A 115343-nucleotide genomic window follows, 5' to 3' on the forward strand; every position below is an offset into this window, starting at 1 on the left:
GGGATGCCTTGGGGAACGATGAGTCCGAGCTCGGAGAGCAGGCCACTGATCTGATTTGCCAGCGCCGTGCGTGCCTTCACAAAGCCATGGCACACGGTGTAGCGCTAGTACGGCCTGCTGCTCAGCATTCTTGACGGGCACGAAGCGCATATTTGAGCACGCAACCGCCTCACATATCGCCTCCGCATCGGCAGCATCATTTTTGTTGGTCTTCACGTAGGCCTTCACGAACTGCGAGACCATCAAGCGAACGGTATGGCCCATTGCCTGTAGCTTCCGCACCCAGTGGTGTGCACTGCCACAGGCCTCAACGCCGATCAGGCAAGGCGGGATGTTCACGAAGAAGGCCGCCACCTGATCCCGGCGCAGCTGTATCTTTACCAGCGCCTTGCCATGCGTGCTAACTCCGTGGACCTGAAATACGTTCTTGGTCAGGTCAATGCCAGCGGTCGTAAGTTCCATGCTGGACACCCCTCTCGGTTCAAGCGAATGATCAGCGATCCCACTTTGGCACATTGGTGCCACGGTAACGGTGGGAGCGTTCATCCCATTGCTTACGCACTTCTGCGACCCGCACAGCCCATGGCAGAGCAGCTCCTGCGAGAACACTAACGACCTGATATGCCAATACTTGCCCAAGAGCTCAGACCTGTCTGTACACAGCTAGGAGCAGCTCCATTCAATTGCCGACCGGCTCAACAACCGCCCGCACGCTATCCACGGGGTTTACTCGCCCATCAGTGTCTACTTGCACAAGCTCATTCCCCCCAATTCCTCAACTCAAAAACCCAGTGTTGCACTTGCTGCTTGATTCCGCCGGGTTAAACATCCAAATCATGGGAACTCATAAAAAAGAGTGACAAGAGTTGCCCACAAAATTGCAAAAAGAATCAAAACAAATAATAGTGTAGAAGTTTAAAAATCAGTACCCATGCGGATGGGAAGATTTCAACAATGAAGAATCCTTACTGGAAATAACAATAACCTCACGAAACATAACAACAAAGGCAACCAAAACCACAAACAGCACAATCCATGGTATCAAATAAAAACCAATCAAAGGCGCCAAGAGATAAAAAATTAAGAATTTAGCCAAAAATATAAAAAAGGATATAAAAAACCAAAAATAAACATACCCACATGAGTTAACAAGCGCTACCATAGGCCAAATAAGCCCCATAACCAACGAAGAAGCACAAATAGAAATTAATATGTAAAAATCATCACGATACGACAACCCTATTAAATCCATAAACACATCCCCAAAGAAAAATACTCCGAGTATTATCAAAAAATAGAATATCGACAAAACAGAAAATATTTCCAGAAAGCACTTTCTCAATTCAACATGATTACCAACAGAAAACAAACGTGAAAACTTTGGTCCATAATACATATTAATACCACCGGAAACCAAGGCAAATACGCTTCCTGTTTTCAAACATAAAAAATAAACTACTGATGCATGCTGACTCACTGAAGAAGAAATTATAACTGGATCCAAAAATTGCGAAGCAGCGTCACAAACAAGACCAAGATAGACACCAAACGAAACCCAACCCCATTCACGCAGTCGAACTTCAGAGCGTCCAAATAAAGACCATCTCTTCTTCCCGAGGAAAAGCACGCCAATGATCAAACATACAATGAGAGCCAAAAGAAAAATTGATTTTATTATTAATATATCAATGTAACCCCAGAAAGAATATGCTGCGACACAAAAAAGAATCATCAAGATTTTTGAAAAAATCTCACGGAAAAAATCTCCGACTGCCGACCCATATTGCACACGAATAAAATGCGAAAGATACGCCAAATACGCCAACCCCAAAAAGCAAAGCGAATCAAGAAATAAATCCGTTCCCGTGGACCATTTGCCCGCAACTTTCAAATAGACAAAATAAAAACAAAATGTCAAAATTGAAAACAAGAGAACAGAACTCAAGCCAAAGAAAAATAAGCCCTTCTGCAAATGCTCAGATCCCTTAGAAATCAGTAATTTGGGCCAAGTTCTGAGCAAGAAAGAATCTTGTCCGAAAATAGAAACTACAGCCAAAAAAGAAATCAAATTAATAAAGATATTGAAGTTCTGAAATTGCTCGAAAGGCAAAATTCTTTTCAAATAAATTATCCAAAAATAAGTAAGAAGAGATCCAAATATTCTAATAAATAAATACGGAGATGCGAAAATTAAGTCTTTTGATATTCTAGCCATCTTAAACTCGATAAAATTTATTGAATTTAAGATATCCCTCTCCGGAATCAGAAAACAACATAATGCCCGCACTTATGAAAAATGGAGATAGCGCCATAGGCGAGAAAATCGCCTCCTCTTGTAAGACTCCGTTTAAGCATATTGAAAAAATAGAAATTCCAACTACGCAACCAAAAACATCATTAGCTTTACAAGAAAAATCAACAAGAATGTATGCTATATAAATGAATAACCAATAAAAAATGAATGCACCAAATCCAATTTGATCCAGCATTACTCCAAACGCACTTTCAACAGCAACTTCTGTAAATCCAAGATATTGAGCATCATACCAATTCAGCTCTGACCAGGAACCACTAATATTACCGCCATGACCGATCCCGTAGCCCAATGGATTACCAACAAAACTTTTCACCCCTGCAAAAAATCCAAGAACATGAAAATCACCACTAAATCCACCCCATATTATTGCGAAACAAATATAAATCATTAATCCATAAGCGATAAATTTACATTTCGCCTTTAGATTTCCAGGTGCAAAAACAAGAAAACAGGCTGATAGAACAGTAACAATCGCGCCCTTTGAACCAACTATTAATAATAGTGGAATTGCAGCAATAAAATAAACCAATTTTCCTCTAGCCATCTGCAAAATAGAAAAATACGCAATCGCATAAGCATAGGTTATAGGATGAAAATTTGGTCCCGCAAGCCGAACGACATAAACGCCCCATTCAGCGAAAAAGTTCAAATTCAAAAGCGGAACTTCATTCTTCAACATTGCGGAAATATCGCCATTCTTTGCCCAAAACTCGCTTGTGACTGCATCACGCGCTCTAGCATACGCATAAACATCACCATTAATCAGATTGTACAAAAAATCCTGATTTAAAAATTCCAAAAATCCAAAGCCTATTAGCACAGATAGAAAAAATGCTGTAGGAAATGACTCCAATTTGTATCCAACTTTACCCAGATAAATACCTACAACTAGCATCACCACCGGATTAGCGATATTTCTGATGTATGCAGCCGCTGGAGAGCCATATGCGAATAAGCCCCACAGACCATATAAGAATACGAATCCAATACAAACAGTCAAGATCCAAAATATACGCCCCCTAAAACTGGAGGAACCTAGGTGCACACGAATAATATCAAAATAACAAAAAATAAAGACAACACCAAGAAATAGAAATGACAAACCTCGTATTTTATCAAACTCATCCCCAGCCATATCCAAAACAGGAGATATAAGGGACACAAAAAAGTTCTGAAACAGCAAAAAACCCATCAAAATAGGGAATAAGAATTTATTAAATCTCAAAAAAACCAAAACAGCAAAGAAAATCACTGCAACATAAGATATTATGTTACTGAATGGAAAAATAAATATACAAAAGGGAACGAAAACAAGAAAAACAAATGCAGCAAAAAAATTATCGCGATTACTTTTCAAAATTTTCTCCATTCCTTATTTTTATATAGCACCACATGGCGTGAATATTTGTGGTGAAATATCGCCAAAATAATCTTTTAGGCTCTAAAGCCAATCTAAAAAGCCACTCGACCCCCAATTTCTGCATCAAGAGAGGTGCTCGTATATTTTTCCCAGAAATGAAGTCGAAAAGCCCGCCACAAGTGTTAATGACAGCAACATCGCAAAGCTTATCTAGATTTTCATAACAAAATTTCTGCTCCAAAGGGACACCTAAACCAACCCACAACACATCAGGTCTAAATTTATTAATAGATTTGATAACATCAGGCAATGATGACTCCTGAAAGTAACCGTCCCGGCCATTGATTTCTAATTCAGGGTATTTTTTATTAACTACCTCCAAAGTGGCGCGAGATATTTCTGGTGTCCCTCCCAAAAAATAGAAACGCGCATGCTTATCTCTTGCAAACTCTTTTGCAACATCATGAAAAAAATCCGTGGTTGCAACTCGTTCGGGAAACGGGACTTGACAGAATAATCTCGAAGCAAAGACTGCAGACATCCCATCGACCTGTAATAGATCCACCTTCCCCATGTATCGCCTAAGATTCATATCAGAATGATATCTTGAAACGATATTTCCATTAAGAGAGCTAAATAGAAACGGGCGTAAAGCAGGGTTATTTCTCTTCAAAAGTGCAGCACGGTAAAGGAGTTTCGCCCATTGATCTCGATTTAACGCCGCAGCTTCCACCCCTCCAACAGAGGATTTGGGGACCGAAAGAATTTCCTTATTCTCATACGTGCAATTCATACAATCTCACTCAAATTCAATAAAATTTTTCGAGTTACCAAAAAACCCAAAATCATTCAATTGGAGAGAATCTTTATAAACTACACTTTGATTCGAATAAAAATTCAATCCACCATTTTCGGAAAAATACGCCGCATACTTTTTATACTCCTCCGACCCATTAAAATGACTTCCGTCTCGAATGGCATTCGAGACCTTCTCCTCAAAGTCTGGCAAGAATTTAAAATGACTGATTACAAAAATAAAGTCAGCCTCAACGACTTTAGTGCTTCGATGATTTGAATAATAAAATGTCCTCCCAGCCTGCCACTTAATCAACGGGATTTTAATCAAAAGCGGTGGGACGCTCACTGAAAATCCACGCAAATTAAAGCGGGACTTCAATAATCTCTTGAACCTTTCAAAAGAAGATGAAATAAAGGTATGGCGACCTTCATAAACTACACGAGCTCTCGGTCCACCAAACACAGCAAAGCTAGGTGATTTTCTTGAAAAACCAGAAGGAAATTTAAAGAAACGGTATTTACGATCAAAGCATGGGCATGATGAAAGCAATGAATCGCCAGCCTTATAATTAGAGGGAAATCTCTCCGGATAATGATCCAAAAGAAAACCACCGACTCCTTCGTAGCCATTATTATCCAGGTAATCGAGGACTTTATCCATCCCTTTCAATTCCCAATTTGGATACTGTATAAGCTCATCTGAGTCTACCGTAAGAGCCCATCTTCCATCTGCATAGTGATTTGCTACAGCGTTAACCCAATCAATTCCATGATTATTTTCCGCGAATGATTGATTTGTTTTCAACACAACAACCCCACTATTACAGGCGGCGAAATCAAGCAATATTGATTCAGTATCATCCCGGGATCTATTTAGAATAAACACAAAGGCATGAACATCTATCTTTTTATAATGCTCAATAAAGCTTTTAATTCTCAAACCTTCATCCCGAAGTACGCATATGAGAATTAGTCTTTCATTCCGGATGCCGATACCACTGTCGATTCTTTCGCACCAATCGAATGAACTCAAGCGGGCGGTCTCTACAAGATTTTGATTATTTTCTTTCATACAATCCTCATCAATAAATTTTCATTCAAAGCAGAAAAAATAGCGCACGAAATTAATTTCAGATTACTCAATTGAGTAGCTTCTGCACCAAAATACGCAAAATGCGTTTTCAACCTTAAATCACACCAATAACATCGAAAAAGTTTATAGAAATTTAAATCTCATTAAAACCCAACCCGCATATAAATGAAATCCATTTAATGCGAGAAAAAACAACCAATTTCTCCTAAAAATCACGCAGAAATAGAGGATCTTATCTTGCCCATATTTAACAGGCCAGCCACGGTGGTGAGGCAGAAAATAAAATACTTCAAACATGATGACCCGCCAATCTCGCATCCAAAAATAAAATTTTATTCTTAAAGCCATCGAAAAAGATAAAAGATATCTTACTTATCCAACACTTCGGCTTATAAGCAAATTAGTGCGAATGATCCAATGAAATTCATCTTGCAAAAAATATCAAAGGCAACCATAAAAACCGAACTCAATACCTCCATGCCGAATATATATCAAACAGCGAGTTACGGAAAAGAAGCAGGCGGCACATAATTTTTTCAATAGCAAGAAATAATTTTCTGTATGAAAATTAGTGCACGTCAATTCTAGTAAGCATTAGCCGAGAAAAATCCTTTAAATACTGTCATTGAAATAATTTTCAGATCCAACCAAACCGACCAGTTTTCAATGTAAAAAAGATCAGCCTGAACTCGGGCTTCCATTTTGTCAACCGTATCGGTTTCTCCACGCAAGCCATTCACCTGCGCCCAGCCCGTGATTCCAGGTTTGACTTTATGCCGCAGCATGTAGCGGGGGATCAGTTCGCGGTATTGCATGTTGTGTGCCACTGCATGGGGACGCGGCCCCACGATGCTCATGCGGCCTTGCAACACATTTACAAACTGAGGCAGTTCGTCCATGCTGCTGCGCCTTAAAAAGGCACCTAACGGGGTGATGCGCGAATCACCTTTTTTAGCCTGGGTGACATGGCCCGTGTGCTCGTTGTGCACCACCATACTTCTGAACTTGTAGACCTCAATTTCTTCACCGTTCCAGCCATGGCGTTTTTGTTTGAAGATGACAGGGCCCGGCGACGTTACTTTCACGGCAATGGCAACCGCGGCCAAGATGGGCGAGATCAAGACCAAGATCAGGCTGGCCACAATCTTGTCTTCAAGCCACTTAACAATCAGGTTAAAGCCCGACATGGGCGAGCTGGAGATGTCGAGCATGGGCATACCCAGCACCACACTCAGGCCGTTGTTCACCATTTGAAACGCGCCCATATCGGGCACCAGGCGAATGTTGGCAGTGCTGTGCCGCAATTCATTGAGCACGGGCTGGATGCTGCTCATGTCGTTGGCGGGTGGGCAAATCCACACCTCATCGGGGTCTAGCTGGCCCAGTGAGTAATGCAGGGCATCAATATCGTCCATCGACACCACGCCCGTCAGGTCGTAACCCGTCCAGGTGCTGGTTTTAACGCGGCGGCGTATGGCGGCCACTGGCCCACCCCCGCCCACCAGCAGCACGCGCATGTGGTTAACCTGGCGGCCACGCATGTAGCTCATGATCAAAAACACGCCAAGGCGGGCCAGCCAAGAGATGCCCAGTGACGTACCAGCCCAAGTCAACAGCCAGATGCGAGAAAACTCACCGCTGCTTTTGGTCAACACCAGCCATGTCATCAGCAAGGCCCAGGTGATGACCCAGCTCACCCCCACGCGGCCCAGCATGGCCTTGAACTGCCCCCCGCGCCAATTGCGGTACACGGCAGACGACACCAGGGTCATCAAGGTGGCCATTTGAATGATCAGCAGCGCATACACCTGGGGCAATGGCAGCACGGCCTCGCCATCAAAACGCCACAAATAGGCGGCTAGCCCTGCACCCGCAAAGGCAAACCAATCGACCGCATGCACAGCAAAGCGCATGAGCGAAGCTGAACTTCTCATTGAGAACGTAGCCAAAAAATCCCTCCCTCGGTTGTGATCAACCAGATTCGCGCTACAAAATAAAAAGGCTGCCCCACTGCAGCCTAGGCATGGGTACTAGGCCTGCCGGCCGTAAACGTCTTGAAACCGCACAATGTCGTCTTCGCCCAGGTAGGTGCCGCTTTGCACCTCAATCATCTCTAGCGGCAGCTTGCCCGGGTTCTCTAGCCGGTGCTTTTCACCCAAGGGTATGTAAGTGCTTTGGTTTTCGCTGACCAAAAACACCTGGTCGCCACGGGTAACCTGAGCTGTGCCTTGCACCACAATCCAGTGCTCGGCACGGTGGTGGTGCATTTGCAGCGACAAGGCCGCACCGGGTTTGACCACAATGCGTTTGACCTGAAAGCGGTCGCCCGCATCCACACTGTCGTACCAACCCCAGGGGCGGTGCACCTTGCGGCTGCTGCCGGCCTCGGTGCGGCCCGTGGCCTTGAGGTGGTTAACCACGTCTTTCACTTTTTGAATGTGGCTGCGGCTAGCTACCAGTACGGCATCTGGGGTTTCGATCACCACCGCGTCATCCAAACCCACACAGGCCACCAGGCGCGATTGCGCCATCACCAGGGTGTTGCGGGTGTCGATGACCAAGGCATCGCCTTGCAACGCATTACCGTTGGCGTCTTTGGCGCTGATGTCCCACACCGCATTCCAGGCGCCCACGTCTGACCAATTGGCCGCCAGGGGCACCACCACCACCTCGCCGGTGTTGTGCTGGGCGCTGGCCAGCTTTTCCATCACCGCGTAGTCAATCGAGTCGGATGGGCAGGCCGCAAAGGCAGCCTTGTCGGGGCGAATAAAGTCGGCATCGGCCTTGCGGGCCTCAAAGGCCTGCTGGCAGGCTTGCAGCATGGCGGGTTGCAGGCTTTGCATTTTGGCCAACCACACCGAGGCCTTGATCACAAAAATGCCGCCGTTCCAATAAAACTGGCCGCTGGCCAGGTATTGCTGGGCGGTGGCCGCATTGGGCTTTTCTACAAACTCGGCCACGCCATAAGCGCCCGCGCTTTCAGCCAGTGCAGCGCCCTTGCGGATGTAGCCGTAGCCGGTTTCGGGGGCCGTGGCCTCAATGCCAAAGGTCACCAGCTTGCCGGCCTGGGCCAGGGGCATGCCCTGCAGCACGGCGGCCTTGAAAGCGGCTTGGTCTTGAATCACGTGGTCGGCCGGCATCACCACCAGCACTGGGTCTTGGCCATTGGCCGCAGCGGCCAGGGCGCCCAGCGTCAGGGCTGGGGCGGTGTTGCGGCCCACAGGCTCGAGCACCAAGGCTGCGGGTTTGACACCCACTTGCAGCAACTGCTCGCCCAGCAAAAACCGGTATTCGTCATTGCCCACCAGCACCGGGGCGGCCAGGGCCATCGCCCCGCCCTGCCCCAGGCTGTTCAGGCGCAAGGCCGTGTCTTGCAGCAGGCTGTTGCTGCCCACCAGTTTGAGCAATTGCTTAGGGTACTGCTCACGCGACAAAGGCCACAGGCGGGTGCCCGAGCCACCGCACAAGATCAAGGGTTGAACCAAAGTTGTCAAAATTTACCCCGCTTTTTATGCTTTTTGGGTGTGGTCAGTAGCAGCCATCACAACCGGCTTACCCCGGCCAATGCCGTGGTATTCAAGCCCCGCGGCAGCCACGGCCTCAGGGTCGTACTGATTGCGGCCGTCAAACACGATGGGCTGGCGCAGGCTTTGGCGCAGCTTCTGCAAATCAAAGCCTCTGAACTCTTTCCACTCGGTCACCAGCAACAGGGCATCGGCCTGTTGCAAGGCATCTGCCGCAGTGTCTACAAAAGCCACGCGGGGCAGCAGTTCGGGCACGCCTGCAAAATCAAGCGCAATGCTGCGCTGGGCCTCAGCCTTGGCCACGGGGTCGTAAGCGCGCACGCTGGCACCGCGGTTCAGCAACTCTTTGATGATGTGGCGGCTGGGGGCCTGGCGCATGTCGTCGGTGTTGGGTTTGAATGCCAGGCCCCAGATGGCAAAGGTTTTGCCACGCAAATCGTCGCCCAGGCGGGCGCGCAGCTTGCGCACCAGCACATCAAACTGGTGCTGGTTGGCCTCTTCTACCGCCTCTAATACGCGCATGGGGTGGCCCCACTCGGCAGCGGTGCGGCGCAAGGCTTGCACGTCTTTCGGAAAGCACGAGCCACCATAGCCCGTGCCGGCATACAAAAAGCTGTAGCCAATGCGGCTGTCGCTGCCAATGCCCAGGCGCACCTGCTCGATGTCGGCCCCCACCTCGTCGGCCAGGTTGGCCAGTTCGTTCATAAAGCTGATGCGCGTGGCCAGCATGGCGTTGGCAGCGTATTTGGTCAGCTCGGCGCTGTGGATGCTCATGCGCATCAAGCGGTCGTGGTTGCGGTTGATGGGGGCATACAGCTTGCGCATCACCTCAAAGGCCCGGTCGCCCAAGGGGCCCTCTGCCGCGCCCACCACAATGCGGTCGGGGCGCATGAAGTCGTCAATGGCCGCGCCCTCTTTCAAAAACTCGGGGTTAGACACCACGGCAAAATCAACCGACACGCCACGCTGTTGCAGCACCTGGGCCACCGCCGCAGTCACTTTGCCAGCCGTGCCCACCGGCACGGTAGATTTGTTCACAATCACCGTGAATTCATTCATGTGCTGGGCAACGCTGCGGCCCGCGGCCAACACATACTGCAAATCTGCTGCCCCGTCTTCGTCGGGCGGTGTACCCACAGCAATGAACTGCAGCGGCGCGTGGGCCACGCCCTCGGCCATGCTGGTTGAAAACTTCAGGCGGCCTGCCGCCCGGTTGCGGGCAATCAAGGCGTCCAGCCCGGGCTCGTAAATGGGCACACCGCCGCTGTTCAGCAGCGCCACCTTGGTGGCATCCACATCCACGCACATCACATGGTGGCCCAGGTCTGCAAAACACACACCGCTTACCAGGCCCACATAACCTGCACCAATTACTGTTACGTTCATTTAGTAAACCTCCGGGTAGAAGGATAAGTTCAAATAATGACCCACCCTTGACTGCAAGCGCCTGCACCGATGCACACAGACGCAACCCACCACCAACACACATGCCTGTACCCCATCAGTGGCACCTGCTTGCCACCAATTCATTCGGTAATGCAACACCGGCGGCGGTGTAGGCAACGGCTCGGCAATCCCAAAAATGCCCTTTGGCCTGCAAATCGGGCTGGGCACTGAGCTTGGCGGCCAAGCCCGCGTTCTGCGCGAAATCGGGCGACATGGGCCGCAAAGTGGCTGCCTGGCTGAAGTTGGTATAGGCCTGCTGGTAAAAATCACGTGCCAAATCAGGGGCCCCTTTGGCCTGCAGGGCATAGGTGCCATACAGGTAGCCCATCAGGTCGTGCAGTTGCGCATCGCTGGGCGTCAGGGCAATTCCAGCAGTCAAGTCAGCCCGCCAGGCGCCCCATTCTTTGAGCGGCACGGGCCGCGGGTGGTTGCGCCATTGCTCAACACCAGCACGGGCGCGGACAGTGCCCAAGTCGGCCAGGGCTGCAGGCCACAGGGTGCGGGCTGCGGCTACCAACAAAAGCAAGCCTGCCAGCAACAGCGCCCACTGCAAGTATTGGCGGGGGTGCAGTTTGGTCATGTCAGCCCAGCCCCAAAATGCTGGCCGGTGTGGCCCTGAACAGGCGATCGGCCCGCCGGGCACCGTATTCGTCTTCAACCGCCTGACGGGCCGCCGCCAAGTGCGGGGGGCGGCTATCCAGGTTGTGGGCATCGCTGGCCACAACAGCAACGGCGTCTTGCTCCATCAGGGCCCAGGCGGCCTTTTCGGAGGTTTTGCCAAAATCACCCAACAACGAGCCGCCGGTCACCTGCAGCCAGCAGCCCGCCGCAATGTAGGGCTGAATGCGGTCTACATCGGCCATCACATGCTTGTTGCGTTCGGGGTGGGCAATCAAAGGGCGAATGCCCTGCTCCAGCAGCTTGTACACAAAGCCCAAGCCCCAGACTGGCAAGCCCTGGTGCGGAAACTCAAGCAGCAACACCTTCATGCCCTTGTGCTCGCCCAAAAACGGCACCTCATGATCGGCCAGTTGCTGCAGCGATTCATCAGAGGCCCGCAACTCGGCCCCCGGGTACACAGCCAGCGGAATGCCCTGCTCGTTCAGCACCTGCTGAAAAGCCTGCACGTGCAAGGCAATCACAGACTTTTGGTTGGGGTAGCGCCCGGGGTGAATGTGCGGCGTCATGGCGCTGGCCGTGATGCCATCGGCCACCGCAGCCCGGGCCAAATCGAGCGACTCGGCTAGGTTGCGGGCACCGTCGTCTATGCCATGCAAAAAATGGCAGTGCAGATCGATGATGCCGGTCGGTGCAGTCATGGGCGGTATGAGGTCTGTCAATTCAAGGACAAGGGCTTAAGCCGCCTTTTTGGCGGCCTTGCCTTCAGGCTCGCTGCCATAGGCTTCACCGTAGCCGGCTTGGTAGCCGCCTTTGCCATAGCCGTACTTGCCATAGCCCGAGTATTCGCCGTAGTACTTTTCGGCCTGCTTGAAGTCAAAGCGGTTCAGCACCACGCCCATGATCTCGCCCTCGGCACGCCGAATGCGTTGCAGGCCCTTACGTGCCAATGGGTAAGGGGTGTCGGCGGCCTTGACGGCGTAAATCACACCGGTGGCATGCGCGCTGATCACCAGCGCATCGCTCACCAGCTCCACAGGGGGCGAATCGATCACGATGATGTCGTAAATGGCAGCCAATTCATCCAAGGTCGCCTTGAACTTTTGCGACAGTAACAGTTCCAGCGGGTTAGGCGGGATTCGGCCCGAGCCCAACACACTCAAGGTACTGCCAGGCACAGCCTGCAAGCACTCATCCAACACCGCAGTGCCCGCCACCAACTCAGACAAGCCCTTGGCACCCGGCGCCAAATCCAACCCCTTGGTAATGGCGGGGCGGCGCATGTCGGCATCGATCAGCAGCGTGCGCTTGGTTTGCGAGTGGGCCAGGGCCAGGTTGATCGAGAAGGTGGTTTTACCCTCGCCCGGCAGGCTTGATGTCACCAACAAAATGCGGTTGGGCACATCAATCGCTGACAGCAGTACCCCGGTACGCGCCGTGCGAATCGCCTCCGAGTAAATGGATTTAGGGTTATCCAGAAACAGGCGAGCGCTGGCCACCCGGTCGGTATCGCCCTTGTCAAGCAACGGCAAAGTGGTCAACAACGGGGCTTTGAGCTTGGATTCGACATCTTCTGTGGTCTTGATGGTGTTGTCCAAACGGTCAAGCAACAGCGATACCAGTACCCCAATGAACAAGCCCAGTACAAAAGCAATGCCAATGATTTGGGGCTTTTGCGGTTTAACGGGTTTGATGGGCACCACCGCAGGGTCTACTACCCGCGCTACAGCACTTTGCAAGTCACCCGACACATTGGTCTCTTTGGCCCGCGTCATGAACATGTCGTAGATCTGGCGGTTCGAATCCACTTCGCGCTCCAACACGCCCAATTCAAACTCTTTGCGGTTCAAGTTTTGGATGCTGCCACGGGCACTGTTAAGTGTGCCCTCCAGCGCGCGCTCGGTGCCCACAGCCACTTCATATTCACGGGTGACGCTGCCCACAACAGATTCAACCTGGCGTTTGACGTTGTCACGCGCACTTTTGAGTGTGGCTTCAGCAGCAACGTACTTCGGGTGCTCGAAGCCATAGCGCTGCGCCACCTCCGACATGGTACGCTCGGCCTCGGCCTGGGCCTTCAACGCATCAGACACATTGTTGTTACGGACAACCGCCGGCAGGCTGCTGTAATCGCCGTTTTTACCCACCGATTTGATCTGGTTGTAGGCATTCTCTGCCTCGGCACGGCGCAAACGGGTCTCAACCAAGCGCTGGGTTACTTCTTCAATCTGCTTGCCGGCACCGCTTTGGGCAGCACTCTTCACATCCACAATGCCCGCCTTCTCGCGGTAATTCTGCAGACTGCGCTCGGACTCGTCGAGCTTGGTCTTGAGACTAGACAAACGCTCTTGCAACCAGCCGCTGGCCTGCTTGGTCATTTTGTAGCGAGCATCCAGATCGTTTTCGATGTAGGTGTTTGCGATGGTGTTGGCGACCAATGCAGCCAATGCGGGGCTGCTTGATTCAAAACTGATCTTGGCAAGCTGACTCAAGCGAACAGGCTCAATCGCCAGCTGTTTGCTGAACTTCAAGTACACAGCGTCGGCTAAGGAGGTGTCTGTCCAATCCTTGCCTTCGACTTCGTCACTGACACCCAGCTTCTCCAACCATTCATGCAGTTGGCTTTTCTCTTTGGCACGGGGATCAAACTCAGGATAATCCCAAAGCTTCAGCACCTGGATGGCGCGAATGGCGACTTCGCGCGACTTGATGATTTCAACCTGGGTTTGAAAATATTCGCGATTCTGACTGATACCGCTGTACACGTCTTCAATCGACACCACCTTGTTTTTGTTGGCTTCGATCAATACAGTCGACGTACCCCGATAAACAGGGGTAAGTGCAAAAACAATCACACCCGCCAGCAAAGCGACAACCAAGCCAAACGCTAAGATAGCCCACTTGCGCTTAGTGATACTGCGCCAGTATTCCACCAAGTCAAGCTTGCTGGCCTCGTCATCCGGGTCGTGCAATGAAATCTGCTTGTGCTTATGCGGCAACTCGGCAGAAGGTTGTGTAATCAAAGACATGTGTGACAGACTCAATTCAGGCAACCTCACCCATGGGCATGAGGCCATATTTATCAATTACAGATACAAGTAGAGCCTTTACAAAAGGCTCAAGCATCTGTGACGCAGGCTTAAAGCTGGTTTAGAAAAAGCTTTCTTCGACCGTCACGATATCGCCCGGCCCAATATAAGTATTCAGATCAACCTTCTGGGCCTTCTGGGTAGGATCATCTTCTCGAATGACATAAATCTTGTTTAGCGACGCACGCTCCTTGAAGCCACCGGCCAATGATGCCGCCTTACGCACCGTCAAACCTGGTTGAAAGGGGTAGCCCCCGGGTTTTTCAACCATGCCATTCACATAAAAAGGTCGATACTCCTCAATTTGCACTGAAACCTTGGGGTTGACCAGAATTCGCCCTTTCAAGCCAGCCACGATGATGGCCTCCAGATCCCCAACGGTTCGGCCCAAGACTTTGATTTCACCAATCGCCGGAAAACTGACAGTACCCGCATCGGTCAAACGGATCTTTTCACGGGTGAACTCGTCTTCACCCAAAACTCGAATGCTGATCACGTCACCTGCCGCCAGCTTGTAGCTAGACAAGGCAGACACACGAACAGCAGCTTGCGGGTTGAGAGCATAGTCACCAGCTTGGTTCGCAGGAACATCCGCGGCAATGGCTAACCCAGCACAACCCAGCATCAGGGCACCGGCCACCGCCGCTTTGATTGAGCACAAAAATCGAAACAAAGTCACAGGCCGAGCCCCTTCAGCTATTACAGAGTGCCTTGCAGCGAGAAGAAGGTAGAGTTGCGGTTGAACTCATAAATCGCCTGGTTCGATTTGCGCTTGGTGTAGGCCCACTGCGCACCGGCGCGCCAGTTGCGGCCCACCTCGTAAAACACACCAATCGAAGCGTTGTCGATGTTGTCAGTGCGGCCGGCACCATCAAATTCAGATTTCAGCGTACCCAGGCTGGCCGTGCTGGTCAGGTTGCTGCGCCATTTGTGGTTCCAGTTGACCAGGTTGCCGGTGTTGATCAAATAGTTGCCCAAACCGGTCGAATCTGCGAGTGTGCGGCTGCTGATAAGTTCAAAGTTGGAGTAGGTCAACGGCGACCATTTCACGGCACCTTCCCATGCGGTACCAGTAGCCTTACCAAAGCCGCCATCGGTGAAAGTCTTTTGGGCAGAACCAATTTTGAAGGCGCCCGATGTCTTGGCTGTAGCGTCCCACACCACACCTACATAAACGCGGCGATCGTTGTTGGTGTAGCCAGTATTATTGACATAATTGGCATGCACCTGATTGACTTCAACCATCATGCTAGTGCGGGGCGCCACGCGGTAATAAAACCGGCCCGCCACCCCTGTTTTATCCTGATCCAAAACCGAAGTGATGGTCTGGTTGTTTTGATAGCGCTTGGAAAGATAATTACCTTCCACTTCGATACGGCCTTGGGCATCTTTTGCACCGTAAGCGTAAATGGCACGGGCTGTCGGTGCATTCCAACGATTGGGGGTAGACGTGGCGGTGGTATTGGTGGTACCACGAGCATCTGATGTTTCAATATACCCAACATCCCAACCCAGGCTGGATCGGCTGCTGAAATAATTATCACCCGCCAAATCAAAATTATGGTGATTAAAATTATCAGAAGAGCTGGCGGTGTACTTGGTGTAATTGCCCTGATAACGCAGGGTATAACGATCACCGCGGGTTTTAAGCTCACCCACAATATCGGGCTGCAGCGAATAAAAATTAGATGCCACGCCACCGCTGGCAGCCGCATTCACGTTGCTGTTATGCCCAAAGCCTGCAAGGGCCGACGCATAAACAAAAATGCCGTTGTTGAAGCGAACTGGCAGCCCATTGACGGGCGAGGTCAAGATGGTGGTTTGAGTGCTGTCGCGGCGGCCAATGCCAGCCAACTCGTACGAAGGGGTGGCGGCCAACTGGCCCAGGCTGCCCGTGGTGCCCGGCGCACTGAAAATTCCACCCATGAAGCCGGCATCACCTGTGGGGGCCGAAGGGGCCGTGGGGGTGGCGGCACTGTCGGCAGCTCCGTCGGCCTTGCTGGCGGCATCGCTGGCGGTTTGGGCTTGGGCCGAGATGCAGAAGCAGAGGGTTGCAACCGCTAGGGCCAGAGGGTGGGTGTGATGTTTGTTCATGTCCGTGGCACTCTTCAAAAGTGTTGATAGATGTCGCGGTGTTGCCGCGCCTCGCCTGCACGCACTCACCATGGGCAATGTCAATGGCAAATGTGTGAAGATGTTAACACGTGCCCTATTTTTTGCAGTACTTACCCTAATAATGGGTTCGGAAACTTTGTAACGCCTTGTCCGGTGCTGAGCATTCGAACTTGACGTTACCCAATCTGTACCATCAAACGGGGCATCCACCCTTCACCTATATAGGTGAGGGGCGCGCTTTTTAGCGATGTTCACGATTCAGCTGGGCATTAAAAATCAAAATGATCAATTGAGAGGCATTTAATTGAAAAATATGATTACAAACCGTTTCGAATCGAGTCAAGGTTACTGGCACGACCCTGCTGACCGTGGGGATTGATCGCGGCAAGCCATGGGGCTGACATCGTTGTCTTGTGCGCACAGCGACCAAATCGGGTTGGGCGGGGCCACAACTTGGGCACCGTAGATGTATCGGCCGTGCAACACAATTGGCCTTCGTGGCCCGCCCAGGGGCCATGGTTGGGGTCGGTTTTTGCGGCACTGCACACAAACCGACCCGCACCCGAACACAGGCGCTACCATTTCAACCCGATGCACCTGCCCACCTTCACTGCCACCCACTGCCGTGCCCAAGCCGGCCCCAGGCAAGGTGCCTTGAAATGGGTTGCCAGGTTGCGTACCTTGTGCAGCCCCCGACGTGCCCTGGGGCTGCTGTGCCTGGGTTTTGTGTTGGTGGCAAGCCAAAGCCAGGCCGATCTGGTTGATTTTTCGCGCAACCTGCTGAGCTGGGCCGAGCAGCGCTGGGGCGCCGGCGCCCCCAGTCGCATGCTGACCTGGCAGCGCCTGGTGCGCGATGCCCAGGCCCAGGTGGCAGCCAACAAGCTGGAGGCCCCGCAGTTGCTGCTGCGCTCAAATGACTTTTTCAACCAGATCCCGTACATGACTGATGCGCGGCATTGGGGGGTGGACGATTACTGGGCCACACCGGTTGAATCGCTGGGCAGCCTGGGTGCTGATTGCGAAGACTACGCCATTGCCAAGTACCTGACGCTGAAAGAGCTGGGCATACCGATTGACCGCTTGCGCATCACCTATGTGCGCGCCTTGCGCCTGAACGAGGCGCACATGGTGCTGGCTTATTACCCCACCCCCGATGCCGACCCCCTGATTCTGGACAACCTGAACCCTGTCATTCGCCCCGCATCGCAGCGCACCGACCTGGAGCCGGTGTACAGCTTCAATGACGACGATCTGTGGCTGCCCAATGGCTCGACGCGCAAAGGGGGCTCAAGCCAGGTGCGTTTGTGGAAAGAGCTGCAGGCCAAGCTGCAACGCGAGCAGCAGATGTAAACCACCGCAGGTGGCAGCACAGCCACCGGGTGGCCTTGGTCTTTTTAGGCCAAGTTAGGCGCGCTGTGGCGCAGGCCCAAACCAGGGCCAGCCCAGATCAACCTGGGCAGAGCCCCGGCCGGGTTGATGGCTCAGCGGCGACGCAGCAGCATGGGCACCACCCAGCTGGCCAAGCGCAGCAGCCGCGTGGGGCCCAGCATCAGCAAAACACCCGCAGCCCCAGCTGCCAGAGCAGGTTGGCTGGTGATCAGGCGCAATGTCTTGCTGCGCGGAAACCCGTTGTCGTCAGCCGATGCGCCCTGCCCTTTGGCATGCAGCCGGGCGATGGCGGCCTGGATGCGGCGTGTTTGCCGCAGCAGGCGCTGGCGCTCGATGCGCTCAACCAGTTGGGCCTTGCGTTCGGCCAGGCTGAGGGATTGATCAGACACATCGGTGATGGGCATGGCGCTGGCGGCCTTGTTGTCTGAAGAGGCCACGGCCTCTGCAGCCGGCTTGGCCTGCTGAGGGTGGCCATGGTGGGCTCGGTGATGGGGGTGGCGGTGATGGCGGTCGGTTGTCACAGGCCCTCCTTGAGGTCGGCCCAGTCGCGGCCCAGCTCGCGCCGGGTCAGGGCAAAGGCTTGCTGGCCCTGGCGGGCAACCCGTACAAGGGCCACCAGCACCCCAACCCAGGCCAGGGCCCAGGCTGCGGCCACGCCCCAGGCAGCGCACAGGCGCCAGGGGGTGTCCCAGAACTGCACCAGCACCGCAGCCGACAGCACGATGAACAGCACCACGGTGAGTGCCGCCGCAGCCACGGCCAGCAGCAGCAGGCGGCGCAGGCGCTGCTTTTCTTCGGCCCACTCGATGCTCAGCAGCTCAACCCGGTCTTCGGCCGCCAGGGCCGTTTCGGTGACGGTGTCGCGCAGGCGTTGCAGCGGGGCCTCTAGCCCCAGCAGCGACAACCACCTGAAGCGGCCCGCAGGGCGAGCGCCGGGCTGCGCATCAGCCATCAGCGGCGGCCCAGCAGGTAGCCCACCAAGGCGCCCACGGCCAGGGCGGCACCTGCTACACGCCAGGGTTCGTCGTGGGCGTAATCATTGGCCACGCGTGCGGCTTCGCGGGCCTGGCGGGCGGCCTCTTGGGCGGCGCGCACGGCGCTGTCGCGCACGCTTTCAATGCCCGACTCCATGCGCTCGCGCAGGGCACGGATTTCTGGCACCGAATCAAGCTCTTTGCGGCCGATCAGGCTGCGCAGATCGGCCACCAGGTTCTCAAGTTCGGTCTGGGTGGAGTTGCCGGTAGATTCGTGTGTGCTGGAAGACATGTTCTCTCTCCTGGGTACAAGACTCCGGTCGGGCCATATGCCAACCGACGAGCATGTTCACATATTAAGCACAGTCGGTGGCACGGCATTGAGCATGGTCAATTAGAAAGGCGCTACCGACCCGCGGTTCGTTAACAGATGTAAGTAGACCGAACGGCAGGGCCAAGGCTCTGGGGCGCAGCGCAGGCCTGCGACAGCAAGCTGGGCAGCCAAGGCTGGCAGGCATGGCGCATAAGGCATGACGACACCACCCGATACAAATGGGGTGCGACGCAGCCTGCACCAAATGCGGCCCAACGCTGGGCCAGAGGGGTCAGCAAACGACATTGCGCAGCAAGGCGCCTGGCCCAATGATGGCAGCAGCTGCGCCCGATGCCGCACGCAGCGCGGCCAAAAATCAACGCAACGACCCCAGCCACCCCAGGGCGCCAAGGGCGGTTGTAACAGGGCCGGCCCGCCCTGTGCCACAGATCTGCCGCCCCGAAGGGCATGGCCCCAGCACAGGGGTCAGCGGGCGATTTTCAGTACTTCAAGGCTCTTTTTCGGCCTGTTCCGCGGTGGATGTTCACCATCGACCCAACAACTTGCAAGTAAATCGCAGCGCAGTAGTCGCATTCATGTCGTTTTGAACCCGGGATCAATCGCATCCATAACGGCCTTTTCATGCGCGATAGTCCGCTGCCGCATTGACGGCATACCAAGTGGTATTTGCTGCTGTTTTCAAAATTCATATAACTTTCACCTGGATTGAAATCAAAGAAAACTGGCTTTTCGGGTGCCGGGCCTTTGCAGCGATGTATGGCACACACAAAAATACGTCAAGCTTGGCGCTGGCAGCCTTGTGAGCACGGTGCTCAATACCTAAAACAGGCCGCAGGCATTGCATGCTCATGTCGCCCGCCCTTCTGCAGCGATGTGATTTGGGGGGGCCGATGGGCTTGGCGCCTGGTTATTTGTTGCCTGATCTGCCGCCCTTTGATGGGCCTGCGGGGCATGTGCACCAGCTGCTATTTTTTGAAAGCCATTCAGGCCTGGCAGTGATTGCGCCATCATCACGTCGACAATCGGCAAATGACTGACATCCGTGAAAAGCAACAGGCTGCCATATCGAACAGAACCTAGCTCGCACCGAATGACCTGCATCAGTCGCTTTTCAGGCTGGCTTATCTTGAAAACACAGCTGTAATTTTTGTTTTTCGCGGGCTTGTTGAATATGTCCATTGACAGATAACTGACCTGAGGAAATTCGCCCTCCAGATCACAGGCCAGGCTGATGGTGGCCAAGACCTCTTCCGGCGAACACCCGTGCACATCGTCTTCATTCAAGCCGAACAGAGAAAAAAACACCCGATTGACTTTGCTGGCCTGACCAAGCTGATCAAAAAGAATCCAGCCGTCCAACACATTTCTTCGTGAGCGCACGTACTTGAGCAAGCGCTCGGCAATCTCTTTCTCAGATTCCGGAACATCACCGGCAATGAACGGCCCGGAGGGCAAAAACTCGCTGTCGGTGGCACGCAAATGCCCGCTTCGTTGGGCATCAGCCTGTGCTGGCCCCGGGGCGCCCCGGGTGAAGCGCGACAAAAAACCCAGCACGGGCCCTGCACCAGGCAAGCGCTGCACCACCTTGGTCATGACGCTGGTGCCACGAGCAGTCAAATTTGACGACGGCTCGGGCTTCCCTCTGAAAAGATCATCCATAAATGACTTTCAAAGCACAAAACAAACATTCGACCTCATTGATGATTGCCGTGATGGTTCTTATTATCATTTATATATTTTAGAACCAATGATCGAAAACGTCAACAAATGTTCTCTTTTTGCGCAATATCGCACGCAAATGTAAAGATTTTCTATTTCTGGTCCGTGACGACGTGGCAGACAAGGCCAGACCCTGAAGCCGACACGTTCGCAGGGCTTTGAGCCCGAAGAAACGTTTGCCACACTGCCGCACGGTGCTGATTGCCCCCTGCGTTGGTCAGACAGTGGTGTTGCGGCAAACAGGCAGACGCGGGGATGCGCTCACGCTGCAAGACACAGGCCAAGCCTGGCAGCATGTGGCGCGTACCCACATTTGCAGGGTGCGCGCAAGACCGCTTGCGCCGCGCAGAACGGGCCTGGGGGCAGGCAATTTGGCTTGCCTGGGTAGAGGGCGCAGAGCGGGTAAAGGGGTAGAGGCTGAGCCTGCTCAATACCCTCGCAGATCCCGTATCCGATGCACCAGCGAGCCACCGCAAATGGTTTGCAGCGTGCTGGTCAGCAGTGGGATGTCGTTGTCAAAGCAGCCGTGGCTGGCGGGCTGCCTGAGGTCGGGCAAGGCGGTGAGCACTTTGTCGTCGTGCAGCACCTGCAGGCGGTTCAGCAACTGGCTGTCGGCCACGGCGCGGTGCCAGGCGCGCAGGGTTTCGCCGGTGGCGGCGGCGCCGTCCCAGGCGTGTTCGTCTTGCTCGGTATCGAACACGCGCTGCAGGCCCAGGATGGGCGTGCGACGGTCGGCCTCCAGGGCGTTCGACACGAGGTACAGCAACGACTTGCGGTACACCAGCGCGGTGTTGTCGGCGCGCTCCAGGGGGTCGCTCAACAGGGCCAGGTGGGTGCGGGGCAGGATGTCGGTGGCCGCGTAGTGCTGGTTGGCAAAGGCCACCGTGCAGGCCGGGGCGTACAGGTGCACGCTGGGCACAGCATCGAGGGCCGGCCGGCCGGTGGCGGCACGGGTGGCTTGCAGCGCGGTGATCAGGTGGCCCAGCCACAGGCTGCCGGCCGAGTGGCCCACCAGGTGGATTTGCAGTTGATCGCCCCACAGCTGGATCAAATCGACCAGCGCGTGCACCAGTTGGTCGCCAGCCCGGTGGCTTTGCCAGGCCAGTTGGGCGTTTTCTTTGATCTCTGACCAGATGGGGCGGGCCAGGGGGCGGCCCACAGTGGTTTCGATCAGGGCATCGGTTTGCGCCCACAAAGCCTGGCCCCAGCCGGTGGCGGCGGGCTGGCGTTGGCGCCATTGGCTGAACAGGTCGCCCAGGCTTTCAAGCAGGCCGGTTTTCCAGACCACAAACAGGGGGTAGCAGCCATTGCGCTCAAACACCTGCCCCAGGGCTTTGCAGCGCTTGAGGCCGTCGGCCTCGCTGTTGAGGCCCCCGTGCACATAGATCAGCAGGCGTTTGGGGCTGTCGGCCGGCTGGGCCCGAAACCAGCGGTCGGGCAGCACGGTGGCCTGGTAGGCCAGGCTGCGGCTGCGCTCGTCGGGGGTGAGGTAGCGGCTCATGCGGCCGTCGTTGCCCACCATCAGGGCGTGTTCGGCCAATTGGGCGCTGTTCCAGGGTGGGCTGCCGGCGCCCTGCCCCGATCCGCTGTTGGCACTGTGGTGGGGCCGGCGCTGGGCTGCCGCACCGCCGGCCACCAGGCCGGGCACCCCCAGCGCCACCACCCAGGCGTCCATGCCGTGGGCCAGCCAGTCATCGTAGCTGATCACGGCAAAGCCGTGGGCGCCCCAGTCGGCACCCCACGAGTTTTGCAGCACAAAGCCGCGTTCGTTGAAGCCCACCAGGGCACAGGCGTGGCCGGCGTCGCGGCGCACCACGCCGTCGAAGGCGATCACGGGCAGGTCGTGGTGGCCTTGGGGCAGTTGGGTGATGGCGGGCAGATGGGCCCAGCCCTCGTGCACAAAGCACGACGTATACACCGCACCCACGGTCTGGATGGCCGCCTGCAGGTCGGTGATGGCACCAATCTGCACCCGGTAGAACACGCCCAGCGTGTGTTGCTGGGCCTGCTGGGCATAGCCGAAGCGGGGCGAGCCCTGGTCCAGCGCCTGATAGGGCCATTGTGAGTCCAGGCACACACCGTGGTTGAACCAGCCGGTGATGGCGCTGCGGCAACTGGCCCCCTGGTTGTTGTCGCCACTGTTTTCGTCGTAGCGGCGGGCCATGTTGTAGAGCATGCGGGGGCTGACCGACTCGAACTGCGCGGGGTAGCCGGCCTGGGCCCAGCGCAGGTAATTGACCACCCCGGCCAGGCCAAAGCCGGTGCAGGCGCCTTCGTGGCCCTGGTTCAGGACCAGGCCGGCCTGGGCATACACGGGCAGCAGGCGCTGCACATCGGCCTGGGCGGGCCATTGGGCCAACAGATTGACGGGGGGCGGGGTGTAGGGGCGGTCGTTGAGGTCGGGGGTGTCGGGGCGGGCATTCAGGCGACGGCGGGCATGGCGATGGTGGTGCGGGCTGGGCTTGGACGTGCCGGCAGGGCCGGTGCCCGGTGTGGAGGGCACGGTGGCGGTGGCGGTGCCTGCGGGGGCGCTGGCCAACGCTGCTGCCCCCGCGGGCCCGCCCCCCAAATCGTTGGCCTGCGCCAGGGCAAAGACACTGCTGAAGCGGTCCAGCCCATGGGTACCGCCATTGACCAGCCGGCGGGCGGCAGCGTAGTTGCCCTGGGCCAGGGCCTGCTCCAGGGCGGTGCGGTGGCGCTGCAGAAACAGCGCCAGCAGCAGGGCCGCCACCTCGGGGGCGTTGGCCAGGTCGGGCTGGGCCAGCAGATCAAGGCCCAGCGCGCGGCCATAGCTGTCGTAGTTGCTGCGCCCCGTGAGCTGCACAAAGCCCCGCCCCTTGTACAAGGCGCCCTCGCCCCGGCGGTTGCCCAGGCGCCCGTCGTACAGGCCGAAGGGGGGGCCACCCGGGGCGGTGTTGTACTTGGACGGAAACTCTGAAATGGGCACAAAGCCCGAGGTCTCGGCCCGGATGGTGCCCAGCGTGGCCAGCACCAGGGTGCGAGAGCACAAGCCCGTGGCCCGCAGTGCAGCCAGCACGTAAGGCAGAAAACACGACACCGCCGCAGCCTTGGCGCCCGGAAAAAGGGCCTGCGCCGCGGTGGCCTGAAGTTCAAGATCAAGCCGGGGCTGGCCCGGGGGCGCAAGGCCCAGTGCCTGCAGGTTGCGCGGGCCCACGATGCCGTCGGCGATCAACCCGCGCCCGGCCTGCCAGCAGCGCAGCGCCCCCCCCAGGGGAGCATCGAACAGCTCGCCCCCGGTGGCCAGACCGGCATAGGGGGCTGCGGCCGGGCCCAGAGCCTGGCACAGGGTGGTTCGAAGCGCCGCCACGCTGGGGTGGGTGCAGCCTTGCTGAAGCAGAACCAGGGACATGGTGGGGCCCTTTGTGCCGAGGGATAAGACAAAACCGAAGGCATTATTGGCAAGCCCGGCCCTGTGTCGGCGCCCGCTGCCGCAACGCAGGGGCAGCAGCATCGGCGGCTGCCACCGTTGACCCAAGACAACGGACCGAGCAGCCGTTGAGGCGGTGGGCCAGCAGGGTGATCAAGTGCCTGATCTGATCGATTTGCACGCCAAAGGCCGATCGCATGCGCTGGGTGGCCAAAACCGCCCGCCGATGTGGGCAAGTGCAAGACCCACGACACTTTGTGGTGGCAGCGACCAACGCGCCGGCTGGCGCACTGATTGGGCGCTGATTGGGCCCGGGCTGAAACGGCGCCTGAGGTGTTTGCTGACGTGCTACCTGAGGCGCCGGCCAAGTTCAGTTGCGGGCATGCGAGAGCTGAAAGCGCTCGATGTCGGCGTGGTTCTGGAGCGCGTTTGCCAGCGTGGGCAGGGCCACCCCGGCATCGCGATTGATGGCCACGGCCACAAAGCTCCATTCGAACTGCTGGCCGCTGGCCAAGATGGCGATCGATTTTTCGGCCAGCGCGTAGCCGTTTTGCCGAAGCAGTTCAGCCACGTGGGCCTGGGTGGGCTGGCAGCCAGCCACAAAATGCAGGTTGACGCCGATCGCATGGCGCGAGGGCAGCCGCGCCTCCAGGGTGGCGCCCCAGAGCATCAGGCTGGACGACAGCAGCGTGAGCGAGATGGCTGCGCCATAAAAGCCGATGCCCACCAGCACCCCGATGGCCGACGAGGCCCAGATCGATGCCGCGGTGGTGAGGCCGCTGATGTTGAGGCCCTCTTTCATGATGACGCCGGCGCCCAGAAAGCCGATGCCGGTGACGATGCCCTGCACCACCCGGGTGGGGTCGACGCTGGCCGCATGCAGGCCATGGCCGGCATACCAATATTCGGGGTAGCCCACAAACACAGTCAGGGCCGCCGAGGCCATGCACACCATGCCGTAGGTGCGCATGCCGGCGGCGCGGCCATGGTACGAGCGCTCATACCCCACGAGCAGGCCCAGCAGCAGGGCCCCAAAGATGTTGCAAAAGATGACGAGATTGGCGCGCAGCTCGCTGAGGGACCAATAGGCATCCAGCCACTCTTTTGACATCAGGTCCATGTTCGATCTTTGTTGTTGTTCTGGCGCAGTGCGCCGAGGACTGCCATGGCCGGGCCTGAAACGGACCGAATCAAACCATGACACGCCTTGTCACAAATTTATAACATGGCGCTGGCGGGCGGGATTCAAGCCCCTGGCACGGGCCCGAAATCACCCTCGACCCAGGCGCTGGCGCTGCGCTGATTCAGCTTGAAGTCGGGGCGCACGCGGCGCTGGGCCACGGGCTCGCTGTAGGGGGGCAGATCGGGGTGGGCGTAGGCGGCCAGGGTGGCGTAGGGCTCGAACTCGTCGGGCACGATGTCGAGAGTGACCTGCCAGCGGGCGTCGCCCAGGTTCAGGTCCACACTTTTGTGCAGCTGGGCGCGCAGCTGCTGTTCGTGCCGGCGCAGCACCTCGCTGGCGGTCTTGACCAGGGTGTTGAAGGCGTTGGTGTCGAGCGGCTTGGGGTTTTTCTTGTCGCGCCCCATGGTCCAGGGGCCAACCAGGGCGGGCTCGGGTTCGCGGCCTTTGTACATGGCGACGGCCCAGCCGTCGTCGTCGTCGTTTTTGATGACGCGGGCCGTCCAGCCGTTGTCAGCCCACAGACGGGGCTCTTTTACCACCGGAGTGTCATCGGGGGCGTCGGGGTCTTGGAGGTCGGGGTCGTGCGGGTCGGAGAGGGACAAAACAAAAGCCAGGGCAAACAGGGAAAGCGCTGCATCTTACGCGCTGCACCGCCCCCTGCCCCGGCAAGCCGGTGTCGCACGACTGGTGTCGCGCAACGGGTGTCGCCCAACGGGTCTAGCCCAGCAGGCCGGCCACCCGCTCGCCGATGGCCAGCGAGCTGGTCAGGCCGGGTGACTCGATGCCGAACAGGTTGACCAGGCCAGGCACCCCATGCACGGCAGGCCCCTGGATGACGAAGTCGGGTGCGGGCTGGCCTGGGGGCGCGATCTTGGGGCGCATGCCGGCATAGCCCGGTTGCAGGGCGCCGTCGGGCAGCTCGGGCCAGTACTGGCGCACCTCGGCATAAAAGGCGTCGCCCCGGGCGGGGTCGACCACCAGGTCGTCGGGCGAGTCGACCCACTGCACATCGGGGCCGAACTTGGCCTGGCCACCCAGGTCGAGCGTGAGGTGCACCCCCAGGCCGGCGGCCTGGGGCACGGGATAGATCAGGCGGCTGAAGGGCGCGCGCCCGGCCAAGGTGAAATAGTTGCCCTTGGCGTAATAGGCCTGGGGCACATGGGCCGCGTCAAGCCCGGCAAAGCGGCGCGCCAGATCGGGGGCGGCCAGGCCGGCGGCATTGACCACGCTGCGGGCACACAGGGTGGTGCCGTCGGCCGCCTGCAGAAGCAGCCCTTGCGGCGTGACCTGGGCACTTTGCAGGGCCGACTGCACGGCCAGGGTGCCGCCTGCGTTTTCAAGATCACCCAGCAGGGCCAGCATCAGGCCGTGGCTGTCGATGATGCCGGTGCTGGGCGAGTGCAGTGCCGCCAGGCACTGCAGGCGCGGCTCCAGGGCCTGGGCCTGCTCACGGCTGAGCCAGGCCAGGTCGGTGACGCCATTGGCGGCCGCCTTGTCGACAATGCCCTGCAACTGACCGAGTTGTTCGGGCTGGGTGGCTACCAGCAGCTTGCCGCAGCGTTGGTGGGCGATGCCGCGCTGCTGGCAATAGGCGTACAGCAGCTCACGCCCGCGCACGCAAAGTTGGGCCTTGAGCGAGCCCTGCGGGTAATAGATGCCGGCGTGGATGACCTCGCTGTTGCGTGCGCTGGTGCCGGTGCCAAAGGTTTCGGCGCTTTCCAGCACCAGCACCTCGCGCCCTTGCAGGGCCAGGGCACGCGCCACGGCCAGCCCCACCACACCGGCCCCGATCACAACGCAGTCGACGGCCTCCATCACAGGGCCCGGGGGTCGACCGTCAACAGGCGCTGCACCAGGCCTTGCAGATGGCCGCGCAACTCGCCAAAGCCCGCGGTCGGGGCCAGGGTGGTCTCGTCCATGTAGAGCTTGCGGTTGATCTCCAGTTGAAGGCTGTGGCGATGGCTGCTGGGGTGGCTGTAGCGGCGCACCAGCTCCACGCCCTTGTAGGGGTGGTTCAGGGCCACGCTGTAGCCCAGGGCGCGCAGGTGTTCACAGATCAGTTCGGCCAGCGCGGGGCTGCTGGTGCTGTGGTCGCGGTTGCCCACCACGAAGTCGGCGTGGGCCTCGCCCGGGAACTCGGTGGCGTGGCTGGAGGCCACGGCGGGCATGGAGTGGCAATTGATGTGAAGGCTGTAGCCATGGCGCGCGTGGGCGGCGTCGATGGCCTGGGCCACGGCCGCGTGGTAGGGCACCCAGCAGCGCTCGATGCGGTCTTGCACCTCGCCCACGCTCAGGCGGCGTTGGTAAATGGGCTCGCCGCCATCGGTGCTGCGCCAGATCAGGCCTTTGCCCAGGCGCACCTTGCTGAGCACCTTGGGGTCGGTGGCCACCGGGCCGGGCCAAGGCGTGTCGAACAGGGTGGTGTCGATCTCGGTGGTGTCGCGGTTGGCATCGAGGTAGCTGCGCGGAAACAGGGCCTCGACCCAGGCCACGCCGAGGCCCGGAGCGAAGTCGTACAGCTTCTCGACATGGGTGTCTTCGGCCTGCCGCAGGATGGGCAGAGGCACGGCGTGCTGAAAGTCGTCCGGGTAGAAAGTGCCGCTGTGAGGCGAATCGAGCACCAGTGCGGTGGTGCCCTCCAGGGTACGGATCAGGTCTGCAGTCATGCCTGGATTGTCTCGCAGGCTGAAGGCCTTGCCCATTGGGGGAGATACAGAGGCAGCGGGCCGCGGCCAGGGGCTACTGCTCACTATTTAAGCAGCGTAACAATTGCCTTTGCAAATCAAGCACTTGAAGCAGTGCTCCTGCCTCGGCACACGGCTTGTCCACAGGCTTGTCCAGAAAAGGCGGGGATATCCAGCAGCCCGCACGGCCGGGTCAGGCCGCGTCAGGCCGAGTGAGACCCTTGCGCCAGGTAGCGCAGAAAGTCATCGAGCGTCATGGGCCGGGCAAAGTGGTAGCCCTGCCCATAGCGTGCCCCCATCTCCAGCAGTTGCCGGGCCTGCAGGTCGGTTTCAATGCCCTCGGCGATCACCTCGCTGCCGATGGCTTTGGCGATGGCAATGATCTCGGGGATCAGGGTGGACCGGATGGTGGCGTCGGCCATCTCGAAGACAAAGGACTTGTCGATCTTCAGGTAGTCGGGCGCCACGCGCTTGACGATGCCCAGATTGGAGTAGCCGGTGCCGAAGTCGTCGATCGAGATGGCAAAGCCATCGGCCTTGAGGCGGGCCAGCTCGGGCACCAGGGCGCTGGAGAAGTCGTACTCGGTGACCTCCAGTTCGATGCGCAGGTCGGTGCGCCCGCTGTCGTGCTGCGCCGCCTTCAGGTGGGGCAGGATCAGGTCGCGGCGCAGGTTTTGCGGAAAGAAATTGAGCGCCACCGAAAAGTGGGTCTGGGGCGGCAGTGCCGCGCCCAGCTCAAGCAAGGCGTGGCGGCTGACGGCCGCATCAAAGCGCCAGCCCAGTTGCTGCTGGGTGAGCGCCGGGATGAATTGATCAGGGTACAGCAGGTTCTGGCCGTCTTGCAGCCGGGCCAGCACCTCGCAGCCCATCACGCGGCCCGTGCCCAGCTCAAGAATCGGCTGGTAGTGACATACCACGTTGGCCGGCTGGCAAAGGTGGCGAATGAGGAACTGCATCGAGCTGAGGTAACGGCCCATTCGAACCAGCGCCGCGCCGGCCAACCAGCCCAGCACGATGCAAAGCACCACATAGCCGGCCGCCATCCAGGGGTGTCGCTGCAGCAGGTCTCCCAGGCCCAGCACGGATTGCACCGAGACCGGACTGACCCCGGGCACGGAGTTGGTCACCCGCCACACCCGTTGTGGCCAATCGAAGCTGAGGTGCGGGGTGTCCAGCGACGCCATGGCGTCGGTCTGAGTGCCGCGCGCCCCGACAAAGGCCCGGCGCCGCTGATGGATGTTGCCGGCCCACACGCCGTCGGCGTACTGGGTAAACACCTCCTGAGTGGGGTTGTCGTCGATCACCACTTGAAAACGCCCCCGCTCGATCACGGTGCCACACAGCTCGGCCGGCGCCAGGGGCGAGTACGCCCGCAGCGGCGTGTTCAACAGGTAACGCCCCACCGACCCATCGATCCCCTGGGTGCTGCGCGGCCAGGGCTGGGGCAGCAGACCCGAGACCGTGCTGCAGTACAGGCGGCCCTGGTCGTCCAGCAGGCCGATCTGGCGCACGTCGCGGTTCTTGAGCAGCAGCACCCGCAACAGGCTGAGGTTGTCGGGCGTGCATTCAGCACTGTGTGATGCGTTGAGCACGTCCAGCATGTGCCGCACGTTGTCTTGCAGCACGTGCATGCGTTGCAGCACTTTGGCGTGTCCCTGGTCAATGGTCTGCACCCGAACCTGCAAGGCACCCCAGGCGATCAGAGCGGCCACGGCACAGGCCAGCAGGCCGCCCCCCAACCAGCCGACCAGGGCCACATGGCGCCCCAACCATCGGCACACGGGGACAAGCAGGCTGCGCCTGGCAGGGGAGAGGGTCATGTTGAGGCGGATAGGGAGTTCCGCAGTATAGGAGAGAGCACAACGTGCCTCCGGGTACCCCAAAGGGTGAAAACCCGGACGCCAAGGGCGGCATGGTCAATCCAGCGTGATCTTGGCGTAGGCGCTGACGCGCTGCATCTTCTCGATCTCGGACTTGATCTCGGCCCCGAACTCTTCAGGGCTGGTACCGGTGGCAAACAGGCCCTGGGCGGCGAGACGCTCGCGCACGGCGGGCTCTTTCAGGGCCCGCACCACGGCCTCTTGCACGCGCACGATGGCGGCCTTGGGCGTGCCCGCCGGGGCCACCAGGCCGAACCAGGAGGGCTCGTTGCACACGTTGAGGCCCAGCTCGCCATAGGTGGGCACATTGGGCAGCACCTCCAGGCGCTTGTTCCAGGACACGGCCAGCGCACGCAGCTTGCCCGACTGGATGTGGGGCAGCGAGGCGGCCACCTGGTCAAAGTAAACCATCACCTGCCCGCCCACCACGTCATTGAGCGCGGGGCCGGCCCCGCGGTAGGGGATGTGCAGCATGAAGGTGCCAGTGGCACTCTTGAACAACTCACCCCACATGTGGCCGATGGTGCCCGTGCCTGGGGTGGCGTAAGAAAGCTTGCCTGGGTTGGCCTTGAGGTAGCGCAGGAACTCGGCGTAGTCTTTGACAGGCAGGCCGGCATTGACCACCAGCACCCCTGGCGCCTTGACCAGTTCGGTGACCGGGGCGAAGTCTTTGAGGGGGTCGTACGGCAGCTTCTTGTAGACCGCGGGGTTGACCCCGTGGGTGGACACGGTGGCCACCGCCAGGGTGAGCCCATCCGGGGCGGCACGGGCCACTTCGGCCATGCCGATCGAGCCCCCTGCCCCCCCTTTGTTGTCGACCACCACGGCTTGGCCCAGCAGGCGGGCCAAAGGCTCGCTGATGGCGCGCCCCGTGATGTCGGTGGCCCCACCGGGCGGGAAAGGCACAACCAGACGAAGCGGCCGGGTGTCGGCAAAGGCAGGGGCCTGGCTGGCGGCAGCCGCGGCGGCCAGGGTGAGCAGATGACGTCGTTGCATGGGAGGCGGAATCCTTGATGAGGGCTGTCAGTGACAGGCCTTACGCAAAATGCGAGCCAGATGAGTATGCCGCGTGACAGGCCATGGCGCCCGATCTTCAGAAGCGGGCCGCATTCTTGCTACATTCTGTTACTTCAGCGCCATGAACCCACGTCCTGCTGCCACGGGCCACCCCGCCTTGACCCGACTCCACCAGTCCTTGTGGACCACGGTGGTGATGGCGCTGCTTTTCATGGGGCTGTTTGCTTACTACGTGCGGGCCGAGAAGGCGATCGACCAGGCCAACGAAGAGCGCCTGCAGTCACTGGGGCTGGCCACCGAGTTGCGGCAATCGTCGGACGACCTGACCCGCATGGTGCGCACCTACGTGGCCACGGGCAATCTGGTTTACCAAAAATACTACCTGGAGATTCTGGCCATCCGCGATGGTCAGAGCCCCCGCCCGCTCGACTACCGCAATGTGTACTGGGACCTGGTTCAGGGTGATGGCCCCCGGCCGCGGCCTTCAGGTGCGGCCGTGCCACTGCTGACGCTGATGGAGCAGGCCCACTTCACGCAGGCCGAGTTCGCCAAGCTGGCCGAAGCCAAGGCCCACTCGGACGCATTGACCGGCACCGAGTTTGCGGCGATGGCGCTGATCGAAGCCTCCGGCGGCGATGCGGGCGCGCGCCGCCTGCGCGCCATCGCCATGCTGCATGACACGGCCTACCACGAGGCCAAGGCCGGCATCATGCGACCGATCGCCGAGTTTCAGCAGATGGTGGAACTGCGCACCACGGCGGCGGTGCAGAACGCCGCGCAATATGCCGTGGTGGTGCGGTGGGTGTTTGCAGGGGTGGGCCTGCTGCTGGCCATGACGCTTTGGCAGACCTACCGGGCGCTGCACCACACACTGGGCGGCAAGCTGGAGGAGATTCACCGCCAGATCGAACGGCTGGGACGGGGCGATTTCGCGGAACCCATCGCTGTGGCGCCCGCGTTGCAGCACAGCGTGCTGGGCTGGCTGGCCGAAATGCAGCGTCAGTTGCAGGTCGCCGACACCGAGCACCAGCGCTCGGCGGCGCAGATCAACAACCTGGCTTTCTTTGACCAGCTCACCGGCCTGCCCAACCGCGTGCTGCTGCTGGACCGGCTGCGCCAGACCCAGGCCGTCAGCCAGCGCACCGGCCTGTACGCTGCGCTGCTGTTCATCGACCTGGACCACTTCAAGACCTTGAATGACACCCAGGGCCACGACATGGGGGACCTGTTGCTGCAACAGGTGGCCGACCGACTGCGGCAAGGGGTGCACCCCGATGACACGGTGGCGCGCATCGGTGGCGACGAGTTTGTGATGGTGCTGGGCGGGCTGGGCGAGACACCGCGCGATGCGGCCAGCGCCACCGAGGCGATTGCCGAGCGCCTGCTGCGATCGCTGACGCGGGCTTACACCCTGAGGGGCTTCGTGCACCACAGCAGTGCCAGCCTGGGGGCCACGCTGTTCCTGGGCCAGGGCACCTCGATGGACGAGCTGATGAAGCAGGCCGACCTGGCCATGTACCGTGCCAAGGATGCCGGGCGGCAGGCCGTGCGCTTTTTTGATCCGGCCATGGAAGCGGTGGTGAAGCACCGCGCGGAAGTCGAGAACGACCTGCGCCAGGCCTTGGAGCACCATCAACTGGTGCTGCATTTCCAGCCCCAGGTGAACAGCGACAGCGAACTGCTCAGTGCCGAGGTGCTGGTGCGCTGGCAGCACCCCGAACGGGGGCTGGTGCTGCCCGGCGAATTCATCGGCCTGGCGGAGGACACCGGGCTGATCGTGCCACTGGGGCGCTGGGTGCTGCAGGCCGCCTGCGAGCAGTTGGCCCGCTGGGCCGGCCGCCCGGGCCTGGGTCAGTTGAGCCTGGCCGTGAACATGAGCGCCAGGCAGTTTCGCGACCCCGGGTTTGTGGCCATGGTGCTGGAGGTGGTGCAGCACACCGGGGCCGACCCGCGTCGCCTCAAGCTGGAGCTGACCGAAAGCCTGCTGGTGCACGACGTGGACGAGATCATTGCCACCATGCAGACGCTGCAAGGGCATGGCATCGGGTTCTCGCTGGATGATTTCGGCACCGGCTACTCGTCACTGACCTACCTGAAGCGCCTGCCGCTGAACCAGCTGAAGATCGACCAATCGTTTGTGCGTGACCTGCTGCATGACGCACACGATGCCGCGATTGCCAAGACCATCGTCACCCTGGCCCAGAGCCTGGGTCTGCCCGTGATTGCCGAAGGCGTTGAGACGATGGCTCAGCAGCGGTTTTTGCAACAGATCGGCTGCCACGCCTACCAGGGGTTTCTGTTCAGCCGGCCCGTGCCGTTGAGCGTGTTCGAACCGCTGGCGCAGGCGGGCCGCCTGGGCCCGGCTCACGAGGGGCCCGGCTGAGCTTACTTGCCGATCTGCTTGCTGACGGCGTTTTCCTGCTGGTTGAGGGCGTGCTGTTCGGCCTTGGTGATGTGCCCGCCGTTTTGCGAAGCCATCACGCGCTCTTCCTGCCGGATCTGGTGGTCTTCGTGGTGCAGTGCTGAGGCCTGCTGGGGGGTGATTTCGCCGCTCTTGACCTCATGGTGGATGCGCGCGTTCTGGCGATCCAGGCGGGCATTGACCTCGGCCCGCCGCGGGTGGCTGGCTTTCCAGCTCTGAGCGGGTGTCTGGGCTGCTGCAGCGCCGCAGAGAACGAACAGGGACAAGACGGTGACCAGGGATTTGTTTGACATGCGTTGCTCCTCGAAGGGTTGGGTTTCAGACGGCTCCCGAGGATGACAACGGCACATGGCCGGGCCTTGTTGACGACGACTTTGTAGCGGCGATGTAAAGACGGCGGTGGCGGCGTGCCCCCTCCCCCCTGGGCAGCGTCGGGCCATTTGGGGCGGGTTCAGGGCGAGGCGCTCTCACGCGCCAGCGAGCTGGACCGCCAGCGCGCCAGGTTGGCCTTGATGATCTCGTCGAGCACGCCGCTTTTTTTGAGCTGAACCAGCTTGGCGTCGATGGCCTCCAGTTTGTCAGCACACGCCCCCTTCAGCGTGAGCGCCAGGTAGTTGGGGGTGTCGGCCAGGTAGGTTGACGGCACGACGAAGCTGCTTTCGTCGCTGCGCTTGAGCAGGTAGGCCATGCCGACAAAGTAGCCGGTGAGAAAGTAATCGATGCGCCCGACCTTGAGCTTGTTGAAATTGCTTTCCGGGGTGTCGGCCTCTTCGATGTCGAGCGATGCCTTGGCGAAGTCGTCCACATCGGCCCCGAAGCGGTTGCCGCGGGTGATGCCGCCGCGGTGACCGACCAGGTCTTGTCGCGCGTGAAAGGCGAAGGCGCGGTCGCGGGCCTGGAACACCGCCACCGGGTTGGACAGCGCCACCGCCTTGGGGAACAGCAGAAACTCCTCACGCTCGGGGGTTTTCTTGAGCGTGGCCACCATGTCGATCTCGCCACGCTCGGCCAGTTTCATGATGCGGGTGAAGGGCCCCTGGTAGCGGATCTCGTAGGCAATGTGCAGTTCATCGAGCACGCGCCTGGCGATGTCGACGCTGGCACCCAGCATCTGGTGGCCGTCGTACCAGTGCAAGGGAGGGTAGGCCGGGTCGGCGCCGATGCGCATGCGGGTGCAGGCCGCCTGGGCCGGCACGAGCAGGGCCGGGGCAAGCAGCCAGGCCAGCGCCAGCACCCACGGGAGCCGGCCCCTGGTGAGGTGGTGAGCACCGGGCCGTGCACCGGGTTGCGGCTGGGTCTGATGGTTTTTCATGTGGTCCCCCTTGTCAGAAAGCGGCCCCTTCAATTCATCTCGGCATAGCGGTTGTAGATGCGCTCCAGGGTGCCGTTGCGCTTGAGTTTGACCAGGGCCCCATCCAGACGCTTGACCAGGGCGGGCTCGAGGTGCCGACCAGCCCAGAAGTGGCTGGGCGTTTCGCCCATCACCCCAGGCACCAGGCGCAATTCAGGGCTCATCTGCCCGGCCCTGATGTAGTAGACGCAGGTGAGTTCGTTGCCGTAGTAGTAGCGCACCCGATGCCGCACGATGTTGCGCAAGGCCGTCACCGTGTCGGTTTCGTCGACGGCCACGCCATGCTGGCGCAGCTTGTCGGCATAACTGGCGCCGGCCTGGGTGGCCACCAGCCCGCCAGAGCGGGCCAGGTCGTCGAAGCCTGTGGGGCTGAACGCGTCGTCGCGCAAAGCCACCAGCCGTTCGCGCACGGCGTACACCGGGGTGGAGAGGCGGTGGGCGATCTGGTGGCGCCTGGGGGTTTCGAGCAAGGCACAAAGCACGTCCAGCCGCCCCTCTTGAAGGGATTTCTCGATGCGCCGTAGGGGGGTGGGTTTGAGGTCGACCTCGAAGTGGATCTCGGGCTCAACCCCCTCGATGGCCCGCAGGATATCGGGGCACAGGCCGCGCCCCGCCGCCGCACTGGAGCCGAGCAGGTATTTGGGGGCAGAGCCCTCCTGAGCCGCCGTGCGCAGCACCCAGCGTGTCGTCGAAGGGCTTGTTGCGGCTGCGTTTGAAGTGGCTGTCGCGACCTCATTCGCGGCCACATTTGCAGCCCTGCCTGCGCCGCCCAGCAAAAGCAGCAGTGCCAGAGAAGTCGCGATGAAGTTCATGGCGGGGTCGGGTGTGTCTGACAGGATCTGCCCGGGCCCATGCGGTGGCAATGGGCATCCGATGGCGTGTTCATTCAACGCCGCCACGGCGCATTTGACAAGCAGGGGCAAACGCCAAGGCGAGCCCGTTTGATCGACGTCATCTCTGCGGAACGGCCCCTGGCAACACCGATTGACCGCACCGGGCCTGGGGGCAACAATTTGCCGATGTGTCTTCTGCAGCCCCTGGTCCCGCACTGGCACCCCACGGTGGGGGGCATCCGCGCGCGCCGGTCAGGCCCAACTGGTCATGAATGATCGGCCCCCTCTGGACCCGGCCCGGCCCCCTGCCGCCGCCCCCCACAAAAGCCTGCGCCGCCCCTTGTTCGTGGTGCTGCTGCTGGCCTTGTTGATTCCGGCAGCGCTGGCCACGCTGATCCTGCTCGACCTGAATCTGCAAAAAGCCGTGGACGTGAACGCGCGGGCCCGGGCCGAACAATTTGCCGATCTGCTCAAGGCCGGCCTGGTGCTGCCACTGTGGAACGTGGCGATCGATACCGGCCGCCCTCTGGTGAACGCCGTGGTGGCCGATGCCTCGATCGTATCGGTCGAGGTGCGTGATGCCGATGGTGGGTCGCTGCTGTCGTTTAGCCGCACCCAACCCAGTCGGGGCAGCCGGATCGAGATCAGCCGCAGCATCGACAAGGAGGGTGAACACCTGGGCGAGGTCAGCCTGTCCTATGCCACCACCTTGGCCCGGGACGAGGTCTGGAACTCGGCCTGGGTGCTGGCCGGGGTGGTGGGCTGCCAGCTGGTGGCCTCGTCGCTGCTGATCGGGCTGTGGCTGCACCGGCGGGTGCTGCGCCCCCTGTCCCGGCTGGGCAACAGCGCGGCCAGGATTTCGGCCGGTGATTTGCAGACGGCCTTGCCGGCGTTGCGACCTGACGAGTTCGGGGTGCTGGCCCAGCAACTCGACTTCATGCGGGCCTCTCTGGGCCATTCGGTTGAAAAGCTGGAAGAGCGCGTGAACAACCGCACCGCCGAGGTACGCCAGGCCCACGCCGAGTTGCAAGGCGCCATGGACCACCTGCGTCAGACCCAGGAGCGGCTGGTACAGACCGAGAAACTGGCCTCGCTGGGCGCCCTGGTGGCCGGGGTGGCCCATGAGCTCAATACCCCCATCGGCAACGGCGTGCTGGTGCTGAGCACCATGGCCGACCAAAGCCGCGCATTCAAGAGCAACCTGGCCAAGGGCCTGACGCGTGCCCAACTCGATCAGTTTGTAGGCCACCTGGACGAAGGCCTGGCCATCGCCTTGGGCAGCCTGAACCGGGCGGCCGAACTGGTGCAGGATTTCAAGCAGATGGCGGTGGACCAGACCAGCCTGCGCCGGCGCAGCTTTGATCTGCGCGAGCTGGTGAGCGAGACGATGACCACGATCTCGGTGGTGCACAAGCATGGGCCGGCCCGCTACGCCATCGACATACCCGCCGGCATCCGCATGGAAAGCCACCCGGGTGCGATCAGCCAGATCGTGAGCAACCTGTATGAAAACGCCATGATCCACGCCTTTGGCGAACGCGGCGGCCTGCTGACCCTGTGGGCCCGGCAAGACGGCGCAGAGGTGCTGCTCAAGGTGAGCGATGACGGGGCCGGCGTGGCCCCTGAGAACCTGGCCCGGATCTTTGACCCGTTCTTCACCACGCGCCTGGGCCAGGGCGGCTCGGGGCTGGGCCTGAGCATTGTCTATGGCCTGGTTTCTGGCCTGCTGGGTGGGCAGGTGGAGGTGAGTTCACAACGGGGCCAGGGCACGTGTTTCAGCTTTCGACTGCCCCTGACCGCCCCGCCGCGGGCCGAGGGCGAGCCCGACGCGCCCGCCAGCCAGATCTGAGCAGGTCCGCATCGCGCGGGCTTGACTCAATATGTTGCTTTTGGCAACATGATCATGCCTTAAGCATCAAAACCATGACCAACCTCCCAGACGCCCTTCCAGACCGCATCGTGGCGGTGCGCCAGTTCAACCGCTTTCACACACGCCTGGTGGGCGCACTCGGGGATCGGGTGCTGCACTCGGACTACAGCCTGCCGCAGCTGCGCCTGCTGTACGAGATGGCCCACGCGCCCGCGCAGGCGCCGGCCTCGGCGGCGCAGTTGGGGCGTGATCTGGGCATGGACCCGGGTTACCTGAGCCGGCTCATCAACAGCCTGGAAGAGCGCGGCCTGGTGCAGCGAGAGGCCTCGCCCGACCATGGCAAACGCCTGGCCCTGCGCCTGACCGACGAAGGCCGTCGCGTGTTTGCCGAGCTGGAGGCGGCGTCTGCCGCCGAGGTGGCGGCCCTGCTGCAGCCGCTGAGCGAGTCCGATCAAACCCGCCTGGTGGGCGCCATGGCCCAGGTGCGGCGCCTGTTGGGTGACGCCCAGGCAGCCCCCAAGGCCTTCATCCTGCGCGACCCACGCCCAGGCGACTTGGGCGTCGTGATCCAGAAGCAGGCCGAGTTGTACGCGCATGAATATGGCTGGGACTGGACCTTTGAGGGCCTGCTGGCCGAGATCGTGGGCCAGTATGTGAAGACCTTCGACCCCCAACGCGAGCGCTGCTGGATTGCCGAGAGCGAGGGCGAGGTGGTGGGCTCGGTGTTCGTGGTGCAACAAGACGAACACACCGCCAAGCTGCGCATGCTGTACGTGGATGCCAGTGCCCGCGGCCTGGGCCTGGGCCGCCGCCTGGTAGACGAATGCCTGCACTTTGCGCGGGCCCAAGGCTACCGCCGCATGGTGCTGTGGACCAACGACATCCTGGTGTCGGCCCGCCGCATCTACCAAGCCGCCGGCTTCGAGCTGATCGAAGAGGACAAGCACCACAGCTTTGGCAAAGACCTGGTGGGCCAGGTGTGGGCGCGGGATCTTTGATCAGGCCGCGGCCGGGACCGAGCGCGCCACCAGACGCACGATGGCCTCGCCCGTGGGCGCGGCGACCATGTCGGCCAGGGTGTATTGATTGAGGCTGGCAAAAAAGGCCTGCTGGGCCTGGTCGAGCATGCCCTTGAGCTGGCAGCGCCCGGCCAGGGCGCAAGGCGGGTCGGCGCAATCGATCATCTGGGTGACGCCCTCCAGGCTCTGGATCACGTCGCCCAGTCGGTACTCCAGCAGCGGGCGGGCCAGCGCCAAGCCGCCGCCCTTGCCCCGGGTGGTGGCCAGCCATTGGTTTTGGCCCATGAAGTGCACCACCTTGACCAGGTGGTGCCGCGACACGGCAAACTGCTCGGCAATTTCGGAGATGGTGGCGGGCGTGTCGCGCTTCTGATGTGTGAGGTACATCAGAACGCGCAGACCCAGGTCGGTGAAGTGCGTGAGCTGCATGGTGTGGCTGAGGGCTCAGATCACTGCAGCATAACGCCTTTCACTCAAACGCCACCCGTGCCGAAGGCCTCGGCGTGGATGTGTGCATCGGGCACGCCCGCGGCCTGCAGGGCCTGGCGTTGCGCCTGCATGAAGCCGCGCGGGCCGCACAGGTAGAACTGCGAGCCGGTGCCCAGGGCGTTGACCTGTTCGGCCGACAGCTCGATGCGGCCCGCCTGATCGTAGTGCTGGCCCAATTGATCCTGGGCCCGTGGGTGTTCGTAGTGGATGCGGGCCTTGAGGGCCCGATGACGGCCTGCCAGTTCACGCACCCGGGCGCCAAAGGCGTGGGCGCCACCGTGGCGGGCCGCATGCAAGAAGTGCACGGGGCGCTGCGGGGCGCGCTGTACCAGGTGCTCCAGCATGGCCATCATGGGGGTGATGCCCACGCCGGCACTGATCAACACGGCAGGCGCCTCGGCCTGGGTGTCCAACACGAAATCGCCCATGGGCGGGGCCACGTCGATCAGGTCGCCCTCCTGCACCTGGCTGTGCAGCACGTTCGAGACCAAGCCGGCCGGGGCGATGGCCGCAGCGCCCTGCCCGGCTTCGCGCTTGACCGAAATGCGCAGGGCCTGCTCGCCCGGCGCGGCCGACAGGCTGTACTGGCGCGGCTGATGCAGGCCCAGCTCAGGCACGGGCACGCGCACGCTCACATACTGGCCCGGCTGGAAGCCCGGCACCGGGCCACCGTCGGCAGGCACCAGGTAGAAAGAGGTGATCTCTTCGCTCTCGGCCACCTTGCGTTGCACACGAAAGCCGCGCCAGCCCGTCCAGCCGCCGGCCTGGGTGGCCGCGGCCTGGTACAGGCCCTCTTCCATGCCGATCAGCAGATCGGCCAGTTGCCCGTAGGCGGCCGCCCAGGCAGCGATCAATTCATCGGTGGCGCCTTCGGCCCCCAGCACCTCGCGGATCGAGGCCAACAGGTGCTTGCCGACGATGGCGTAGTGCTCGCGGCGAATGCCCAGGCTGACGTGCTTGTGCGCAATCAGTTGCAGCACCGGTGCCAGCACGCCCGGGTTGTCGATGTGTTCGGCATAGGCTGCCACGGCCATGGCCAGGGCCTGTTGCTGGGCGCCCGAGCGCTGGTGGCCCTGGTTGAAGATGGCCTTCAGCTCAGGGTTGTGCTCGAACATGCGGGCATAGAAGTGACGGGTCAAGGCCACGCCGTGCTCCTTGAGCACGGGGGCGGTGGCTTTGACGAGGGCGCGGGTCTGGCTGTCGAGCATGGGGCTTCCTTTTTAAGATGCATTTATTTTATACCTTCAAATACTCACTTTGAAGATGACCCCAAGCGATCTGAGGGCACTGCGTCTCAGGGTTTCCACCTTTTTTGAAATTACGCATTGCGGACTATAGTTACGCTATTCAAAACACCCACGGCGCCATGACCCCCCCCCAAGACACCCCGGCCCCCGCCGCCCGCTGCCCCATAGACCATGCCGCGCTGACGGGCCAGCGCTCGCCCACCGGGTGCCCGGTAAGCCCCGCCGCCGCGGCCTTCGACCCGTTTTCAGACGGCTACCAGCAGGACCCGCCCGAGTACGTGCGCTGGGCCCGCGAGCAAGAGCCGGTGTTCTACAGCCCGCAACTGGGCTACTGGGTGGTGACGCGCTACGACGACATCAAGGCGGTGTTCCGCGACAACCTGACCTACAGCCCGTCGATCGCGCTGGAAAAGATCACCCCCACGGGTGACGAAGCCAACGCGGTGCTGGCCCAATACGGCTATGCCATGAACCGCACCCTGGTGAACGAAGACGAGCCCGCCCACATGGCACGCCGCCGTGTGCTGATGGAGCCCTTCACACCCGAGGCCTTGAAGCACCATGAGCCGCTGGTGCGCCGCGTGACGCGCGAGTACATCGACCGCTTCGTCAACGATGGGCGTGCCGATCTGGTCGATCAGATGCTGTGGGAGGTGCCGCTAACCATCGCCCTGCACTTTCTGGGCGTGCCCGAGGAGGACATGGACCAGTTGCGCCAGTACTCGATCGCCCACACCGTGAACACCTGGGGCCGCCCGCGCCCTGAAGAGCAGGTGAAGGTGGCCCATGCGGTGGGCAATTTCTGGCAACTGGCCGGCAAGATCCTGGACAAGATGCGGCAAGACCCCAGCGGGCCGGGCTGGATGAAATACGGCATCCGCAAGCAGGCTGAGTACCCCGATGTGGTGACCGACTCTTACTTGCACTCGATGATGATGGCAGGCATCGTGGCGGCCCATGAGACCACCGCCAACGCCACCGCCAACGCCCTGAAGCTGCTGCTGCAGCACCCCAGCGCCTGGCGCGAGTTGTGCGAAGACCGCAGCCTGATCCCGAGCGCGGTGGAAGAGTGCCTGCGCCACAACGGCTCGGTGGCGGCCTGGCGGCGCCTGGCCACGCGCGATGTGCAGGTGGGCGGGGTGGACATTCCGGCCGGCAGCAAACTGCTGATCGTGATGGCTTCAGCCAACCACGACGAGCGCCGCTTTGCCGATGCCGACCTGTTCGACATCCGGCGCGATGATGCGAGCGAGCACCTGACTTTCGGCTACGGCGCCCACCAGTGCATGGGCAAGAACCTGGCCCGCATGGAGCTGCAGATCTTCATCGACGAGTTTGCCCGCCGCCTGCCCCACATGCGGCTGGCCGAGCAGACCTTCAGCTACGTGGCCAACACCTCGTTCCGCGGCCCCGAGCACCTGTGGGTGGAGTGGGATCCGGCCGCCAACCCCGAACACCACCGACCCGAGCTGCACGAGGCCCTGCAGCCTGTGCGCATTGGCGAGCCCTCGCGCCACGCCACGGCGCGCCCGGTGCTGGTGGACAGCCTCACGCCCCTGAGCGCCGACACCTTGCGCCTGCGCCTGCGCTCGGTGGACGGCCAGCCTCTGCCACGCTGGACGCCCGGCGCGCACATCGATGTGGCCTGCGGCAGCACGGGCCTGTCGCGCCAGTACTCGCTGTGTGGAGACCCGGCCGATGCGTCGGTCTACGAGATTGCGGTGCTGCGCGACCCCGCCAGCCGGGGCGGCTCGGCCTGGCTGCACGAACACTTGCGTGTGGGCGAGCGCCTGCGGATCCGCGGCCCGCGCAACCACTTCCGGTTCGACGAAGCGGCCCAGCGCGTGATCCTGCTGGCCGGGGGCATCGGCATCACGCCGATCCGCGCCATGGCCCGGCGCGCCGCCGCCTTGGGGATCGATTACCAGGTGCACTACTGCGGGCGTTCTCGCGCCAGCATGGCCTACCTGGCCGAGATGGTGGCCGACCATGGCGCGCGCCTGCACGTGCATGCCAGCGACGAGGGACAGCGGCTGGACCTGGGCGCCCTGCTGAGCGCCCCCCAGGCCGGTACCCAGCTGTATGCCTGCGGCCCCGAGCGCTTGCTGCAGGCCCTGGCCGAAGCCGGCGCCCACTGGCCCGAGGACAGCCTGCACACCGAGCACTTTCACGCCCAGCCCACTGAGCTGGACCCGAGCCGCGAACACGCCTTCGAAGTGGTGCTGAAGGATTCGGGCCTGACGCTGCCGGTGCCGGCCGACCAAACCGTGCTGTCGGTGCTGCGCGCGGCCAACATCGACGTGCAAAGCGATTGTGGCGAGGGCCTGTGCGGCTCTTGCGAGGTGCGGGTGCTGGGCGGCCAGGTCGACCACCGTGACGTGGTGCTGACCCGCGGCGAGCGCGAGGCCCACAACCGCATGATGGTGTGCTGCTCACGCGCCTGTGGCGGGCAGCTGGTGCTGGAACTCTAAGCCCCTCCACCCCCCTGCCAAGGCCCTTCGTTGAAGGGCTTTTTTCTTTCAACGCTTTATCAACGCTTGATTCGGAGAATGCAAAGCGGCTCAGGGAGAAAAACGCACTATCGCCGGCCCCTTGGGGGCCGGCGACCTGTGTGAGCCACACTTTCCACCTTTCTTTTCCAGCACCTCGGGGAGCATCCATGCCAGGTATCACGATCGTCTACAGCGCCATAGCGACCAATGCAGCCACCAACGCCGTCCCCACCTTGGGCACGGCGGCGACTGTCGGGTTGTCGGTTCTGGCTGCGGCGGCCGGGGCCTGGGGCATGAGGGGGCGCGGAACCGGGCAGCGCATGCTGGCGGTCGGCTTGTGCAGCGGCGCCTTGGTGGCCATGCTGGCGAGCGGGCTGGGTGCCTCCGCTTGGGCTCTGGTACGCGACTCTTTCAGCAACGCCGCGGGCGGAACCTTGGTCTACGACTCTGGTGTGAACGCCGCCGACACCTGGAGCGGCCTGGGCACCACGCCGAGCGATGCCTTTCGATGTGGACAAACCTCCGGTGCTCTGACCAATACCACCAGCAGCACGCTGCAAATCACCTCGATCCAGCCCAATGGGGGCACCACCCTCGACACCCAGGCCGGAGACTACACACTGGCCTACACAGGTCTGTCGGCGCCACAGTGCCAGGCCAGCGTGACACAGTTGACACCCGGGCAAGCCTGCCAGGTGATCGCCTACACCGGCGGCTGTTGAGGCGGCACACGCCCCGGCAGGCCCTCACTGTGCTTGCGTCGCCCCCAGGCTCACGCTGATGGCGGCGGCCTCGCGCAGCACCAGCGGTGCAATCGGGCCCGCCAGGCCTGGGTCAAAGCCGCCGCTCGCGCCCAAAGCGGTCAGCACGGCCACCACCCGCCCGCTGTAGTCGGTGATGGGCGCCGCCACCGCGCTGATGCCCGGCAGCAGCGAATCGCGGGCGATGGCGCAGCCCTGCGCCCGCACCTGGTCGCGCAACTGCTCCAGGCTGTGCACGCCCAGGTGGGCACGCTGCTGCGGGCTGGCCTGGGCCAGCTCGTCCTGCAGGCGGCGCCATTGGGCCGCGTCGTCCAGCGTACTCAGAAACACCTGCCCGGTGGCCGACCACAGGGCCGGCAACACCGAACCGGCGCGCACATTGATGGTGACGGGCAACAGCGGCTCTTCGAAACGCATGATGGTGGGGCCCAGATTGCCCATGATGGCCAGGAAACAAGTCACCCCCAGTTCATCGCGCAGGCGGATCAGGGCGGGCTCGCTGCGCCGCACCGGGTCGTTCTGGCGCATCGCTGCCAGGCCGATCTGGATCGCCTCGGGCCCCAGGCGGTAGTGCTGGGTGCTGCTGTCCTGCACCACCAGATCTTCCTGGATCAGGCTGGCCAGGTAGCGATGCACCTTGGCGGTGCTTTCATCGACCGCCGTTGCCACGGCCGTCAGGCTGGCCGTGCCGCCCAGGCGCGCCAGGGCTTTGAGGATGCCCATGCCCATTTCAGCCGATTGCACGCGCTGGCGTCGCTCGGGGGTCCGGGGTGGGCTGGGGTCTTCGCTCATGGAGGGGTTCCTGGTCAAGGGGCGGCGTTACAAATCAACATTATGGGCAGACCCCGGCCCGGACCCGCGCCCGCCATCGCCTTGGTGAAAGCCCTAGCGGCAAGTTACGCATTGCGCAGTAATCTTACGCATTAACCATTGATAACCCACAAACCGCCTTCCGGAGCCTCCCTTTGAAAAAATTCGTCCGTGCCTGCCTGCTGGCCCTGCCTGTCTTGCTGAGCCTTCACGCCGCGCCCACCCTGGCCCAGGCCAGCTACCCGAACAAACCCGTGCGCTGGATCGTGCCCTATCCGGCCGGTGGTGGCTCCGACTTTCTGGCCCGCACCATCAGCCAGGCCTGGTCGACCAGCAGCGGCCAGACCGTGGTGATCGACAACAAGCCCGGCGGCAACACCGCCATCGGGGCGGTCGAGACCGTGCGCTCGGCGCCCGATGGCTATACCGTTCTGTCGGCCGACAACGGCACCATGGTGTTCAACCCGGCGCTGTACTCCAAGCTGTCGTACGACCCGGTCAAGGACCTGGCCCCGGTGACGCTGATGGGACGCTTCCCGATGATCTTGGTGGTGGGCCCGGGCTCGGACGCGAAGGACGCCAAAGATTTCATTGCCAAGGCCAAGGCTCGCCCCGGCAGCGTCAACTACGGCTCGGCCGGCGCCGGCAGCCCGCACCACCTGGCCATGGAAATGCTCAAGGTCGAGGCCAAACTGCACCTGGTGCACATCCCCTACCGCGGCGCCGCGCCAGCCCTGGCCGATCTGGTGGGCGGGCAGATTCCCGCCATGATGGTCGACATGGCCGCAGGCGCGGGCTTCATCAAGGCCGGCAAGGTGCGCCCGCTGGCAGTGGCCAACCCCACCCGCCTGCCGCAACTGCCTGATGTCCCCACCTTTGCCGAAATCGGCCTGAAAAACGTCGAGGCCGCCGCCCTGGTGGGCCTGGTGGCCCCGGCCGGCACCCCGACCGAGGTGGTGAACTCGCTGCAGAAACAGATCGCGGCCGCCATCGCCCAGCCAGCGGTCAAGCAGCGGCTGATCGATTTCGGTGTGGAACCGGTGGGCAACACCCCGCGCGAATACACTGAATTGCTGCGCAAGGAAACCGTGCGCTGGCACCGCATCATCAAGGACCAGGGCATCTCGCTCGATTGAGCCGGCCCTGCCGCCAGCGCGCTGTGGCCGGTATCCCGGCACGGCGATTGCTTGAATGCGGCATGCCGTCCCTGTTGGCTGGTGCGCGCCAGCCGCCCCATGCAGCGGCCAGACCGTCCCCGGACGATCTGGTCGTTTTTCATTCCAATCCCAGACCCTGCACGATGTTCACCACCCGCCTGTCGATCGCCAAAAAGCTGGCCTCTCTGCTCTGCCTCATTCTTGCGCTGTTTCTTTGCAGCGGGCTGTATGGCATCTTCAAGCTGCGCGCCATCACGCAGGAGATGAACACCATGTTCGATCAATCGCTGGCCATCGAGCGCATTGCCAGCGACTGGTACCGCAACTTCACCAATGCCGTGCAACGCACGACCGCCACGGTGAAAAGCAACGACCCGGCCCTGGCCACGCTGTTCAGCGCGATTGCCATCGAAGGCAGCAAGCAGTCCAGCGTGCAGCAGCAACAGATCAAGGAACGACTGGTTGACGAAGGCGACAAGCAGCTGTTTGCCGAGATCGGCGAGCACCGCAAGGTCTTTCTGGCCGTGCGCGACGAGATCAACAAGCTCAAGGCCTCGGGCGACGCCGCGGGTGCCGAGCAGATGTTCAACGACAAGTACCTGCCGGTGTCCACGGCCACTGACGGCAAGATCAAGGAGTTGCTGTCGCGCCAGCGCCAGCGGCTGGACGACGCGGGCGAGCGCATCCGTTCAGCCAGCACCCAGGCCACCACCTTGCTCACCGCGCTGTGTGCCGGTTCGATCCTGCTGGCGGCACTGCTGGCCTGGCGCATTTCGCTGAGCATCACCCGCCCGCTGCAGGACGCCCGTGAAGTGGCCCACAAGATCGCCAACATGGACCTGTCCGGCAACGTGATCCAGGTGCACAGCGGCGACGAGACCGGCGAACTGCTGCAGGCCCTGTCGAGCATGCGCACGGCACTGGAAACCACCCTGCTCGATGTGCGTCAGGTGGCCGACCACATCGCCACCGCCACAGGCGAGATCGCCTCGGGCAACGCCGACCTGAGCCACCGCACCGAAGACACGGCCACCCACTTGCAATCGACCGCCAGTGCCATGGAGCAACTGAGCGCCACAGTGCACCAGTCGGCCGATGCCGCCAGCACGGCCAACCAGTTGGCCAGTACCGCGGCCTCCGTGGCGGCGCGGGGCGGTGAGGTGGTGTCCAAGGTGGTCTCGACCATGGACGAGATCAACCAAAGCTCACGCAAGATCAACGACATCATCGGCGTGATCGACGGAATTGCCTTCCAGACCAACATCCTGGCGCTGAATGCGGCTGTGGAAGCGGCCCGTGCCGGCGAACAAGGTCGGGGCTTTGCCGTGGTGGCGGGCGAGGTGCGCAACCTGGCCCAGCGCAGTGCCCAGGCAGCGCGCGAGATCAAGGGCTTGATCGGCACCTCGGTCGAGAAGGTCAGCGACGGAACCCGCCTGGTCCAGGAGGCTGGCAGCACCATGCAGGACATCGTCAACAGCGTGCAGCGGGTGAGCGACATCATTGGCGAGATCACCGCCGCTTCGGTGGAGCAATCCAATGGCATCCGCCAGGTCAGCACCTCGGTCACGCAGCTCGATCAGATGACCCAGCAGAACGCAGCGCTGGTGGAAGAATCCGCCGCAGCGGCGCAAAGCCTGCGCGAGCAGGCGGCCCGGCTGGCCGACACGGTGGGCCGTTTCCGGCTGCGCCAGGGCGCCCCGGCGCTGGCCCAGGGCTCGCACCAGCGCCCGCTGCTGCGCTGACGCCCGGCGCCGGGCTGTTCGAGTCCGGTCGGGTTCAGTCGGGCTTGGACGCCTGGGTGTCGGCCGCCCCCGGCGACCCGGATGAGGCCCGATCATGCTGCCGGTGATGCAGAGACAGGGCCTTGAAGTCGCCCAGCTTGAGCCCCTTGGGCAGCCCCTGCAACACGGGCAGGCGCCACTTGCCCTGCCCCACCCGCTGCGAGCGGTAGATGCCGGTGTGGCCGGAGAACAGATAGGCCATCACGCAGGCCAGCAGCGCATAGACGCCGATGTCGGCGCCAAAAAGCTCCATGGCCATGAAGGTGCAGGCCAACGGCGTGTTGGCCGCCCCGGCAAAGACGGCCACGAAGCCCAGCGCCGCCACAAAGCCCAGCGGCAACTGCAGCAGCGGCGCCAGCGCATTGCCCAGGGTGGCACCGATGTAGAACAGCGGCGTCACCTCCCCGCCCTTGAAGCCACTGCCCAAAGAGACGATGGTGAAGGCCATCTTGGCGGCGAAATCCCACGGGGCCAGGGGGTGCTGAAAGGCCTCGACGATCACTGGGATGCCCAGGCCCGCATAGCGCCAGGCATCCAGCCACCACAGTGCCGCGGCCACCAGCAGACCGCCCACCAGGGGGCGCAGCGGTGCATAGGCCACGTGCCTGCGGAACAGGCCCGACAGCGCATGCGTGCCATTGGCAAACAGCATGCCCACCAGCCCAAAAAGAACCCCCGCCAGCAACACCGCAGCCAGGCTCCAGCCCCCCAGGGCCGGGATCAGGCCCGCCGCGTAATGGGTGTGGTGAACGCCCCACAGCGTGGTGACCTGATCGCCCACCACGGCGGCCAGCGCGCAGGCCAGCAGGGCATCGTGGCGCAGCCGGCCGATGGCCAGCACCTCGAGTGCGAACACGGCCCCGGCCAACGGGGTCCCGAAAACCGAGGCAAAGCCCGCGCTGATGCCCGCCATCAGCACGATGCGGCGCTCGGTGGCCTGCAGCTTCAACAGGCGGGTGATCTGGTCAGCCAGCGAGCCTCCCATCTGCACGGCGGTGCCCTCACGCCCGACCGAGGCACCAAACAGGTGCGAGATGACGGTGCTCAGGAGGATCAACGGCGCCATGCGCAAGGGCACCACCTGGCGGGGATCATGGATCTCGTCGATCAACAGGTTGTTGCCCGCCTCAACGGGCTGCCCCACACGCAAGTACACCCAGCCCACGGCAAAACCCGCCAGCGGCAGGCCCCAGACGATCCAGCGATGGGCCTCACGCCATTGGGTGGCGGCTTCCAGCAAGACCAGAAACAAGGCCGAGGCCGAGCCCGCCAGCAAGCCCACCACGCAAGCCAGCAACAGCCAGCGCAGGGTGAGCGGAAAGAGTGCAAATTGCTCGTTCATCGTGGAAGGCTTCGGTGAGCGGAAGGAGGGTCGGGGCTCGCAAGCCGGCGCCGCCGGATCTTAGCAAAGGGCCCGGGCAAATCCGTAGCGCCGACAGGGCTTGCTTCGCTCTGGACGGTCAAAGCGCAGTGTAGGATGCTCGTAACTTCTCATTACAATTTGCGAAGAGGCCGAGCCCTGAAAGCCCCCACGACCTTGATCGCATCCGACAGCCCACGAATCCAGGGCCTGACCGAGCCGCCCTCGCCACCCACACGCCAGCATGGGCTTGGCAGGACATGGTTTGCCTTGCTGGTACTGCTGCTCGCCTGTGCCCTGTATTGGGTGCAGTTGTTGCACGACCAGTCCGAGCAACTGGACAGCGCACAGGCCCAGATCCGTTTGCGTGCCGTGCAGTTGTCACGCGCCATGGCCACCCAGGTAGGAACGCAGGTGGCCGGCCTGGACTACCTGGCCCGGACACTGGCCCAATTGGAGGGCGAACCCGACCCGGGCCACACCCGGCGCATGCGGGCCGTGCAATCGGCCATGCAGAGCTTCCCTGAGGGCAGCCTGGTGCAGATCGCTGTGGCAGACGCCACCGGCCAGGTGGTGTATTCCACCCAGAGCCAGGGCATGCCCCGCCCGGCAGTCTCGATCGCAGATCGCGCACATTTCCGCGCCCACACCCGAGGCGCCCCACCCGCGCTGTTCATCAGCCATCCGGTGCTGGGCCGCATTTCGGGGCGTTGGACCTTGCAGTTCACCTACCCGGTGCTGCGCCAGGGCAAATTCAACGGCGTGGTGGTGTTGTCCGTGCCCCCCAGCTACCTGTCTGCCAAGCTGCGCGAGGCCCTGACCGGCGGCAACGATGTGGCCCTGCTGGCCCATCGGGATGGGGCCTACCTGGCCCGCTCGCGCCAGGAAGATCTGAGCATGACGCGCAGCGTGCCAGCGGACCGCGCTTTCATGACTCACCCGGAGCTGAGCCATGGCGAATACCAGATCACCTCGGGTATCGACAACGTCGAGCGCTTCTATGCCTGGCAGCGTCTGCGCGACTATCCGGTGCTGGTAAGCGTGGGGCTGGAACGTGAGAGCGCCCTGGCCGGGGTGGACCGCAACATCCGCGACAGCCGTCTGCGCAACGGCCTGGCCACGGCCTTGCTGCTGGCCAGTGCCGCTTGGATTGCCTTCTTGTTTGCCCGGGTCCACCGTGAGCAACATGCGCTGCAGCTGCAACATCAGCGCTATGAGCTGGCTCTGGAAGGGGGCGCCCTGGGGGCCTGGGCACTGGACGTGAAGACCGGTGTGCTGAGCCTGGACACCCGCCTGGCTGACACCCTGGGCCTGGAACCCGGTGAACTTGAACCCAGCCTGGAGGGCCTGTCGCGCCAGGCCGATGCACTCGAGTCGAGCCGCTTTCGGGCCGCCCTGGAGGGCCACCTCAGCGGCGGTAGCGAACGGTTCGAACACGTGATCCGGATGTGGGGCCGGCATGGCATGGCCTGCTGGATCCACTGGCAGGGCCGATGCACCCAACGCGATGCCGCCGGACGTCCATCGAAGCTGCACGGCACGCTGCAGGACATCACGGCCCAGCGCCAGACCGAAGCAGCGCGCAATGAACTCCAAAAGCGCCTCAGCAAACTGGTGGCCCAGGTGCCTGGGGTGGTGTACCAGTACCGGGTGGATGGGCAGCAACGGGCCAGCATCCCCTATGCGAGCCCAGGCATCGAACGACTGTTTGGCGTCACCGCCGAGGCGGTGCGGCATGATGCCAGGCCCGTGCTCAAACGGGTCCACCCAGCGGACCAGGAAGCCCTGATTCAGGGGATTACCCAGTCGGCACGCGATCTGACCCCCTGGCACGCCGAGTACCGGCTGCTGCTGGAAAACGGCGGCATCCGCTGGATGGCCGGCAGCGCCAACCCCGAGCGCGAGGCCGACGGCGGCACCCTTTGGCACGGGTACAGCCAAGACATGACCGAACGCCATGAGGTGCTGGAGGCCTTGCGCCGGAGCGAAGCACGCCTGCGCCTGACGGTGGCTGCCGTGCGCGATGGCCTGTGGAGCTGGGACAGCGTGAAAAATCACGTCCAGCTTGACGCACGGTGCATGGAGATCCTGGACCACCCGGCCCAGGGCCACCGCATCCGGTTCGATGCCTGGGCAGACCAGCTGCACCCGGAGGATCGCGAACGCGTGATCGCCCAGCTGCAGCATCAGAGGACACTGGGCGAGGTCTTCGGCTTGGAGCTGCGCATGCGCACCGCGGGCGGAAACTGGCGCTGGGTGGAGCTGCGTGGCCGGGTCGCACAAGGTGGGCGCCAACCGTCCAACCTGGTGATCGGTACCCTGAGCGACATCAGTCAGCGCATGGCCGACGCCCAGTTGCGCCAGGCCTTGCTTGACAACGCCGGGGCCATCCTGTTCATCGTGGGCCCAGATCGCCGGATCCAGCTTTGCAACCAGCGGGCGGTCGACACCTTCTCAGACGGTGGCTTGCCCTTGGTGGGGCGCGATATCCGCTTCATCCACCCCGACGAAGCCTCATATGACACTTTCGGCCTGCAGTACCCCGCGGTACGCACCGGCCAAGAGGTGCAGGTGGACAGCCCGCTGCGCGTGGCCGGCGGTGGATTGCGCTGGTTCTCGATCCGCGGCACCTTGCTGAACCCACTGCAACCCGATGGCGCGCTGATCTGGACCCTGGTGGACACCACCGAGCAGCGCCAGGCCGAGCAGGCCCTGGGGGCGGCCCGCACCCACCTGCTGGAGGTGATCCGACACTTCCCCGGCGGCGTGCTGGTGCAAGACGCCGACGGTTCGGTGCTGACCGTGAACCCGGCACTGTGCGAACTGATCGGCGACGGTTGCACGCCTGAGGAACTGATCGGCCTGTCGCGGGTGGATGTTCGTCGGCGCGTCGGGCGCTGCGTGCTGCGCAGCCGGCCGCTGCGGCAGACACTGGAAGGCTCGCTCAATGGGCAGGAACTGGAGTTGCCTGATGGCCGCACGATGAGCATCGAGCAGATCCGCCTGGGCCATGAAGGCGCGGAACAAGGCTGGCTGTGGATTGTTCACGACATCACCCGGCACCGGCGCCGGGAGCGGGATCTGCGCCGGCTCGCCGCCACAGACTCCCTGACCGGGCTGAGCAACCGCGGCAGTTTCATCGAGCAGATGGAGCGGGCCGTGGCCGCGGTGACCCAAGGAGGCGATGGGGGCTGCTTCCTGATGCTCGACCTGGACCATTTCAAGCTCATCAACGACAGCCGAGGCCATGCCGCGGGCGATGCGGTGCTGGTCCACTTTGGGCGCTTGCTCCAGCACCATCTGTTGCGCGAAGGTGACCTGGCCGGCCGGCTTGGGGGCGAGGAGTTCGGCGTGCTGCTGCCCCAGACCACCGCCGAACAGGGTCTGGCCATTGCCGAGCGCCTGCGGGCCGCGGTGGCCGACAGCCCGGTCGACGTGGGCTCGGCCGTGCCGGTGCGGCTGACCGTGAGCATCGGGCTGACCCTGCTGCACCAGGATTCGGCCCACGTGCTGGCCCTGGCCGACAACGCGCTCTACCAGGCCAAGCACCAGGGACGCAACCAGGTGGCGTTCGAGGCCCCACACTGAGCCCGGGGGGCGCCCGCCCAGGCACGCCATGGGCCCCGCGGCACGGTGTCCGGCGGCACCGTGTTCGAATGCCGGTCAGGCCCTTCAGGCCCGTCAGCGCGGCAGCACCAGGGTGGACGCCGTGTCGGCACGCAGGCCCGCGTCACCGCGATCAGGCTCGGACCGCAACTCAAAGCGGATCGGCACGATCTGGCCCGCCAGCGACAAGGCCTGGGCTGAGGCCATGCGCACCCGCACCGACTGGGTCTGGGCACCGGCAGGCGCCAGCAGCACCGGCTCGGCATCGAGCAGGGTCAAGCCCTGGGCCCCGCTGACGTGCAGCATCACGCGTTGGGGCTGGCCGCTGGCGTTCATCAGTTGCAGCCGGTACAGGTTCTCCACCTCGCCCTGCCCCACCTGGCGCGTCATCACGCTGCGGTCGCGCATGGCGTTCAGGCGCAGGGTCGGGCGCTGCAGCCAGCCCCACACCAGGGCCACCCCCACCAGACTCAGCAGCCCGCCATAGACCCAGACCCGCGGGCGAGCCAGGGACCGCCACCGCGGGGCGCCCGGTGGGCTGACCCGATCGCCTTCCAGGCTGCGCGGCGTGCTCAGGCGGATCAGGCCACGCGGGGCCTTCAACTGGTCCATCACGCGGTTGCAGGCGTCGATGCAGGCCCCGCAGGCGATGCAGGCGGCCTGCAGGCCCTGGCGGATGTCGATGCCTACCGGGCAGACCTGCACGCACAGGGTGCAATCGACGCAGGCGCCCTGGTTCAGCACCCGGGCATCGGTCCCGCGCGGGCGCGAGCCTCGCGGTTCGCCACGGGGGCGGTCGTAGGCCACGATCAGGGTGTCGCGGTCCATCAAGGCGGCCTGAAAGCGCCCGTAGGGGCACATGTGCTGGCACACCTTCTCGCGCAGCACGCCGGCATGCAGGTAGGTGGCGGCCCCATAGAACAGCACCCAGAAGGCCTCCCAGGGGCCCAGCGTGGCCTGGACCACCGCAGGCAACAGGCTCCGGATGGGCGTGAAATACCCCACCAGGGTGATGCCCGTCCACAGGCCGATCAGCGCCCAGACACCGTGCTTGCCGCCACGCCGCAGCAGCTTGCTCGGGCCCCAGGCGGCACCATCCAGCCTCAGGCGGGCCTGGCGGTCGCCCTCGGTGTGGTGCTCAACCCATTGGAAGATCTCGGTGTACACGGTTTGCGGACAGCTGAAACCACACCACACCCGCCCGGCCAGGGTGGTGGCCAGGAACAGCAACAAGGCACTGAACACCAGCAAGCCGGTGAGGTAGATCAGATCTTGCGGAAACAGCACCGCCCCCAGCAGGTGGAAACGGCGACCGTCCAGATCGAACCAGACCGCGGGCTGTCCCTCCCAGAGCACCCAGGGCAAGCCGTAGAACAACAGTTGGGTGGCCCACACAAAGGCCCAGCGCCAGCGCGTGAAGGCCCCCTGAACCGAGCGCGCCTGGATGCGCAGGCCGTCGGCCAGACCGGGGATTTCGGGGGGCAAGCCGGGGCCGGCAGAACGGGCCAGGTGCAGGGTATGAGCAGGCAGATGAGACAGATCAGACATGCCCCTGATCGTGTAACGTCTTCATCTGATCCTTAAGATGCAGATTTATTGAAATTCAACAAGATCAGATTGGAATGCCCCATGCGCGAGTTGCACCGCTACGAACAACTGGCCGAAGCGTTGACCGAAGGCATTCGCAGCGGTGTGCTGCGCGCGGGCGAGCGACTGCCCTCAGTGCGCGAAACCTGCCGGCGCCGCGGCGTGAGCCCGTCCACCGTGTTCCAGGCCTACGCGCTGCTGGAGTCGCGGGGCCTGGTCGAGACCCGCCCACGCTCGGGCTTTTTCGTGCGGGCCCAGGCCCGGGCGGCCCGTGCCATGCCCCTGACGGCAGCACCCCAGGCCGAAGCACAGCCGGTGGCCGTGAGCGAACTCGCGTTTGCCCTGCTGGGCAGCACGCGCGACGCCGAGGTGGTGCCCCTGGGCTCTGCCTTTCCAGCGCCCCACCTGTTTCCTTTTGACAGCCTGGCGCGCTGCGGCGCGCGGGCGATGCGCCGGGTCAAACCGGTGCAGATCACCAACGCCCTGACCGCGGGCGATGAGGGGCTGCGCCAGGCCCTGCTGCGGCGCTACACCTTGCAGGGCATTGCGCTGGCCGAAGACGAGCTGGTCATCACCAACGGTGCCATGGAGGCCTTGAACCTGTGCCTGCAGGCCGTGACGCAGCCCGGCGACGTGGTGGTGGTGGAGTCGCCCACGTTCTATGCGGCCCTGCAGGCGCTGGAGCGGCTGAACCTGCGCGCGGTCGAAGTGGCGACCGACCCGCAACACGGCGTGGACCTGACCGCACTGGAGGAACTGCTGCAGCGCCAGAAAGTGGCGGCCTGCTGGTTCATGCCCAATTTCCAGAACCCGCTGGGGGCCCTGATGCCGACGGATCGCAAGCAGGCCCTGGTGGACCTGCTGGCGCGGCACCACGTCGCCCTGATCGAAGACGATGTGTACGGTGAGCTGCACACCGGGGTGCAGCGCCCGCTGCCCGCCAAGGCCTTCGACCGCCAGGGGCTGGTACTGCACTGCTCATCGTTCTCGAAGTGCCTGGCCCCCGGTTACCGGGTGGGCTGGGCCGCTGCCGGCCGCCACGGGGCCGCCGTGCAAAGGCTGAAGATGATGAGTTCGCTGGCCACCTCGCTGCCACCTCAGCGTGCCCTGGCCGAGTACCTGGCGCAGGGCGGCTACGACCGCCACCTGCGCCACCTGCGCGCGGCGCTGGCGGCCCAGCACGCCCACGCCCTGGCCTTGATCGACCAGAGCTTTCCAGTGGGCACGCGGGTCACACGCCCGGCCGGCGGCTATTTTCTTTGGCTTGAGTTGCCGCCTCAGGTCGATGCCCTGCGTCTGCACGAGCTGGCCCGCCTGCAGGGCATCAGTTGCGCGCCCGGCGTGCTGTTCTCGGCCGACCGCCGTTTCAGCCACCACCTGCGTCTGAACATCGGCCACCCCGGAGACGCGCGCTTTGACGGCGCACTGCGCACCCTGGGGCACCTGGCCACGGGGCTGTGCCGCGCCCTCCCCGGGGCTGCAGGTGCGGCATCGCCGGCGGGCTGATCAGGGCCCCAGCCGCTCGATGCCCAGGGCCTTGAGCATGTACTTCTCGTACACCGGCTCGGAGCTGCCGGTTTTCATTTTGTACAGAAAATATTTCTCGAACGCGATCTTGGCCAGGTGCACCCACTTGCCCTTCTTGAACCAGTTGACGTTGCGCGGCGGAATCTGCGGCAGAGCGACGAATGCGGCCCCGGTATCGCCCATGTCGGCCAGGCAGATGGCGTTCCAGCTGCCTTTGGCCTGGGCAGGCTGGCCAGCCAGCTCAGCGGCGATGTTGTGCACGATGGCGGTCACCATGGTCTCGATCATGTAGCCGGTCTTGGGCGCGCCCGTGGGGACCGGCGTGACTTCGACAGGAGGAATGGCCACGCACACGCCGGCCGAGAAAATATTGCGGTAGCGTTTGCTGCGCTGGTGTTCGTCAATCAGGACGAAGCCGCGCGGATTGCACAGGCCTTCGACGGCGGCCACCGCCTCAACACCTTTGAAGGCCGGCAGCATCATGCTGAAGGCAAAAGGCAATTCGTGCTCTTTCTTGACCTGCCCCGCATCGTCAAGCTCAGTGACAAACATGCGCCTGGCGTCGACCCGGGTGACCTTGGCATTGGTGATCCATTTGATGTCGTTGTTGCGCAGCTCGCTTTCAAGCATCGATTTGGAATCGCCCACCCCGCCCAGCCCCAGGTGGCCGATGTAGGGCTCGCTGGTGACATAGGTCATGGGCACCTTGTGGCGCAGGCGACGCTTGCGCAGGTCCCGGTTCAAGATGAACGCAAACTCGTAAGCCGGTCCGAAGCAGGACGCACCCGGCATGGCACCGACCACCACCGGCCCAGGGGCTTCGAGAAAGCGCTGATAGTCCCCCCAGGTCTGCTCGGCGTGATCGACGCTGCAGATGGAGCGGGTATGGCCCTCCGGGCCGGAGCCGGGTACCTCGTCGAAGGAGAGCTTCGGCCCCGTGGTGATGACCAGGTAGTCATAGGCCAGGCTGGCGCCATCGGCCAGGGTCAGGCTGTTGCCCTCGGCATCGATGCGGGTGACCTGCTGGGCCACGAAATCGATGCCCTTTTTTTCGAGGTAGGGCCGAATCGGAAAGGTGATGGCTGCGCGCTCACGCCAGCCCACCGCCACCCAGGGGTTGGAGGGCACGAACTGGAAATAGTCCAGCGCATTGATCACCGTGATGCGGTGTTCGGATGGAAGTTTTTCGCGCAGCTCATAGGCCGCCGGCATGCCGCCGGTCCCTGCGCCAAGAATCACGATATGGGCCATGGTTTGTCTCCTGAGGTTGCTTGCACAGGCCTGTGCACGGACTGGGCTGCAGCTCTGTGGCTGCTGATCCCTGATGACGACTGATTGCTTACGTAGCCATTTGCTTGATCAATTAAATAAAAGACAGCAAAAAGGCACCCACGGGTGCCTTCAGTTCAAGGGTCAGCCGAATGCAGGTGACGCCGGCTTGTTGACCGGCTTGCCGGCCGCGGCCCAGGCGTCAAAGCCACCGGCAATCGACTTGACATGGACATAGCCCATGTCCAGCAGCGAGGCGGCCGCCAGTGCGGCACGCCCGCTGGTCTTGCAATACAGCACGATCTGCAGGTCGCGGCGCTGCAGCGAAGGGTCGGCGGCCAGCTTGAACTCCAGCATGCCACGCGAAAAATGCACGGCACCCGGAATGTGGCCGGCGGCAAACTCGTCGGCTTCGCGCACGTCGATCAACACGTCAGCGTCACGCAGGGCCTGATCGGCCGTGTCGACGCTGATTTCGGTGATGCGGGCCTTGGCGGCCTGGACCAGATCCAGAGGGGTTTTCATGGGAAGCTCCGTTGAGAAAAGCAGGCAGGGATCACTTGAGGCGCTGGCCATCGGCGTCCAGCACCTCCACCGTGATGGGAATGGCGGCCCGCACGCTTTGCGTGACGGTGCAGAAGGATTCGAACTGGTCCAGCACCCGATCGAGGTGCTGAAGCTGTGACCGAGGGACGCCGAGCTGCAAGGTGGCCTGCATGCGCAGCACGCGCAGGCGGCCATCAGGTGAGCGGCCGATTTCGGCCTGCACACGGCTTTGGATGGGCTCAGGCGCCTGCTTGAACTTGCGCAAGGCAAACAGCAGCGAATCGCTCAGGCAATTGCCGACGGCCGCCGCCAGCAACTGCGCCGGCGTGGGGCCGGCGCCCTGCCCCAGGGGCGGAGGTTCGTCGCCCAGCAGCGGCGGTAGGGCAGGCCCGAAATGGATCTGGAACTGGTAATCGCTTTGCTGCCGCAGTTCGACGGTGGTCAAGGTGTTTTCAGACATGGGCACTCGCAAAAAATGGACGGGGGATTCAGTTGCGAACGATGGGCCTTTGCAGCCTGAGGGCCACAGCACCGGGGCTGCGCCCATTGAAGAGCCCGGTGTACCCGCAGCTTTGCAGGTACTGGCGGGCGCTTTCCGAGCGCATGCCCGATTGGCAGTAAAGCACCAGAGGCCGGCCCTTGTCGGGCAACTGTGAGCCTGCCAGCCGAGGCAGTTCATTGAGGGGCAGGTTCAGGGCCCCCTCGACATGGCCCGACTGGAATTCGCCAGGGCTGCGCACATCGACGATCAGGGCCTCTTCGGGCCAGGGTTCAGCGGCCGCACGGTCTCCGCCGCCGAGTATTTTCGAAAACCAGTTCATGGCAAGACACTCCGTCAAAGATCAGGGTTGAGGGCCAGCCGGGCGTTCAATCGGGCGAGGCTGCCCTCATCGAGGCGGCCCAGCAGGGCGTCCAGCGCCAGGCTCTGCTGCAACACTTCGATGCGCCCTTGCATCAGGCCCAACTCGGCCGCCATGTGGTCATTTTCGGCATTCAGCAGATCCAACGTGGTGCGGTCGCCCACGCTGCGCCCCAGCCGTGTGGCCGCCAGGCGGGCATTGGCGGCCTTGAGGCTGGCCTGCAAGGCGGCCACGCGCCCGGGCGCGGTGCTCAAGGTCAACCAGGCCGAGCGGCTTTGCTGGCTGATCTGCAGGCGGGCCTGATCCAGCTCCGCGCGGGCCTGCTCCACGCCGCGCAAGGCCTCTTGCTGGCGGGCATCACGCCAGCCACCGGTGTACAGGGGCACCCGCAGCTGCAGGCCGATCATCTGCTGGCGGGCATCGTTGCTGGCCTGGCCATAGTCACCCGACCCCGTCAGGTGCTGACGCGTGGCCTGGGCCACGAGGTCCAGCGAGGCCGAGGCGCTTGCGTCAAGGCTGCGCACCTCGGCCTCGGCCACGGCCACGCGGGCCTGCAGCAAAGCCAGGCCCGGGTGGCCGGCCAAGGCCTGATCGCGGACCTGCTCCAGCGCTGCCGGCGGCGCCGGGAGGTCGGCCGCCGAGGGCTGGGCCAGGGGCAGTTGCAGGCCAGGAAGCCCGCTGGACTCACGCAGCGCGGCCAGCGCCACCTGCAAGGCGTTGTCGGCCTCCAGGGCCTGGGCCTGCAGGCCTTGGGCCCGGGCCTCGGCCTCGTGGATGTCGGTGACCGGGGCATCGCCCAGGCGGAAGCGGTCTTGGGCCTCGGTCAGCATGCGCTGCACGGCCTGCTGCTGCTTTTGCAACAGGCTCAGGCGCCGGGCCGCCAGCACGGCGTCGAAGTAGCGCTGGCTGGTGTGGAGCATCAGGTCCTGACGCGTGAGGCGGGCCTCCAGTTCGGCGGCCTCGGCGGCCTGCTCCAACTGGGTGCTGCGGGCAGCGCGCTCGCCGTTGATCAGGGGTTGGCGCAGGCCCAGCGTCCATTGACTGGCCCGGCCACCGTTCACCGAGGTACCGAACGCGACCCCGGTGGACTGGCCAAAGCCGGGGGCCGAAAAGCTCGCACCGTTCATGGCCGAACTGGCCGTCATCAGGCCGGCGCCACCCGTGACTTCAACCCCAGGTCGCCACAGTGCCCGTGCCTGCTCACGCCGGGGCGCGGCCTGCCCGCCCTGGGCCAGCGCCCGGGCCGCTTCGGGATCGTTCTGGCTGGCGGCGCGCCAGACCTCCAGCAGATCGGCAGCCGGGGTGGACAGCGAGGCCAACAGGGCCGCCGCCGCCAGCAGGGTTTTGGCCGTTCGCATGGCTCAGCAGCCGCCCGGCACACCCAGCTTGCGCAGGATGCTTTCCATCAGACACCAGTGGGTGATGGCGCTTTGCAGCAGGTTGAGGCCCACGAAGGCGGTGAATGCCAGCCACCACGTGCTGAGGAACAAGGGGCTGCCAGGCACCCCCAGGGCCAATGACAGCAGGATGAAGGTGCCGGCGACCAGGCGCACGATTTGCCACGATTTCATGAGAAAGCTCCTTGGATTCAGGTCGAAGGTCAGGTCGAGGTTCAGCTCGAAGAAGGCGCTGCGAAACGCCGCCGGTAGGCCGCGTAGTACAGCGTGGGAATGAGCACCAGGGTCAGCAGCGTGGAAACGCCGATGCCGAAGATCAGCGAGATGGCCAGGCCGTTGAAGATGGGGTCATCGAGGATGAAAAACGCACCCAGCATCGCGGCCAGCCCGGTCAACAAAATGGGCTGGGCCCGGGTGACGGCCGAGTGGACGATGGCTTGCTTGAAAGGCACGCCCTCGCCCACTTGCAGGTGGATGAAATCGACCAGCAAGATCGAGTTGCGCACGATGATGCCGGCCAGCGCGATCATGCCGATCATGCTGGTGGCGGTGTACTGGGCCCCCAGCAAGGCATGCCCGGGCATCACGCCGATGATGGTGAGCGGGATCGGCGCCATGATGATCAAGGGCGTGAGGTAGGAGCCAAACTGGGCCACCACCAGCAGGTAGATCAGGATCAGGCCCACGCCATAGGCGGCACCCATGTCGCGGAAGGTCTCGTAGGTGATCTGCCACTCGCCATCCCATTTGAGGGCGTAGTCGCGCTGCGACTCGGCTGGGGCCTGAATGAAGTACTCCTGCAAGGCAGCGCCGCCGGGTGACACCAGGGCCTGGATGGAACGGCGCATCTTGAACAGACCATACAAGGGGCTGTCGATGCGGCCGGCCATGTCACCGGTGACGAAGTTCACGGGCTGCAGATCCTTGTGATAGACCGGCTGCTCACGCTGGCTGTCGCTCAGGCGGACCAGCTCGCGGATGGCCACCGCCCGGCCCGAAGGGCCGCGCACCTGCAGCTGCAGCAGGGCCTCAAGATCGCCCTGACGCTCTGGGGGCAGGCGCAGCAGCACCGGCGTGGGGTACTTGCTGGCATCGCGCAGGTAGGTGGCGGCTTCGCCACTGAGGCCAGCGCGCAAGGTGGCCACGATGGCGGCCTGCGGGATGCCCGCGGCGGCGGCCTTTGGCCGGTCGATCAGCACCAGCTTGCGCGGGGCCGCGGCGATGGAAGAGTCGTCGACATCGACCACCGATTCGGTCTGGCTGAAGATGGCTCGCACCTGCCTTGCCAGGCTGAGCCGGCCTTCAGCCGTGGGGCCATAGATCTCGGCCACCAGCGGAGCCAGCACCGGGGGGCCCGGGGGCACTTCAACCACCTTGACGTTGGCACCGAAGCGTTGGCCGATCTGCTGCAGCGCCGGACGCAGGCGGCTGGCAATCGCATGGCTTTGCTCGCTGCGGTGGTGCTTGTCGACCAGGTTGACCTGCAGATCGCCCAGCTCGCTGCTGGCGCGCAGGTCGTACTGGCGCACCAGGCCATTGAAGTTGATCGGGGCCGCCGTGCCGGCATAGGCCTGGTAGTCGGTGACCTCGGGTTGCTGGGCCAGAAAGACCCCCAGCTCATGCAACACGGCCGCCGTCTGCTCAACTGGCGTGCCAGCGGGCAGGTCGACCACGACCTGGAACTCGGACTTGTTGTCAAAGGGCAGCATCTTGAGCACCACCAGGCCCGCGACCGGCAAGGCCACCGACACGGCGATCAGGCCGGCCACCGCCAAGCCCAGCAGGTGGCGGTTGCGGGCGCCCCGCTGCTCGTCGAGCAAAGGGGTGAAGACGCGATGAAAGCCCTGCTCCAGGCGCGATGCGAGGCCGGTGGCGGAACCCTGTGCGCTGGCCGCCCCGGTGCTTGAGGCATGGGGCTTCATCCACAGGCGCGACAACCACGGCGTGACGATGAAGGCGATCAGCAGCGACAGCAGCATGCCCATGCTGGCATTGATGGGGATGGGGCTCATGTAGGGGCCCATCAGGCCGCTGACAAAGGCCATGGGCAGCAGCGCGGCGATCACGGTGAAAGTGGCCAGGATGGTGGGGCCCCCCACTTCATCCACCGCGCCAGGAATGAGTTCGGCCAGGGTCTTGCCGGGGTGCAGCAGTTGGTGGCGGTGGATGTTCTCGACCACCACGATGGCGTCATCGACCAGGATGCCGATGGAGAAGATCAGCGCGAACAGCGACACCCGGTTGAGGGTGAAGCCCCAGGCCCAGGAAGCGAACAGGGTGACGGTGAGGGTGAGGATCACGGCGCTGCCGACGATGGCCGCCTCGCGCCGGCCCAGCGCGACGAACACCAGGGCCACCACCGAGGCGGTGGCGAACAGCAGCTTCTGGATCAGCTTTTGTGCCTTGTCGTTGGCGGTGGCGCCGTAGTTGCGGGTTTCAGCCACCTGCACGGCCTCGGGGATGAGGGTGTTGCGCAGCTGGGCCACGCGGGCCATGACGCCGTTGGCCACGTCGATGGCGTTTTCGCCAGGCTTCTTGGTGATGGCCAGCGTGACAGCAGGGTATTCGCTGCCGACCGCCTTGGCGTCAGTGCCCTGCCCTGCGCCCAAGCCATGCCACACCAGGCTTGTGGCCGCCGGGGCGCCATCGCGCACCTCAGCCACATCGCGCAGGAACACAGGCCGGCCTTCTCGCACCGCCACCACCAGATCGGCCACTTCACGGGCACTGCCCAGGTAAGGGCCGGCTTCGATCGCCAGCGCTTGGTTGGCCTGCAGCAGATCACCCAGAGGAGCGCCCTGGTTGGCCCCTTGAAGGGCCCGGCGCAGGTCGTCCAGGGTGATGCCCAGGGCGGCCATGCGCGCCACGTCCAATTGCACCTGCACGGCATGACCCGGCCCCCCCAGGCTGCGCACTTCGCGGGTGCCAGGCACGCGCTTGAGTTCCAGCTCCAGGCTGTGGGCGACACGCTCCAGGTCGTAGGCACCGATGGCAGGATCGGGGCTGTACAGGGTCAGGCTCACGATGGGCACATCGTCGATGCCTTTGGGTTTGATCAGGGGTTCGAGCACGCCCAATCCGGGCGGCAGCCAGTCGTTGTGGCTGCGCACGGTGTCGTGCAGGCGCACCAGCGCCTCGGTGCGCGACACGCCCACCTTGAATTGAACGGTGACCACGGCCAGGCCGGGGCGCGACACCGAGGTGACGTGCTCGGTGCCGGCCATCTGCGCCAGCACCTGCTCAGCCGGCGTGGCCACCATCTGCTCGACATCGGCCACGCTGGCCCCCGGGAAGGGAATCAGCACGTTGGCCATGGTGACATTGATCTGGGGTTCTTCCTCGCGCGGGGTGACCAGCACGGCGAACAGGCCCAGCAGCAAGGCCACCAGGGCCAGAAGGGGGGTGATCTGGGCGCTCTGGAACAACGCTGCGGTGCGGCCCGCCAGACCCAGGCGGGGGGCGTCATGCTTGGGGTGGTTCATGTCAGCGCACCTGGGCCGCAGCCTGGGGATCGAGGGCCACGGATTCGCCCTCGCGCAGGCCTGACAACACTTCCACCTGATCGCCGCGGGCTTCGCCCAGGCGCACCTGACGCAGCACCGGGCGACCCTGCGCCTCGAGGACATACACCGCCTGCAACTCTGCTCGCCGCAGCACGGCCGTTTGCGGCACATACAGCCTGGCAGGTGCCGCACCGGCCCCTGCAGCTGGCAGCCAGACGCGGGCAAAGCGGCCCGGGGCCAGCGCGCCAGACCGGTCGGCAGGCAGGGTCAGGCGCAGCGTGCGGGTATGACTGATCGGGTCGACTGCGGGCAACCACTGCCACTGCGGCGCCACAAACGCCGGCACGCCGTCCACCAGCACCCTGATCTGCCCCTGCAAAGCACTGGAAGCGGTCAGGCCGGAGGCGAGCGACTCGGGCACCTGCACGCTGATGCGCAGTGAGGCCGGATCGAACAGGGTGAGCAAAGGCCGACCGGGCGAGGCCAGGTCGCCCAGGGACAGGGGGAGCTCGCTGATCACGCCCGCATAGGGTGCGCTCACGCTGTAGTAACCCGACTGGGTGTGCGCGGCCGCAGTCTGTGCAGAGGTGGCACGCACCTGGGCCTCGGCCGCCTGCAGGGCGGCCTGGCTGCGCTCCAGGGCGGCCTGGCTGACGTATTGCTGCTCGAACAAGGCTTTCTGCCGCTGGTGTTCACGCAGGGCCTGGGCGGCCAGGGCCTTGGCCGCTTCCAACTGGGCCTGGCTCACGTCCACCCCCGATTGGGCGCCCCGTGCGTCCAGGCGCATCAGCAACTGACCGGTCTTGACGGTGTCACCCGCCTTCACCGGCAAAGCCACGATGGCCCCCTGGACCTGGGCGGCAATCACGGTCTGGCGCCCAGCCTCCACCACCGCATCGAGGGCCGTGGCCTGGGCCGCGCCCTTCACCACCGCGACCGGCACCGACCGCAGTGCCACCCGCTCAGCCGCCCCCAGCGGAAGGGTGGCAAGCAGGCCCAGAGAGAGCGCCAAAGTGGCAAGGGGTCGGAGTTTCATGGACAAAGGCTTTCGACGAAGAGAGGCATGGCGATGCGCTTTATTCATTATTTAGCTATTCAGTTAAATAAGCAAGTGATAGTATTCAAAACCAGTGAAGCTGGCCGCCATGGCCGGCTGCTGGTCATGGAAGAACTGACGATGGAAAACATGCCGCAAGAGGCCTTGGAAGAGGTCGCCGCCTACTTTCAGGTGCTGTCGGAACCGACCCGCTTGCAACTGCTGAACCTGCTGCGCGGTGGTGAGCACAATGTGGGCGACCTGGCCCAGGCCTGCGGCTTCACGCCGGCCAACATCTCGCGCCACCTGAGCCACCTGACCAAGCACGGCCTGGTCAGCCGCGAGGCGCGCGGCACCAGCGTTTACTACCGCATTGCGGATGAATCGGTCTACCAGCTGTGCGATCTGGTGTGCGGCAGCATCGCGCGCCAATACGAGCGGGCCCAGAAGCGACACACCGTGTTCGCGCGCGACGCCGATTGAGCCCCTGTGCACCCCGGGTCACATTGAAGCCGATACCAACGGCAGGCAAAATGGTGCGCGCCCGAAGCGGCGCGGAGAAACACCATGGAAAAAAGAGACTTCATGACCCTGGCCGGCCTGACCGGCCTGGCCCTCGGCACCCTGAACGCACCGGCCCGGGCCCAGCCTGCGGCCAGCGCAGAGCCTGTGCTGCTGACCGTGACAGGTGCGGTGGGCAAGCCCAACCGGGGTGCCCTCGACCACGCGTTGGACCAGATGATGGCCAAGCAAGGCATCGAGTTCAAACAGGCCACCACCTTCACCGCCAGCAGCCTGGCCCGGCTGCCAGCGATCAGCATCCGGCCCCGCCTGGAATACGACAGCAAACCCCATGAGCTGAGCGGCCCGCTGCTGACCACGGTGCTGGAAGCCGCCGGTGTGACCTTGCAGGCCAACCGCCCGATCGAACTGCGGGCCGTGGACGGCTACAACGTGACGCTGACGGTGGCCGAGATCCGCGACCGCCAGATGATCGTGGCCACCCACCTGGATGGCAAGCCGATGGGCCTGGGTGGGCTGGGACCGCAATGGGCGGTGTACGACCCCGAAAACATCCCTTCGCTCAAGGGCAAGCCGCTGAACGAAGGCTTTGCCAAGTGCCCTTGGGGCCTTTACCACATCGGCGTCAAGCCTGCGTGAACGACGGCTCGCGGGCGCTGGGTTTAGCGCCCGCTGGGCAGATGGGTGGCAGGATGGCGCAATAATGCCGGATGGGGCTCAGCCCTCCAACCTGTCGGCTTCATCGTTCCCATGACCCTGTTTTCGTTGCCGCCTGTGCATCTGGCCCACCGGGCCGCCCTGCCCCTGATCCTGCTGCTGGCCTTGTCGGGCTGCAGCCTGTTGAGCGGCAGCAAACCTGCGCCGGGCCACTCGGCCTACCAGGCGGAGCAGTTTCAGCCCAACGAGAATTTCTCGCGCCTGTTTGATGCCAGTGCGGAGACCACCTGCGAAGCGGCTCGCCGCGCCTTGTTGAGCCAGGGCTATGTGATCACCCAGGCCAAACCTTCCAGCATCAATGGGCAGAAAAGCTTTCAGCCCGATGGCGACACCCATCTGGAGATCACCTTCACCATCGTGTGCGTGCCAGACGGACGCGACAAGAACATCGCCACCGCCTATGTGACGGCGCAACAAGACCGCTATGCGGTGAAGAAAAGCAGCTCGGCCACCAGCGTGGGGGTGAGCGCGATCGGCTCCATTTCACTGCCGCTGTCGTCAACCCAGGACTCGATGGTGAAGGTGGGCTCGGAGACGATCCTGGCGGCCACGTTTTACGACCGGTTTTTTGGACTGGTGAGCCGCGAGGTCAAGGACCTGCGATGAAGCCCGCGGCCGGCAAGGCCTGCCCCGGCAGTTCGGCGAGCCCCGGGGTACCGACCACCGGCGCGTGCAAGGGCAGATCGATGCAGAAGCAGGTGCCCTGCTCCAACTCACTTTGCACGGTGATGTTGCCCCCCAGCACACGGGTCACCAGGGTCTGGCAGATGGCCAGCCCCAGGCCGGTGCCGCCCCGCCCCAGACGGGTGGTGTAGAACGGATCGAAGATGCGCCGCAGGGTGTCGGCCGACATGCCCCGCCCCTGGTCGCGCACCTCCAGGCGCACCCGGCCCTGCGGCAGGCTCCAGGCCTGGATCTGCACCTGCCCAGGGGGGCGGTCTTCGTAGGCATGCTCAATGGCATTGCTGAGCAGATTGAGCAAGACCTGCCCCAAAGGCCCCGGGTAGCTGTCGAACTGCAGATCGCCAGGCACCTGGGCCACCACCTGCAGACCGCCGCGGCGCAGCGTGGGCTGGTGCATTTGCAGGATCTCGCGCACCACCTCATCCAACATGAAATGGCGCCGCTGCAGGCTGGTCTGGTCGGCCGCCACCTGCTTGAAGGTGGCAATCAGATCCGCGGCGCGGCTGAGGTTCTTGAGCAGCATGCCCACCGCGTCGTGGGTCTGGCTGACGTGAAGGGCCAGGCCGCTTCGGGTGAGCCCCTGGCTGGCCACACGCCCGAATTGCTCGACCTCGGAGCGCAGCGTGGTGGCGACCAAGACACTGTTGCCGATCGGGGTGTTGAGCTCATGGGCCACTCCAGCCACCATGCGCCCCAGGGCCGCATGCTTTTCCGATCGCAGCAATTCGTCCTGGGTGCTGTGCAGCGAAGCCAGTGCCTCGGTCAACTCGTGGTTGGCTTGGGTGAGGGCCTGGGTGCGTTGGGTGACCGCGGCCTCCAGAAGGTGGTTCATCTGCTCCATCTGTTGACGGGCTCGGCGTTGGTCGGTGATGTCCACAATGCCGAACAGGTAGCTGCGCTGGCCTTCAAGATCGAGGGTGCGGCCGGAGGCCACACAGTCGAGGACCTCGCCATTGCTGCGCCGAAGGGCAATCTCCAGTTCGTCAACTGCGCCGTCACGGCGCAAGGTTTCATACAGACGGTCACGGTCCAGCGCCGAGACAAACAGACCGAACTCGGTGGAACCATGGCCGACCACCTGTTCGGGCGCATAGCCAAACAGGCGCAGCCAGCTGCGGTTGACGTCGAGGTAGAGCCCGCTGTCGCCGATCACGGCCAGGGCGGCCGGGGAATCCTGGAACAGCAGTGCCAGGCGTCGCTCGCTGGCTTGCAGCGAGGCCTGGGCCATTTTTTCTTCGACGATGCTGCGGTTGACCCCCAACAGGCCGGTGAGCTCGCCGGACTCATCGAACAACGGGATCTTGACGCTGTGGAAGGGCACCATGGCGCCATCGGGTCCGGCCAGCTCAGCCTCAGGCTGCACCAAGGTCTGCCGGTGTTGATAGACCCAATCATCGTCGTCGAGTGATTTGCTGCGCACCCGGTGGGCCACAGGCAGGGCATTGGTGTGCTGCAGCAATTGTTGCTTGGTGCTGCCCATGAAGTTGGCCATCCACTGGTTGACCAGCAGGTAGTTGGACTCGGTGTCCTTGACGAAGATGCCCATGGGGATGGCGTCGACCACGCGTTCCAGCAGGCGCCGGCTGTTGCGCAGCTCTTCTTCGGCCCGTTTGCGCTCGGTGATGTCCACCAGTTGGCTTTGCCACGCCGCCCGCCCTTGCCAGGACACGGGCTGCATGTAGGTGAGCACGGTGCGAACTTCACCCGAAGGGTGGCGCAGGTCCATTTCAAGCCCTTCGATCCGCCCTTCGCGTTGCAGGCGCTGCAGCAAGCGGTCTCGCGCCGGTGTGTCGGCATGCAGGTTCAGGTCACGGATGTTGTGGCTGAGCAATTGCTCGCGGGAGTGCCCCACCAGGCGGCACAGGGCGTCGTTGCAAGCCAGCGTGTGCCCGAAATCGAGGGTGGAGAAAATGCGGGCCGGCGTGGGGCTGCCATAGAAGGCCGATTCAAAGCCTTGCTGCAGCGCGCGCAAGGCTTCTTCGGCCCGATGCCGCTCGGTGATGTCGATGCCCATGCACACCAGACGCACCTGGCCATCGAACTCGGGCAGGCGAAACAGCGAACACAGCTGCCAGCGAGGCTCACCGTCGGGGGTGGTGATGCCCAACTCAAAACTCTGCGCCGGGCCTTCGTGGCACAGCTGCTGGAAAGCCTGCTGCCATTGGACGCGGCCGGCCGAGCTGGCGTCGGCCCAACCCGGCACCAGGTCTGGCAGGGTCTGCCCCAGGGCCTTGGGATTGGCGATCCCATAGAACTGCTCGGAGGCACTGTTCCAATACAGCACACGGCCTTGCAGGTCGTACTGTTGCACGGCCACCGCGGGCGTGTTGTCCAACAAGGCCTGCAGCCGGGTTTCACTGAGCACCAGGGCCTCTCGCGCCAGCTCTGCAGCCGTGATGTTCTGCCACACGCCTACCATGCGCGCCCCATCCGGGTCACGAACAACCTGGGCCCTGACCAATGCCCACTGAAGGTCACCCGTGGGCGCAAGAAGGCGGTACTGGGTGTTCAGAAGACCACTGATCCAGGCCTCTTCGACCGCCCGTGCAACGGCGGGCTGGTCATCGGGGTGGATGAACTGGCGAGAGAACTCAGACCAATTCCAGGGCGACACCAGGCTGGCCAGCGGGCTGTGGCTCATGCGCAGGGGTTGCTCGTCATCGGCGCCCCAGCGCACCAGATCAGTGGCACGGTCCAGCTCCCAATAGATCAGGCCGGCCACTTCAACGGCCAGCCGCCAGCGTTGGCGGCTTTCAAGCACCAGTTGGGCCTGCCGATGCTGCCGCGTGATGTCGCGCATCTGGCCGAACCAGCCGATCACGGCGCCTGGGGCCTGAGCCGGCTCCCCCTCGCCTGCCGCCTGAGGGAGGGAACCCGCACGCTCGGGCACCAGATGCAACAGGATGGTTCGGGGTGACTGGCCCCCCCAGGACACGACGATTTCCTCACGCACGTCCTCGCCACGCAGCACGCGCTCGATCAAGGGACGCATCGTGTCGCAGATGTCTGCATCCCACAGATCTTGCATGCGGCAGCCCACCAGCTCTGTCGGATGCCGGCCCAGGGCCTTGGCATAGCGCTGGTTGACCCACCGGCAGCGCCCGTCCTGACCCCAGTGCGAGAGCATGGAGGGCACGTGTTCGGCGATGTTCTCGAAGTGACGGCTGCGCGCCTCGTAGCGTTGACGGGCCAGGGCCAGACCGATCAGTTGCTGTTCGCCATCGCGAAACACCTGGTAGAAAAGATAGGCGCACAGGCCAAACGCAAGCACCCAGCCGGACAAGGTGCGCTGCAAGGTCAATAGGGGCAACTCAGCAAAAGAGCCCAAGCCTTGCAGCTCGAACGCCAGCATGGCCCCCAGGGACAGCAGCATTGACGCCAGCATGGTCCGACGGCCCAGCATCCAGCCACTCAGGGCTCCGATCATGATGTAGGCGCCGGCCAGCAAAGAGCGATCCAGCGCGGTGAACACGGCGGCACACGCCATCCACGCCATGACCCCCACCCATAGGCACCAAGCTGCAGCACGCCAGGCTGCGGCGCGCAAGCACAACAGCGTGCCAACGGCGCCCAACAGGGCTGCCAGCAGGCCGGGCGCCGCCAAGGACAACGGTACTTGCGCAATCCACTGACTCAAGCCCATCAGCAGAGCGCTGCCGGACACCAGCCAGGCCAGGCGCCGCAAATGACGCTCCGCCAAGTCTGCGCGCAGCAAGGCCATGGCGGCACCGGCATCGGACATCAAAGCTTCTTCGTGAGCCATTACACCGTTCCAGGAGAGGGGCCCGGCCCCGAACACATGAAGACAAAGCCGCCCGACAGCAACCCAGGCCCTCAGGCGCAACCTGTCTGAGGGCAGGCAAGCAGATGATAGGTGGCCGAAGACCCCTGAGGGGCCCGGCACAACCCGAATGCAGGGCCGGCGCAGGAAAATGAGGCAGAAAACAAAAAACCCCGAGAAGTCGTTTAGACTTTCGGGGTTTTTGCGCTGACTGCATCGGCATGCAATCAGCAGTGTTGGTGGGCGATACATGGATCGAACATGTGACCCCTGCAGTGTGAATGCAGTGCTCTACCGCTGAGCTAATCGCCCTTGCCGCTTATCGTGTTGCGCTTTACTTATCGTTTAGTGCTTCACCGCGTCAAGAACTCTATTATGGCACAGTTTTTTAGCTTTTTTCGAAAGTTCGCCAAATTGTTTTGCCGCCACTCGATTTATCGAGCTGGGCCATGACATCGGCGTGCGCAGCCAGCTCTTGCTCGCTGGCGTCCAGCACCGGCAGCTCGATGCCGCTCAGATCGAAAGCCACCATCTGGGTCTGGGTTTCCTCCTCGGAGCCGGCGTCGATCAGCAAGGCATCCTGGCCTCGCGTCATGTAGACGTACACATCCGCCAGCAGCTCGGCATCGAGCAAGGCGCCGTGCAGGGTACGACCGGTGTTGTCGACCCCCAGACGCTCACACAATCCATTCAGCGAATTGCGCTTGCCTGGGTACATCTCCTTGGCAAGGGCCAGGGTGTCGATCACGCCCGAGACATAACTCTTCAAAGGAGGGCGGCCCAGCAGCTCCAGCTCTTTGTTGAGGAAGCCGACGTCGAAGGCTGCGTTGTGGATGATCAGCTCGGAGCCCTGGATGTAATCCAGGAACTCGTCGACCACCGCCGCGAACTTGGGTTTGTCACGCAGAAACTCGGTGGTCAGGCCGTGGATGCGCAACGCATCCTCATGGCTGTCCCGCTCGGGGTTCAGGTAGTAATGCAGGTTGCGGCCCGTCAGCTTGCGGTTGACGAGCTCGACACAGCCGATTTCAATCACCCGGTCGCCGTTCTCGGCGGACAGGCCGGTGGTCTCGGTGTCAAAGACGATCTGGCGCGACATCAGTGGTTCTCTTTGGCGTGGTTGATCGTGTATTTGGGGATTTCAATCGTCAGATTGTCTCGGGCCACGATGGCCTGGCAACTGAGGCGTGACTGAGGCTCCAGGCCCCAGGCACGGTCCAGCAGGTCTTCCTCGGTTTCCTCAGGCTCGTTGAGTGAGTTGAAGCCCTCGCGCACGATCACGTGGCAGGTGGTGCAGGCGCAGCTCATGTCGCAGGCATGCTCGATGTGGATGTCGTTGTCGAGCAGTGCCTCACAGATGTTGGTGCCGGTGGCCACCTTGATTTCGGTGCCTTCGGGACAGTACTCGGGGTGGGGCAAGATTTTGATGACGGGCATGGCGGTGGATCGGTAAAGGGTTGGGCCTTGATTTCGGACGTCCGGCTGGGGCTCAGAGCGAGTCGACCTGGCGGCCAGCCAGGGCCTGCTGGATGCCCCTGTTCATGCGGCTGGCCGCAAAGGCTTCGGTGCCCTTGGCCAGGGCCTCGGTGGCGGCTTCGATGGCCTTGGCCTCCTCCAGCAACTTGGCCGCCAGGGCAGCTTCAATCAAGCTGTCCAGGGTGGCACGCTCGGCGTCTGACAACAGATCGCCATCGGCGTTCAAGGCACTGCGGGTGGCCAGCACCATGCGGTCGGCCTCCAGACGGGCTTCGGCCAGGGCACGGGCCTGCATGTCCTGCTGCGCGGTGCTGAAGCTGTCTTGCAGCATGCGGGCGATTTGTTCATCGGACAGACCATAGGACGGCTTGACTTCGATCGCCGCCTCGACACCGCTGATCATCTCGCGAGCCGCCACTTGCAGCAGGCCGTCGGCGTCCACCGTGAAGGTGACCCGGATGCGCGCAGCGCCTGCCGCCATCGGCGGAATGCCGCGCAACTCAAAGCGCGCCAGACTGCGGCAATCGGCAACCAGATCGCGCTCACCCTGCACCACATGCAAGGCCAGGGCGGTCTGGCCATCCTGGTAGGTGGTGAAGTCTTGCGCCATCGCGGTCGGAATGGTCTGGTTGCGCGGCACGATGCGCTCCACCAACCCGCCCATGGTCTCCAGCCCCAGCGACAGCGGAATCACATCGAGCAGCAACAAATCACCGCTGTGATCATTGCCGGCCAGTTGGTTGGCCTGGACGGCGGCCCCCAGGGCCACCACCTCGTCGGGGTTGAGGTTGTTGAGCGGGGCCTTGCCAAAGTAATCGTGCACGGCCTGCTGCACCTGGGGCATGCGGGTGGAGCCCCCGACCATGACCACCCCCTGCACCTCGTCACGCTCAAGTTGTGCATCACGCAAGGCTTTTCGCACCGCTGCGAGGGTGCGGGCGGTCAAGGCCTCGGTTGCGACATGGAAATCACTGCGGCGCACCGCCTGGCGCAAGGAGCCGGTACTCAGGTCGGCCACGAAATCGACGGCTTCGGCCTGCGTGAGTGCCTCTTTGCAGGCCCGCGCTGCCACCCTCAGGCGGGCCAGGTCATGCACGTCGGCGGTCTGGACACCGGTCTGCGCCAGCACCCACGCGGCCAAGGCTTGATCGTAGTCATCCCCGCCCAGGGCCGAATCGCCCCCGGTGGCAATCACCTCGAACACGCCCCGGGTCAGGCGCAGGATGGAGATGTCAAAGGTGCCGCCACCCAGGTCGTACACGGCATAGATGCCCTCGCTGGCGTTGTCCAGGCCATAAGCGATGGCTGCGGCAGTGGGTTCGTTGATCAGGCGCAGCAACTTGATGCCGGCAAGCTGGGCCGCATCCTTGGTGGCCTGGCGCTGGGCATCATCGAAATAGGCCGGCACGGTGATGACGGCACCATACAGGTCGTCGTTGAAGCTGTCCTCTGCCCGGTAGCGCAGGGTGGCCAGGATTTCTGCGCTGATCTCGACCGGCGACTTGACGCCGGCAACCGTCTGCAGGCTGACCATGCCCTGCCCCGCCTCACCCACAAATTGGTAGGGCAGGCGCGAGACGTCCTTGAGGTCGTTCAGGCCGCGCCCCATGAAGCGCTTCACCGAGACGATGGTGTTCCGGGGGTCGGTGGACTGGGCCGGCAGCGCATCAAAACCAATCTGGCGCCCTCCCCCGTCCAGGTAACGGACGGCCGACGGCAAGATGACCCGCCCCTGGGCATCGGGCAGGCATTCGGCCACGCCATTGCGCATGGCGGCCACCAGCGAATGGGTGGTGCCCAGGTCGATGCCCACGGCAATGCGACGCTGGTGGGGATCGGGAGACTGACCGGGCTCGGAAATCTGGAGAAGCGCCATGGAATTCTTTTCGGGTTCGGGGAATGTGGCAAACGCCACAAATGCGACAAACGCTTATTGTCCCAGTTGATCCAGCCGGGACTCAATGTCGCGCTCAAATCGCGCAATGAACATGAGGGCTCTGACCTGCTGGGCAGCAGCAGCAAACTGCTGTTCATCGTCCAGCAGGCGGCGGCAGGCCTCGATGGCCTGGGCCCGTGCAGCCCGCACTTCCGCATCCAGTCCATTCAGGGCAGCGGCGCTGCTCGCATCGTCGAGCGCTTCACGCCACTCCATCTGCTGCATCAGGAAGGCGGCGGGCATGGCGGTGTTGTTCTCCGCCTCGATGGGGGCGCCGCGCAACTCGCACAGGTAGGCAGCGCGACGCAGCGGGTCTTTCAAGCGCTGGTAGGCCTCATTGATGCGCACCGACCATTGCATGGCCACTCGTTGAGCCGCCCCACCTTGCGCAGCAAAACGGTCGGGATGGGCCTCGCGCTGCAGGTCTTTCCAGCGCTGATCGAGCGCAGCGCGCTCTTGGGCGAAGCGCTCGGGCACGCCGAACAACTCGAAATCATTGGATTGCAGGTTCATGGCATTCAGTAAAAAACCGCCAGCACGCAGGTGAAGGCGGTTTCATCAAGCAAGAGGCCGGCCAATGCCGGCCGGCACAGCCCGGTGTCAGACCCGGAAGCTTTCGCCGCAGCCGCAACGATCGCGTTCGTTGGGGTTGTTGAAGCGGAAACCTTCGTTGAGGCCCTCACGCACAAAGTCGAGCTCGGTGCCGTCGATGTAGGCCAGGCTCTTGGGGTCGATCAGCACCTTCACGCCATGGCCTTCAAAGACGATGTCTTCAGGGGCCATGTCGTCGACATACTCCAGCTTGTAAGCCAGGCCAGAGCAGCCGGTGGTCTTGACGCCCAGCCGAACGCCAATGCCCTTGCCCCGTCGGGACAGGTATCGACTCACATGCCGGGCAGCCGCTTCAGTCAGGGTCACAGCCATGGTTTACTGCGTGTGCTTTTGTCGGTAGTCGCTCACTGCAGCCTTGATGGCGTCTTCAGCCAGGATGGAGCAGTGGATCTTCACAGGCGGCAGGGCCAGTTCTTCGGCGATCTGGCTGTTTTTAAGCGCAGCCGCCTCATCCAGCGTCTTGCCCTTGACCCACTCGGTGACCAGTGAGCTCGATGCGATGGCAGAGCCACAACCGTAGGTCTTGAAGCGTGCATCTTCGATCACGCCGGTCTGCGGGTTCACCTTGATCTGCAGCTTCATCACGTCGCCGCAGGCCGGTGCGCCCACCATGCCGGTGCCCACCGATTCATCACCCTTGTCAAAAGAGCCCACGTTGCGCGGGTTTTCGTAGTGGTCTACCACTTTTTCAGAATAAGCCATGGCCAGGTCCTCAGTTCTTGATGGGGCGTGCGCTCAGTGCGCGGCCCATTGGATGGTGCTCAGATCGACGCCGTCCTTGTACATCTCCCACAGCGGGCTGAGCTCGCGCAGGCGGGTGACGTTTTCGCGGATGGTGCCGATGGCGTAATCGATTTCTTCTTCGGTCGTGAAACGGCCGATGGTCATGCGCAGGCTGCTGTGAGCCAACTCGTCACTGCGACCCAGGGCGCGCAACACATAGCTGGGCTCCAGGCTGGCAGAGGTGCAGGCCGAACCCGATGACACGGCCAGACCTTTGATGCCCATGATCAACGACTCGCCTTCAACAAAGTTGAAGCTCATGTTGAGGTTCTGCGGCACGCGGTGCTCCAGGCTGCCATTGATGAACACCTGTTCGATGTCCTTCAGGCCGTTGAGCAGGCGTTGCTGCAGGGCGTAGGCCTTGGCGTTGCCTTCCGCCATCTCGGCCTTGGCGATGCGGAAAGCCTCGCCCATGCCGACGATCTGGTGGGTGGGCAAGGTACCCGAACGCATGCCGCGCTCATGGCCACCGCCATGGATCTGGGCTTCAAGACGGACACGGGGCTTGCGACGCACATACAACGCGCCGACGCCCTTGGGGCCGTAGGTTTTGTGGGCCGTCATGCTCATCAGGTCGATGGGCAACTTGTTCATGTCGATCTCGACACGACCTGTGGCCTGGGCTGCATCAACGTGCAACAAGATGCCTTTTTCGCGGCACAGGGCGCCGATCGCCGGAATGTCCTGGATGACACCGATCTCGTTGTTGACGAACAAGACGCTGATCAGGATGGTGTCAGGACGAATCGCTGCCTTGAGGGCCTCGAGGTCCAGCAGACCATCTTCCTGGACATCCATGTAGGTCACATCAAAGCCCTGGCGCTCCAACTCGCGCATGGTGTCAAGCACGGCCTTGTGTTCGGTCTTCAGGGTGATGAGGTGCTTACCCTTGCCCTTGTAGAACTGGGCTGCGCCCTTGAGGGCCAGGTTGATGGATTCGGTGGCACCGCTGGTCCAGACGATTTCACGCGGGTCAGCACCGATCAGGTCGGCAACCTGGCCGCGGGCCTTTTCGATCGCTTCTTCGGCTTCCCAACCCCAGGCATGGCTGCGCGAGGCGGCATTGCCAAAATGCTCACGCAACCACGGGATCATCGCATCGACAACACGGGGGTCGACGGGCGTGGTAGCACCGTAGTCAAGGTAAATGGGGAAATGAGGGGTCATGTCCATGGCTGGCTCTATCAAAACTGGCTTGCTTGCTGAATAGCAACAGCAATCGGGTAAACCGGCGGCGCCCGCAGAGCGCGCCGGCGTTCAAAACATCACGATTTGGCGAAGACGTTGCCCAAGGCAAACACCGAATTCGGCGCGTTGACGCGAATGGGCTTGACCACCGGCGTGCTCGAAATGGCACGGCGCAGCACAGGCTTGTCCTCGACCTGCACACCCTTGGCAATCTGCTCTTCGACCAGCTTCTGCAGCGTGACCGAATCGAGAAACTCAACCATGCGCTGGTTCAGGGCCGACCACAACTCGTGCGTCATGCAACGGCCCGCTTCGCCCAGGCAGTTTTCCTTGCCACCGCATTGGGTGGCGTCAATGGGTTCGTCGACCGACACGATGATGTCGGCCACGGTGATGTCAGACGCCTTGCGACCCAGGGTGTAGCCACCGCCAGGCCCGCGGGTGGACTCGACCAGTTCATGCCGGCGCAGCTTGCCGAACAACTGTTCCAAGTAGGACAGCGAAATCTGCTGGCGCTGGCTGATGGCAGCCAGGGTGACCGGGCCATTGTTCTGGCGCAATGCCAGGTCGATCATCGCGGTCACCGCAAAGCGGCCTTTGGTTGTGAGACGCATATCAAGCTCCTTCATCAGGCTTGGTCTTGTTTCAAATGCCTTGCAGCGGTGTGCCGCAGGCTCCGTCCTCACCCCGTTATCCGGCTCTTGGGGCCGGCCCTTCATCGTTCTGGGTTCTTGACTGTTTGCGTCAAGTATATCACTAAGGCCAAATTAAACAGTCAGGTAAAAATACCAAGCAGTCACAATTCAATCAATTGGGTCGATAGTACAAACAAATCGAGTGTCTGACCATCGGTTTGTTAGCCCAATTGGAAGGCCTGGCTTGATGTTTGAACGGCCTTGCCCCGATTGAGTTCCAGTTACTTTCGCAGAGGCAAAACCACCACGTTGTCGGTGCCTGCGGCACCGAAAGCCCGCTCCCGGAGCAAGGCCAACTGGTCTCGCGCCTGGGCCGCCTTTTCGAACTCGAGGTTGCGGGCGTGCTCCAGCATCTCTTTCTCGAGCCGCTTGATTTCGCGCGCGATGTCCTTCTCGCCCATCTCCTCGACACGGGCCTTCTGCAGGGCAGACTGCTCAAGCTTCTCGGCTTCGCGTCCACTTTTTTCGCTGTAAACGCCGTCGATCAGGTCTCGCACCTGCTTGACAATGCTGCGCGGCGTGATGCCATGCTCCTCGTTGTAGGCGATCTGTTTGAGGCGCCGGCGCTCGGTCTCACCCATCGCTTTGCGCATGGACTCGGTGATGCGGTCCGCATACAGGATGGCACGCCCATTCAGGTTGCGGGCAGCCCGGCCAATGGTCTGGATCAGAGAACGCTCGGCACGCAGAAAACCCTCCTTATCGGCATCCAGAATGGCCACAAGGGACACCTCGGGGATGTCCAGGCCCTCGCGCAGCAGGTTGATGCCCACCAGCACATCGAACACACCCAGGCGCAGATCCCGCAGGATCTCAACCCGCTCCACGGTATCCACATCGCTGTGCAAGTAGCGCACCTTGACGCCGTTGTCCGACAGGTAATCGGTCAACTGCTCGGCCATGCGCTTGGTGAGGGTGGTGATCAGCACCCGTTCATTCTTGTCGACCCGGATGCGGATCTCCTGCAACACATCATCCACCTGATGGGTGGCGGGGCGCACCTCCACCACGGGATCAACCAGGCCGGTCGGGCGCACCACCTGCTCGACCACTTGACCAGCATGCTCAATCTCGTAGTTGGCCGGGGTGGCGGACACAAAGATGATCTGGCGCATGCGCTTTTCGAACTCTTCGAACTTCAGCGGGCGGTTGTCCAGGGCCGACGGCAGGCGAAAGCCATACTCGACCAGCGTGGTTTTGCGGGCCCGGTCGCCGTTGTACATGCCGCCCAACTGCCCGATCAGCACATGGCTTTCGTCCAGGAACATGATGGCGTCCTTGGGCAGGTAGTCGGTCAGTGTGGAGGGCGGCTCGCCCGGCGCGGCGCCCGACAGATGCCTGGTGTAGTTTTCGATGCCCTTGCAATGCCCCACTTCGCTGAGCATCTCCAGATCGAAACGGGTGCGCTGCTCCAGCCGCTGCGCCTCCACCAGCTTGCCCATGCCCACCAGCTCTTTGAGGCGGGCGGACAACTCTTCCTTGATGGTTTCCACTGCTGCCAGCACCCGGTCCCGCGGAGTCACGTAGTGGCTGGAAGGGTAGACCGTGAAGCGCGGAATCTTCTGGCGGATGCGCCCGGTCAAGGGATCGAACAACTGAAGGGTCTCGATCTCGTCATCGAACAACTCGATGCGGATGGCCAGCTCGCTGTGCTCGGCGGGAAAGATGTCGATGGTGCCGCCACGCACACGGAACTTGCCGCGCGAAAACTCCATCTCGTTGCGCTGGTACTGCATGCGGATCAGTTGCGCAATGATGTCGCGCTGCCCCAGCTTGTCGCCCACACGCAGCGTCATCACCATCCGGTGATAACTTTCAGGCTCGCCAATGCCATAAATGGCCGACACCGTGGCCACGATCACCACATCACGACGCTCAATGATGCTTTTGGTGCAAGACAAGCGCATCTGCTCGATGTGCTCGTTGATGGCCGAGTCTTTCTCGATGAACAGGTCGCGCTGCGGCACATAGGCCTCAGGCTGGTAGTAGTCGTAGTAGCTGACGAAGTACTCCACAGCGTTCTTCGGAAAGAACTCACGGAACTCGCTGTACAACTGCGCCGCCAGGGTCTTGTTGGGCGCAAACACGATGGCCGGACGCCCCAGACGGGCGATCACATTGGCCATGGTGAAGGTCTTGCCAGACCCGGTCACCCCCAGCAAGGTCTGGAACACCTCGCCATCGAGCACGCCGTCAACCAACTGGTTGATGGCGGTCGGCTGATCACCCGCTGGCGGGTAGGGTTGGAAGAGCTCGAAGGGCGAGCCAGGGAAGGTGACGAACTGACCTTGACGCTCGGTGGAGGCCTCAGGGCAATCAACTTCGGAAGGTTCGGACATGGACATGTTTAGTAGGTAAAAGGGCCGATGTGACAGCCGCCATGCCGCCTCAGGTAACTCAGGTGACGGCCTGCGGCTAAAATTCAAGCCAATCCGCCAGCCTAACCGAGGCGGCCGATTGACGCTACTGACAACCTCTCAAGGACTTCCTCCATGTCTCTCTTCACAGCCGTCGAGATGGCTCCTCGCGATCCGATCCTGGGCCTCAACGAGCAATTCGCAGCCGACACCAACCCCAACAAGGTCAACCTCGGCGTGGGCGTCTATTTCGATGACAACGGCAAGCTGCCCCTGCTGCAGTGCGTGCAGGCAGCCGAAAAGGCCATGATGGAAAAGCCATCCGCCCGCGGTTACCTGCCCATCGACGGCATCGCCGCCTATGACGCAGCCGTGAAGAGCCTGGTGTTCGGCGCCGACAGCGAGCCTGTCACCTCGGGCCGCGTGGCCACGGTGCAAGGCATCGGCGGCACGGGCGGCCTGAAGATCGGCGCCGACTTCCTGAAGAAGGTCAGCCCCGACGCCAAGGTGCTGATCTCCGACCCCAGTTGGGAAAACCACCGCGCGCTGTTCACCAACGCCGGCTTCACGGTCGAGTCTTATGCCTATTACGACGCCGAAAAGCGTGGCGTGAACTTTGAAGGCATGCTGGCCTCATTGAATGCTGCCGCCCCGGGCACCATCGTGGTCCTGCACGCCTGCTGCCACAACCCCACGGGTTACGACATCACTGCCGCCCAATGGGATCAAGTGATCGCTGTCGTCAAGGCCAAAAACCTGACCCCCTTCCTGGACATGGCCTACCAGGGCTTTGGCCACGGCATTGCTGAAGACGGCGCCGTGATCGGCAAGTTCGTGGCTGCCGGCCTGAGCTTCTTTGTGTCCACCTCGTTCTCCAAGAGCTTCAGCCTGTACGGCGAGCGCGTGGGCGCCTTGTCGGTGCTGTGCGCCGACAAGGAAGAAGCTTCGCGCGTGCTGTCGCAACTCAAGATCGTGATCCGCACCAACTATTCCAACCCGCCCATTCACGGCGGCGCTGTGGTGGCCGCCGTGCTGGGCAACCCCGAACTGCGCGCCCTGTGGGAGCAGGAACTTGGCGAGATGCGCGTTCGCATCAAGGCTATGCGTCAAAAGCTGGTGGACGGCCTGAAGGCTGCCGGCGTGCAGCAGGACATGAGCTTCATCACCACCCAGATCGGCATGTTCAGCTACTCCGGCCTGAACAAGGACCAGATGGTGCGCCTGCGCAGCGAATTCGGCGTGTACGGCACCGACACCGGCCGCATGTGCGTGGCCGCGCTCAACAGCAAGAACATCGACTACGTCTGCCAGGCGATTGCCAAGGTGGCCTGAGTTCTCTGAATCCTCAGGGGCAAGGCTTGCCCCTGCCCGATTCACATCAACCGCCCATGGGCGGTTTTTTTATTGCTGGATCAGCCCCAGACAACTGAGCGCATCGAAATCGAGGCCGACTGGAAATCGGCATTGAACATGCGGGGCATTTCAGTGCGCCTGGCCGCCCCTGCAGCGTAGAGCAGGGGCCAATAATGCTCATGCGTCGGATGCGCCAGGCGGGCCACCTCGCCCTGCCCCTGGAAATCGACCAATGCCTCCAGCTCGCCCCGCTGCAGATGGCCCTGCACCCAGCCATCGAACTGATGTGCCCAATCGTAGGCCTGGGTGCTCGGGGTATCCCGCCTTGCGGCACGCAGGTTGTGCACCGCGTTGCCACTGCCCACGACCAGCACCCCGCGTTCGCGCAAAGCACCCAACTGCTGTCCCAAGGCGAAATGCTCGGACGCAGGCCGGCTGCCATCCATGCTCAGTTGGACCACGGGGATGTCCGCGCGCGGAAACATGGGTTTGAGCACTGACCATGTGCCGTGATCAAAACCCCAGCGATCCTGATCAAGTTGCAACTCTGGTTTCAAAATACCATCGCGCAGGGCCTTGGCCAGGGCCGGTGCGCCGGGCGCAGGGTATTGCTGATCGAACAAGGCCTGCGGAAAGCCACCAAAGTCGTGGATCGTGCGAGGCCGGCTCATGGCCGTGAGCCAAAAGCCATCGGTCACCCAATGCGCTGAGATGCAAAGAATCAATGCCGGCTTCGGATAGCGTCGCCCGAACTCAGCCCCCAATTGGGCCCAGGCGCGACTGTAAGCGTTGTCCCCCAAGGCATTCATGGGGCTCCCATGGCCCAGAAACAGCACCGGCATGCGCGGCGTCTGCGGCATGCCCGACCAAGCCGAAGCCAGGGCCGACCAAGACAGGGCGGGCGCCAAAGCGCCGACGCCGGCAAGGGCTGACAAACAGGATCTGCGCTTCATGGCGCGCTCAACGAAGAGTTCATCTGAAGCAGATTCAACACCCACAAAACAGTTCCCTACAAAGAAATTTGACGCAATATTGGTGTTTTCACTCCAGACAAGTCCACCCGATCACTGGTATATTTGCTGCAGTGCAACATAACGATCTCAGGTCGCCCCATGCTTTATCAGCTCTATGAAACTCAACGCTCCATGATGGAGCCGTTTGCCGATTTCGCCCAGGCTGCCTCCAAGCTCTACAGCAACCCGCTGTCGCCCTTGAGCCAGGCCCCCATGGCGCAACGCATGTCTGCAGGCTACGACCTGCTGTACCGACTGGGCAAGGATTACGAAAAGCCGGTGTTCGGCATCACCACAGTCGATGTGGATGGTGTGGGTGTGGCCATTCACGAGCGGGTGGAGATCGACAAGCCGTTTTGTGAGTTGCGCCGTTTCAAGCGCTTCTCGGATGATCCGGCGACGCTGACCAAGCTCAAGGGCCAGCCCGTGGTGTTGATTGTGGCACCGCTTTCGGGCCACTACGCCACCTTGCTGCGCGACACCGTGCGCACCATGCTGAAAGACCACAAGGTCTACATCACCGACTGGAAGAATGCTCGCCTGGTGCCCATGAGCGAAGGTGAATTCCATCTCGACGACTACATCAATTACGTGCAGGAGTTCATTCGCCACCTGCAGGCCACCTATGGCAACTGCCATGTGATCAGCGTGTGCCAGCCCACCGTACCGGTGCTGGCGGCCGTGTCGCTGATGGCTTCGCGCAAGGAACAGCTCCCGCTGTCGATGACCATGATGGGTGGCCCGATTGACGCCAGCAAGTCGCCCACGTCGGTCAACAACCTCGCCACCAACAAGAGCTTCGAGTGGTTTGAGAACAATGTGATCTACCGCGTGCCTCACAACTTCCCTGGGGCTGGCCGTCGCGTCTACCCGGGCTTTCTGCAGCACACGGGCTTTGTGGCCATGAACCCGGACCGCCACGCCACCAGCCACTACGACTACTTCAAGGACCTGATCAAGGGCGACGACGCCAGTGTCGAGGCCCATCGCAAGTTCTATGACGAGTACAACGCGGTGCTCGACATGGATGCGGATTACTACCTGGAAACCATCCAGACCGTGTTCCAGGACTTCAAGCTGGTCAAGGGCACCTGGGATGTGCGCAGCGAGAAAGGCGTGGTCGAGCGCGTGCGTCCACAAGACATCCGCAACACCGGCCTGCTGACCGTTGAAGGCGAACTGGACGATATCTCGGGCTCCGGCCAGACCGCTGCCGCCCACGATCTGTGCAGCGGCATTGAGGCCGGTCACCGCAAGCACCTGGAAGCCAAGGGCGCAGGCCATTACGGCATCTTCAGTGGCCGCCGCTGGCGCGAGGTGGTGTACCCCACCGTGAAGCGCTTCATCCTGGACCACCAGGCCACTGCGGCGTCTGGTGGCCGCGCGACGGCAGAAGCTGCCGGCAAGGCCGTCGTGCCCAGCACGCCCGTCAAGGCCACCGCACCCGCCAAGGCCGTGGCGGAGACACTTGGCAAGCCCACAGCCCGCGCCAAGACCGCCAGCAGCGCCAAGGCGAGTGCCAAGCCCTCGTCCACCAAGGCCGCCCGCGGCCCTTCAGCCAAGGCTTGAGCGCGCGGTGCAGGATCTGATTTCGCGCCTGCATGCGGCGCTGCCCCAGACCCAGTGCACCCGCTGCGGCTACCCTGATTGCGAAGCCTACGCCACGGCAGTGGCCAAGGGCGATGCTGGCATCAATCAATGCCCGCCCGGTGGCGCAGAAGGCGTTGCCCGGCTGGCGGCCATCACCGCTCGGCCATGGGTTCCCCTGAGCCCGGAGCACGGCGCAGAGGGGCCGCGCACCGTGGCATTCATCGACGAGGCCTGGTGCATTGGCTGCACCCTGTGCTTGAAAGCCTGCCCCACCGACGCCATTCTGGGCAGCAACAAGCAGATGCACACCGTGATCGAGCCCTGGTGCACCGGCTGCGAGCTGTGCATCCCGGTCTGCCCGGTCGATTGCATTGAGTTGGAGGTAGCCAGCGGCGAACGCACCGGCTGGGCCGCCTGGTCAGAAGCCGAGGCGCAAATTGCCGTGCAACGCTACCGCCAGCATCAGGCTCGGCAGGCCCGCGAGCAAGCTGAAAACGATGCCCGTTTGCAGGCCGAAGCCCAGGCCAAGCTTCAGGACATCAGCGCCCACTCGCGCCTGAGCGATCCGACCCAACTGGAGCGCAAACGCGCCTTGATCGAAGCCGCCCTGCAAAAGGCCCGAGCCCGCCGCAGCCCAGGCAGCAACGGCGAAGAATGAGCCCCAGGCGCCGCCACGCTCAGGCGGCGGCCAATGACTTGTAAACCCCGCACCCGATGTACAGACCAGGCTGAGACAAGGCCTGCACAAAAGACATCTTGGTCTGCATGCGCCCTGTGGCCGGATTGGTGATGTCGTATTCGACCCAGCCCGGCGCCACCCTGGCACGGTCGATGATGTTGTTCAGCAGCACCTCGCCCTGGATGCCTGGGATGTCCTTGACATTGCTGCCCACCTTGGCTGGATTGCCGCCAAACGCCCGGTAAGCCCCCGACTCGTCCAGCACAAACACATACATGTCCCGGTCATGGAAAGGCTGAGCCGGATCGGTGATCTGGCGCATCAACTGCTCTGCTGACATCCCCTGGCCCAACTTGACTGCGCGCTGCACCAAGGCCTGCGCCTCTTCGGCCGTGCCCTGCTGCAAGGCAAAAGAGGCCACCGATGCCGACAAGGTGGCAGCGCGGTGCTCCAGCAAAGACGTCTCCTGCACCGACGACTCCACCATTTGTGCATTGCGCTGGGTGATCTGGTCAAGTTGCTGGATGGCCAGCGTGATCTCGCTCAGGCTGGCGCTCTGCTCAGTACTCAAGGATGAAATCTCAGCCATGCTGCTGGCCACCGATCGAATGCCTTCGGTGATGCTGCCGATGCTGGTACCTGCGGCACGGATCAGCGCAACACTGCCCTCCACCTGCTCCGAGGAAGCGCTGATCAGTTGACGGATCTCACGCGCCGATGCGGCTGAGCGCTGGGCCAACGAGCGCACCTCGGCAGCCACCACGGCAAAGCCCCTGCCTTGCTCACCCGCACGGGCCGCCTCCACGGCCGCATTGAGCGCGAGGATGTTGGTCTGAAAGGCCAAGCTGTCGATCACACCGATGATTTCGCTCATCTTGTGGGCGCTTTGCTGCATGCCCTCGACTGAGGCCACCGCACGGGACATCGCAGACGCCCCTGCCTCGGCGTCGTCACGCACCTGGGCCGCACGGGCGTTGGCTTGTTGTGCAATGCCTGCGTTGTGCTCGACCGTGCTGGCCAGTTCTTCGACGCTGGCTGCAGTCTGCTCCAGGTTGGCGGCCTGCTGCTCGGTGCGATCTGACAAGTCCTTGCTGCTCACGGCCAGACTGCCCCCGGCATGGGACACCAGGGCCGAATTGCTGCGCACATCAGCCACCATGCCCGACAGGGTGTGTGACATGGCACGCAACAAGTCGGCCAGCTCGCCCAGTTCATCACGCCCGTTGACAGCCAGGTGAATCTGCAAATCACCCTCAGCCAGTTGGTGCATCACCGCAATCATGGCGCGGAAGCTCAGAACAAAACTGCGGTAGAAGGACATCAGCAGGTACAGCAGCAGGGCGATGCCCAGCACCGTGACCCCCAGTGCCGTGTTGCGCTGCAAAACGAGGGTGCTTGCCCGCTTTTGAAGCAGGTCGTCAATACTGCCCAACACCTTGTTGCTCAGGGCCTGGGCGTCACCGATCGCCTTGGTACCACTGGCGAAAAAGTCGCTGGGCGGCAGGCGTGGCTCAGCCACATCCCCGCTGACCGGAAAGGCCTGGCGGGCCAGGCGCAGAAAGTCATTGCTGCTGGCCAAGGTATTGGCCGCCGACCCCAGGTCTGCCTGGCGTTGCTGCAGGGTCTGCAAGGCAAATTCCACATCACGCAGTTCGCCCCCCAGGTTGTCGAGCAGCACATGAAGGCGTCCAATGCTCAGGGCGGTGGGTTGAGCCTGTGTCAGCAAGCCAGCGCCGGTGCCGCGCACCAGGCCCAGGCGCTCCGTCCAGGGGATGATGCGCGACACACTCATGTCGATCAGCAGGTAGGTCACCGGATCAGGGTCGAACAGCAGGCCGGAGTGTTCGGCCGTCTCATAGGCCATCCGGCGCAATTCATCGATCAGGGCCGAATGCTCGGCAAAGCTGGCCGCCGCGGCCCCCTGACGCAGCTGTGGCAATTGCTCCAGGCGGGGCCGAATGCGGCTCCAGGTGGCGTTCATGTTCAAACCGCCCTGCCCTTGCACCGCCGTCTCCACCTCGGCCATGCCTTGCTTCAGGCCTTGCGCACTCTGTTCCAGCGCTGGCGCAATCGACGCATTGCCAGACAGCAGGATGTTCATCTGCCCCCGGTGGGTCTGTGTCAAAGCCACCAGCCGCGCCACGGGTGCCAGCACCTGCACGCCGGCCTGCTCACTCTGAATGAACTCAATGTCCTCATGAAAACGCTGCAGCAGTTGCAGACACACCAACAACAACGGGACCAGCAGCATGGCGGAGAGCAGCAGCAACTTGGCCGGCAAGCGCATGCGGGACATCAAGGCGACACCGGGTCCCCAAATAGAAAGCGTTTTCATGGCATGTGTCCCCTAAGCGTCACGGTATTTTGTTGCAGCGATTTTGAATCTTCAGTCTGTGCCCAAACTGACAGAAGGTGATTCACAGCCTCAGGAAAAACCCGCATTTTTCAAGTGATATGCGAATCGCAAGTGATTTTTCGCTCTTTTTTATCACCTATTTAATGCCAATTGCAATGATTTGGGTGGATTTCACTGCAAGATCGATGAAAAAAAGCCACCTGCATCAAGCAGGTGGCTTCAGGGGGGGGGGGTCGACGAATCGAGTGAAGCTCAGACCGACGGCGATGCGGCCAACGCCGCAAAGGCCTTCACCACCTCCGGTGGGGCTTGCACCAACTCGATCAACACGCCCTCACCCGAGATCGGAAACTCGTCGTTGCCCTTGGGGTGGAGGAAGGTGATGTCAAAGCCGGCAGCACCGCGGCGGATGCCGCCGGGGGCGAAGCGCACACCATGGGCGCTCAACCATTCCACGGCCACCGGCAGGTCATCGATCCACAGACCCACGTGGTTCAACGGTGTGGCGTGAACGGCGGGTTTCTTGTCCGGATCCATGGGCTGCATCAGGTCGACCTCAACCTTGAACGGACCCTCGCCGATGGCGCAGATGTCTTCATCCACGTTCTCACGCTCGCTTTTGAAGGTGCCTGTCAGGGTCAGGCCCAGCATGTCCACCCAAAGCTTTTGCAGCCGGGTCTTGTCGGGTCCGCCGATGGCGATCTGCTGGATGCCCAGCACTTTGAAGGGTCGGTTCAGGGTCATGGCACGGGCTCCGCTCAGACAAACTCAAGAATGACCTGGTCCACCGCCAGCGACTCGCCCTTGTTGGCGGCGATCTTGCCCACCACGCCGTCCTGCGTAGCAAACAAGATGTTCTCCATCTTCATGGCTTCGATCACGGCCAGCTTCTCGCCGGCCTGCACGGTCTGGCCAGGCTGCACAGCCACATCCACCAGCAAGCCGGGCATGGGCGAGAGCAGGAACTTGCTCAGATCAGGCGGCGCCTTGTAAGGCATCAGCTTGTGCAGCTCAGCCGAGCGGGGCGACAGCACCAGCGCCTCGATCTGGGTGCCGTTGTGCGACACGCGCAGCGCCAGCGGGTTCTTGCCTGACCCCCGCTCCACCTGGGCCGTGAAGGCAGCGCCGTTCACCAGGCCCTCGATGCGGATCGCCCCCAGACGGGCACCGCTGCTGAACTGGTAGCCTTTGCCGTCCACGTTCACGGTGCTGGTCTGCGCATCCAACTCGGCGACTTGCACCGGGTAATGCACGTGCTGGCCAGCCTTGTCCAGAACCACCACCACGAAGTCTTCACCCAACTTGGCGCCATGACCTTCCATCTGGCCGGTGATGCCCGAGGCACGCTGGCGATAGCGGCGGTTCTGGAAGGCCGCCAGGGCCACCAGGAAGGCCGGATCGCTGTGCGGCACGTCTTCGGCAAAAAAGCCCTTGCCGTAGTTCTCGGCAATGAAGCCGGTGTTGAAATCACCCGACACAAATTTCGGGTGCGCCAGCAAGGCCGCCTGGAAAGGGATGTTGCTGCTGATGCCGCGGATCACAAAGCCGTTCAGGGCTTCGCGCATCTTGGCGATGGCATCGTTGCGGTCGCGTCCATGCACGATGAGCTTGGCGATCATCGAGTCATAGAACATCGGGATCTCGCCACCGTCGGTCACCCCGGTGTCCACGCGCACGCCGAACAGCTTGTCGGTCTTGCTCTGGAACATGGTTTCCGGCGGGGTCTGAAAACGGACCAGGCGGCCGGTGGAGGGCAGGAAGTTGCGGAACGGGTCTTCGGCATTGATGCGGCACTCGATGGCCCAGCCATCGCGCTTCACGTCGGCCTGGGTCAGGGGCAGCTTCTCGCCGGCAGCCACACGGATCATCAGCTCGACCAGGTCCAGGCCCGTGATGCATTCGGTCACCGGGTGCTCCACCTGCAGACGGGTGTTCATCTCCAGGAAGTAGAAGCTCTGATCCTTGCCCACCACAAATTCGACCGTGCCGGCGCTCTGGTACTTCACGGCCTTGGCCAGGGCCACGGCTTGCTCGCCCATGGCCTTGCGGGTTTCGTCGCTGATGAAGGGGCTGGGAGCTTCTTCGATCACTTTCTGGTGCCGACGCTGGATCGAGCACTCGCGCTCGTTCAGGTAAATCACATGGCCGTGCGAATCGCCCAGCACCTGGATTTCGATGTGACGCGGCTCCTCGACAAACTTCTCGATGAACACACGGTCATCGCCAAAGCTGTTGCGGGCTTCGTTCTGGCAGCTGGCAAAGCCCTCGAAGGCTTCCTTGTCGTTGAAGGCCACGCGCAAACCCTTGCCGCCACCGCCGGCCGAAGCCTTGATCATGACGGGGTAGCCGATGCCCTTGGCGATCTCGACCGCCTGCTCCGGGCCGCTGATGGCGTCGTTGTAGCCTGGAATGGTGTTGACCTTGGCCTCGTTGGCCAGCTTCTTCGAGGCGATCTTGTCGCCCATGGCGGCGATCGAGAAATGGCGCGGGCCGATGAAGGCCATGCCTTCGTCCTCGACGCGCTTGGCAAAGGCCTCGTTCTCGCTCAAAAAGCCGTAGCCGGGGTGGATGGCCTCGGCACCGGTGGCCTTGGCGGCGGCAATGATCTTGTCAGCCACCAGGTAGCTCTCGCGGCTGGGCGCCGGGCCCAGCAGCACGGCCTCGTCGGCCAGGGCCACGTGGCGGGCTTCCTTGTCGGCTTCGGAATACACCGCCACGGTGGCGATGCCCATCTTCTTGGCGGTGGCGATGACGCGGCAGGCGATCTCACCCCGGTTCGCAATCAGAATCTTCTTAAACATTTGACTCGTTCCTTCTTGTTCGTGCCGGTGATCAGAGCGGGATGTTCCCGTGCTTGCGCCACGGGTTCTCAAGCTTCTTGTCCTTGAGCATGACCAGCGAGCGGCAGATGCGCTTGCGGGTCTCCGACGGCAGGATCACGTCATCGATGAAGCCACGGGCACCAGCCACAAAGGGGTTGGCGAAACGGGCCTTGTATTCGGCCTCCTTGGCGGCCAGTTTGGCCGGGTCGCCCTTGTCTTCGCGGAAGATGATCTCCACCGCGCCCTTGGCGCCCATCACGGCGATCTCGGCATTCGGCCAGGCAAAGTTGACGTCACCGCGCAAGTGCTTGGAGGCCATCACGTCGTAAGCGCCACCGTAGGCCTTGCGGGTGATCACCGTGATCTTGGGCACCGTGCACTCGGCGTACGCGTACAGCAGCTTGGCACCGTGCTTGATGATGCCGCCGTACTCCTGGCTGGTACCGGGCATGAAGCCGGGCACGTCGACAAAGGTCACCACCGGGATGTTGAAGGCGTCGCAAAAGCGCACGAAGCGAGCGGCCTTGATCGAGCTCTTGATGTCCAGGCAACCCGCCAGCACCAGGGGCTGGTTGGCCACGATGCCCACGGTCTGCCCATCCATGCGGGCAAAGCCGATGATGATGTTCTTGGCGTACTCGGGCTGCAGTTCGAAGAAGTCGCCATCGTCCACGGTCTTGACGATCAGCTCCTTCATGTCATAGGGCTTGTTCGGGTTGTCGGGCACCAGGGTGTCCAGGCTCTTGTCCTGGCGGTCCACCGGGTCGCCGCTCTTGCGAACAGGGGCTTTTTCGCGGTTGTTCAGCGGCAGGTAGTTGTAGAGGCGGCGCAACATCAGCAGGGCCTCGACATCGTTTTCGAACGCCATGTCGGCCACGCCACTCTTGGTGGTGTGGGTCACGGCGCCGCCCAGTTCTTCAGCCGTCACCTCTTCATGGGTCACGGTCTTCACCACTTCAGGGCCGGTCACGAACATGTACGAGCTGTCTTTCACCATGAAGATGAAGTCGGTCATGGCGGGCGAGTACACCGCCCCCCCGGCCGAGGGGCCCATGATCATGCTGATCTGCGGGATCACACCGCTGGCCAGCACGTTCTTCTGGAACACGTCGGCATAGCCCCCCAACGAGGCCACACCTTCTTGAATGCGGGCGCCACCCGAGTCGTTGAGGCCGATCACCGGAGCACCGACCTTCATGGCCTGGTCCATGATCTTGCAGATTTTTTCGGCATGGGCCTCGGACAAGGCGCCGCCGAAGACCGTGAAGTCCTGGCTGAAGACAAAGACCAGGCGGCCATTGATCATGCCGTAGCCGGTGACCACACCGTCACCCGGGATCTTGTTGTCGGCCATGCCGAAATCGGCACAACGGTGCTCGACGAACATGTCCCACTCTTCAAACGTGCCCTCGTCCAGCAGCAACTCGATGCGCTCACGCGCGGTCAGCTTGCCTTTGGCATGTTGCGAATCGATGCGCTTCTGACCGCCGCCGAGGCGGGCAGCAGCGCGCTTGCTTTCGAGTTGCGCCAGGATGTCTTGCATGGTGTCTTCTCTCTTTGCTCCGGATGGATTCTGGAAATGAGGGGGTTGGATCGGTTGGATCAGGTGAAATGAGGGCCGGCTGGGTTCAATCGCTGTGGCGGCTGGCCGCCAGCAATTGCCGAGCAGCGGTGGAGGCGGGCAGCAGCCCCTGGGCCACCTCGTCGGTGAAGCGAGGCAGCAAGGCCTGCACCTGCGGGTGGGCACGGAAAGCCTGCTTGAGACCCGCGTCGATGCGCTCCCACATCCAGGCCAGCGACTGGCTCTGGCGGCGCGACTGCAGGCGCCCATTGGCCCCCTGCAACCGCCTGAACTGGCTCACGGCGACCCAGAAGGCCTCTACGCCCTGCCCCAGCAAGGCACTGAGCTGCACCACCTGCGGGTGCCACAAGGCCTCGTCATGGTGGGCGTGCTCAGGGTTGCCGTGCAGGCCCAGCAGGCGCAGCGACGAGGTGATCTGGGCCTGGGCCCGCGTGGCGGCGTGCACGTCGATGTCGGCCTTGTTGATGACCACCAGGTCGGCGATCTCCATCACGCCTTTCTTGATGGCCTGCAGGTCGTCACCGGCATTGGGCAGTTGCATGAGCACGAACATGTCGGTCATGCCCGCCACGGCGATTTCGCTCTGGCCCACACCCACGGTCTCGACGATCACCACGTCATACCCCGCGGCCTCGCACACCAGCATGGCCTCGCGGGTTTTCTCTGCAACGCCACCCAGGGTGCCGCTGCTGGGGCTGGGGCGGATGTAGGCCCGCTCATGCACCGACAGGTGTTCCATGCGGGTCTTGTCACCCAGGATGGAGCCCCCCGAGACCGTGCTGGAGGGGTCGACCGCGAGCACCGCCACGCGGTGGCCCTGACCGATCAGGTACAGGCCCAAGGCCTCGATGAACGTGCTCTTGCCCACGCCGGGCACGCCACTGATGCCCAGGCGAAAAGAGCGCCCGGTGTGCGGCAGCATGGCCGTCAACAACTCGTCGGCCTGGGCCCGGTGATCGGGCCGGGTCGATTCCAGCAGCGTGATGGCCTTGGCCATGGCGCGCCGCTGCACCGCTGGGGCGCCGCTCAGGATGCCTTCAAGCAAAGGGGTCTGCATGGTCTGGGTCAAAGGTCAAAAAAGAGTGCTTCAAACGCGGGCAGCCAGCAAGGGCTCAGTCCTGGGCCGCGCCGGGTTCGGCGGGCCGGGGGGTGCCCTGGGCGCTGTCGGTCAACAGGCGGGCGCGCAGCAGGGCCTGCAGCTTCTTCTGCAGGGGCGAGCCTTCGGCACCGAGCTTGACGCCACGCTGGGCGCTCAGGCGCAAAGGCGCCAAGGCATCCGCTGCCTGGTGCCGCACCGGGTGGGCGGGTCGGCGCCCGAGCGAACGCTCGACCGCCATCACGATGTACTGCGACTTCGACAGGCCCAGCCTGCGGGCCGCTTCATCGACCTCGCGCTCCAGCGCGGGGTCCATGCGGACAGCGACATGGCTCATGCGTTTCAGCCCTGCTGTGCCTTGCGGATCTGTTCCAGCACGTCCTTGGCGCTGGCCGGGATGGGCGTGCCCGGGCCGTACACGCCCTTGACGCCGGCCTCGTACAGGAAGTCGTAATCCTGGCGCGGAATCACCCCGCCCACGAACACGATGATGTCGTCCGCGCCCTGGTCCTTGAGCGATTGGATGATGGCCGGCACCAGGGTCTTGTGGCCTGCGGCCAGGGTGGACACGCCCACGGCGTGCACGTCGTTCTCGATGGCCTGGCGGGCGCACTCCTCGGGGGTCTGGAACAGCGGTCCCATGTCCACGTCAAAGCCCAGGTCGGCAAAGGCCGTGGCCACCACCTTGGCACCGCGGTCGTGCCCGTCCTGGCCCAGCTTGGCGATCATCACGCGCGGGCGGCGGCCCTGCTCATCCGCAAAGGCACTGATCTCGGTCTTGAGCTTGTCCCAGCCTTCGGCCGAGTCGTAGGCGGCGGCATACACACCGGTCACCTTCTGGGTGTCGGCACGGTGGCGGCCAAAGATCTTCTCGAGGGCATCCGACACCTCGCCCACCGTGGCTCGCAATCGAATGGCCTGGATGGTCAGGTCCAGCAGATTGCCCTGGCCGCTCTCGGCTGCAGTCGTCAAGGCGGCCAGCGCGGCCTGCACTGCGGCGCTGTCGCGGGTGGCCCGGATCTTCGTGAGGCGCTCGATCTGCCCGTCGCGCACCTTGACGTTGTCCACCTCCAGGATGTCGATGGCGTCTTCGCTCTTGAGCTTGTACTTGTTGACGCCCACGATCACGTCTTTGCCCGAATCGATGCGCGCCTGCTTCTCGGCAGCCGCCGCTTCGATCTTGAGCTTGGCCCAACCGCTGTCCACCGCCTTGGTCATGCCGCCCATGGCCTCGACCTCTTCGATGATCTTCCAGGCGGCATCGGCCATGTCCTGGGTCAGCTTCTCCATCATGTAACTGCCAGCCCAGGGATCGATCACGTTGGTGATGTGGGTCTCCTCCTGGATGATCAACTGGGTGTTGCGCGCAATGCGGGCGCTGAACTCGGTGGGCAGCGCAATCGCTTCGTCAAAGCTGTTGGTGTGCAGGCTTTGTGTGCCGCCAAACACCGCTGCCATGGCCTCGATGGTGGTGCGCACCACGTTGTTGTAGGGGTCTTGCTCGGTCAGCGACCAGCCCGAGGTCTGGCAGTGGGTGCGCAGCATCAGGCTCTTGGGGTTCTTGGCATCAAAGCCCTTCATGATGCGGCACCACAACAGGCGCGCCGCACGCATCTTGGCTACTTCCAGGTAGAAGTTCATGCCGATGGCCCAGAAGAAGCTCAGGCGGCCGGCAAACCCGTCCACATCCATGCCCTTGGCGATGGCGGTCTTCACGTATTCCTTGCCGTCGGCCAGGGTAAAGGCCAACTCCAGCGCCTGGTTGGCGCCCGCCTCTTGCATGTGGTAGCCCGAGATGCTGATCGAGTTGAACTTCGGCATGTTCTTGGCCGTGTACTCGATGATGTCGCCGATGATCTTCATCGACGGCTGGGGCGGGTAGATGTAGGTGTTGCGCACCATGAACTCTTTCAGAATGTCGTTCTGAATGGTTCCGGACAGCTTGTCCTGGCTCACGCCCTGCTCTTCGGCCGCCACCACATAGCCGGCCAGCACCGGTAACACAGCGCCGTTCATGGTCATGGAGACCGACACCTTGTCGAGCGGGATCTGGTCGAACAAGATCTTCATGTCCTCGACTGAGTCGATGGCCACACCGGCCTTGCCCACATCGCCGGTCACGCGGGGGTGATCGCTGTCGTAGCCACGGTGAGTGGCCAGGTCAAAGGCCACCGACACGCCCTGGCCGCCAGCGGCCAAGGCCTTGCGGTAGAAGGCATTGGACTCTTCGGCCGTCGAAAAGCCGGCGTATTGGCGAATCGTCCAGGGGCGCACCGCGTACATGGTGGCTTGCGGGCCGCGCAGAAAGGGCTCAAAACCCGGCAAGGTGTTGGCGTACGGCAGGTTGGCCGTGTCGGCTGCGGTGTACAGCGGCTTCACGCTGATGCCGTCGGGCGTCAGCCAGTTCAAGGCGTTCACGTCACCACCGGGGGCCGACTTGGCGGCAGCCTTGGCCCAGGCTTCCAGCGAGCTGGGGGCAAATTCAGGGTTGGACGGCTTGGCAGACTGTGAATCACTCATGACGAAAGCTTCTCCGACGGGGCTTGGGGTGTTGGCTCAGGGTATCCCTGCTTAATCCAGCAGTTTACATCATTCATAATTATTGATTCAAAATATTCCACACACCTTACAATCCGCGCCATGTCCGCCCTCACCCTCACGCCCAAAGCCCTGTACGAAGAAGTGGCCGAACTCCTTCGCCAGCGCATCTTCCAGCGCGAGCTCGAACCTGGCAGCTGGATCGACGAGCTGAAAATCGCACAAGAGTTCGGCATCAGCCGCACGCCGCTGCGCGAAGCCATCAAGGTGCTGGCCGCCGAAGGCCTGGTGACGATGAAGGTGCGCCGTGGCGCCTATGTGACCGAGGTCAATGAAAAAGACCTGCGCGATGTCTACCACCTGCTGAGCCTGCTCGAAAGCGATGCCGCCGGTGAGGTGGCCGACCACGCCACAGCCGCCCAGCTGCAAGAAATCCAGGCCCTGCATGACGAACTCGAAAAGGCCGTGGACGACCGCGAACGCTTCTTCCAGCTCAATGAGCGCATCCACCTGCGCATCCTGGAGATGGCCGACAACCGCTGGCGCCTGCAAATGGTGACCGACCTGCGCAAGGTCATGAAACTGAACCGCCACAACTCACTGCTCAAGCGCGGCCGCATCGCCGAGTCGCTGCAGGAGCACCGCGAAATCACCGAAGCCATCACGGCCCGAGACGGCCACGCCGCCGCCCAGCGCATGCGCGCCCACTTCGCCAACGGGCTCGAAGCCGCGGCCTGACTCAGACCGGGCTGCTGGCCTCTGCGCCCGCATGGGCCAAGGCCATCACCTCATGGGGCGTGTGGGCGCGCAGGCGGTGGTCGCTCCAGACCTGGCGCCAGCGTCGTGCCCCAGGCAGGCCATTGCGCAGGCCCAGCATGTGCCGCGCCATGGTGTGCCAGGGTGTACCGTGCTCGGCCTGCTCGCGCGCCATGTGGTCGCACATCAGGCGCTCCACGTCTTCGCGCGTCTGGCCGCTGGGCTCGGCGCCCCAGAAGCGGTGGTCCCAATCGGCCATCACCCAGGGGTTGTGATAAGCCTCACGACCCACCATCACGCCATCCACCTGCTCCAGGTGAGCCTGCACCTGGTCATTGAGTGTGATGCCGCCATTGACGGCAATCGTCAGCCCCGGGAACTCTTGCTTCAGCCGATAAACCATCTCATAGCGAAGCGGCGGAATCTCGCGATTTTCCTTGGGGCTCAAGCCTTTCAACCAGGCATTGCGCGCATGCACGATGAACACCTTGCAACCGGCCTCACTGACCTTGCCCACGAAATCGCGCACGAACTCATAGCTCTCGATGCGGTCGATGCCGATGCGATGCTTCACCGTGACCGGCACACGCTGCACCCCATCCAGCATGGCCTTCACGCCATCCGCCACCAGATCCGCCTCAGCCATCAAGCAGGCCCCGAAAGCGCCACGCTGCACCCTCTCACTGGGGCAACCACAGTTCAGGTTGACCTCGTCATAGCCCCACTGTTCGGCCAAACGTGCACAGTGCGCCAGATCCGCCGGCTCGCTGCCGCCCAATTGCAGCGCCACCGGATGCTCTTCAGCGTGGTAGCGCAAATGCCGGGCCACGTCCCCATGGATCAGCGCCCCCGTGGTCACCATCTCGGTGTAGAGCAAGGTGTGACGGGTGATCAGGCGGTGCAGGTAGCGGCAATGGCGGTCTGTCCAATCCATCATCGGCGCGACACTCAGCCGGTTCATGCTATAGGAGGGCTGCTCTCCTCTGAAAACGTCACCTGAAGTGCCTGTCTGATTCACGTCGAATTACCTATTTTCGGGGTTTTTTTGGGCTGCCGGTGCTACATTTAGTGCTACAAAAACTTCATGTAGCACTGGCAATGGGCTCAATTGTCTCACGCAAGAGAAAAGACGGTTCAGTGGGTCACACAGCCCAGATCCGGCTGAAAGACGGCGGTAAGGTCATCTACACCGAGGCCCAGACCTTTGACCGCAAACCAGCAGCTCAAGCCTGGCTGAAGAAGCGCGAAACCGAACTGGCCGTGCCCGGGGCACTCATCAAGCCCAGCGACCCGATGCTCAAGGATGTGATCGACCAATACTGTGCCGACACCCTGCGGCCCCATGGCAAGACAAAGGACCAGGTGCTACGCACCATCCGCAATGCCCCGATTGGCGAACTGCGGTGCTCAGAGATCACCAGCCAGGAACTGGTCAGGTTCGCCCAGTCGATCGAGGCCCAGCCCTCAACCCGCGGCAACTACCTCTCCCACTTGGCCGCCGTCGTCAGCGTGGCCAAGCCGGCCTGGGGCTACCCTCTGGAAAAACAGGCTATTGATGACGCACGCACCGTGCTCACCAAACTTGGCGTGACAGGGAGGTCAAGGCAACGCACCCGGCGCCCCACCCTAGAAGAGCTCGATCGTTTGATGACCCACTACCAAACCGCCGAGTTGAAGCGCAAGGACATCATCCCCATGACCCGGCTGATCCCCTTCGCGATCTTCAGCACTCGGCGCCAAGAGGAGATCACCCGCCTGCAAGGTAAGGATCTTGACCGAGCCCACCTGGAAATCATCGTTCGTGACATGAAGAACCCCGGCGAGAAGATAGGCAATGACGTGCGCGTCACTCTCACACCTGAAGCCTTGAAGTTGATCGAACTGCAACCCAAGACCGATGGCGTCATCTGGCCTTACAACGCTGAATCGATCAGCGCCTCTTTCACACGGGCTTGCGCTTTGCTCGGGATTGAGGATTTGCATTTTCATGATCTGCGACATGAGGGAGTCAGCAGGCTGTTTGAGATGGGCTGGACCATTCCCCGGGTGGCGAGTGTGTCCGGGCATCGGTCGTGGAGCAGCTTGAAGCGATACACCCATTTGAGGCAAGGCGGGGACAGGTACGCTGGCTGGAAATGGCTCGACCGAGCTGAACCCTGAATGCCCTACCTGATGGCCTGCACCAGGGCGAACTGGTTCAGATTCGTCTTTCACCAAGCATCCCAACTCGTCAGCATGCTCACGCTGCTTGGCTGCGGCAACCGGGCTCACCATCACATAGTCCACGTCAAAGGTCAGCCTAGGCTGATACTGTATCCGGCGCCTCTGGCAAGGGACTCAAAATTCCCCGCCGCAAAGCACCAGTGCTGCGACCGGATGACTACTAAGTGTCGTGTTTCTCGACGGATTTGCGATGCTGGCCAGGGCTTCGAACAGTGCCACGAAGCCCGCACCCTTGCGTGCCAAATGCACGCCAACCTGGCCGGTCCTGCCGCAGTCCGCGCAGGATACACGGGCATCCCGGCGTCCCGCCTTGTATCGAACTGGAAGAAATCCAGGCGTAGCCGGTCATGCCTGTGCTGAGCCCGAACACCGCGCTGCGGTCAGGCCTAGGTCTTGACTGAGTAGATCACTTCGAAATCAACGCGCCACCTTAGCGTGTCCCACTCAACCTTGCCCGCTTCCGAAGCGGAGGGACCAAACCCAGCGGACTGATGTACAGCATCTCAACTCTGATTGCCCCAAAGCCCTCAAGTTGCATTCGACACGTTCACGGGCTCCGCCAGACCACCGCCACATTGTGAATGTTGCTTTCAACACCAAACGATTGGGAGGCAACGAAATTAATTATCGATTCGCATAAATCCAGTTACCGATAGTTACAATCAGCACCACACTCATCATTCCACGCATGCCCCAGCTTCATCAGGGAGCATTTTTAGCATTTGCGCGGATTTACCAGGGTTTAAATTCCATATGGCACGGCTGAACAGAGCGTCATTTCCCATTTTTTTCGTAGCGCTTTTGCTCAGTGTTTTTGCGCTGGCTGCAGACGTAGGCTGCCTAGTAGACACCACTCAAACTGATTTTCAGGCCGGCATCGCCACAGGCGTTGATCTGAGCACCGCGCCTGGTGATGTTCGGCTGGCGATCGGCAGTCCTATCGACCAACAGAACACCACCGTCACCGCCAACGGGTTTGGTTTCACGGCAACTTCCTGGGCTGGTCAGACCTTCACGCCCACAGTCAATGGGCCAATCACCCAAATCGATCTCAATCTGTTCTGCAGCGGTTGTTCAGGGACCACGCCTGACATTGCAGTGTCGATTAGGGCCACCGCCGGTTCACCAGGGGTGCCCACTGGGGTAGATCTGGCGAGTGCAACGATCACTGGATTCAACAACAGCTCTGGCGCCTATTTTTCTGCGAATTTCGCAACTCCCGTCACCGTGACAGCAGGCACTCAATACGCAGTGATCATGCACCCGCTGTCGAACCCCTCTGCGGGCGTCTATGCCTATGTTTGCAGCTGCACGACCAGCTCTAATCCCTATGCCGATGGCCAACGGGTGACGTCCTCCAATTCGGGCAGCACCTGGACCGCAGATGTCACCACGGGCGGCCGTGATCTCGGATTCAAGGTGTATATTCAAAACGGCTATGGCAGTTCAGGAAATCTAGTTTCCGCCACCAAGGACAGCACACCGTCACTTGGCATGAACCCAGTTTGGACCACCCTATCCTGGAATGCGACAAGTCCCGCCAATACAGGATTGAGTTTTCAGGTGGGGGCCAGCAGCTCCAATACTGGGCCATTCAGCTTTGTAGGACCTGATGGTACGGCCAGCACATTTTTCACGACATCAGGTGCCAGTTTGAGCCAATTTAATGGCTTGCGATATTTGCAGTACAAGGCGATTTTTGCCAGCACAGACACCACGGCAACGCCTGACTTGCAGGACGCGCAGATCTGTTTTCAAAATGCGCTTCTGGCTGTCGCTCCAGTGGTCACATCGGTTTCCCCTGCTGCAGGTTCAACGGCGGGTGGTAGCACCGTGGTGATCACCGGCACGGATTTGACGGGCGCCACCGCCGTGCTGTTTGGCGGCACCAATGCCAGTGGTTTTACCGTCAACTCCGCAACTCAGATTACGGCCACGACGCCGGCAGGTAGCGCAGGAACGGTCGACATCACTGTGGTCACGCCAGGTGGTACCAGCGCCACCAGCGCCGCCGATCAGTTTACCTATGTGCTCCGGCAGACGCCGAATATAGCCACTTCCGTGGGTTCCGCTACCGTTTCTGCCCAGATCGTGAGCGCCAGTGCAAGCTGCTCGTTTGACCTCAACAATTCGGCCGCATTCAGCCCTCCGCAGTACAACGGAACCACGCCGCCATATGGAGGTTTGAAGCTCAAGTTGACAGGGTGCACCCCTGGTGAAACGGTGCGTGTTTCGACCACCTGGAGCAACCTCAGCGGTTTGACTTTGAAGAAGTACGGTAAGACACCTACATCTCCAAGTGCCGATATCTACTATGTCCCTAACAACGTGGTCATCACAGGCAATACTGCCACCTTTGACGTCACGGACAACGGTTTGGGCGACGATACGTTCACGGGGGCAGACGGTGTCATCAATGACCCTGTCGTGCCGGTGCCAGCCACCGCAGTTGCAGACGTAACGGGCGTGCCTAGCTTGTCAGAATGGGGGCTGATCGTCCTGGCGGCGTTGATTGCTTTGACTCTTGGGTTTCATTTTCAACAACGTCAACGGCCTGAGCAGCGACCGTCGCAAACACTGCGCTGATATACACAGGTGTCCGTCCTCGGCGCCACCTGATCGCCTGCAGGGGGCCGATGGATTGGCCCCTGCACGACCGGTGTGGCAAAGGCACTTTGATCCTCAATGAGTCCGGTGGTTGCTAGTTTCTGGGCAAACGCACCTTTCAAACGTGAATGTCAACCAGCACCCGTTATGCGTGAACCTAGCCTTCGATCTTGAGCCAAAGGGTGTCCCTCCGCATGCGCAGCAGCAGGGGCTACTAGTAAAAAATTGCAGGAGATGAATCGAGGGCAGAGCCCAGCAGATAAATGGTCCGCATGTTGCTTTCTACTCTCGAAAGAGCATGGTCATAAAGGCGGAACGTTTTCTACGCAAGTATTTGATTTCATTAAATTATCCCCCAGACTCAAAATCCCCCGCCGCAAGGCGTGCCGGTCCGATTCCGGCCCGGCACCATTACAAATCAAGGACTTGCATGTGCTTGATGGGTAAGAGCAAAGAAACGTTCCGCATCCGTTCGCCGTGATGTTCCGCTTTTGGCAATCGACCACCCTTGGAGGTGGGTTTTTTATGCCTTGAGGGGTACCCCAGTCCCCTCAGACGAACCAGCCCTGACAAGGTGTCCTGCAAACCGGTAGCAGCCCAGAGGGCCAACCCAGCAGTTGAGCAGACCTAAGCAAAAAGCCGCACAGTCCGCTCGCGTCTATGCTGAACGACCGCCTTGTTTGACAACAACCGACAGCAATGGGCTGCCGATGCCTGACAAAACGCACGTCGGGCTTGTCGGGGTTCTGAAGGGCAGGATCATTGGGCGCGGTTGCATTTTTATGGCGTGAAACCGGGGCGAATTGGCATCAGTAGCAATTGATCCAAGCGCGAATCCCTGGGAGCCCGAAAGTATTCCAGCCCCAACTGCTCACCTCGCTGCTGAGATGAAGTCCACGACTTGGCGGTTCCGAAAAGGTGGTCAAACAAGGTCAAAACAGTGCTGTAATTGCTGTCCGTGCTGCCCCTGTCAGATGCATGGTGCACTCGATGAAAATCGGGGGTGACCACCAGCCAGCCAAACCACCGGTTGACGCGCTCACCGCAGGTCAAATTGGCGTGACTGAGAATATTGACCACTGTGCTCAACAGGTTGCAGACCACAACCACGGCCATGTCCGGCGCGAGCAGCAGCATGGTCAGTAAATTGAGCGTGGCCGTGAACACCACTTCTATCGGATGGTGCCGTTCGGCCGTCGTGACGTCCAGCGCGATATCGCTGTGATGCACCGCATGCAATCGCCATAGGAATTGAAATCGATGGCTTGCACGATGTTGGATATACGCGACCGCCTCAAGTGTCAGAAGGACGACCAGAACCGACACGCCGAAGTTCGCATGCAGACGGGGCAAGAGTCCATCTGGGAAGCCGCTGAGGGTCGATTGTACCCAGTGGTACAACCAGGGCCCCAGCCACAGGATCATCCGATAGTTGACCCAAGACAGTCCAAGATTGGTCAACCATCGCCGCGTCGACCCGCCTTCGCCTCTGCGCAGCGGTGCCATCGCTTCAAGCAACAGCCCCAAGGCCATGGTGCCAATCAACGCGGCTTGATGCAGATCGGCCGCGTAGCGAGTAAGCCAGTCCACAGGCAAACGCTCGATCAGTGGGACGACGTTTCCGACGGCCAGATCATCAAGGCCACGGGCATTTTGCAGTCAGGTTACACGTGCCCCCGTTGCTTAGAACAGAGCCCTGTGCACAAGTGCTGCCGGTGAAAGGACTCCCATACCCAGAGAGTGACTGGATTTGAAGGGGGACGCCACTGGTGTTGGCCACCGTTGCCGTCTCAGCGACGCCACAGGTAAGAATGGAATTGCTGTACGTACCGCCCGCTGGATTGCTCAAATTGATCGTGGGGACGACCGCCATCGCCTTCTCCATCTCCAGTCCGCCGAAAAACGCCGATCCCGCCAACGCTGCTGCCAGGAAGATGGCGGCAAGAGGGCGCCCTCCAAGCTTTTCGCGCAGAACGCGGTAGCCGACGACGCCTATCAGCAAGGCGAGCGCGAACGCCCCCCATGGGGACAGTGCGGGGACGCTCCCGGTGGCAGTGGGTGCCCCGTAGGTAATCACGGTTGGCGTACCGGCGAAGGCATCAAACTGGACACACAGCGCGGCGATACCGGCCAGACCCGCGCCCAGTCGTTTGTCAAGTTGCATGCAACTCTCCTTTGAAATGTGGGGCATCAGTGCTTCTCGGCGACGATGCAAATTGTTACATCGCATCAATTCTAGAGTTAGTCACCGGCCAAGTGACATGAATCAATGTAAAACGCACCTGATCTGCCCCTTTACCGGTTTCAGTACCGCACAGAAGTAGAAACTTCAGCGATGTCGGCCGTGAAGGAGTCGCTGCAGCGGCCACGGCGTCGGCCAGGGGATGGAAGGTTAATTGCTGCAGTGGAAGGAGTCCCGCTCCTGCCGACGCCCTAAAACAATCCCACCGGCTCCCCCTCCCGATCCCAGCTGTAAATGATCAACTCGTTCCTCTCCACCCCCTTGGCCCCGCCACCCACCTGGTAAGTGATCGGCACCACCTCCATCTGCAGCCCTTCAAAGCAGCGCCGGATGTCCGGGTGGTCATTGATACTCAGAATGGCCTTGCCCTTGATCTCGCGCATCAGCTGCGCCATGGCCTCGTACTGTGCCCATTCAAACGGCACGCCATACCCCTCGGTCTGCCAGTACGGCGGGTCCATGTAAAACAAGGTGTGCGGCCGGTCGTACCGCTTGATGCACTGCTGCCAGTCCAGGCGCGCGATGTAAGTGCTAGATAACCGCAAGTGCGCAGCACTCAGGTTTTCCTCGATGCGCAGCAGGTTCAAGGGCGGGGCCGTGGTGGCCGTGCCCCAGGTCTGGCCTTGCACCTTGCCGCCGAAGGCGTGGTGCTGCAGATAGTAGAACCGCGCCGCCCGCAGCAGGTCGGTCATGGTCTCGGCTGGTGTGTCCTGCAGCCACTTGAACATGTCTCGGCTGGAGAGCGCCCATTTGAACTGGCGCACGAATTCCTCGAGGTGGTGTTTCACCACACGGTACAGGTTGACCAGCTCGCCGTTGACGTCGTTGATCACCTCCACGTCGGCCGGCGGGCGCAGGAAGTACAGCGCGGCACCGCCCGCAAAGACCTCGACGTAGCAGGTGTGCGCCGGGAAGCGCGGGATCAGGATATCGGCCAGGCGGCGCTTGCCACCGAGCCAGGGGATGATGGGGGTTGCCATTGTGGGCTCCAAAGCTTCGTTTACACTCGCCCCGCCTGTACAGGTGGGCAGGGACTTGGGCTGGGCTCACAGGCGCGATCTGTGGGTTCGGCGTTCGGGTTGGGTGGTGACACACCCTTTCCGTTCGCCCTGTTCTTTTTTCTGGGGATCAGGGGGAGGCGTGCACCTCCGCCGGCTGGTCCCCAGCTCGATACATCACGTCGTAGGCGGCCTCGCAGGCCAGCCCTCTTATTCGGGCTTCATCAGCAATTGCCGCCAGCTCTCCCGCTCTTGCGTCAGCGCGTCTGAACAGCTCGGCAAGCAAATCGACGGCAGGGCCTGCGTCTGCCTGGCACTGGCCGGCAGCGGTGGCCGCTGAGGTGCTGGCACGCGGACGCTCGACGTAGGCGGCAAGCTCGCGCTGCAGCCGCTGGCCAGCATCACGGGCACGGTCCACAGCCAGACGGGACTGCGCCAGGTCGGCCTGCGCCCGGGTTTCGATTTCAGAGAGGTGTTCACGGTATTGCCGCTCCAGTTGACGGTTGGTTTCTGAGGCCACACGGGCCAGGCGTTCACCCTCGGCCTGCTGGGTGGCTTGCTGAGTCTTGGCTTCGGAGGCTTCGAGCTGGGCACCCTGAAGGCGCCAGGTTTGAACAGCGGCGGTGCTGGCCAGCGCAAGCACCAGGACCTGCAGGGAGACGCGTTTGACGCTATCGAACATGGGCAACCTCCTGCAGTTGGCCGAGGCAGACCTCGAGCTCCGCCCCGCGCCGATCCACCAGCCCGCGCAAGGTCACCAGTTCCCTCTGCACCCGTGCCTTGACCCAGCGCGAGAGCTGCTCGCATCCGGCCTGGGCCTGCCCCGCATTGAAGAGCCGCGCCAAGGTCGACCCGGCGAGGGCCTCTTCGCCCAGGTTGTAGGTGAAGTCGATCAGCGCGGCCCGCTGCCAGGGCGTGAGTGGCACCCGGATCTGGCGCGACACGGCAGCATCTGCAATCCTCAGGTGCTTGTCGCGCAGGGCATCACACTCGGCCGGCGTGTAGGTCTTGCCCGGCACCACGTCTTTGCCCGTAATGCCCTCGCACACGGTGAGGATGCCCACCGGGTCGCGGTAAGGCGTGAGCCGCCGGCCTTCGTACCAGGTGGCCAGCACACCGGCGAGCGCAATGGCACCACCGCTGGCGGCCTGGATCAGGCGTTTTTTGAGGAGGTCGTTCATTTGGGAGGAGTCCCGGTTTTGATGGTCAGGAAGGCGCCCCAGGTGACAGCGGCCAGCGCCACCAGGGCCGTGATCGGCTTGGCCAGGGCACCGATCCAGTTCAGCACCTTGAAGGCGCCCTTCATGGCCATGAAGAACTCCACGATCTCGGCCGTGTTGGACTCGGTGCGGATCGTGGCGCTGGTGTTCTCCGCCAGGTCGGCCCTGAGGCTTGCCATGGTCTCGTCACCCGTGGCCAGGCGAGCGCGGATCGTCTGGAGCTCGGCCTCCACGGCCGCCAGGCGCTCGGCTTCGGTGGCCGGCGAAGCAGCCCGTTGGGGTGTGGTTTGTTCGTCCAACATCACACCCCCTTGGCGCGGTCACAGTGGCCAGCATCGAGCCGGTCCAGAATCCTGCACAGCACGCAACCCCAGCGCCGGCCCTCGGAGCGGGCCCGGGCGGCCCGGCTGGAGACGGTTTCGTCTTCGTGGCCATTGGCCGCTGCATTGAAGAGCTGGTCGTGCGCCACCGCCAGGCGCCAGGCCCGCTCGGGCGATGTGAGGATGGCCCAGGCCATGCGAAGCCCCGCCAGCAGCGAAGCGAGCAGGCACGGCAGCCAGAGCAAGGTCAGGATCAAGCGTTGTTGCATGGGCTCAGTCCTGCAGCACGTAGACCGTGAGGCCCGAGAACGCAAAGCCCTGACCCGCAGGCAGGGCCGAGTTGACGCCCGCCTCGTCAACGCGCCAGATGCCCGAGTCGCGCAAGGTGGCGCCAATCGAGATGTGGCCATTCGTCATCGTTGCAAGCAAGACCCGCTCGCGGCCATCCGTGGCCCGCAGGGGCAGGCGGAACTGCGCCGTCAAGGGCAGCACCTCATCGCCGCTGCGCAGCTCGGCCGATACCGCCACGCGCGTGCCCTCGCGGCAGGTCACCTCCGACCAATCCGGCGTCAGGATCATGCTGGTCGCATTGGCGTCGTCAGGCTGGATATGGGTGATGACGATGTGCGGCCGGCTCGGCGCGGCCACCGCACCTTCTCGATGGAAGGTGCCCAGGGCTTCGTCGTAGCGGTCGCCGGCACTCGCGTCGCCGCATTCGATCCAGCGTCCACCCTCATCCGAGGCGTTCGGGGCATCCGGGGCATCCGGGGCTTCAAGCGCCTCCACCACCAGGGCCGCAACGCCCTCCATGACCTTTGCAAACCGCTTCATTGGAACGCTCCATACTCTTCGATGATGATGATTCCGGCACGGCCCGCAGAGCCGTCGCCGCCCTTGCCGCCCATGGCTGCGGTGGCAGAGCTGTAGGCCACAGCACCACTGCCGCCCCCTCCCCCATTGCCACCCGTGCCATACCCTGTGCGAGGAACTGCCCCGGCGGTGCCAGCATTCCCCGCAATCTGCCCATTGGTGCCAGCAGCCTGGGTGAGCTGAGCCCCGCCAGCCGCCGCAGCCTGAGCCGCGCCCTCCACAAACGGGGTCGTTCCGCCCAAGCCTCCGGGGCCGCCGGCACCACTGCTCATGCCGCTGGCACCACTGGCCCCCGTGCCTGCGGCGCCTGGCGTGGTCCCCGGCGTGGAAACCCCCAGGACGGCCACATCAGGGCCCATCAGGTACGAGTCGCTCCCGTTGCCGCCCGGCCCGCCCGAGCCCGCCTGCGTGCCCGAGGTGTTGGACACGCCGCCCAGACCCGCGGTGCCGCCACCACCGACCACGTAAGGCACGGCATTGCCCGTGGTGAACACGACCTGGGCAACCACGGTGGCACCCGGCCCGCCCCCACCGCCACCACCACCGCCGCCGCATCCCCCAGTTCCGCCACCGAAGGCATAGGGATTGCCGTTGGCACCAGCCGGACCACTGGGTGCGCCGGGGATCACGCCGGCTTTGCCGCCCGCACCCCCTGCGCCGCCGGCCCCCCCGGCCTGCGCCTGGCCACCCGCTGGGAACCCGCCCCCCGCACCGCCGCCGCCGCCGGCACCGCCACCCGCAGCGATTCGCACGACAGCCCGCGAGCCCGGCTCCAGCGGTGTGAAGGTCCCGGCGCCCGAGGGCAGCACGGTGGTGCGCACCGGCATGGCACCGCCCAGGATGGAGTTCGAAGTTGAAGTGGTTGAACTGGTCATTGGCACAGCCCCAGGGTGGGGTTTTCGTAAAACATGGGGAGAGACAGGAGCTTGGTGTTGAGCAACATGAGGCCCACGTCCTTGCCTTGGAATCGGGTGGCCCCGAAGTTGATGTAGGCCCCCGTTACGCCCTCCATCAGGCTCACGCCAATGAAGTCTCCCTGCAGCAGGACAGGCGGAATGGTCAACGTGCAGGCCCCGGCGATGCGGTAGCGCACACCCACCACGGCGGTGGTGTTCGTGGTGATCACAGCGCTCGGTGCGCTGCCGGTGTCCAGGGCCGTCCAAGCAGGCGAGACACCGGGTTGCGCGGCCGTCACGTCGCCCAGGTTGTTCAGCAACAACCAGAAGCGCCCGTTGTGCTTGACGCAGGCCGGGATGTTCAGGGCACCGGCCAGGGCCGACCAATTGCCCTTGAAGTTGGACGAACCAATGGCCACACCGGCCGCGGTCTGGGCGGCATTGGAGGCGCTGGCCGCAGAGGCTGCGCTGTTCGCCGAGGCGGTCGCACTGGCCGCGGCATCGGCGGCGGCAGAATTCATCCACGCCATGGCGGCTCGCCACTGGGCGATGCTGGTGTTCTTGAGATGATCAAAGAGCGCGGTGCAACGCACGGCAAAGCTCGTTCGATCGGCCCGGTCCGGCGTAGCCGGCAGATCGTCAAGGGTGGGGGGATTTGCCAGGGGCATTCAAACCATTCCTTTCACATAACCAGAGAAGGTGGCGGTCTGGGCGTTGTCGTAGCTCATGGAGCCACTGCCCAGACCGAAGACGTTGAGACCGACGAAGCCGGCGGCGTCCGTAGCGATCCAGGCTGCGGGCACATCGAGCACCCTTTGCACCACGGAGAGCACGTAGTCGGCCTGCTCGCGCGGCAAGATCAGCTTGAAGCGCATGTCGGTGGCCGAGCGGCGGCGCTTGATCGAGGTGTTGCCGTAGTCGTCGGTCTTGATGTACGAGTAGGTGACGGGCTCGGCGGTGGCACCGGGCTGGGTGCCGCCCCAGGTGTCGGCATTGACCAGAGGCACCAGGTCACCGAGCACCACCATGCCCGCGCCCACCACCGTGCCGGCCGGGGCCGTGAGGGTGAGGGTCAGCTCAGCGTCGGGGTACGGCACCAGGTCCCGGATCAGGCAGCGCGTGAGGGGCTTGATGGCACCGAACGCCCAGTCGTACCAATCGAGCGGGTCTTCCTGCAGAACGAGGGTCTTGCTGAAGACCACCGTGCCGGCGGGCTTGTCTTTGACCACCACCGAGAGCGTGGCGCCGTCCAGGCCATAGCAGGCAATCGCGTTGAAGAAGCCCGGTCGCAGCACATAGGTCAAGGGGGCTGCAATGCGGCCCTGGGTGCTGACCTCGGTGTCAAACGCAGCCCAGCGGGCCGTGGGGCCGGCATCCAGCCAATACTCGGCATCGACCTCAGGCAGCACCGCCCTGCCCGCCGCCACCGCCTTCACGCATTCGTAGATGCGGTGCGTGGTCTTCCTGATTCGGCGCTCGCCCAAAGCACAAGCGGCACCCGAGACCCATTCAACTTCGCCGGCCGCGGGCTCGGCCAGGGTGCAATCGGTCAACATCGCCTCAGTGACCGTCAAGGGGACAAGAATGTTCATTGGGTGTGGTCCTCCACCAAGGCCATGGGCACGGCCCCGCCTTCAGGGTTGCCGTTGGTGGCGTCCGCGGTGCGCCGGGCCTGGGCTTCGAGCTGGGCGGTCTGGGCCCGCAGGGCCTGCACCTCGGCGATCAGGCGGGTGAGCAGTTCGGCCGTGTCGCTTGAGGTTTGGGGCAAGCCATGCGCGGCCGGGTTATAGGCGGGGTTGTAGGCTTTCGGCACGATGGCCTCGCCCTCATGGATCAGGGCCAGCATGTCCTGGGGCACGTAGTTGGTGCCAACGTCGAACTTTGGGATGCCCGCCGCGGCAAACATGTCCCGGATCTGCTCCGGCGTAAAACCCGAGGCGGTGGCCAGGTCGGCCTGGCTGACGTCGAATTGGTGGGCGGTCTCGGCCACGCGCTGCAGGTCTTCCTTGGAGCCCGTGCCGAAGTCCGATTGCAGGTAGGCCCAGATCGAGTCGTACCGCGCCACCTGGCTGGCGTCGGTCACCTGGTAGCCGGCATAGCCGTAGGTGCCCAGGTCCGCAAAGCCCCAGTACTTGCCGCTGCCGGCGCCGTAGCCCGAGTCTCTGGGGCTGGGGCTTGCGCTGCTGGCACCGCCACCACCGCCCCCCACCGAGAACCCGCCCGCCGGGTTGGTGACTTGCACGCCAGGCTTGGTGGCCGAGGGGTCGCCTTGTTTTTCTTCAAGGAGGGTGGAGGCCAAGCGGTCGAGCGCCTGGCCCACGCCCAGCACGCGGGTGTCGATGCCGCGCAGCGCATCCACCTGGTCCTTGGCGTTCGACAGCATCTTGTCCAGGCTGGCGAGCTGGTCCTCGGCCGCGGCGAGCTGCTGCTCTGCCACCGACTTCTGCACACCGGTCAGGTCCTTGAGCTCGGCCAGCTTGCCCGCCAGCGTGAGCTGGGCCCGCTGCTGCTCAAACGCCGAGCCAAACTGGCTGGAGTCCAGGCCCGACCGCGCCGCGGTGATGGCGTCGCTCAAGCTGGTGGCGTCGGGCAGATAGCCCGTGCTGCGGGCGGTGCCGAGCGCCTGGTCGACGAACTGCAGCCCCGCGCGGGCGCTTTGCGCCTGGGTGGCCTCCACCGCGTTGTACAGTTCGCTGACATGGCCCTTCAGGGTATTGAACAGCGAGCCCAGGGTGTTGACCGACTCCTGGGCCACCTGCTTGGCGGCCTGCAGGCGGCTCTTCTCAGCGGCGACGGCGCGTTCCAGGGAGGCGTAGGCGGCGTCGGTGGCGGCTTGAAGGGCCTTCTTCTTGGCCTCCGCTGCGGCTTCTGCCTGGGCTTTGTCGGCATCGGCCTTGGCTTGCGTGGCCTTCGCCGCTTCTTCGGCGCTCGGGGTGACGCTGGCAAAGGCGTCGGCCACGTTCATGAGCGTGGCGTAGGCCTTGCGCCCGGACTCAGTGCTCAGGTCCTGGGCTTCGACCAGGGCGCGGAAGGCTTCGCGGGTCTTGGGGGTGGACAGGCCCACGCTTTGCAGCGCTGCGCTCACATTGCCCAGGGTTTGAGCATTGCGCTCGTCCTGGGTGTAGAAGTTTTCGTAATAGCCGCTGATCTTCTGGTTCAGGGCGTCGATGCCGCCAGCCAGGTTAATGAGGCCGTCGGCCGCGTCAAACGAGAGGTCCTTGAGGCTTTTGAGAGGCAGGGCACCGGCCAGGGTGCGCAAGGCCTCGACGGATGCGATCTGGCTGTTGATCTCGGTGATGAGCTTGGTGGCTTCGTCGTCGCTGAGTTTCTCGGCATCGATGTCTTTGAGCTTGGCCGCCACCGACTGCGGGATGTCTTGTGCGGCCTGCAGGGCCTGGATGGTGGACTGCTTGAGGTCCAGCGTGAAGTTGGCCACGGCGGTGGCCATGTCCGGGCTTCGCGTGCTACTGGTCTCGTACAGGGTGCCCGAGTAGTTGCTGCCCTTGCCAGATTCACCAAACGTGGCGCCCGTGTTCAGGCTGCCGCCGGCAAACACCCCGCCCCGGCCATTGCCCGAGGTCTCCAAACCGGCGTGGTAGTCGGTGAGATAAGCCTTGCTGCCCAGGCCCTTGAGCATGGCGTTGATGCTCTCGGCGGTGCTGGACACCGCTTTGCGCGTGGCGTCTTCCCGGTCGCCCATGCCGTCGGCTTCAAGCAGGTAGGCTTGGCCATTGGTGACCGACTTGCGCGTGCCATCGGGGCGCCGGCTGTTGTCGCGGTTGTACTGCTGGCCCTCGAAGGTGTAGACCTCGTCGCGGCGGTTGTTCTTCACCTGGCCGTCGTAGGCCACGCCGTACTGACCACCGGAGCGGGTCTCGCCGCCATTCATGCTGGAGAGCAGCGAGTACGCGGCCAACGCCATGCCCACGTACGGGATGGCCGAGCCGATGGAGGCCCCGAGGCCTGCCGCACCGGCAGCACCTGCGCCCATCCCGCCCGCCTGGGCCGCGGCCACCGCTGCCGCAGTGGATGAGCCCGCGCCGAGGCCCATGGAGACGCCCATGGCCGCATTACCGGCCGTGGCGCCGAAGAGTGCCCCGACCCCACTGCCGATGAGGCTGGCCCCGCCGTACAGGTTCGAGGCGGTGCCGGCCAGGTTCAGCAGGCCGCCGGAGTTGCCACCGATGCCAGCGAGGCCACCCAAACCACCCACCGAGCCACCCAGCACATTGGCCGTGAGGCTGACCACCCAGCGCCGGATGGTGAGCTGGTACAGCATGTCCAGCACACTGGCCTTGATGGTGGCACCGATCTTCTCAAACGCCGACTGCCCGCCCTGGAACACATTGGTCCAGACGGACTGCGCGGTGTGGTCCACCGAGTTGATGATGTCGGTGAGGGTGTTGAGCTCGGACTTGGCGAGCGCCGTGGAACGCGCAATGGCGGCTGCGGCCTGGGCCTGGTCGACCAGGCGGGCCTTGTCTTCGTCCGAAGCACCGGAGCGATCAATGGCCGCGAGCTGCTTGGCGAGTTCCAGCTCGACCTTGCGCACGGCCACGATCTTCTCGCGCTCACGGGTGGTCTGGCCCAAGAGGCCCACCTCGTCGGTGTACAGCAGGGCTTCTTCTTCGACCTTGCGGGTGTATTCCTCCTGGGCCTGGGCCAGGGTCTTGTAGTCCTTCACGCGGCTGGCGGTCAGCAGGCGTTCTTGCTCGGCCACCTGGGCCCGGAGTTCGGCCACATAGTCGGGGCGGAAGGAATCGCTGCTGTCGGCCTCCTGGAGCTTGAGCTTCATCTGCTCGAGGCGGAAGGCCTCGATCGCGCTCTTGCCCTTGCCCCACACCGCATTGGCGGCTTCCAGCTCGCTGGCCTGCTGGCCAATGGCGGCGGCGGCCTTGCGCGTGTCAGCCACCAGGGCGTCGTAGGCCTTTTGCGAGTCGGCCACGGCCTGGGCTTGCTTTTCTTGTTCGGTGCGGCTGGCCTGCACCTGCACGTAGCGCTGGGCCTCGACGAGGGCCGCTTCCTTGTTGGCCCGGGCCACGCCCGAGATGCTGGTCTTGAGGTCCTCCTGGATGCGGGCGACGAGCTTCTCGCTGTCGGAGAGCTTGGCGCCTTCAATGCCGCGTTCCTTGATGCGGGCCGTGAGGGTTTCTTCTTCCTTGATCAGGGCCCGGATGCGGGCGACTTCGTTCTCGCCGGCGCCGGCCGAGGTGCTGGTCTTTTCTTTGTACTTGTCCCGGATGTTCTGGATCAGGGCATCGCGCTCTTTGGCGCTGATCTCACCATCGGCCGCCTGGTACTGGGCCTGCACCTTGGCGATTTCTTGGCGCATCTTGAGCTCGTTGCTCAAGAACTTGGCCTGCTCCTGGTCGAAGGAGGCCCGAGCTTTGAGGCGTTCATTGCCCTCGGCCAGGGCCTTGCTGTTTTGCTGCTGGGCATAGGTGGTGGCTGCCACCGCTGCGGCCTGGGCCTGCAGGGCCGGCAGGATCTCTTTGGAGACCACCGTGTCATCGAACATGCCCCGGATGGCCTGGGACAGGCTGGCGTTCTTCAGGCCATTGCCACGCATGGCCTCGTTGATCTGGGCGTTGATGGCGGCGAGCTGGTCCGTGGGCGTGGCGCTGCGCCCCAGGTCCATGATCACATCACCGGCCATCTTGGCGGCATCCTTGATGCCCAGCCAGGCCCGCTCGACATAGCCCAGGTTCTGCAGAATGGACTGCGCCCGCTGCTCGGTCATCGAGGCATAGGCATCCTGCGCGACCTTCGCCGCATCAGTCGCCCTGCCCTGGTCTTCCAAGGCCTTGATCTGCTTGTACAGCGCAACCGTCAGGTAGTTCGTGCTCTCGTTGAGCTTGAGCGAGGCCTGCAGCGGGGCTTCGCCGAGCTGCGCAAAGGCCTTGGCGGTCTCGGCGACCGACGTGCCCACGGCCCGCTCCATATCCAGGGCCGACCGGGTGTAGGTTTGCAGGCTCTCGCCCGCCACCCGGCCCGTGCTGGCCATCTCGATGAGGGCAGCCGATGCAGCCGACTGCGTGCCCTGCATCACCGCCAGCCCCCGGGCCATGTCTTGCATCTGGCCAGCGGTGACACCTGCCGCATTGCCCGAGAGGGTGATGGCCTTCTGGAAGGCGGAAGCCTCTTGGCTGCCTTGGTAGTAGGCCAGGCCCAGGCCCGCCACCGCCGCGATGGCCAGGTTGGTGGGGGTGAGGAGGCCGCCGATGTAGGTACCCAGGGCCTTGGTGGCGTTGCCCACACCGCCGAACATGTCCTTGAGCTGGCCGCCTTGCTGCATCAAGACGGTCAGGGGCTTCTGTCCGGCCTGCAAGCTGACCACGATGTCGGTGACCTGGGCCGGCACCATGCGCATGGCAGCAGCGGTTTGCGCGGCCGATGCCCCGAGCTGCTGCATGGGGGCAGTGGCCTGGCCCAGGCCCTGGCCCAAGCTGTTCGCCTGGGACTGGGCGGCCTTCATGTTCGCGACGAAGGCCTGCAGCGCCTGGGCAGTCTGGTCGTCCGCCGTCAGGACGATGGTGGTATTCGGGTTGGTCATGCACCCACCCCGTTCTCAGGAACCACGGGCTTTGCGCTGCTCAGATTGGTAGGCGTGCATTTCTTGCAGCCAGGCCGCTTCGAGCATTTCCAAACACTGGAAGAGGTCGATGCGCTCGGCATCGTCCAGGCCATAGGCGAGCTCGTAGCGGTGCAGCGTGGACCAGTCCATGCCCAGGAAGTGCAGCGCCCCGTCCGGGCCCATGAGCGCCCGCCACGCAAACTGCATGCGCCGGAAGATGGCCAGAGGGATCTGGTTGTCAGGAAAGACATTCAGGGACGGGGGCTCGGTGAGTTGCTGGAGAAGGGCGAGGTGCTTGCCAAAGCCCAGGCGGCTGGCGGCGGCTTCATCGGGGGGCTGCGCTCCGCGCACCAGGACGCGGGCGCAGTCCTTTAGTTTTTTGCGCGGGCCTTGCTGTTCCAGTGGGCGTCGCGGTAGGCATCGAAGATCTCGCGCGGGGCCCGGTGGAAGCGGCTGATCAGGAGCTGCACGTTCTCAGGCGTGAAGGGCTGGCCCGGGGCCTTCCAGTCGTTGATCAAGAGGCCCAGGATCTCAGCATCAGACTTGCCCTCGATGTCGGTGGGCAGCGCCTCCATCTCTTCGCGGGTGCGGTACTTGAATTCCAGGGGCAGTACCTGGTCGGGCTGGGCGCCCGGCGTGGTCAGGGTGACGTCGATCCAGAAGGTGGCCGGCAGGTCGAAGGTGAAGGGGATGGCGGCAGCAACGGTTGCGGCAGCAGCGGCGGTGGCGGTCAGGTTCATGGTGAAGAAGCGATGAGGGGGAGGATGGGAGCGCAGGGACAGGCCCTGCGCGGGGGAAGGAGTGATTGATCAGGCGATCAGGCGAACTGGATCAGTTCGGGTACACCGTGGGCATGTTCTGGGCCTCGATCGAGACCTTGGTCTGCACCACGCCCTGGGCCTGCCCGGTGGGCACGCCGGCCGCAGCCACATAGCCCAGCAAAAGCATCTTGGCGCCCGTGCCAAAGCGCAGGCGCACGGCCCGCATGCTCTTGGCCTTGTAGGCCTTGTTGCACTCCACAAAGCCCGGGTCGGACAGATCAAAGATGTTGTCCATGCCAAACGACAGCGGGCTCACGATGGTGGGCACGCGCTTGCGCACGTTGTCGTGGATGGTGGTGACGTCCGCAAACTCCGGGTCGCCCCCCGAGACGTTCACGCTTTGCACGGTGGCAAAGCTCGCGCCGAAGGTGACGACCTGGAAGCTGCCGGCCACCAGGCTGTCATAGGTGCTGGTGTCTTCGTTTTCCAGCTCGAAGGTCTTGGCGGCCGAGTTGACGTTGGCGATGCGAAACAGGCGCTTGTCGACCTGGTACATGCCCTGGGCGGCCATCAAGATGATGTCGCCCACGTTCGGGTCGACGGCGCCCGAGTACTTGACCACACCCGTGGCGGCCTTGCTGATGCTGACCAGGGTGATGGCGGCACCCAGGCCGGTTTGCACGTCAATGCCGACGTTGCTCCAGAAGATGGCTTGTCCCATGAAGGTTTCCTTTGAAGGTAAAGGGTGAGGAAGTGGGGAGGTGGAGGGGGTCTAGAAGGGCTGGACCGAGGCAGGAGCGCTGGCGTGGCGCACCAGCAGGGTCACCGTGGCGCAGGCGGTCTGATCGCCGTCCACGTCGTAGTCCACGCTCAGGCTGTGGGGGGTGACGCCTCCGGCCACACCGCCGAGACTCGGGTCCTGCTGCAGCCGGGTGTAGACCCGGGCCAGCAGGTCGTCCACGGCCTCGTCGGCCGGCGCCAGGGTGTTGCCACGGGCGTAGCACTCGACCGAGACGGCCGTGCCCCAGACCAGGACCGCGCCCTGCCCCACCGAGGTGTCGGGGTCCGAGCCGGCGAGGCGCACCACCACCGCGGTGCTGTCTTGCTGGCTCAGGGGCCGCAGCCGGGTGCGGTACACCTTGGGGGCCACCGCAGGAGCGGCCTGCAGGGTGGCGACCATGGCCTGTACGGCCTGAAGGAAGATCGTGGCGGTGGTGGGGGTGGGCGCGTTGTTCATGCCAGCTCCAACAGAAGGTGGGTCTCTCCGGTGCCGTCGTTGCGGGCATCGGCGATGAGGTAGGCCTGGCCATCCACCGTCACGCGCAGGCCCACCGGGTTGGCCGGGACCTGGACCGTGGGCAGGGCGAGTGCCGGTTGTGACGAGGCCATGCCCAGGGCGCCCACTTGGCCGGCGGCATAGCCGTTGGCAAAGATGGCGTCCACCCTCACGTCTCCGTTGTCGCTCCCGTTCAGGTTTTCGATGAAGGCGGCACAGTTCGACAGCCGGCGGAAAGCGGCGGCTGCAGTGCGGGCCTCCAGGAGGGCGAAGGGCTTGGGCATGGCGCAGGTCACCTGGTCAGATCTGGTGGGGTTACGCGCGGGCTCAGACGGCGACGCCGCTAAGGCGCACGCGAGCCGTGGTCTCGTTGGCGGCCTTGGGCGACAGCAGCGCACCGATCAGGGCGTTGCCTGCTGCGGTCACCGTCACGCGGCGGTTGGCGTTGTCCCAGTACGCCTTGGTGCCGGCCGCGCCCACATCGGCGTTCAGGGCGTTGAGGTCGTAGACGCCTTCAAGATGGGTCTCGACCGTGGCGCCGGCTGCTGCTGCGCTGGTGGCCACGCCAAACAGTGCGCCGACCTGCAGGCCGTCGCCGCCGTTGACGGCATAGGGGGCCGGCAGGGGCACGGTGTCGCCGGACTGGATGAAGTTTTTCATTTGGGTTCTCCTGGTTTGGCTGGGTGATGAGGGGCTTAGCCGCCGGCCGCCTTGTAGAGGCCGCGGTGCTCGATGGCCTTGGCGGCGAAGTCCTCGCGGCACTTGTAGGAAACGCCGTCGCTCTCAAAGCCCACCTCTGTCTCGATCACCGGGCCTTCGGCGCCGTCCAGGTAGCAGTACTCGACCGTGTCGACCTGCGCATTGCTGGCCGCCAGGTACCAGGCGGTGGTGCTGTTGCCGTCCAGCAGGGGCTCAACGATGGGCTCCAGCGAGGTGCGGCCACCGCTGCGGAACTCGTTCACATCGGCC

96 protein-coding genes, 1 tRNA gene and 2 pseudogenes (1 of these 99 running past the window's edge) are annotated in these 115343 nt (G+C 62.7%); 20 read left to right on the forward strand and 79 right to left on the reverse strand.

Going from position 1 to position 115343, the window contains the following annotated elements; all coding sequences use genetic code 11:
- Positions 1 to 462 (reverse strand): annotated as a pseudogene (locus AC07VS_RS06015) (IS110 family RNA-guided transposase); the annotation flags it as partial.
- Between the two features lie 97 nt (positions 463 to 559).
- Here AC07VS_RS06015 and AC07VS_RS06020 point away from each other — a divergent pair.
- Positions 560 to 811 (forward strand): annotated as a pseudogene (locus AC07VS_RS06020) (transposase); the annotation flags it as partial.
- A 111-nt stretch (positions 812 to 922) separates the two neighbouring features.
- Here AC07VS_RS06020 and AC07VS_RS06025 read toward each other — a convergent pair.
- The 12 genes from AC07VS_RS06025 to AC07VS_RS06080 all read right to left on the reverse strand — a co-directional run bounded on the left by AC07VS_RS06025 (position 923) and on the right by AC07VS_RS06080 (position 16339).
- Positions 923 to 2122, reverse strand: coding sequence for a lipopolysaccharide biosynthesis protein (locus AC07VS_RS06025; protein ID WP_494750439.1), 1200 nt, complete (start codon positions 2120 to 2122; stop codon positions 923 to 925).
- 94 nt (positions 2123 to 2216) lie between these two features.
- Positions 2217 to 3686 carry a hypothetical protein gene (locus tag AC07VS_RS06030; protein ID WP_494750440.1) on the reverse strand — a complete coding sequence of 490 codons (1470 nt, stop codon included), beginning with the start codon at positions 3684 to 3686 and terminating at the stop codon, positions 2217 to 2219.
- Positions 3664 to 4470, reverse strand: coding sequence for a WecB/TagA/CpsF family glycosyltransferase (locus tag AC07VS_RS06035; RefSeq protein ID WP_494750441.1), 807 nt, complete (start codon positions 4468 to 4470; stop codon positions 3664 to 3666). The genes AC07VS_RS06030 and AC07VS_RS06035 overlap by 23 nt, the downstream gene beginning before the upstream one ends.
- A 6-nt stretch (positions 4471 to 4476) precedes the next feature.
- Positions 4477 to 5547 (reverse strand): glycosyltransferase family 2 protein, encoded by a 1071-nt coding sequence (locus tag AC07VS_RS06040; protein ID WP_494750442.1) that lies wholly within the window; start codon positions 5545 to 5547, stop codon positions 4477 to 4479.
- A 605-nt stretch (positions 5548 to 6152) separates the two neighbouring features.
- The gene (locus AC07VS_RS06045; protein WP_494750443.1) at positions 6153 to 7481 is read right to left on the reverse strand and encodes an undecaprenyl-phosphate glucose phosphotransferase; all 1329 of its coding nucleotides are present in this window, start codon (positions 7479 to 7481) and stop codon (positions 6153 to 6155) included.
- A gap of 117 nt (positions 7482 to 7598) precedes the next feature.
- Entirely contained in the window at positions 7599 to 9062 is a 1464-nt protein-coding gene (locus AC07VS_RS06050; protein ID WP_494750444.1) for a mannose-1-phosphate guanylyltransferase/mannose-6-phosphate isomerase, read from the reverse strand.
- Positions 9063 to 9077: 15 nt separating this feature from the next.
- The gene (locus tag AC07VS_RS06055) at positions 9078 to 10478 is read right to left on the reverse strand and encodes a UDP-glucose dehydrogenase family protein (protein ID WP_494750445.1); all 1401 of its coding nucleotides are present in this window, start codon (positions 10476 to 10478) and stop codon (positions 9078 to 9080) included.
- A gap of 115 nt (positions 10479 to 10593) precedes the next feature.
- Entirely contained in the window at positions 10594 to 11118 is a 525-nt protein-coding gene (locus AC07VS_RS06060; protein ID WP_494750446.1) for a hypothetical protein, read from the reverse strand.
- A 1-nt stretch (position 11119) separates the two neighbouring features.
- Positions 11120 to 11857 carry a tyrosine-protein phosphatase gene (locus AC07VS_RS06065; RefSeq protein ID WP_494750447.1) on the reverse strand — a complete coding sequence of 246 codons (738 nt, stop codon included), beginning with the start codon at positions 11855 to 11857 and terminating at the stop codon, positions 11120 to 11122.
- Between the two features lie 36 nt (positions 11858 to 11893).
- Positions 11894 to 14185: a GumC family protein gene (locus AC07VS_RS06070; protein WP_494750448.1), complete on the reverse strand. Its 2292-nt coding sequence runs from the start codon at positions 14183 to 14185 to the stop codon at positions 11894 to 11896.
- A 121-nt stretch (positions 14186 to 14306) separates the two neighbouring features.
- Positions 14307 to 14924, reverse strand: a complete 618-nt coding sequence (locus AC07VS_RS06075; protein ID WP_494750449.1) for a polysaccharide biosynthesis/export family protein — start codon at positions 14922 to 14924, stop codon at positions 14307 to 14309.
- A 20-nt stretch (positions 14925 to 14944) separates the two neighbouring features.
- Complete coding sequence (locus AC07VS_RS06080; protein WP_494750450.1) at positions 14945 to 16339, reverse strand: outer membrane beta-barrel protein; 1395 nt, start codon at positions 16337 to 16339, stop codon at positions 14945 to 14947.
- 675 nt (positions 16340 to 17014) lie between these two features.
- Between AC07VS_RS06080 and AC07VS_RS06085 the strand changes: the two genes are divergently transcribed.
- Positions 17015 to 17710, forward strand: coding sequence for a transglutaminase-like cysteine peptidase (locus AC07VS_RS06085; RefSeq protein WP_494750451.1), 696 nt, complete (start codon positions 17015 to 17017; stop codon positions 17708 to 17710).
- A 131-nt stretch (positions 17711 to 17841) separates the two neighbouring features.
- On the opposite strand, the gene AC07VS_RS06090 is transcribed toward AC07VS_RS06085, so the two are convergent.
- The 11 genes from AC07VS_RS06090 to AC07VS_RS06140 all read right to left on the reverse strand — a co-directional run bounded on the left by AC07VS_RS06090 (position 17842) and on the right by AC07VS_RS06140 (position 30907).
- The gene (locus AC07VS_RS06090; protein ID WP_494750452.1) at positions 17842 to 18270 is read right to left on the reverse strand and encodes a hypothetical protein; all 429 of its coding nucleotides are present in this window, start codon (positions 18268 to 18270) and stop codon (positions 17842 to 17844) included.
- Positions 18267 to 18701 (reverse strand): phage holin family protein, encoded by a 435-nt coding sequence (locus AC07VS_RS06095; RefSeq protein ID WP_494750453.1) that lies wholly within the window; start codon positions 18699 to 18701, stop codon positions 18267 to 18269. The genes AC07VS_RS06090 and AC07VS_RS06095 overlap by 4 nt, the downstream gene beginning before the upstream one ends.
- A complete protein-coding gene (locus tag AC07VS_RS06100) occupies positions 18701 to 19015 on the reverse strand; it encodes a DUF883 family protein (RefSeq protein WP_492346559.1) in 315 nt (104 codons plus the stop codon). The genes AC07VS_RS06095 and AC07VS_RS06100 overlap by 1 nt, the downstream gene beginning before the upstream one ends.
- An 888-nt stretch (positions 19016 to 19903) precedes the next feature.
- Positions 19904 to 20716, reverse strand: coding sequence for a hypothetical protein (locus AC07VS_RS06105; RefSeq protein ID WP_494750454.1), 813 nt, complete (start codon positions 20714 to 20716; stop codon positions 19904 to 19906).
- A 487-nt stretch (positions 20717 to 21203) separates the two neighbouring features.
- Positions 21204 to 24146, reverse strand: a complete 2943-nt coding sequence (locus tag AC07VS_RS06110; RefSeq protein WP_494750455.1) for a C1 family peptidase — start codon at positions 24144 to 24146, stop codon at positions 21204 to 21206.
- A 388-nt stretch (positions 24147 to 24534) separates the two neighbouring features.
- Positions 24535 to 25284: an MgtC/SapB family protein gene (locus AC07VS_RS06115; protein ID WP_494750456.1), complete on the reverse strand. Its 750-nt coding sequence runs from the start codon at positions 25282 to 25284 to the stop codon at positions 24535 to 24537.
- Positions 25285 to 25409: 125 nt separating this feature from the next.
- Positions 25410 to 25949: a hypothetical protein gene (locus tag AC07VS_RS06120; RefSeq protein WP_492346551.1), complete on the reverse strand. Its 540-nt coding sequence runs from the start codon at positions 25947 to 25949 to the stop codon at positions 25410 to 25412.
- Between the two features lie 115 nt (positions 25950 to 26064).
- A complete protein-coding gene (locus AC07VS_RS06125; RefSeq protein WP_494750457.1) occupies positions 26065 to 27162 on the reverse strand; it encodes an NAD(P)/FAD-dependent oxidoreductase in 1098 nt (365 codons plus the stop codon).
- Positions 27162 to 28013, reverse strand: a complete 852-nt coding sequence (locus AC07VS_RS06130; RefSeq protein WP_494657426.1) for an N-formylglutamate amidohydrolase — start codon at positions 28011 to 28013, stop codon at positions 27162 to 27164. Before AC07VS_RS06130 ends, AC07VS_RS06125 begins: the two co-directional genes overlap by 1 nt.
- 221 nt (positions 28014 to 28234) lie before the next feature.
- Entirely contained in the window at positions 28235 to 29851 is a 1617-nt protein-coding gene (locus AC07VS_RS06135) for an EAL domain-containing protein (protein WP_494750458.1), read from the reverse strand.
- A gap of 96 nt (positions 29852 to 29947) precedes the next feature.
- Positions 29948 to 30907 carry a tripartite tricarboxylate transporter substrate binding protein BugE gene (locus AC07VS_RS06140; protein ID WP_494657424.1) on the reverse strand — a complete coding sequence of 320 codons (960 nt, stop codon included), beginning with the start codon at positions 30905 to 30907 and terminating at the stop codon, positions 29948 to 29950.
- Positions 30908 to 31049: 142 nt separating this feature from the next.
- Between AC07VS_RS06140 and AC07VS_RS06145 the strand changes: the two genes are divergently transcribed.
- Positions 31050 to 33311, forward strand: a complete 2262-nt coding sequence (locus tag AC07VS_RS06145; RefSeq protein WP_494750459.1) for a putative bifunctional diguanylate cyclase/phosphodiesterase — start codon at positions 31050 to 31052, stop codon at positions 33309 to 33311.
- Positions 33312 to 33313: 2 nt separating this feature from the next.
- Here AC07VS_RS06145 and AC07VS_RS06150 read toward each other — a convergent pair whose 3' ends face one another.
- The 3 genes from AC07VS_RS06150 to AC07VS_RS06160 form a co-directional block, all read right to left on the reverse strand.
- Positions 33314 to 33643: a hypothetical protein gene (locus AC07VS_RS06150; RefSeq protein ID WP_492346542.1), complete on the reverse strand. Its 330-nt coding sequence runs from the start codon at positions 33641 to 33643 to the stop codon at positions 33314 to 33316.
- A gap of 158 nt (positions 33644 to 33801) precedes the next feature.
- Complete coding sequence (locus AC07VS_RS06155) at positions 33802 to 34662, reverse strand: substrate-binding periplasmic protein (RefSeq protein ID WP_494750460.1); 861 nt, start codon at positions 34660 to 34662, stop codon at positions 33802 to 33804.
- 29 nt (positions 34663 to 34691) lie between these two features.
- The gene (locus AC07VS_RS06160; protein ID WP_494750461.1) at positions 34692 to 35378 is read right to left on the reverse strand and encodes a substrate-binding periplasmic protein; all 687 of its coding nucleotides are present in this window, start codon (positions 35376 to 35378) and stop codon (positions 34692 to 34694) included.
- 424 nt (positions 35379 to 35802) lie between these two features.
- On the opposite strand from AC07VS_RS06160, the gene AC07VS_RS06165 reads away from it, so the two are divergent.
- Together AC07VS_RS06165 and AC07VS_RS06170 are read left to right on the forward strand one after the other, a co-directional pair.
- A complete protein-coding gene (locus AC07VS_RS06165; RefSeq protein WP_494750462.1) occupies positions 35803 to 37383 on the forward strand; it encodes a sensor histidine kinase in 1581 nt (526 codons plus the stop codon).
- A 74-nt stretch (positions 37384 to 37457) separates the two neighbouring features.
- The gene (locus AC07VS_RS06170) at positions 37458 to 38402 is read left to right on the forward strand and encodes a bifunctional helix-turn-helix transcriptional regulator/GNAT family N-acetyltransferase (RefSeq protein ID WP_494750463.1); all 945 of its coding nucleotides are present in this window, start codon (positions 37458 to 37460) and stop codon (positions 38400 to 38402) included.
- On the opposite strand, the gene AC07VS_RS06175 is transcribed toward AC07VS_RS06170, so the two are convergent.
- Positions 38403 to 38852, reverse strand: a complete 450-nt coding sequence (locus AC07VS_RS06175) for an RrF2 family transcriptional regulator (RefSeq protein ID WP_492346537.1) — start codon at positions 38850 to 38852, stop codon at positions 38403 to 38405. It lies immediately after the preceding gene.
- Between the two features lie 44 nt (positions 38853 to 38896).
- Positions 38897 to 40120, reverse strand: a complete 1224-nt coding sequence (gene hmpA / locus AC07VS_RS06180; RefSeq protein ID WP_494750464.1) for an NO-inducible flavohemoprotein — start codon at positions 40118 to 40120, stop codon at positions 38897 to 38899.
- Positions 40121 to 40278: 158 nt separating this feature from the next.
- Here hmpA and AC07VS_RS06185 point away from each other — a divergent pair, with 158 nt between their 5' ends.
- Both AC07VS_RS06185 and AC07VS_RS06190 read left to right on the forward strand, forming a co-directional pair.
- Entirely contained in the window at positions 40279 to 42630 is a 2352-nt protein-coding gene (locus AC07VS_RS06185; RefSeq protein ID WP_494750465.1) for a cytochrome P450/oxidoreductase, read from the forward strand.
- Between the two features lie 188 nt (positions 42631 to 42818).
- Complete coding sequence (locus AC07VS_RS06190) at positions 42819 to 43373, forward strand: IPTL-CTERM sorting domain-containing protein (RefSeq protein WP_494657414.1); 555 nt, start codon at positions 42819 to 42821, stop codon at positions 43371 to 43373.
- Between the two features lie 24 nt (positions 43374 to 43397).
- Here AC07VS_RS06190 and AC07VS_RS06195 read toward each other — a convergent pair whose 3' ends face one another.
- Entirely contained in the window at positions 43398 to 44204 is an 807-nt protein-coding gene (locus tag AC07VS_RS06195) for an IclR family transcriptional regulator (RefSeq protein ID WP_494657413.1), read from the reverse strand.
- Positions 44205 to 44377: 173 nt separating this feature from the next.
- Between AC07VS_RS06195 and AC07VS_RS06200 the strand changes: the two genes are divergently transcribed.
- Both AC07VS_RS06200 and AC07VS_RS06205 read left to right on the forward strand, forming a co-directional pair.
- The gene (locus tag AC07VS_RS06200; RefSeq protein ID WP_494750466.1) at positions 44378 to 45358 is read left to right on the forward strand and encodes a Bug family tripartite tricarboxylate transporter substrate binding protein; all 981 of its coding nucleotides are present in this window, start codon (positions 44378 to 44380) and stop codon (positions 45356 to 45358) included.
- 164 nt (positions 45359 to 45522) lie between these two features.
- The gene (locus AC07VS_RS06205; RefSeq protein WP_494657411.1) at positions 45523 to 47121 is read left to right on the forward strand and encodes a methyl-accepting chemotaxis protein; all 1599 of its coding nucleotides are present in this window, start codon (positions 45523 to 45525) and stop codon (positions 47119 to 47121) included.
- Between the two features lie 34 nt (positions 47122 to 47155).
- Here the strand turns inward: AC07VS_RS06205 and AC07VS_RS06210 are convergent, their stop codons facing one another.
- Positions 47156 to 48502, reverse strand: coding sequence for a voltage-gated chloride channel family protein (locus AC07VS_RS06210; RefSeq protein ID WP_494750467.1), 1347 nt, complete (start codon positions 48500 to 48502; stop codon positions 47156 to 47158).
- 288 nt (positions 48503 to 48790) lie between these two features.
- Here AC07VS_RS06210 and AC07VS_RS06215 point away from each other — a divergent pair, with 288 nt between their 5' ends.
- On the forward strand, positions 48791 to 52108 hold the full coding sequence (locus AC07VS_RS06215) for a diguanylate cyclase (RefSeq protein WP_494750468.1): 3318 nt from the start codon (positions 48791 to 48793) through the stop codon (positions 52106 to 52108).
- Positions 52109 to 52201: 93 nt separating this feature from the next.
- Here AC07VS_RS06215 and ccoG read toward each other — a convergent pair whose 3' ends face one another.
- On the reverse strand, positions 52202 to 53674 hold the full coding sequence (ccoG, locus tag AC07VS_RS06220; RefSeq protein WP_494750469.1) for a cytochrome c oxidase accessory protein CcoG: 1473 nt from the start codon (positions 53672 to 53674) through the stop codon (positions 52202 to 52204).
- Between the two features lie 81 nt (positions 53675 to 53755).
- Between ccoG and AC07VS_RS06225 the strand changes: the two genes are divergently transcribed.
- A complete protein-coding gene (locus tag AC07VS_RS06225) occupies positions 53756 to 55219 on the forward strand; it encodes an aminotransferase-like domain-containing protein (RefSeq protein ID WP_494750470.1) in 1464 nt (487 codons plus the stop codon).
- Here the strand turns inward: AC07VS_RS06225 and AC07VS_RS06230 are convergent, their stop codons facing one another.
- The 8 genes from AC07VS_RS06230 to AC07VS_RS06265 form a co-directional block, all read right to left on the reverse strand.
- The gene (locus AC07VS_RS06230) at positions 55220 to 56491 is read right to left on the reverse strand and encodes an NAD(P)/FAD-dependent oxidoreductase (RefSeq protein WP_494750471.1); all 1272 of its coding nucleotides are present in this window, start codon (positions 56489 to 56491) and stop codon (positions 55220 to 55222) included.
- A gap of 162 nt (positions 56492 to 56653) precedes the next feature.
- Positions 56654 to 57034 carry a rhodanese-like domain-containing protein gene (locus AC07VS_RS06235; RefSeq protein ID WP_494657404.1) on the reverse strand — a complete coding sequence of 127 codons (381 nt, stop codon included), beginning with the start codon at positions 57032 to 57034 and terminating at the stop codon, positions 56654 to 56656.
- Positions 57035 to 57065: 31 nt separating this feature from the next.
- Positions 57066 to 57515, reverse strand: a complete 450-nt coding sequence (locus AC07VS_RS06240) for an OsmC family protein (protein ID WP_494657403.1) — start codon at positions 57513 to 57515, stop codon at positions 57066 to 57068.
- Positions 57516 to 57543: 28 nt separating this feature from the next.
- Positions 57544 to 57876: a rhodanese-like domain-containing protein gene (locus tag AC07VS_RS06245; protein WP_492346520.1), complete on the reverse strand. Its 333-nt coding sequence runs from the start codon at positions 57874 to 57876 to the stop codon at positions 57544 to 57546.
- 14 nt (positions 57877 to 57890) lie between these two features.
- Positions 57891 to 59273, reverse strand: a complete 1383-nt coding sequence (locus AC07VS_RS06250) for a TolC family outer membrane protein (protein ID WP_494750472.1) — start codon at positions 59271 to 59273, stop codon at positions 57891 to 57893.
- A gap of 3 nt (positions 59274 to 59276) precedes the next feature.
- A complete protein-coding gene (locus tag AC07VS_RS06255; RefSeq protein ID WP_019577041.1) occupies positions 59277 to 59486 on the reverse strand; it encodes a YgaP family membrane protein in 210 nt (69 codons plus the stop codon).
- 41 nt (positions 59487 to 59527) lie between these two features.
- Positions 59528 to 62794, reverse strand: a complete 3267-nt coding sequence (locus AC07VS_RS06260) for an efflux RND transporter permease subunit (protein ID WP_494750473.1) — start codon at positions 62792 to 62794, stop codon at positions 59528 to 59530.
- A 1-nt stretch (position 62795) separates the two neighbouring features.
- Positions 62796 to 63851 (reverse strand): efflux RND transporter periplasmic adaptor subunit, encoded by a 1056-nt coding sequence (locus AC07VS_RS06265; protein ID WP_494750474.1) that lies wholly within the window; start codon positions 63849 to 63851, stop codon positions 62796 to 62798.
- A gap of 141 nt (positions 63852 to 63992) precedes the next feature.
- On the opposite strand from AC07VS_RS06265, the gene AC07VS_RS06270 reads away from it, so the two are divergent.
- The 3 genes from AC07VS_RS06270 to AC07VS_RS06280 all read left to right on the forward strand — a co-directional run bounded on the left by AC07VS_RS06270 (position 63993) and on the right by AC07VS_RS06280 (position 65696).
- Positions 63993 to 64334 carry an ArsR/SmtB family transcription factor gene (locus AC07VS_RS06270; protein WP_492346668.1) on the forward strand — a complete coding sequence of 114 codons (342 nt, stop codon included), beginning with the start codon at positions 63993 to 63995 and terminating at the stop codon, positions 64332 to 64334.
- Positions 64335 to 64418: 84 nt separating this feature from the next.
- Positions 64419 to 65012: a putative pterin-binding protein gene (locus tag AC07VS_RS06275; RefSeq protein WP_494750475.1), complete on the forward strand. Its 594-nt coding sequence runs from the start codon at positions 64419 to 64421 to the stop codon at positions 65010 to 65012.
- 111 nt (positions 65013 to 65123) lie between these two features.
- The gene (locus AC07VS_RS06280; protein WP_494657398.1) at positions 65124 to 65696 is read left to right on the forward strand and encodes a DUF2242 domain-containing protein; all 573 of its coding nucleotides are present in this window, start codon (positions 65124 to 65126) and stop codon (positions 65694 to 65696) included.
- On the opposite strand, the gene AC07VS_RS06285 is transcribed toward AC07VS_RS06280, so the two are convergent.
- The 11 genes from AC07VS_RS06285 to uvrB form a co-directional block, all read right to left on the reverse strand.
- Positions 65680 to 69537, reverse strand: a complete 3858-nt coding sequence (locus tag AC07VS_RS06285; RefSeq protein ID WP_494750476.1) for a PAS domain-containing sensor histidine kinase — start codon at positions 69535 to 69537, stop codon at positions 65680 to 65682. The two genes, AC07VS_RS06280 and AC07VS_RS06285, sit on opposite strands and share 17 nt — an antisense overlap.
- Positions 69538 to 69792: 255 nt before the next feature.
- A tRNA-Val gene (locus AC07VS_RS06290) sits at positions 69793 to 69867 on the reverse strand.
- Positions 69868 to 69943: 76 nt separating this feature from the next.
- Positions 69944 to 70654, reverse strand: a complete 711-nt coding sequence (dnaQ, locus tag AC07VS_RS06295) for a DNA polymerase III subunit epsilon (protein ID WP_494750477.1) — start codon at positions 70652 to 70654, stop codon at positions 69944 to 69946.
- Positions 70654 to 70992, reverse strand: coding sequence for an ISC system 2Fe-2S type ferredoxin (gene fdx / locus AC07VS_RS06300; protein WP_492346511.1), 339 nt, complete (start codon positions 70990 to 70992; stop codon positions 70654 to 70656). The genes dnaQ and fdx overlap by 1 nt, the downstream gene beginning before the upstream one ends.
- A gap of 52 nt (positions 70993 to 71044) precedes the next feature.
- Positions 71045 to 72907 (reverse strand): Fe-S protein assembly chaperone HscA, encoded by a 1863-nt coding sequence (gene hscA, locus AC07VS_RS06305; RefSeq protein ID WP_494750478.1) that lies wholly within the window; start codon positions 72905 to 72907, stop codon positions 71045 to 71047.
- Between the two features lie 54 nt (positions 72908 to 72961).
- Positions 72962 to 73480, reverse strand: a complete 519-nt coding sequence (gene hscB / locus AC07VS_RS06310) for a Fe-S protein assembly co-chaperone HscB (RefSeq protein WP_492346509.1) — start codon at positions 73478 to 73480, stop codon at positions 72962 to 72964.
- Positions 73481 to 73567: 87 nt separating this feature from the next.
- The gene (gene iscA, locus AC07VS_RS06315; protein ID WP_492346508.1) at positions 73568 to 73891 is read right to left on the reverse strand and encodes an iron-sulfur cluster assembly protein IscA; all 324 of its coding nucleotides are present in this window, start codon (positions 73889 to 73891) and stop codon (positions 73568 to 73570) included.
- Between the two features lie 3 nt (positions 73892 to 73894).
- A complete protein-coding gene (gene iscU / locus AC07VS_RS06320; protein ID WP_492346507.1) occupies positions 73895 to 74281 on the reverse strand; it encodes a Fe-S cluster assembly scaffold IscU in 387 nt (128 codons plus the stop codon).
- Positions 74282 to 74314: 33 nt separating this feature from the next.
- A complete protein-coding gene (locus tag AC07VS_RS06325; RefSeq protein WP_492346506.1) occupies positions 74315 to 75535 on the reverse strand; it encodes an IscS subfamily cysteine desulfurase in 1221 nt (406 codons plus the stop codon).
- Between the two features lie 92 nt (positions 75536 to 75627).
- Positions 75628 to 76164 carry a Fe-S cluster assembly transcriptional regulator IscR gene (gene iscR, locus AC07VS_RS06330; RefSeq protein WP_492346505.1) on the reverse strand — a complete coding sequence of 179 codons (537 nt, stop codon included), beginning with the start codon at positions 76162 to 76164 and terminating at the stop codon, positions 75628 to 75630.
- 302 nt (positions 76165 to 76466) lie between these two features.
- Positions 76467 to 78590, reverse strand: coding sequence for an excinuclease ABC subunit UvrB (gene uvrB, locus AC07VS_RS06335; RefSeq protein ID WP_494750479.1), 2124 nt, complete (start codon positions 78588 to 78590; stop codon positions 76467 to 76469).
- A 147-nt stretch (positions 78591 to 78737) separates the two neighbouring features.
- Between uvrB and AC07VS_RS06340 the strand changes: the two genes are divergently transcribed.
- Complete coding sequence (locus AC07VS_RS06340) at positions 78738 to 79934, forward strand: amino acid aminotransferase (RefSeq protein WP_494657393.1); 1197 nt, start codon at positions 78738 to 78740, stop codon at positions 79932 to 79934.
- Positions 79935 to 80014: 80 nt separating this feature from the next.
- Here the strand turns inward: AC07VS_RS06340 and ygiD are convergent, their stop codons facing one another.
- Entirely contained in the window at positions 80015 to 80815 is an 801-nt protein-coding gene (ygiD, locus tag AC07VS_RS06345; protein ID WP_494750623.1) for a 4,5-DOPA-extradiol-dioxygenase, read from the reverse strand.
- A gap of 252 nt (positions 80816 to 81067) precedes the next feature.
- Between ygiD and AC07VS_RS06350 the strand changes: the two genes are divergently transcribed.
- Together AC07VS_RS06350 and rsxB are read left to right on the forward strand one after the other, a co-directional pair.
- Entirely contained in the window at positions 81068 to 82537 is a 1470-nt protein-coding gene (locus AC07VS_RS06350) for a polyhydroxyalkanoate depolymerase (RefSeq protein WP_492346500.1), read from the forward strand.
- 7 nt (positions 82538 to 82544) lie between these two features.
- Positions 82545 to 83216 carry an electron transport complex subunit RsxB gene (gene rsxB, locus AC07VS_RS06355; protein ID WP_494750480.1) on the forward strand — a complete coding sequence of 224 codons (672 nt, stop codon included), beginning with the start codon at positions 82545 to 82547 and terminating at the stop codon, positions 83214 to 83216.
- Positions 83217 to 83235: 19 nt separating this feature from the next.
- On the opposite strand, the gene AC07VS_RS06360 is transcribed toward rsxB, so the two are convergent.
- The 7 genes from AC07VS_RS06360 to scpA form a co-directional block, all read right to left on the reverse strand.
- Positions 83236 to 85533, reverse strand: a complete 2298-nt coding sequence (locus tag AC07VS_RS06360; RefSeq protein ID WP_494750481.1) for a methyl-accepting chemotaxis protein — start codon at positions 85531 to 85533, stop codon at positions 83236 to 83238.
- 312 nt (positions 85534 to 85845) lie between these two features.
- Complete coding sequence (locus AC07VS_RS06365; RefSeq protein WP_494657389.1) at positions 85846 to 86337, reverse strand: VOC family protein; 492 nt, start codon at positions 86335 to 86337, stop codon at positions 85846 to 85848.
- Between the two features lie 14 nt (positions 86338 to 86351).
- Positions 86352 to 88394 (reverse strand): acetyl-CoA carboxylase biotin carboxylase subunit, encoded by a 2043-nt coding sequence (locus tag AC07VS_RS06370; RefSeq protein WP_492346497.1) that lies wholly within the window; start codon positions 88392 to 88394, stop codon positions 86352 to 86354.
- 31 nt (positions 88395 to 88425) lie between these two features.
- Positions 88426 to 89958: an acyl-CoA carboxylase subunit beta gene (locus AC07VS_RS06375; protein ID WP_273425506.1), complete on the reverse strand. Its 1533-nt coding sequence runs from the start codon at positions 89956 to 89958 to the stop codon at positions 88426 to 88428.
- 85 nt (positions 89959 to 90043) lie between these two features.
- Positions 90044 to 91054 (reverse strand): methylmalonyl Co-A mutase-associated GTPase MeaB, encoded by a 1011-nt coding sequence (gene meaB, locus AC07VS_RS06380; RefSeq protein WP_492346496.1) that lies wholly within the window; start codon positions 91052 to 91054, stop codon positions 90044 to 90046.
- 55 nt (positions 91055 to 91109) lie between these two features.
- On the reverse strand, positions 91110 to 91430 hold the full coding sequence (locus tag AC07VS_RS06385) for a hypothetical protein (protein ID WP_494750482.1): 321 nt from the start codon (positions 91428 to 91430) through the stop codon (positions 91110 to 91112).
- Positions 91431 to 91435: 5 nt separating this feature from the next.
- A complete protein-coding gene (gene scpA / locus AC07VS_RS06390) occupies positions 91436 to 93613 on the reverse strand; it encodes a methylmalonyl-CoA mutase (protein WP_494750483.1) in 2178 nt (725 codons plus the stop codon).
- Positions 93614 to 93733: 120 nt separating this feature from the next.
- Here scpA and AC07VS_RS06395 point away from each other — a divergent pair, with 120 nt between their 5' ends.
- Complete coding sequence (locus AC07VS_RS06395; protein WP_494657387.1) at positions 93734 to 94369, forward strand: GntR family transcriptional regulator; 636 nt, start codon at positions 93734 to 93736, stop codon at positions 94367 to 94369.
- A gap of 1 nt (position 94370) precedes the next feature.
- Here AC07VS_RS06395 and dusA read toward each other — a convergent pair whose 3' ends face one another.
- A complete protein-coding gene (gene dusA, locus AC07VS_RS06400; RefSeq protein WP_494750484.1) occupies positions 94371 to 95405 on the reverse strand; it encodes a tRNA dihydrouridine(20/20a) synthase DusA in 1035 nt (344 codons plus the stop codon).
- Between the two features lie 80 nt (positions 95406 to 95485).
- Between dusA and AC07VS_RS06405 the strand changes: the two genes are divergently transcribed.
- Complete coding sequence (locus AC07VS_RS06405) at positions 95486 to 96547, forward strand: site-specific integrase (protein WP_494750485.1); 1062 nt, start codon at positions 95486 to 95488, stop codon at positions 96545 to 96547.
- An 816-nt stretch (positions 96548 to 97363) separates the two neighbouring features.
- Positions 97364 to 99196, forward strand: coding sequence for an IPTL-CTERM sorting domain-containing protein (locus AC07VS_RS06410; RefSeq protein ID WP_494750486.1), 1833 nt, complete (start codon positions 97364 to 97366; stop codon positions 99194 to 99196).
- Between the two features lie 801 nt (positions 99197 to 99997).
- Here the strand turns inward: AC07VS_RS06410 and AC07VS_RS06415 are convergent.
- The 19 genes from AC07VS_RS06415 to AC07VS_RS06505 form a co-directional block, all read right to left on the reverse strand.
- Entirely contained in the window at positions 99998 to 100807 is an 810-nt protein-coding gene (locus tag AC07VS_RS06415) for a sterol desaturase family protein (protein WP_494750487.1), read from the reverse strand.
- A gap of 46 nt (positions 100808 to 100853) precedes the next feature.
- Entirely contained in the window at positions 100854 to 101381 is a 528-nt protein-coding gene (locus tag AC07VS_RS06420; protein ID WP_494750488.1) for a midcut-by-XrtH protein, read from the reverse strand.
- Between the two features lie 269 nt (positions 101382 to 101650).
- On the reverse strand, positions 101651 to 102439 hold the full coding sequence (locus tag AC07VS_RS06425) for a DNA adenine methylase (RefSeq protein WP_494750489.1): 789 nt from the start codon (positions 102437 to 102439) through the stop codon (positions 101651 to 101653).
- Between the two features lie 148 nt (positions 102440 to 102587).
- Positions 102588 to 103139 carry a DUF2514 family protein gene (locus tag AC07VS_RS06430; protein ID WP_494750490.1) on the reverse strand — a complete coding sequence of 184 codons (552 nt, stop codon included), beginning with the start codon at positions 103137 to 103139 and terminating at the stop codon, positions 102588 to 102590.
- Positions 103129 to 103638: a lysozyme gene (locus AC07VS_RS06435; protein WP_494750491.1), complete on the reverse strand. Its 510-nt coding sequence runs from the start codon at positions 103636 to 103638 to the stop codon at positions 103129 to 103131. Before AC07VS_RS06435 ends, AC07VS_RS06430 begins: the two co-directional genes overlap by 11 nt.
- Complete coding sequence (locus AC07VS_RS06440) at positions 103635 to 103979, reverse strand: hypothetical protein (protein ID WP_494750492.1); 345 nt, start codon at positions 103977 to 103979, stop codon at positions 103635 to 103637. Before AC07VS_RS06440 ends, AC07VS_RS06435 begins: the two co-directional genes overlap by 4 nt.
- Positions 103979 to 104266: a hypothetical protein gene (locus AC07VS_RS06445; protein ID WP_494750493.1), complete on the reverse strand. Its 288-nt coding sequence runs from the start codon at positions 104264 to 104266 to the stop codon at positions 103979 to 103981. Before AC07VS_RS06445 ends, AC07VS_RS06440 begins: the two co-directional genes overlap by 1 nt.
- Positions 104267 to 104270: 4 nt before the next feature.
- The gene (locus tag AC07VS_RS06450) at positions 104271 to 104828 is read right to left on the reverse strand and encodes a hypothetical protein (RefSeq protein ID WP_494750494.1); all 558 of its coding nucleotides are present in this window, start codon (positions 104826 to 104828) and stop codon (positions 104271 to 104273) included.
- A complete protein-coding gene (locus tag AC07VS_RS06455; RefSeq protein WP_494750495.1) occupies positions 104825 to 105742 on the reverse strand; it encodes a hypothetical protein in 918 nt (305 codons plus the stop codon). The genes AC07VS_RS06450 and AC07VS_RS06455 overlap by 4 nt, the downstream gene beginning before the upstream one ends.
- The gene (locus AC07VS_RS06460) at positions 105739 to 106431 is read right to left on the reverse strand and encodes a hypothetical protein (RefSeq protein ID WP_494750496.1); all 693 of its coding nucleotides are present in this window, start codon (positions 106429 to 106431) and stop codon (positions 105739 to 105741) included. Before AC07VS_RS06460 ends, AC07VS_RS06455 begins: the two co-directional genes overlap by 4 nt.
- Positions 106432 to 107355: a hypothetical protein gene (locus AC07VS_RS06465; protein ID WP_494750497.1), complete on the reverse strand. Its 924-nt coding sequence runs from the start codon at positions 107353 to 107355 to the stop codon at positions 106432 to 106434. It abuts the gene before it with no gap.
- Entirely contained in the window at positions 107352 to 112316 is a 4965-nt protein-coding gene (locus AC07VS_RS06470) for a phage tail length tape measure family protein (RefSeq protein ID WP_494750498.1), read from the reverse strand. The genes AC07VS_RS06465 and AC07VS_RS06470 overlap by 4 nt, the downstream gene beginning before the upstream one ends.
- A gap of 15 nt (positions 112317 to 112331) precedes the next feature.
- Positions 112332 to 112688 carry a DUF1799 domain-containing protein gene (locus AC07VS_RS06475; protein WP_494750499.1) on the reverse strand — a complete coding sequence of 119 codons (357 nt, stop codon included), beginning with the start codon at positions 112686 to 112688 and terminating at the stop codon, positions 112332 to 112334.
- Positions 112689 to 112708: 20 nt separating this feature from the next.
- The gene (locus AC07VS_RS06480; protein ID WP_494750500.1) at positions 112709 to 113077 is read right to left on the reverse strand and encodes a phage tail assembly chaperone; all 369 of its coding nucleotides are present in this window, start codon (positions 113075 to 113077) and stop codon (positions 112709 to 112711) included.
- Between the two features lie 91 nt (positions 113078 to 113168).
- Positions 113169 to 113819 carry a phage tail tube protein gene (locus tag AC07VS_RS06485; protein ID WP_494750501.1) on the reverse strand — a complete coding sequence of 217 codons (651 nt, stop codon included), beginning with the start codon at positions 113817 to 113819 and terminating at the stop codon, positions 113169 to 113171.
- Positions 113820 to 113870: 51 nt separating this feature from the next.
- On the reverse strand, positions 113871 to 114335 hold the full coding sequence (locus AC07VS_RS06490) for a hypothetical protein (RefSeq protein WP_494750502.1): 465 nt from the start codon (positions 114333 to 114335) through the stop codon (positions 113871 to 113873).
- Positions 114332 to 114658, reverse strand: a complete 327-nt coding sequence (locus AC07VS_RS06495) for a head-tail joining protein (RefSeq protein WP_494750503.1) — start codon at positions 114656 to 114658, stop codon at positions 114332 to 114334. Before AC07VS_RS06495 ends, AC07VS_RS06490 begins: the two co-directional genes overlap by 4 nt.
- A gap of 43 nt (positions 114659 to 114701) precedes the next feature.
- Positions 114702 to 115034, reverse strand: coding sequence for a DUF2190 family protein (locus AC07VS_RS06500; RefSeq protein WP_494750504.1), 333 nt, complete (start codon positions 115032 to 115034; stop codon positions 114702 to 114704).
- A gap of 35 nt (positions 115035 to 115069) precedes the next feature.
- Positions 115070 to 115343: the 3' portion of a prohead protease/major capsid protein fusion protein gene (locus AC07VS_RS06505; RefSeq protein WP_494750505.1), read on the reverse strand. Its footprint extends 1883 nt past the window's final position; only the last 274 of its 2157 coding nucleotides appear in the window; its start codon lies beyond the right edge, outside the window; the stop codon is at positions 115070 to 115072.

It is taken from the genome of Curvibacter sp. GW821-FHT01G03 (assembly GCF_059422285.1).

Coding starts and splice junctions, on each gene's coding strand:
- AC07VS_RS06030 (WP_494750440.1), bottom strand. CDS start 3,686: ATGGAGAAAATTTTGAAAAGTAATCGCGATAATTTTTTTGCTGCATTT.
- AC07VS_RS06035 (WP_494750441.1), bottom strand. CDS start 4,470: ATGAATTGCACGTATGAGAATAAGGAAATTCTTTCGGTCCCCAAATCC.
- AC07VS_RS06040 (WP_494750442.1), bottom strand. CDS start 5,547: ATGAAAGAAAATAATCAAAATCTTGTAGAGACCGCCCGCTTGAGTTCA.
- AC07VS_RS06045 (WP_494750443.1), bottom strand. CDS start 7,481: ATGCGCTTTGCTGTGCATGCGGTCGATTGGTTTGCCTTTGCGGGTGCA.
- AC07VS_RS06055 (WP_494750445.1), bottom strand. CDS start 10,478: ATGAACGTAACAGTAATTGGTGCAGGTTATGTGGGCCTGGTAAGCGGT.
- AC07VS_RS06060 (WP_494750446.1), bottom strand. CDS start 11,118: ATGACCAAACTGCACCCCCGCCAATACTTGCAGTGGGCGCTGTTGCTG.
- AC07VS_RS06065 (WP_494750447.1), bottom strand. CDS start 11,857: ATGACTGCACCGACCGGCATCATCGATCTGCACTGCCATTTTTTGCAT.
- AC07VS_RS06070 (WP_494750448.1), bottom strand. CDS start 14,185: ATGTCTTTGATTACACAACCTTCTGCCGAGTTGCCGCATAAGCACAAG.
- AC07VS_RS06080 (WP_494750450.1), bottom strand. CDS start 16,339: ATGAACAAACATCACACCCACCCTCTGGCCCTAGCGGTTGCAACCCTC.
- AC07VS_RS06095 (WP_494750453.1), bottom strand. CDS start 18,701: ATGGCTGATGCGCAGCCCGGCGCTCGCCCTGCGGGCCGCTTCAGGTGG.
- AC07VS_RS06100 (WP_492346559.1), bottom strand. CDS start 19,015: ATGTCTTCCAGCACACACGAATCTACCGGCAACTCCACCCAGACCGAA.
- AC07VS_RS06105 (WP_494750454.1), bottom strand. CDS start 20,716: ATGGATGATCTTTTCAGAGGGAAGCCCGAGCCGTCGTCAAATTTGACT.
- AC07VS_RS06110 (WP_494750455.1), bottom strand. CDS start 24,146: ATGTCCCTGGTTCTGCTTCAGCAAGGCTGCACCCACCCCAGCGTGGCG.
- AC07VS_RS06115 (WP_494750456.1), bottom strand. CDS start 25,284: ATGGACCTGATGTCAAAAGAGTGGCTGGATGCCTATTGGTCCCTCAGC.
- AC07VS_RS06125 (WP_494750457.1), bottom strand. CDS start 27,162: ATGGAGGCCGTCGACTGCGTTGTGATCGGGGCCGGTGTGGTGGGGCTG.
- AC07VS_RS06130 (WP_494657426.1), bottom strand. CDS start 28,013: ATGACTGCAGACCTGATCCGTACCCTGGAGGGCACCACCGCACTGGTG.
- AC07VS_RS06135 (WP_494750458.1), bottom strand. CDS start 29,851: ATGACCCTCTCCCCTGCCAGGCGCAGCCTGCTTGTCCCCGTGTGCCGA.
- AC07VS_RS06140 (WP_494657424.1), bottom strand. CDS start 30,907: ATGCAACGACGTCATCTGCTCACCCTGGCCGCCGCGGCTGCCGCCAGC.
- AC07VS_RS06145 (WP_494750459.1), top strand. CDS start 31,050: ATGAACCCACGTCCTGCTGCCACGGGCCACCCCGCCTTGACCCGACTC.
- AC07VS_RS06150 (WP_492346542.1), bottom strand. CDS start 33,643: ATGTCAAACAAATCCCTGGTCACCGTCTTGTCCCTGTTCGTTCTCTGC.
- AC07VS_RS06155 (WP_494750460.1), bottom strand. CDS start 34,662: ATGAAAAACCATCAGACCCAGCCGCAACCCGGTGCACGGCCCGGTGCT.
- AC07VS_RS06165 (WP_494750462.1), top strand. CDS start 35,803: ATGAATGATCGGCCCCCTCTGGACCCGGCCCGGCCCCCTGCCGCCGCC.
- AC07VS_RS06170 (WP_494750463.1), top strand. CDS start 37,458: ATGACCAACCTCCCAGACGCCCTTCCAGACCGCATCGTGGCGGTGCGC.
- AC07VS_RS06175 (WP_492346537.1), bottom strand. CDS start 38,852: ATGCAGCTCACGCACTTCACCGACCTGGGTCTGCGCGTTCTGATGTAC.
- hmpA (WP_494750464.1), bottom strand. CDS start 40,120: ATGCTCGACAGCCAGACCCGCGCCCTCGTCAAAGCCACCGCCCCCGTG.
- AC07VS_RS06185 (WP_494750465.1), top strand. CDS start 40,279: ATGACCCCCCCCCAAGACACCCCGGCCCCCGCCGCCCGCTGCCCCATA.
- AC07VS_RS06190 (WP_494657414.1), top strand. CDS start 42,819: ATGCCAGGTATCACGATCGTCTACAGCGCCATAGCGACCAATGCAGCC.
- AC07VS_RS06195 (WP_494657413.1), bottom strand. CDS start 44,204: ATGAGCGAAGACCCCAGCCCACCCCGGACCCCCGAGCGACGCCAGCGC.
- AC07VS_RS06205 (WP_494657411.1), top strand. CDS start 45,523: ATGTTCACCACCCGCCTGTCGATCGCCAAAAAGCTGGCCTCTCTGCTC.
- AC07VS_RS06210 (WP_494750467.1), bottom strand. CDS start 48,502: ATGAACGAGCAATTTGCACTCTTTCCGCTCACCCTGCGCTGGCTGTTG.
- ccoG (WP_494750469.1), bottom strand. CDS start 53,674: ATGTCTGATCTGTCTCATCTGCCTGCTCATACCCTGCACCTGGCCCGT.
- AC07VS_RS06225 (WP_494750470.1), top strand. CDS start 53,756: ATGCGCGAGTTGCACCGCTACGAACAACTGGCCGAAGCGTTGACCGAA.
- AC07VS_RS06230 (WP_494750471.1), bottom strand. CDS start 56,491: ATGGCCCATATCGTGATTCTTGGCGCAGGGACCGGCGGCATGCCGGCG.
- AC07VS_RS06235 (WP_494657404.1), bottom strand. CDS start 57,034: ATGAAAACCCCTCTGGATCTGGTCCAGGCCGCCAAGGCCCGCATCACC.
- AC07VS_RS06240 (WP_494657403.1), bottom strand. CDS start 57,515: ATGTCTGAAAACACCTTGACCACCGTCGAACTGCGGCAGCAAAGCGAT.
- AC07VS_RS06245 (WP_492346520.1), bottom strand. CDS start 57,876: ATGAACTGGTTTTCGAAAATACTCGGCGGCGGAGACCGTGCGGCCGCT.
- AC07VS_RS06250 (WP_494750472.1), bottom strand. CDS start 59,273: ATGCGAACGGCCAAAACCCTGCTGGCGGCGGCGGCCCTGTTGGCCTCG.
- AC07VS_RS06255 (WP_019577041.1), bottom strand. CDS start 59,486: ATGAAATCGTGGCAAATCGTGCGCCTGGTCGCCGGCACCTTCATCCTG.
- AC07VS_RS06260 (WP_494750473.1), bottom strand. CDS start 62,794: ATGAACCACCCCAAGCATGACGCCCCCCGCCTGGGTCTGGCGGGCCGC.
- AC07VS_RS06265 (WP_494750474.1), bottom strand. CDS start 63,851: ATGAAACTCCGACCCCTTGCCACTTTGGCGCTCTCTCTGGGCCTGCTT.
- AC07VS_RS06270 (WP_492346668.1), top strand. CDS start 63,993: ATGGAAAACATGCCGCAAGAGGCCTTGGAAGAGGTCGCCGCCTACTTT.
- AC07VS_RS06275 (WP_494750475.1), top strand. CDS start 64,419: ATGGAAAAAAGAGACTTCATGACCCTGGCCGGCCTGACCGGCCTGGCC.
- AC07VS_RS06280 (WP_494657398.1), top strand. CDS start 65,124: ATGACCCTGTTTTCGTTGCCGCCTGTGCATCTGGCCCACCGGGCCGCC.
- AC07VS_RS06285 (WP_494750476.1), bottom strand. CDS start 69,537: ATGGCTCACGAAGAAGCTTTGATGTCCGATGCCGGTGCCGCCATGGCC.
- dnaQ (WP_494750477.1), bottom strand. CDS start 70,654: ATGTCGCGCCAGATCGTCTTTGACACCGAGACCACCGGCCTGTCCGCC.
- fdx (WP_492346511.1), bottom strand. CDS start 70,992: ATGCCCGTCATCAAAATCTTGCCCCACCCCGAGTACTGTCCCGAAGGC.
- hscA (WP_494750478.1), bottom strand. CDS start 72,907: ATGGCGCTTCTCCAGATTTCCGAGCCCGGTCAGTCTCCCGATCCCCAC.
- hscB (WP_492346509.1), bottom strand. CDS start 73,480: ATGAACCTGCAATCCAATGATTTCGAGTTGTTCGGCGTGCCCGAGCGC.
- iscA (WP_492346508.1), bottom strand. CDS start 73,891: ATGGCTGTGACCCTGACTGAAGCGGCTGCCCGGCATGTGAGTCGATAC.
- iscU (WP_492346507.1), bottom strand. CDS start 74,281: ATGGCTTATTCTGAAAAAGTGGTAGACCACTACGAAAACCCGCGCAAC.
- AC07VS_RS06325 (WP_492346506.1), bottom strand. CDS start 75,535: ATGGACATGACCCCTCATTTCCCCATTTACCTTGACTACGGTGCTACC.
- iscR (WP_492346505.1), bottom strand. CDS start 76,164: ATGCGTCTCACAACCAAAGGCCGCTTTGCGGTGACCGCGATGATCGAC.
- uvrB (WP_494750479.1), bottom strand. CDS start 78,590: ATGTCCATGTCCGAACCTTCCGAAGTTGATTGCCCTGAGGCCTCCACC.
- AC07VS_RS06340 (WP_494657393.1), top strand. CDS start 78,738: ATGTCTCTCTTCACAGCCGTCGAGATGGCTCCTCGCGATCCGATCCTG.
- ygiD (WP_494750623.1), bottom strand. CDS start 80,815: ATGCCGCAGACGCCGCGCATGCCGGTGCTGTTTCTGGGCCATGGGAGC.
- AC07VS_RS06350 (WP_492346500.1), top strand. CDS start 81,068: ATGCTTTATCAGCTCTATGAAACTCAACGCTCCATGATGGAGCCGTTT.
- AC07VS_RS06360 (WP_494750481.1), bottom strand. CDS start 85,533: ATGTCCCGCATGCGCTTGCCGGCCAAGTTGCTGCTGCTCTCCGCCATG.
- AC07VS_RS06365 (WP_494657389.1), bottom strand. CDS start 86,337: ATGACCCTGAACCGACCCTTCAAAGTGCTGGGCATCCAGCAGATCGCC.
- AC07VS_RS06370 (WP_492346497.1), bottom strand. CDS start 88,394: ATGTTTAAGAAGATTCTGATTGCGAACCGGGGTGAGATCGCCTGCCGC.
- AC07VS_RS06375 (WP_273425506.1), bottom strand. CDS start 89,958: ATGCAAGACATCCTGGCGCAACTCGAAAGCAAGCGCGCTGCTGCCCGC.
- meaB (WP_492346496.1), bottom strand. CDS start 91,054: ATGCAGACCCCTTTGCTTGAAGGCATCCTGAGCGGCGCCCCAGCGGTG.
- AC07VS_RS06385 (WP_494750482.1), bottom strand. CDS start 91,430: ATGAGCCATGTCGCTGTCCGCATGGACCCCGCGCTGGAGCGCGAGGTC.
- scpA (WP_494750483.1), bottom strand. CDS start 93,613: ATGAGTGATTCACAGTCTGCCAAGCCGTCCAACCCTGAATTTGCCCCC.
- AC07VS_RS06395 (WP_494657387.1), top strand. CDS start 93,734: ATGTCCGCCCTCACCCTCACGCCCAAAGCCCTGTACGAAGAAGTGGCC.
- AC07VS_RS06405 (WP_494750485.1), top strand. CDS start 95,486: ATGGGCTCAATTGTCTCACGCAAGAGAAAAGACGGTTCAGTGGGTCAC.
- AC07VS_RS06410 (WP_494750486.1), top strand. CDS start 97,364: ATGGCACGGCTGAACAGAGCGTCATTTCCCATTTTTTTCGTAGCGCTT.
- AC07VS_RS06420 (WP_494750488.1), bottom strand. CDS start 101,381: ATGCAACTTGACAAACGACTGGGCGCGGGTCTGGCCGGTATCGCCGCG.
- AC07VS_RS06425 (WP_494750489.1), bottom strand. CDS start 102,439: ATGGCAACCCCCATCATCCCCTGGCTCGGTGGCAAGCGCCGCCTGGCC.
- AC07VS_RS06430 (WP_494750490.1), bottom strand. CDS start 103,139: ATGTTCGATAGCGTCAAACGCGTCTCCCTGCAGGTCCTGGTGCTTGCG.
- AC07VS_RS06435 (WP_494750491.1), bottom strand. CDS start 103,638: ATGAACGACCTCCTCAAAAAACGCCTGATCCAGGCCGCCAGCGGTGGT.
- AC07VS_RS06440 (WP_494750492.1), bottom strand. CDS start 103,979: ATGTTGGACGAACAAACCACACCCCAACGGGCTGCTTCGCCGGCCACC.
- AC07VS_RS06445 (WP_494750493.1), bottom strand. CDS start 104,266: ATGCAACAACGCTTGATCCTGACCTTGCTCTGGCTGCCGTGCCTGCTC.
- AC07VS_RS06450 (WP_494750494.1), bottom strand. CDS start 104,828: ATGAAGCGGTTTGCAAAGGTCATGGAGGGCGTTGCGGCCCTGGTGGTG.
- AC07VS_RS06455 (WP_494750495.1), bottom strand. CDS start 105,742: ATGACCAGTTCAACCACTTCAACTTCGAACTCCATCCTGGGCGGTGCC.
- AC07VS_RS06460 (WP_494750496.1), bottom strand. CDS start 106,431: ATGCCCCTGGCAAATCCCCCCACCCTTGACGATCTGCCGGCTACGCCG.
- AC07VS_RS06465 (WP_494750497.1), bottom strand. CDS start 107,355: ATGAACATTCTTGTCCCCTTGACGGTCACTGAGGCGATGTTGACCGAT.
- AC07VS_RS06470 (WP_494750498.1), bottom strand. CDS start 112,316: ATGACCAACCCGAATACCACCATCGTCCTGACGGCGGACGACCAGACT.
- AC07VS_RS06480 (WP_494750500.1), bottom strand. CDS start 113,077: ATGAACCTGACCGCCACCGCCGCTGCTGCCGCAACCGTTGCTGCCGCC.
- AC07VS_RS06485 (WP_494750501.1), bottom strand. CDS start 113,819: ATGGGACAAGCCATCTTCTGGAGCAACGTCGGCATTGACGTGCAAACC.
- AC07VS_RS06490 (WP_494750502.1), bottom strand. CDS start 114,335: ATGAACAACGCGCCCACCCCCACCACCGCCACGATCTTCCTTCAGGCC.
- AC07VS_RS06495 (WP_494750503.1), bottom strand. CDS start 114,658: ATGCCCAAGCCCTTCGCCCTCCTGGAGGCCCGCACTGCAGCCGCCGCT.
- AC07VS_RS06500 (WP_494750504.1), bottom strand. CDS start 115,034: ATGAAAAACTTCATCCAGTCCGGCGACACCGTGCCCCTGCCGGCCCCC.